This window comes from Flavobacterium ginsenosidimutans, from assembly GCF_003254625.1.
GTDB lineage: Bacteria > Bacteroidota > Bacteroidia > Flavobacteriales > Flavobacteriaceae > Flavobacterium > Flavobacterium ginsenosidimutans.
The window spans coordinates 1-115,343 of record NZ_QJRJ01000070.1 but is presented as its reverse complement, the minus strand read 5'-3'; the positions used below and the strand labels follow the sequence as shown (position 1 = coordinate 115,343).

Here is a 115,343-nt window from a genome sequence, read left to right as displayed (position 1 = left end):
AATTTTGCGTCACACCAATGTAAAATGTTGAACGATGTCTATTTGTAATAATGTAGATATAATAGGTGTGATAGCCCTGTTGCGAGTTGAACATGTTTTTTTGCACGAAAATACTTTATTTTTATACGACGCGCAATCTTGTCATCCTGAGGAACGAAGGATCACACTTGGAGGCGACAAAGTATAGGATCTCATTGCAGAACTTCTTGTGTGATCCTTCCTTCGTCAGGATGACAAACTGAATGGACAAAACTGCGTGGAGTTTCTTGTGTGATCCTTCGTCCCTCAGGATGACAAACTAGATTCCTTTGTACCTCTGCACCTTTGCAACTAAGAAAAAAGCAGTATTTTTGTATTTCTGTAAACGCCACGAAATTAAAAGCCCAGAAATCGATATGACACGAGAACATTATATTCCGTTTAATAAAGAATTTTTACTCGAACAGCAAATTACCGCTTTCGCTAATGATCCTAAAAAAGTAGATGGTTTTAAGAAACTTTTCGAAATAATCGAACATTATTATCATTACGAATCTTTTAACTTAAACCGAAATCTAAAGCAAAACTACGCGCTTTATGATCCAGATTTAAGTGAGAAAGAACGCGAACAGTTTATTAGCAAAAGCGATTTCCCGACTTTTAAAAAGACGCTACTAACAGTTTTAGAACGTGGAAATTATTACAGAATAGACAACGAAGCTTTGAAGTCGGCTATGGAAGAATCTGATTTGATTGGTTTAAATCTTTCAATCGATTTTAATGCTTTTAAAGATTACGAACTCTACGCACGCGGTCATCATAAAGCAAAAGAAAAAGTCACGAAATATTTCTTCTGGAAAAAAGAAGTCGAAATTGAATATTATGATCGTGTCTTGATTTACCTTAATTATAGCGACGCAGATTATCTTAAAGAAAAGAAAGTCAAATTAGGAAAAATGCCTATCGATCCAAGCTCAATTGCTTTGAAAATCTTTAAGCGAGTTCCTAAAAATGATCTTGAAACGATTTTCCCAAATGCGATTGCAAAAATGTCTGTAAAAGATAAAATGCTGCTCTGGGTTCCTGGGCTTTTTGGCGGACTTTCATTATTAAGTGCCAAAGTAATTCCGGCTTTAATTAACATGTACGAAGCCTATCAAACTGGTGAAACCATCGATTTACTGAACAGTAAAACGTCCTTAAACCAAGGATTAATTGCTTTGGGAATTTTAGGAGCTTACTGTTTCCGTCAATACAATAATTTCATCAATAAGAAAATTCGATATTCTAAAATGCTTTCTGACAGTTTGTATTTTAAAAATCTCGGAAACAACAGCGGCGCCTTCTACTCTCTTTTAAATTCTTCTGAAGAAGAAGCTTTAAAAGAAACCATTTTGGCTTATACTTTTTTAAATAAAAGCGAAAAAACTTTAACAGCCGAAGAATTAGATAATGAAATCGAAGCTTGGTTTAAAACAAAATTTAACACCGATTTGGATTTTGATGTAAACGATGCTTTATTGAAATTAAAAAGCATCGGACTTGGTTTAGAAGAAAATGGAAAATGGAGCGTTATTTCATTGGACGAAGCTCTTGTCAAAATTGATGAATTATGGGATAATGTTTTTCAGTACAATCCGAAATAGGTTTGTTATTAGTTAGATTTTCGTTTATTTTTCTCCGATTAACGTAAAAGAAATTTCATTAGATTTACACTACTAACTATAAAACCACCCAAATGAGAACATTAGATCAATGGTTTGCAGAATATGCCGTAAGTCATCAAAACCCAAAAAACAAGGCAATACATTATATTTGTGTACCAGCAATTTTCTTTTCAATCGTTGGTTTACTTATGAGTATTTCGAGCTCGATAATCTCAAATACATTAAAACTAAACGCTCCAATTATCGAAAATTGGGCTTTTGTTGTACTTCTTTTTGTTCTTATATTTTATATCAGATTATCTATTGCAATGGCGGTTAAAATTGCTATTTTTTCTATTCTTTGTTTAGTTGTAAATTACTACATCGGCCAGTTTGTTCCGTTGTGGGCATTCTCTATTGGCGTTTTTGTATTGGCTTGGATCGGGCAATTTTATGGACATAATATTGAAGGCAAAAAACCTTCCTTCTTAAAAGATCTTCAGTTTTTATTGATTGGTCCAGCTTGGGTGGTAGAGAATTTATTTTCGAAAAAATAAGGATTGTAATGAAAGCAGAAAAAACCAGCAGAACAGCACAGTATATGGCTTTTTTTAGAGCTTTAGAAACTGTACAAAGTAAAGATGACAGATTATTTTCAGATCCTTATGCCATTCATTTCATAGATTCAAAATTGAGATTTGCAACTCGTTTATACCAATATCTAATTGTAAAAAAATATATTAACAATACTATACAGAAAAAAATTCCTGGAGCTTTGTCTTCTGGAATTGCTAGAACAAAATATATTGATGATCTACTTAAAAATGCAATTTCAAAGGATGTGAAACAAGTTATAATTTTAGGCGCCGGTTTCGACACGAGAGCGGTACGCCTTGATTTTCTAAAAGATATTCCTGTAATAGAAATCGATCATCCGAATACGTCAAATTTTAAAGCCGAAGTTTATAAAAATAGAATAGCACAAATTCCTCATAACATCCGTTTTCTTCAAATTGATTTTAACAAACAGGATTTAGATCAATTGGCATTAGAAAACAATCTAGATTTTTCTAAACCAACTGCAATTATTTGGGAAGGCGTAACAAATTATCTTACCGAAGATGCTGTAAAAAACACATTTTCGTTTATTTCTAAATTCGCTCCCAACAGTCATATTATTTTTACGTACGTACATAAAAATATACTCTTAAAGCCAGAATCTTTTTTAGGTGGCAAAAAACTTCTGGAAGATCTTGAAAACCTTGAAGAACATTGGACATTTGGTTTTCTTCCCGAAGAACTTCCAAATTATTTAAATCAGTTTGATATTGCACTTTTAGAAGATTTAGGAGCCAATGAATATCGTGAAAAGTTTCTGCCAAACCGTTCTGAAAATGGGTATGAATTTTATAGAACTGCAATTGGTATAAAAAAAATAAGTCACCCATTAAAAAATATACAGAAAGTATATAATCAGCAAAATAATTTCACAGGTTTTTGCTAATATTTTCTTAATAAAAAAACAACGAACAATATAATATATAAATTTACGCTTCGTTAATCAATTAAGAAAAAATCAATCAAAAAACCAAAAACAAATGAAAAAAACCATTATTTTACTACTGTTTGCAGTTGTTAATGTTGCTTTTGCTCAATCTGGAAAAATCTATTTAAAAAATGCTAAATTCAACGTGGGTAAACCTAATACCTATGTTTACGAACCTCCTCAAGGTCTTGCAATAGAAGATAATGCTAAAGCAAATTTTCTCTACATTACCCCTAATGATTTTTCTTCTGACATAAGTCCGCTGAAAAAAAGTGGAAAACGTTATGAGTTTACCGCAAAAGTTCCTGATTCTGTCAGAGTGATTCTAGTAACTATAAACGATTCACAAAAAATTGCAGATAGCAATAATGAAAAAGGTTATTCTGTACTTCTAAAAACACAAAATGATATTGAATTAGGAAAAAGTCTGATAGATGAAATTTATGTTAGAAGTAATGGAGGTTACTTTTTTAGACTAAAATCAGATCCAAAGCCAGAAGATCTAATTGCGGAATATGATGCGATATTTGCAAAATATCCAAAATTAAGAGACGATATAGTTGCGTTAGAATATTTATACAAGAAAAAGTCTATAAATAAAGAACAAGGAGAAAAAGATCTTCTAGCTTTTGCCGATAAATGTGTAAAAAGAGATACTGAAGAATATTTGACTACAGCTTATTATATCTATAGTTCTAATAATGACAGGCAAGATCAAGCAACAAAATTGAAAAAGGAAATTTCAGAAAAGTATCCTGCAAATAGAATTGATAAAATGGATTTTATTCGAAAATTCTATGATCAGACTGATAAAACAGAAGCTTCTATTTTAGAAAGCATTAATACTTTTAGAACAAAATATTCTAACGATACTTCAAAGAGGTCTCTAAACTATTTTTATTCCGTTTTGGTGCCTATATACCTAGATAAAGGAGAATTGGAAAAGGCTATAGCCTGCGAACCTTATTTAAATCTTCCAGCAGACTCCTATAATAATTTTGCTTGGGGCCAATCTGGCGGTGATTTAACAATGCCTGTAAAAGATATTGATTTTGCTGCAAAAGTTTCTAAACGATCTTTAGACATTCTTGAAGCAAAACGAAAAGAATGCTATACTCCTGATTATAATGACAAATTTAACATGTTTGCTGATACTTATGCGCTTCTGCTTTATAAACAAGGCAAATATGAGGAAGCTTTTAAATACCAAAGTGGAGTTAAAGCGCTTAACGGATTGGACGCTGGAGGTAAAGAACGCTATTTAGCAATGCTGGACAAAGTAAAAAGTAAAGACGAAGTAAAAGCTTATATTGAAGATGAAATCAATAAAGGCAATACATCGCCTGTATTTCTTGCTAAACTAAAAGAAATTTACATCGAGAAGAAATTACCTATGGTTGAATATGATGCTATTCAGCAAAAAACAGAATTATTAGCAAAAGAAAACAAAAACAAAGATCTTCTTGAAAAATTTGGAAGTAAAAATGCTACTGATTTCACCTTGAAAAATCTAGAAGGAAAAGACACTAAACTTTCAGATTATAGAGGAAAAGTGGTTGTTCTTGATTTCTGGGCAACTTGGTGTGGACCATGCAAAGCTTCTTTTCCAAAAATGCAGCATTTAGTAACTAAATACAAAGACAAAGATGTTGCTTTCTTGTTTGTAAACACTTGGGAAAATGGTAAAGAGGAAGATGTACTTAAAAAAGTTACTTCGTATATAACAGAGAAAAAATTTGACTTCAATGTCGTTTTTGATTCAAAAACAGAAGTTGTTACCAATTACAAAATACAAGCGATACCAACACGTATTGTGATTGATAAAACCGGTAATATTCTTGCTTATGACAACTCTAATACTGATCTCGGAGCAGTTATTGATGAGCAGTTAAATAAAAATAAGCTTTAGCTAATTAAAAATTAACTAAAAGGACAAAAGATATCTTTTGTCCTTTTTTTATGATTAAAATATACTCTAAATATTTTTATATTAGCAAAATAAACCCAATCCATAAAATGAGAAAAATCTTCGTATTGATTGTTTCTGGAATTTTACTTTCAGCTTGCAAACAAACAGACAACAAAAACATTTCTGAGAAACAAGAAATAAAGAAAGACAGTATAAAAACTGAAGCTTCAGCCGAAACCATAAAATCAGATTCGGGATTATTGGAACAATTTTCTAAAAATAAAAACGAAGTTATTCTTAAATTAAAATCGATTGCTAATAAAGAAGCTGCCAATGCTTTGTATGACAAATATTTTGAAGAAAATAATGCTTTGCTGGGAAAGATTGAAGAAAAAGAATCAGGCGTAATAGATAAATTCTACAATGAAGAGGAAAATGCTAAAAAAGAAGTGAAACTTTTAGGTGAAAAACTTTCCAAACATCAGTTAGAGTATTTTGAAATTGGAGAAGGATATGTTGAAATTGAAACACTTCCCGATTTCTATTATAAGATTTTCAAAGATTATGTAACAAGTGATTACAAAGATTATTTGTATCTGAAAAGCGAAGAAAACAAAACACTTTATTCTGCAGATGCTGGACTTGTTATTTCTTTTAAAGATTTGGGCGATCGCGTAATTTCATGGGAAAATTTTATGAGCAAATATCCTGATTCAAAATTATTTGCAGCTGTAAAAGAAGAATACAAAAATTATCAAATGGATTATTTAGTCGGTCAAGATAATACACCAACTGCCGAAAGAGCAACTGAAGAAAACTATATTTATCTTGAAAACATTCAAGAGTTTGACCGTTTTGTAAAAAAATATCCGAAAAGCCCAACAGTTCCTTTAATCAATTTGTTTAGAGAAAACTTTAAAAGCGAAAACATTCATGATATTTTGAGAGCTGAACAGGATAAATTGTAAATTTAAAGCACAAGAAACCTTTAATAACTAATATTTCAAAACATGGAAAATAAAAACCAACCAATTACATTTGTTTTTTGGGTCGTAGCCATCATTTTAGGCGTAACCTTATTTAAGCAATTTGATTTTAAAAATCTAAAATTTGAGAATCCAGCAATGGCAGTTATTTATGGTATTGTGTTTCTATTTTCCGTTTATTATATTATTAGAAATTCTAAGAAAAGTTCTGAGAAATAATTGTAAGAGAAGAGCACTAAAATACTCCACTTTTTTTAGACAGTATTAGTAGAAAAAGAAATCTGAGTTCTAGTTTTTTCTCTATTTTTTCCTAAATAAATCACTTATTTTATACAAATTCAGTTTATCATAATAATGATAAACTGAATTTTAATTATTAATATTTAATTCATTGATTCTTTACTATAATGAATTTATATAGATTTGAAGATTTTTCTTGTGTTGTTCAATTTCAGGAAAGGCAGATATTAACTTCTTTGTATAATGCAGTCCTTCTTCAAAAAGACCAATATAATATGCATGTATGCTAATAATCTCTATCGGGCCATTTCCTCCATTTGCATTTTTATCAATAAATAATCTGTCTTGCTTAGTTGTATCTAACTTGGATGCTAACAATGCATACGTATAAGCTCTAATATGATCATCTTGTTGATGATAATATTGGGCTAGTGCAAAAATAGGTTCTGCTCTCCATAAACGTTGCTGAAAGGCCTCCAAAAGAATTTTTTCTGCATCTTGGATAGAAGACAATCTTAATAAACATAATCCCCATTTATATTTAGCATACCATCGTTCTTCATCCCAACCAAAAACATTACATCTTGCCTGATACCATTTTTTTGCATGATTATAATCACCAATATCAAAATAGGAATTTGCTAAATAGAACAAATATCTTGGATTTTCAGGTTCTGATTCAAGAGCTTCTGTTAAAAGTTTTATATCTCTTTCAAATTTATCACTTTTTGCTCCACCGTCACCAATATCTTTAATCCTTAATGAATTTAAAGTGGCAATTTGTACATTGCCTACGTCCAAATATTCATGTGTAGGACATTCATATTGCATACTAACATCAGCACGTGCCATGCGAATATTAAAATATTCAAAACTATTTTGATTAAACTGTTTTAAGCTATAGACCTGCTGGTTTAGATTTTTTTTATCAAAAGAAGAATCAATAATCAGTTCCATATCTGCATCCAGAAACAGTAAATACCAATCTTCATGCTTACTATTGTTGTTAGTTAAAAATTCCTTTGCATAGTCTATGGCATTTGTTCTATTAATACCAAAATTGACCCACTTATCTTGTATTACTTTGTAAGAAATACTTTTAGAATTAGCCCAATTTTGAATGATTTTGACAGTATCATCAGAAGAACCCGTATCACAAATTACCAAAGCATCAATAACACCATCTACTGAGTTAAGTAGGCGTGTAATAATTTTTGCTTCATTTTTAACAATCATGTTTAAAAGAATTTTTTTCATTTTTATTTTAAAATTTAAGTACGAAAACAACACTACATAAAAGTAGCTAAAATACTACAAATTTATATAATTTTCTTAAATTAAAACATAAAGGATAGCAAAAAACTTGAAAACAAGAAAATCAACATTTTTAACAAAAAAGATAATCATGTAATTTCCAAAAAATTAAATTCTCTATATCAATGACAATCATCATAATATGATGTTACTTAAGTTTAGTTTGGTTAACTGAATTAAACAAAAGGGTGCTTTAAATATGATCTTCTAATTGTGTTGCCTATTAAAATCTTTTTGAGAATAAAAAAAGCCTGAGAATTTACATTCTCAGGCTTTTTCTTTTTATAGTGACCTTGACGGTACAGAATTCGAACCATTTATTACAAGATTTAAAGATTTTAAATGATTTATAAGTAATATCTACTAACTAATATGATGTTTTAATTTCTAAAATTTATGTTTCAAAACAAAATAATTTACTATTATAGAATATACGATTTAATAGAGTGAAATCTGAATTAATTTTTATGAGATCCTAGTATAGGTTTTAATTTTTTTGCTAACTCAATTTCTAGAATGCCAATCAAAGTTTTCATTTCTTGTTCAAGAACTATATAGTTTAGTTGCAGATTGCCATAAATTAAAGGATCGTACCAATATGTTAACTGCAAGCTTCCAGTTTTATCATTTATAGAATGGCCTAAATGGTTCACAAACCTATAATGAAATTTATCTTTTACTTTCCCAACATAAAGCGTCCCTTTGCATTCTCTTCGAGCTTTCGGCACTTCTGAAACTTTTCTACTTTTAGTTATTTCTTCTATTTTTTTTAATGCTTTTTCTAAATTCTCACTTTTTAATTTTTCAATATCAAATGTGAACCAATATAAAACAGGTTTATTTTTGGGTAAGCTATCGTATAAATCTTTAAAATTTATGCACTTAGAAAATGTTTGAGTTTTCCTGTAATTTTCAGCAAGATAACTTCTATCGATATCTATAGTTTTAATTTCTAAACCGTTTTTTTCGATTAGATCAAGATAAGTATTTAATTTATTAATTTGATCACTTACTATTTCTCGTATTGTATGATTCATGTACTTTAGTAATTCTAATTAATATTGTGGGCTAATTTCAATTTCCAAATTCTTTTCATAAAAGAATCACTCTCTTAAATGCAATAAGATCTTGACAAGTAAACTTTTTAATATAAGTTAAAAACACACCCTAGTACTTCTGTGAAGCTCTAATTTTTTTAGATCTTGTAAGAACAATTTTGAAGCTATTTTAGATATTATTTAGAAAACATAAATATCAGCGAATATTAATTTAAGTTATAATTATCAAATCTCAAAACAATAAGAAGAAGAAGATCTAGATTTTTAGCACTTAAATTCCTCTGACTTTACTATCATATAAATCGTTAAACCACATTTTTTTGAACATTAAATTAACCCGATCTTCCGATAATTTATTATAGAGCTCAAGTTTTGTATTAATAAAATTAAGCAATTCATTATCAATCTCTTCGCTAAATTTATCTTGAATATTATCTCGTGAATTGTTTTTATTAAAGAAACTCATTAACTGTTCATTAGAGTAAATTTTATCTTGCATTTTTTTAAACTCTACTTTATCTTCTTCAGTTAAATCAATTCCAAATGTGTCATTTAATACTTTTATTATATTAGTCAGCATGTCAAGTTCGTCTTCTTCCTTCCCATTAATAGTTCCAGGCATCATTCCATACATTTCGCCATTCTTAGATATCAACTCTAAATCTGTTGTATATTGATGTTGGATCTTGTAACTATCTAATTCCACTTCGCCTAATACATCCAAAGGTAAATTTGATTTAATGTACGGTAACATTTTTATTAATGAAGTTAAGAAAACATAATATTTTTCTAATTCTACATCAGTAAATGTGATTATTTGACTTAAAAAACGATAAAGCTTTAAAAATGTTTGCGTATCTGATTTAAATTGAGATTGTTCATCTTCGTCTAAAACTTCTTGAAAACGTTTTGTAACGGTTGCTAAAATAGGATTTAGTTTTTCGTAATTGTTTTCTTTTCTAAAGAAAATATTTGCAAAAGATTCTATCTCATTTTGATAAAAAACATTTAAACTGTCAATTTTTGTTTGAATGCTATATAAACTATTTGGATCCGTCTGGTTATATTCTTCCATAAAATTTTCTCCATAAAAATGTTGAAAATCTTTTTGGATAGATTCTGGATCATTTACAAAATCTAATACCATTGTACTCTCTTTGCCACGCATCGTTCTATTTAAACGACTCAATGTCTGAACAGAAGATGCTCCTCCTAATTTCTTATCAACAAACATAGTGTGTAGCATAGGTTCATCAAAACCTGTTTGATATTTATCAGCTACTATTAGAAGGCGATATTTGGGTAATTTAAGTGCCTCCGGAATAGAGATCTTTCCTTGTAGCTGATTCATACTTGATTCGGTATATTCTTCATTTACTTCATTATCTCTTACCGTTCCAGAAAAAGCGACTAGTGCATTATAGGGTAATTTCATTTCCTGCATAATCTCATCAAATTTTCGCTTGAATCTTACGGCATGTAAACGTGATTTGGTAACTACCATCGCTCGGGCTCTACCTTGTATTTCATTTTGCGTTTTACTTACGAAATGCTCAATTATGATGCGAGCTTTTCTTTCTATAGCATGATCTTGTAGGTCTACATAAGACGCCAATAGTCTCACAGTTTTTCTTTTATCATACTCTTTATCTTCAATATCCAGTCTTTTAATAATTTTATAATAACGCTTAAAGGACATATAATTTTTTAATACATCACGAATAAAACCTTCTTTTATAGCTTGTTCCATCGTATAGTAATCGAAAGCTTTAAGTTTTCCATCAATTATCCGTCCAAATAGCTCTTCGGTTTTTGGTTTTGGTGTAGCAGTAAATGCAAAAAAAGATATGTTAGGCTGTTTTCCCTTTCGTTTTATTTCATCAGCAATTATATCATCTAAATCCTGAACTATATCTAAAGTTTCTGCTTCCTCTAATGACAATGATTTTTTTAAGTGGCGCGCCGTTTCTCCTGATTGAGAACTGTGTGCTTCATCAATTAATACTGCGTATTTTCTGTCAGGTATACTTGCAATTGTTTCTGATATCACAGGAAACTTTTGAATTGTGGTAATTATAATACGTTTTCCATCTTCAATAGCTTTTTTAAGATCTTGCGCTGTTTTATTCTCATCAACATATGCAACTAAGCCTGGTGTATTATCTAGCTGTCTAATATTATTTTGGATTTGTTTGTCTAATGCGCGACGGTCATTTACAACAATTACAGAATCAAAAAGAGCTTTCGGATCATTCACATTTTGATAGAAACCAGCTAAACGATATGCAAGCCAAGTAATAGTATTAGATTTGCCAGAACCAGCAGAATGTTGAATTAAATAGTTTTTACCTGCTCCTTCTAGTTGCAATGCATTAAGCAGTCGTTGTACTGCTCTACGCTGGTGAAAGCGGGGAAAGAGTAGTTTTGATGATTTTTTTTCTTTTAGACCTTTCGTTATTGGATCGTATTCTTTTTCCGTGTCAGTTTGTACATTTATATAGTTTTGAATTAAATCTAATAATGAATCTTTAGTTAATACATCTTCCCATAGATATGAAGTTGCAAAGCCATTTTCATTTATATTTTCTAATCCTTTATTAAAAGGCAAAAAGAATGTATCTTTTCCTTTTAATTCCGTAGTCATAAAAATTTTTTGTGTCCCAAGTGCAAAATGAACTAAACAACGTTTAAATTCCAAAAGAGGTTCTCCTTTTGGTTCACGATCCTGTATATATTGTTTAATTGCATTATGATGATTTTGCCCTGTCAGCTCATTTTTTAGCTCTAATGTTACAACAGGTATGCCGTTAACGAACAAAACTAGATCAATTGAATTCTCATTTTTTTTAGAATATTTTAATTGACGTATTACCGCCAATCGATTTTGTTCATACCATTTTTTATGCTCGCTTGATTTATTATTTGCAGGTTGAAAATAAACCATATCAAATTGTACTCCACGATCTTTGACTTTACTACGTAGTAAATTTAAGGTTTTGTCCTTGTGATCTCTATAAGTCTTTGCAATATTATCAACGATTTTCTCATCTACATTTTCATAATATTGATTTACTTTAAGAATATTATATTTATCCTGCTGTGTGTCTTTTAAGAAGGCAATTATTTCAGAAGGTATTAGACATAATTCTCGATCGTAAGTATGTTGTGGCACTTCATGAAAACCTCCAAACTCAACAAGATACTTTATTATATCGTCCTCTAAGTGAATTTCTCTAATGCCTTGCGCCATATTATTAAATGTTAAAACTTGTGTCTGAAAAATGATTTTTATGACACAATTTATTTCATGTTACTTAAGGTTAATGTTTTATTTCTATTTCTCTAACCTAACTAGTTCTTTAATGCGTACAAAGATAATGTATAAAGCATTATAAAATGGCGAGGTAATGTCGCTAGATGATTTTCATGTAATTAAAGCCATGTTCACTTCATTAATTAATAAGTTGTAAACGAAGGATATTTCATCTTTATTCAGACGGCTTTGGTCACTTTCGTACATCTATTTTGCCCGTAACTACTTCTGAGATTAATGATTGGCGATAAATTTGAAGTTTATCAATAGCGCTCTCAATTTTCAAAATCGTCTTTTGAAAAGAATTAAATTCTTTATCAATTTTGCGAGAAATAGCCAATTGTTCGCTTTCTGGTGGCACAGGAATAGAAATGTTTAATAGAACAGAAGAATTTATTGCTGGATAACTTACTCCAACTGATAAGGATATTATTTCATCAATAAAGCTCTCTGATTTTACAACTACACCCAAAAAATCAGATTTAATTTTCTGTGCTCTTAAAACTGCGAAACCAGTAGAAACGATAAAGTTGTTATAATCAACATTAACCTTAGTTATAGCTTTTAAATAGGTTCTTACAGTTGAAAGAATTATATCATTTTCTTTGATGATTCTTCTTGCTCTTGATGGTGCTTGAGAAAATCTCATTTTAGTGAAATTCTCCACGCCATTTTCTAAAGAAACATCTCCAATTTCAATATAATTAATAATTGAATCCTTATCATGTTTGTCATTTAGAGCGTCATCATTGCAAGAAACAACATACTTCAATTTTTTAACTTCCCAATGATTTGGAATTTCTCCCATCCATTCAATACCACTAGATTTCATTGGTACGTTAATATTTAAACCTTTAGTTACTGCTTCATTAATAATGGCTTGACGTTTTTCTTTTAGGAGTTCTATCAGTCTTTTTTTCTTTAAAATACTTGAATTAATTAAATTGATTTTATAATCAAGGAAATTAGCAATTTGAATTTGTTCGTGTTTATCAAATGGAGCAAAAATGGGGAAATTATTAATTTTCCCAACTTGAATATTAATTCGCGTAAAACCTTTTGCCTCATTTGATAGAATTTCCCTGTAATGCCCACTTAGTAATAAATAGTTTAAAAACTCTGGACTAAAATTTTCGTCAAATATTCTGAAACCTCTGCAAAAACTATTTAAATAGGTATCTTCTAAATTATCAATTAAGACAGCTGTTTTTCCAATATCAGTAAAATTTTCAGAACTCATCAAGAAAAATAAATCGCCCTTTTTTACTTTGTTTTGCTCCTCGTTCGGTTTAATTTCTACTAAATCAAATAGAGTTGGATCAATTTTTATATTATTTGCAATATTTTTGAAATTGATGTAAGGACGACTTAAAGGACTATCTTCATTATAAAAATCACTTCCAGATTTACCAGTCAAACCACTGTATAAATTACCTATGTACTTTAATTTGATAAGTTTCCAGTGGTGAGGAACTTCTTTGATACCTTCTATATTCGCAGTTCTGTATTTTTCGTACCTTTTCATTAGTTTAACAATTCATTGAGCAAAATACTTATTTCACTTTCAAGTGTAATTATTTCTGTTTTTACTTCGATGGCAGTGCGTAAACTTTTATATTTATAAAAGTATTTTGCAAAGTTTATTTCATAACCAATCCGTGTTTTGTCAAAATCTATCCACGCATCTGGCAAGTGTGGTATAACTTCCTTTTTAAAATAATTTTCAATATCTGAATTTAAAGGTACATTCTCTTTGTCCCGTTTTTTGCTGTCAGGTTTTGGTTTTTTGTTTTTATCAATAATTTTTTTCCCCTTATTATCATACATGGGTTGTTCCACTGTCAGTTGATAAAAACCAAAATCATCGTTATTAAATATTTTACAATCTTTGGCTGTTTCAAAATTTGTGTATATGTCCAAAATTTGTGTAATATGAGTATTTGTGATCTCATTACGTTTATTGCCTAAACTTTTTTTGTTAGATCGACAATAATCAATAGCATTAATTAACTGTACTTTTCCTTTTCTTTTTTTTTCTTTTTTATTAGTCAAAAACCAAATATAAGTATTTATGCCTGTGTTGTAAAACATATCTTTGGGTAAAGCTACAATGCACTCTAGCCAATCGTTTTCTATTATCCATTTACGAATATCACTTTCGCCAGAACCAGCATCTCCTGTAAAAAGTGGTGAACCATTGGTAACAACTGCGATACGACTACCTTCGGGTTCCATTTTTGAAATCATATGTTGTAAAAAAAGAAGTTGTCCATCAGAGGTTCTTGGAGTACCTGCATAAAAACGTCCTGCTGGATTTAAGGCTTCATTTTCAATAAAGCGCTGATCTTTTTTCCATGTTACACCATAGGGAGGATTTGCCATCATATAATGGAAATGTTTACCTTGAAAATAGTCCTCGGAAAAAGAGTTTCCGTGTTTAATATTATTAGCTTCTTCCCCTGTTATTAATGCTTCAGATTTTGCAATCGCATACGATTGCTCATTTAATTCTTGTCCGTATGTTTGAATTATTGGTTTCTTGTTACTGTCTTTAAGTAAAATATCAAGTATATAGTTTTTACCAAGATTAACCATTCCTCCTGTTCCACAAGCTGGATCAAAAATAGTACGAATTATACCTGTTTGTGATAAAGCCTCTTTTTCTGTCGAAAACATAATTGCATTCATCAATGCAATTACATCACGAGGAGTAAAATGTTCTCCTGCAGTTTCGTTAGATTGTTCATTTGATATACGAATTAATTCTTCAAAAACGTAACCCATACCGTGATTGTCAATTTTATCGCTATGCATATCAATTCGGCATATCGCATCAATCATTTCATACAATAATTTATTTTTAATCAAACGGGCTACAATCTTATCAAACTGGAAGTTATCTAATATATCACGAACTTCCTTATTAAAACCATTAAGATAATTATTAAAGTTTATTTCAATATTGCGAGCATCATCTTTTAAAGAGTGTAGGGTATGCTGAGAAATATTATAAAATTTTAGTCCACCAGCTGATTTTCTTAAAATTGGATCTAATTTTTCTTCTGCGACTTTTTCTTTAAACTTAATATATGTCTCACGAACGTTTTCATTCAAACCATCTAAGATGCAATCTAGGCGTCGAATAACCACAAATGGAAGTACAACATCTCCTATTTCATTTTTTTTAAACGCATCACGCAATACGTCGTCCGTGATTTGCCATATGAAACCTACTTCTACATTATTGTTACTGTTACTGCTCATTATTTTTTTTAATTTTATTCTGCAAATATAAGGGTTAGAAGGTTTAATGCGGAGGTTTTAGAAAGTTAAAAAATTACATTGTTTATCCCCAATAATGAAGGCTGGATTGTTGACTTTAAGATGGTTTATCTGAATTTGTAAATCATTAAATACTTCATTTGCCAACTTATGATTTTCAGCATTTGCAAGGCTAGAATATCCTATTTCTTTACCTTTTGTAATCCTATGTCCTTGATTATTAAAAAAATTGAATGTATCTCCAGAATTAATTCTTTTGTAATTAGTTAATATTGTTCTGTCGTGCTCTTTGCTTGTTTTAATAAGGGTGAAATTTGGCTGTACATTTGTAGTCTTGTTTAAAACAGCTCTAATTTTAGGTAATAAAACAGGATAGTCTACATCAATATTACCTGGGTTAGTAAATACAACAATATTCGTTTTTACCTTTATTATTTCTGACAAAACCTCTAAATAGCTAATAAGATTGACATCAACAGTATCTGTATCTGTATCTTTATTTTTTAAAATAAATGGATCAACAATAATAATATCTGTTAATGGTAAAGAAAATGATGAAAGATCACTCCAAGTACTAAAAGTACTGGATGAAATCCTCCATCTTTTTTCAAAAATATAATCTCTCTGAAATAGAAATAATTTATTAAACAATTCTATTTCTTCCCCTGGTTTTGCCATTAATAATGTACCAGTATTATTTAAGGCATCAAAGCGTTCATCACTGATTAAATAAGCAGATGATAATTGATTTGAATTAAAATTTTTATACGTATTTGATTTGAGAGGTCTTGGAGGAAAATTGCTTCCAAATGAAAAAGAATTATTTTCCCCTACTCCTTCTTGAAATGAGGAGTACCAAGCCATCAGTTTATCATCAGATTTTAAATCTTCTTTAGGGAAGTTGAAATAAACATTTAATTGTTTTTTTAATGTTTTTATACAATCATCATATAAGTCATCTGCCTTTAGATTTACAAACGACAATAAATTTTCCTTGTCAATATAAATATCCATGTTTATGGTAAATCAAAAATTAAATTATTGTTTACATCATAAAATCCTGTTCCAAATTCATTTGTGAATCTACCGTCGAATCTGTAATTCATTTGGTATGGTCCATTTTCAAGATCAAAATAATGAATTTTAAAAGGATTAGGATTTAATCCGTCAGGATTGGTATATCCATTTTCAGCAACTAATAACTGTGATTTTCTAATAAGATACTCAGAATGTGTCTCAATAATGAAATGAATCCCATATTCTACATTTACCGTATGAAAGAAGCTTGATAATTTACTTTGTAATGCTGGGTGCAAGTTTAATTCTGGCTCTTCAACAATGATTGTAATTTGTTTCAGATTGTTTCTATGTTTGCGCATAATAGTTGCAACTCTTAGTATTAACATCATTGCTTGTAAAGATCCCATTCCTTTATCTGCCAGATGAGCAGTATTCTGCTCTTCGTCAATTACATAAAATTCATAAGCCTCACCTGCATAAAATTCAATATTAAAATCTTCGCCTACTTCAAATTTTTTCATCCATTTTTTTACAAAAATGTATTCAGAATGTTCAGGATATATTTTGGATTGCTTAAAATCATGAATAGCTTGTGCAAGATTATTTTGTTTATCTCTAATTGAAAAAAGAGCAGATTGTTTGCTTGGATTAGCTCCTAGATAGTATAAATGAACATCTTTAATTGCTCTAATAGAGTTTTCAATTGATTTTGATAACTCATGTCTATAATTGTCAATATCAACTAATTCTTGTATTTTTTCTTCAAGTGTTTGATCTGTTAATTCTAAAAGTTCAATTTTTTTATTTATGATATCTATCTTATTCTTATTTTCTTTTACTTCCCTACTATCTGTACTACTTTCAATAATTTTCTTTGCTTTTGCTATTTCATCTACGTAATTCTTAAGCTTACGAATTTCTGCATCATTCTGGAATGTAAAATCACTAACAAACTCTTGTAAAATTGTATCTTCAGTTTTGTTTTCTAAATTTGATTTTAATGAATAAGAAAGATTGAAGAGTTCGCCATTCTCATCCTCATCGCTTTCTTTTTTTAAATTCTTATTTAAGGAGTCTATTTTTTCTTTTAAGCTGTTGTATCGATCTAAAACTCGCAAGCCTTCTGGTGATATTTTTTTAAAATCATCCTTTTGTATTTCTTTGCCTATTTCTTCCCATTCCTTAATTAAATCATCTAGAGCGTCGAATTTTGTTATAAGTTTAGGAGTGGATTTGGAAATATTTATAATTTCTGTGATATAATTAATTTCAAAAGTGGTATTTAAATTTTGGTCGCTTATTATAACCCGTGATACACTTGCACTTGTATCGTCATTTTCGCCATAGATAAAAATTGAAAAAACATAATCTTCTATTTCGATTTGAAACGAGATTTCATTAGTACTTTGTAGTTTATTATTTTTAGCTCTTCCAAAAGTTATAATATTAGCATCTTCTAAAGATTTATTAGTAAATGAAAACTCATTATACTGTTGATTTTGTAAGTAATCTAAAACTAGCAGAATAGCTTTGACCATTGTTGATTTTCCAGAGTTATTTCTTCCTACCATTATTGAGATTTTACCAAGTTCTAAAGTTGGAAATTCAACAAAACGGCGAAAGTTTTTAAAAGATATTTTTTTCATTTTATTATTTGTGAAAACTTGTATTGTGAAATGTTAATAAAGAATGACCTTGATAATCTTAATGGTGTATCATGACACAATAATACAAAAAAGCTTACAGTTTAGTCACTAATTGAATTTAAAAATCAATTATTAAATTTTGAAAAACTATGTTATATAAAATTATTGTTAAAATAAGAATTAAGTGAATTATAATATTCGTGATTTTTAAAATATGACTTATTAAGGAAAGTAATGTGATCGTTAATAGAAGAAAAAGTATAACAAAATAAAATGTGACGTATCGTTTTGTTTTAAACTACATTTTTAATTCTTCTTTTTCTCTTTTTTCTAAATTGATTCGAAAAATATTCATTTATCTTTTCACCACGAAGCAAAATATCAGCAAGATTTTCTTTGACATATTCCCTCGAAGCTAGATCTTGAATCTTCACAGTATCTGTTGAAATAGAGTTCTGATGCTTTTTTTCAAATGCTAGTATGTTGTAAGCACAGCTCTCTCGAATCCCTTTTGCAGTGAACTCTTTTCCCAGACTACTTCCATTGAAAACGGATCTGGTTTTATGGTCAACATAAGTTATTCCGTAAAGCTGTCCTTCCCTGCTTTTTCTTAGTATCATGTGAATGCTTTCAGATTCTAATATCCTGGATAATTTTTCGGGAGAAAATATGGTTTCACGACAGAAAGCCACATTTACGGCATTTTTTACATATTTTTTAAAAGACTCTTTCTCTAAGTCATTAGTTTTAAATTTTTCTTCCAGAAATTTTAAGGTCGGCCTGCTGTAAAATTCGCTGGCTTTTATTGGCACGCCTATCGGTTTTGATTTCTGATCAAGTATTTTGTAAAGCAGTCCATTGTTTTTAAAAACTCTTGATTCCTCACTTCCTCTGTCAGCATGAACATTATAGAGGTTTAAAACTGCATTGAGTTCAGGCAGACTTGAATATTTGTAATCAAATAAAACCTTATTTAAAACTGAATTAATCGCCTTTCTGGACTCTGCTTTTCCGTATTGGACTCTACCGACATCTATCGGATTTAGAGAAAATTGTTCTTTCTGTTTTCTTCCTTCGGCTTTTACAAGTCCGAACATTTCTTCAATTTCTTTTCTTGCAGGTTCTGATTTTTTAACGCCTATCAGATGCAGATCAATTCTTTTCCCGTCTCTCTGGATATTATTTGTGACTACGTGCAGATGAGGATGTCCCGCATCATGGTGCTGATAGACCAAATAGGGCTGTTTCCCAAAACCTATTTTTTCCATATAAGTGTCCGCAATTTCAATCAGCTTTTCTTTAGAATGATTTTCCGACGGATCAAAATTGAGCGATATGTGAACGCTGTTCCGTTTTGTATTTTCGTTAAGCGAAGACAGGTTTAAAAAACGGTTCAGCTTCTGGGTAAAGCTTAACTTCTCCAATTCCAATGGATAGTTTACGGCATTGATGCACTCAGCCACTCCTACCTTAACTTTGTTTTCGTTATAGTTGAGAATGCTGTTTATTGAACGGCTGGTTTTTATCACTGCAACCATCGTTCAGATATTTTTTGGGTGTGGCCGGAAACTTCATCTATTTTCTCAAAAAGTTTTTTTCTCTGCACTTCAAACAGATAAAGATGCCCTTTGAAGTCGGGAATCATTTTCAGTGTATTTACTTTTCTGGCAATCTGGTTGATGTTGTTTCCAATTGAACGGAGTTCTGAAGTAAGCACAACGGTTTCTTCCATAAGTTCGTCTAATGACTGGTTACGGTATGTGCTTGTGATCGGTCTGCTGAATAAGTGTTTTCGAATATAATCACTTAATTTTCTGCAGGTGCTTGCCTTGAACTGGCTTTCAATTTTTGCATACTCTTTCTCTGTCAGGCGCAGGGTTATTCTGCGTGATCTGTTTGAATTTTCTCTTTCCATCATTTTCCTTTTCATTGTTTTCAAACTCTCTTCTTTTAAGATTCTCCACCGCCGAGTTCCGAGGCAGAAGGTGGCAAGATAGGCGGTTGTCAGACAACCGTACATCTTGCTGATCACAGGAACGAGGTGATCTTTGGAGATTTTTAAAAGCAGGCTTCTAATTTAAAGAAAATATTTGAATGTATCATGCTCAAAATATGGTCATGATGGCTGTAGAATGTTACAATGAAATACTTAAAAAAGAAAAAGGAAAAAAAGAAAGCAGTCTTCAATTGGACAGTCAGACAGGTGAAGTGCTATAAGTCCCGAAGGGCATTTTTTGAGGAACGAGGAAAAATGTTATGTGCACTTCTCTGACTGTGTCCAATACTTTGCTTTGCTTTTTTTCTTTTAGATGGTTTAAACTGGAGTGGATATTAGTAATTCTTAAGCATTGTTGTAGCAGTATTTTTAGAGAAACCAAACGGTTAGCTTGATTTTAATATTTTCGAAGACAATTTTTATTTTATGGAAAACCGTACGATTTATCTGTTTTTTTTATGTAGTATTGTCATGTTTAACAATATTTTTCAAATATCTACACAGCGATAGAAATTGATATATGCTACTATACAAAAACTGTTTTAAAAGTTTCAGTAATTATAACAAAAGAATATGAACAAAAGGTATCAGGTATTCGTGAGCTCCACGTTCGCGGATTTAAAGGATGAAAGATCTAAAGTCATTCAGACAATTATGGAGCTTGATTGTATCCCAGCGGGTATGGAGATTTTTCCGGCTATTGATGAAGAGCAGTTTGAATTTATAAAGAAAATAATTGACGATTGTGATTACTATATTTTAATTATAGGAGGTAGATATGGCTCTACATCTTTAGAAGGAATTAGTTATACAGAGATGGAATATGATTATGCAATCAGTAAAAATATTAAGGTTATGGCATTTCTTCATTCACATCCTGAAGAAATACCACTTGGCAAGTCAGAACTAGATTCTTCTTTAAGAGCTAAATTGGATGAATTTAGAAAGAAGGTCTCGACAGGTCGCCTTATCAAATTTTGGAGGGTAGCGGAAGAACTTCCAGGGCAGGTTGCACTTAGTCTATCCAAAACAATAAAAACTTATCCAGCAATTGGGTGGATAAGATCAAATACTTTAGTAGATACAGAGGTATACAAGGAACTTAATGAGGTGCGTAAAGAAAATAAAGCCTTACAAGCAGAAGTAGTGAAGGAAAATAAATTCCAACTTGAGAATCTTGCCGACCTTGAGGATAAAATTAAAATTACTGGTAAGCACAATTTTTACCACAATAGGCAACAATACTCTGATAATTGGGAAAAGGTTCTTACATGGGGAGAAATTTTTTCTTTAATATCACCATATTTGCTCGATATTCCAGATGATTCGAGTATAAAATCAACTATTGGAAGTACAATCTATAATTTAGTTGAGAATAAAAGATCAAGTGGAACAACATATTTGGATGATCAAATATTTCAAACAATAAAAATTCATTTAACTGCTATAGATTTTATTACTGTTGATTATTCTGCTAATAACAAAGGAGGCAAAAGTTTATTTTGGAAGATAACCGAAAACGGCAAACAAGTTATGATGCAAATGCGTAGTGTAAAGAAATAAAACTTAAAGCTTACTTTTCTAAAAGTTTATAAGCTAGTAAATAAAAAGAGGCCTTTTGGTCTCTTTTTATTTTTACTTGAATTGATATATCTTTTATTCTTTTATAAAGATTATTTGGCTTTAAGTAATTTTTCCAAATATTCAACTTTGTCTTTTTCAGCTTGAACTAATCGTTCATATAGTTCAACAACTTTATCTAGAGGATTAAAGTTAATGGTATCTTGTCTGCCAAAATTATTATTTGCAACTGCTTCATTAAAAGTGTTGAAATAATTGATTACACCTTCATCAGAAAAATTTTTAATTGCTTCTACAGTTACTCCCAAGGCTTTTGCAACTTCTGCTAATTTTTCATCGTCGATATCTTCACTATTTTCTAATATCGAAACAGTCTGCTGGTTTGTTCCCATAGCCTGTGCCAGTGCTTCCTGCTTCATGTCTTTCAGTTCACGGATACGGCTGATTTTGCGCCCCATGTGGTTTGGTTTTGTTAATGTACTCATAGCTCAAAGATAATAATTAAGAATAAATAAGCGGGATTCATGTATGATACAAAAAATCTCATGTACGGTACGGGAAAATTTGATACCGTACGGTACAAGTAATTGCTTACTTGCCTGTGTGTTAAACAAAAATACAATTTTTCAGACAAGTATTAACTAAAATGAGTAAAATTATGAAAGCAATTCAAAACACCACATCCGATTTAATTTATCGAGTAATTTCCCAGAACATCGATTCGATAGGCATTTACTGTTTTGCAAAGAAGAAAAGCAGTTATACTTTTAATGAGCCTTTTCAAAAGCCTGTTCAAAAAGAAAAACATGTTCATCTTTATCTGCTAATTATTGCAGAAGAATTTGAGGATAACATAGGAAATGATATTACAGATAAGATTAAGAGCAGATCGAAAGGTATGATAACCGTTACTATTCTTATGCACCGCCTGCGAAATATTGTGAAATTATATGGCGACCAGCAGTTATTCTTATGCAATATTATTAAGAACTCGCAGGCTCTGTTTATTGATGACGAAAAGCATCCCAGAATTGACATCGATTATGGGGTACGCCATGTAAAAAGTACCACATTATACGCTGGAGACCGAAGCAGTGTTTCTGCATCGATCTGGGATCTTATTTACAATAATGATCAGTATTTTTCTTACGAAGTCAGAATGAGTTGCCTTCATCAGATTGTAGAGCAAACATGCCTTTCACTTATAAGGGTATTTCTGGGGTACACTCCTAACCATTTTTCTATGGGCTACTTATTTGAACTATGTGAATACTTTACAAGTATAACTTCTGATTACTTCCCCCGAAACAGCAGGGATGAAAAAAATATGTTCAGACTTCTGAAAAAGAATCCGAACACGCTTCGATTCAGCAGAAGAAACAGCTCTGATTATCTGTACTATCAGCTGATGGAAGACAGATGCCGTGATTTTATGAAAGAGGCAGAAGTTATGATTCAGAAGGAACTGGAAAGACTTGCGGAAATTCATCAGGATGTGACTTTATCAGCATAAAAAATGAAGTTATGGAAACTGATGAAATCAAAAGACTGGAGAATATCAGGGTATTAAGCGGAAGAATGCTAAATACCCTGAAACCAGCAGTTGATAAAAGGGGGATGTACAATGCAGAGATAAGAGTTTATGATTATCAAGAGCTTGCTTGTGTTATAAGAAACCTGATGAAGCTCTGCATTATCGCTTTAGATCAGGAAAGCGCAGAAGTTCCGCCTACGATTGAAAACCAATACATTGATGTGGGACTTATACTGGGAATTGCACTGCAGTTATTTCCAGTTGACGAATTTGAATTTTTAAATGAGATTGCTGATCTGTTTTCAGAAAATAAAGAAGAAACGGAATAGCATAGATTAAGATTAATATTTTAAAATTATGGAAACTGATAAAATAAAAACATTGCAAGAATTTAAAGATTTTGCATCCTATCATTTTAAACTGCTGAAACCTACTCAAGACAAAGGTGGGGAATCAATACGTGAGATAAGATTTTATGGTTACACAGATATGACTTGTCTGGGAGTGAATCTTATTAAAATGTGCTTGAATGTGGTTTATTCGGATGAACTTGATAACAGGGAAATATACATAGGCTCTGTTCTCGAGCTTGCTCTTCAGCTCATTCCAAGTGCCGAAATAGAGGTTCTGGATGAAATATACAGAATGGTAAATGAGAAGAGCGAAGATAAGTGAACACTAAACTAAATAAGGCTATCCATAATGATAGAACTATTTTTATGTACATATTATGTCCATGACATTGACAGAAAAGCGATTTATCTTTGGGAGAGAATCTGAAAATGGATTGATTGATGATAGGTAAATTTTACTTATGATCTTCAGCGAATTAGGTTTTATATTTGTGTTATCCCCACCATATTTTGATCAGGATAAAATAAAAAAAGTGTTATAACTTTATAGCGATGAATGATTGTGGAACAAAAAAGACCGAGACTCGGTCTTTTTTTAATGAAGAGGAATTGTCAAATGAGAAATGAAGATGAGAATGAAAGAGGAAAAATGACGGCAGAGCAAGCCATGAAAATGCTGAAAGATGAAAATGTAGATGTAACGCTTGAACAGGCAGGTAAAGTATTAGATTTTGTACGACTGCTTGCTAAAGTAACAGTTTTAAATTATTTAAAGAGGAAGAGGGATGAAAAAGACAGCGGATTTATATTTGAGAGTGAGTACAGACGAGCAGGCGGAAAAGGGTTACTCGCAAAGAAATCAAGAGGAAATGCTAAGAAAGTACTGTGAGATTAATTCTATTGCTGTAAGGGATGTTATTTATGAAGACCATTCTGCAAAAACGTTTAATAGACCCAAATGGAAACTTTATCTAGCAACCATTAAAAGGTATAAAAATAAAACGGATTTGATCTTATTTACCAAATGGGACAGGTTCAGCAGAAATGCTGGCGATGCATACCAGATGATAAATACTTTAAGAAGACTTGGAGTCGAACCTCAAGCAATAGAACAGCCTTTGGATTTGTCTATTCCAGAAAACAAAATGATGCTTGCTTTTTATCTTGCAGCTCCTGAAGTAGAAAATGACAGACGGGCATTAAATACTTTTCACGGTATGAGAAGAGCCAGAAAAGAGGGACGATATATGGGACTGGCTCCTTCTGGTTACATAAATAAAATAACCGAGGATGGTAAGAAATATATAACTTTTGACCAGCCTGAAGCATCCATACTAAAGTGGTGTTTTGAAGAAATTGCAAAAGATATTTTTAATACAGAACAGATTTTTCTTCAGGCAAAAAGAAAAGGACTTAAGACAAGTAAAAATAATTTCTGGAGACAGATCCGTAATCCTCTTTATTGTGGAAAAATTTTAATTCCTAAATTCAAAGACGAGGAAGCAAAATACGTAATGGGTTCACACGAACCATTAATTTCTGAGGCGCTGTTTTATCTTGTTCAAGATGTTTTAGAAGGACGAAGAAAGAATTTCAGAACTAAATCTGCAATCTCCGAACCATTTCCCCTTAAAGGCTTGTTTAAGTGCCCTCTATGCGATAAAATCTTAACCGCCAGCATATCTAAAGGAAGAAACAGCCATTATTCATATTATCATTGTTATAAAGGCTGTAATTACAGAATCAGATCTTGTGAGGTTAACCGCATTTTCTATGAACAGTTACAAAAGTATATTCCAAAACCTGAAACAGAAAAGATTTACATAACAGCTGTTAAAGAATATTTCAATGATTTCAACAAAGAATCACTTGCAGAAAAAAACAGAGTCATTTCTCAGCTAAAGGAATTTGAACAGAAGATTTCTTATATCCGAGATTTGCTCGCTTCAAGAAAGATTGAAGTGAAAGATTACACTGAGATGAAAACGGATTATGACAATAAAATTCATCGACTTGAAATTAAATTAGCAGATTTAGCTGGAGAGAATATTAGTCTTTCGGATTTATTAAAAACGGGAATTAAAAATTTGATGAAGCTTAATGAATGCTGTAGTGAAGCGGATTTAACTCATTTTCGAAACATTATTGGTTCAATATATCCTGAAAAATTCACAATTGAAGAAAAGCAGTTTCGAACCGCAAGAATAAATGAGGTCGTTCAGGTAGTTTACTTAATTAATGAGGAATTAGCCCCAAAGAATAACGGGACAAAGAAGAAAAAATCTTCTTTGTCCCGTCAAGTGACCCCGGAGGGGTTCGAACCCCCAACCCTCAGAGCCGAAATCTGATATTCTATCCAGTTGAACTACGAGGTCATTTTTATTTATGATTTCAGATTATAGATTTTAGATTACCTATTGGAATCTAAAATCTACACTCTAAAATCTAAAATTATTATTTACGAAAGTAATTTTTTCACAATTGTAGAAATGGTTTTTCCTTCAGCAGTTCCGCCTAATTGAGCAGATGCTAATCCCATTACTTTACCCATTGAAGCAATTCCAGAAGCTCCTGTTTCAGCAATGATTTTTGCTACTACAGCTTCTACTTCTTCTTCGCTTAATTGAGTCGGTAAAAACTTCTCGATTACAGCAACTTGAGCCAATTCTGGTTCTGCTAAATCTGGACGGTTTTGTTCTGTAAAGATTCTTGCGCTTTCTTTACGAGTTTTAACCAATCTTTGAAGCAATTTTATTTCTTCATCTTCAGATAAATCTTCTTTAGATCCTGAAGCTGTTGATGCTAATAATAATTCTGATTTAACAGCTCTTAAAGCTTCTAAAGCTACAGTATCTTTTGCTTTCATGGCCGTTTTGATTTCGTCCATGATTTGTGTTTGTAAACTCATGTTTATGTTTTATTTAAAATAAGCTAATGCCTATTAATTGATATATTAATTTGTTTTTTCAACTAATATCATAGTTTGTCAGGCTGAGCGAAGTCGAAGCCCTTTCCGACAAAAAGCCCTTCGACTTCGCTCAGGGTGACAATATTGTTTTTAAAATACTATTTTAAAAGTCAAATTTTGAAATTCTGTGCGAAGATAAAAAAAATAACCCGAAAATTAAATCCAATTTTCGGGTTACCAAATATTATGATTCTAAAATTAATCTACGTTATCGTGCAAAAATGAATTGTTTGAACGTAATTGTAAATCGTTGTTGCTATCTGTTCCAACAGAAATTCTAGAATTTGTATTATTAGATTGAGAATTAGACAAATCTATTCCTAATCTTTTGTAAGCTGGTTCTTTTTCCAACTCGTCAATTCTAGAAACATTATTATGGAATTTATAGTTAAACTCTTTTAGTTTCTTTCTTCTTTCTTCAGCTCTTAAACGTAATGTTTCTTCAATAGTTAATTCTAATGGAGAAACTTCAGAAGTTGTAGATAAATCTGGTTGGCTAGCGAAATCAACTCTTGGTTTCAACGTAATGTTTAATTCCTCTGGAATTGTATCTTCAACCACTTTTTCAACTGGCTTAGAAGCCAATAAATCGTTTTCAACTTCCATGTATTCTTCTAGAGAATATTTAATAATTCCGTTGTCTGAAACTTCAGTTACCGGAACAAATTGAACTGGATCGTTTACTTTAATATCACGAGTTTCATTAGTCAATTCAAACAAAACTCTATTATCTTCAACAACTGGCTCTCTTTTTACTGGCTCTTGTTTAAACAAAGGAAGATCAAAAGAGAAAGTTGTCTGTTCTTCTTTTTCAAATACTCTTTGCTGCTGAACTGGCTGCTGTTGCACTTCTTTTGCTGTTGGTGTTTCAGGAGCAGAAATTGTAAAATCGATATCTGTAATTGGCGAAACGATTTCGAAAGTCACATCTAAATTTTTGATAAACTCAGACATAACTACTAACTCTTCCTGATTGATTGCTGGAGCAACAGCTTTAGCAGTTGGAGTAAATGTTTCATCATCGTCAACTAAATCAAAAACAACTTTATCTTCAACTTTTGCTGTTGGTGTATCAACAGTTAAGTCAAAAGAAGAAATAGGTTTATTTGTTAAATTATGAACACTTCTTTGCTCGTCTTCTAACGTATGAATGATTTTCTTTGGCTCTGTATTTACAATTTCATTTTGTTGTTCTACATCAAAACCTGTAGCAATAATCGTTACAGCAATTGCTTCACCAAGAGTTTCGTCTTCACCAACCCCCATAATGATATTTGCATTGTAACCAGCTTCATCTTGAATGTGATCATTGATTTCTCCAATTTCGTCTAGAGTAATCTCATTAGTTCCAGAAACGATAAGCAACAATACGTTTTTGGCACCTGTAATTTTGTTGTCGTTTAACAATGGAGAATCTAAAGCAGAAACGATAGCATCTTTTGCTCTATTTTCACCTGTTGCCACAGAAGATCCCATGATAGCAGTTCCACTGTTAGCCAAAACAGTTTTCGCATCACGTAAATCGATATTTTGAGTATAGTGGTGCGTAATTACTTCAGCAATACCTCTAGAGGCTGTTGCCAAAACTTCATCCGCTTTAGAAAATCCTGCTTTAAAACCAAGATTTCCGTATACTTCTCTTAATTTGTTGTTGTTGATTACAATTAAAGAGTCGACTTGCTTACGCAATTTCTCGATTCCAATAATAGCTTGCTCCTGACGAACTTTCCCTTCAAACTGAAACGGAATCGTCACGATACCAACTGTTAATATTTCTCTTTCTTTTGCTAATTGAGCAATTACCGGAGCTGCACCAGTTCCTGTTCCTCCACCCATACCAGCAGTGATAAATACCATCTTAGTATTTCTATCTAACATTTTTTCAATATCCGAAATACTTTCGATAGCCGACTGCTGTCCAACGTCTGGATTTGCTCCTGCTCCTAATCCTTCAGTCAAATTAACTCCTAACTGGATTTTATTTGGTACTGAACTATTTTGAAGCGCTTGCGAATCGGTATTACAAACGATAAAATCTACGCCTTTAATACCTTGTTTGAACATATGGTTGATTGCGTTACTTCCGCCTCCACCTACACCTATTACTTTGATTACATTTGATTGATTTTTTGGTAAATCAAATGAAATACTTCCAAATTCTGAGTTGCTCATCATCTTTTTGGTTTTTTGAAATTCTTATTAAGTACATTTTTTACTTCTTGACTTGGGGCCAGAAAGTAATTTCCTTCTTCTTGTTTATTCTAATTATTCTGCGTTGTCTAAAAATTCTTTGATTTTGTCGACATATCGATCAAAAAATGATCTTCTTATTTTAGTTTCAGTAGATTCGTCTTTTGCCTTTTGACTTACGGTTTCTCTAGGTTCATCGATAGTTTCTACTTTCTCAACGTAGTTTTCTTCTACTTCGTATCGCTGTATTGGCTGAGTTGGGGCATTTCTATAAACCACTTTTGGTTGCTCATTAACCAATTCCATTCTCACAGCACTTTGCGAACTATTTTCGATACTGTTCATCACCAATCCAACAGCCGTTGCAAACAATGGACTAGAGATTTCTTCTCCAGAGTTTCCTGCTAAATGCTCATTTGGATATCCAATTCTCGTATCCATTCCTGTGATGTATTCTACAAGTTGTTTTATATGCTTTAATTGTGCACCTCCACCTGTTAATACAATTCCAGCGATTAGCTTTTTACGGGGATCTTCGTGACCGTATGCCTTAATTTCTGCAAAAACCTGTTCTACAATTTCCACAACTCTTGCGTGGATAATTTTAGATAAGTTTTTAAGCGAAATTTCTTTTGGTTCTCTTCCTCTTAAACCAGGAATCGAAACAATCTCGTTATCTTTATTTTCACCTGGCCAAGCAGATCCAAATTTTATTTTTAAAAGCTCAGCTTGTTTTTCGATAATCGAACATCCTTCTTTGATATCGTCTGTAATTACATTTCCACCGAAAGGAATTACCGCTGTGTGACGAATAATACCATCTTTGAAAATAGCTAAATCTGTTGTTCCACCACCAATATCGATAAGTGCAACACCAGCTTCTTTTTCTTCCTGACTTAAAACAGCATCAGCAGAAGCTAATGGTTCTAATGTCAAACCAGACAATTCAATTCCTGAACTCTGAATACATCTTCCAACATTTCTGATTGATGATGCCTGTCCAACTACAACGTGAAAACTAGATTCTAATCTTCCGCCGTACATTCCGATTGGCTCTTTAATTTCAGATTGCCCGTCGATTTTAAATTCTTGTGGCAAAACGTGAATAATTTCTTCTCCTGGTAACATCGCCAGTTTATTTACCTGATCGATTAGAAGCTGAATATCTTTTTCGCCAATTACTTCTTCTGGATTATTTCTGCTAATGTAATCCGTGTGCTGAATACTTCTGATGTGCTGTCCGGCAATACCCACAACCACATCTTTAATTTTGTATCCTGAATTATTTTCTGCTTCGATTATCGCCTGTTGTATCGATTGAATCGTCTGCGTAATGTTGTTTACTACTCCTCTGGCAACACCCAAACTTTTGGATTTACCAATGCCCAAAATCTCCAACTTACCATATTCATTTTTCTTGCCGATCATGGCAACGATTTTGGTTGTTCCAATATCTAGACCTACTGCAATATTATCTTTTTCCATTTTCTATTATTTAGTGCAAACTACTTGTTCCGTAAACCTAAGGTCAATTTTTTTGTATTTGTATAACGAACTATCTAAAACTGCTTTTTGAAAAAACGCTTTATAGTTTCTAAATTTTCTATCAACATTCATCGTTCTTCCAAAATCTATGAAGTAATCATAGTTACGGTTAAACATTTTTAAGCTTCCATTCGGCATAATCTCTATAGCAATGATGTTTTTTTTCAAAAACGCATCGTCATAAATTGTGCGAAATAAAGCTGCTAAATCTTCGTTATTTTTTTCACTTATTGCCCCTGAAACAAGAGGAACTCTCGCAGTGAAATTGTCCGATAAGGGCATTTTATTACCCTCATAGTCAATATAAAAAGAAGCTGCGCCGTCATAAACTCTTGCTATGGGCGTCTTCTGTTTTACTACTGCTTTTAGAACTCCGTCGATACTTACAAAAACATTTGACTTCTCAATCATGTCTTGCGTATCGAGAGTTTTCTCTATCTTATTCAAATCTAGTTCATCTTTTCTAATACTGGAAGCGTCTCTTTTATTTTCTATCAACAATTTATTAACCGTTTCTGGCTTCACAAATAGCGTATTTTCTCCTACAAAAACGACCATCGATTTTTTCAATTTTCGATCGCCATTTCGATGCTGAGCGAAGGAATATAGAAACAAAACCAGTCCGAAAATAAGTACTAATCTTATGTTTGTCCAATTAAATATTTTCATTTAAAATCTTTTTAATTGACGGAACCATTTCTCCCAGATCACCAGCTCCAATTGTTACAATAATAGGTGCATCGCTGGCTTTTATTTCACCTAATAAATCTTCTTTTGCAACAATTTTTTTGTTCGAATTTGTCATTTTACCCAAAAGCCACTCAGAAGTCACTCCTTCCATCGGAAGCTCTCTTGCAGGGTAAATATCCATCAAAAACACTTCATCAAACTGCGATAAGCTTTCTGCAAATCCGTCAACGAAATCTCTTGTTCTGCTGAATAAATGCGGTTGGAAAATTGCCAAAACTTTACGCCCTGGATACAACTCTCTAACTGCCTGATGAACAGCATTTATTTCTGTTGGATGATGTGCATAATCATCAATATATACTAAATTTTCAGTCTTAATTTGATATGAAAAACGTCTTCTAATTCCGTTGAATGAAGCAATGGCTTTTGCAATAGAGTCGGTCGGGGTGCCGAATGTCTTAGCCATTGCAATAGCCATCAATCCATTCATTAAATTGTGTCTTCCAGGCAATCCGAAACGCAAATCCTTCATAATTTCTGATGGCGTCTGCACATCAAAAACATAAGCCCCATCCTCAATGCGAACATTAAAAGCCTTATAAACAGCATCTTCATTTACAGCACATTGAACACCTTCTAAAGGCAATTCTTTTGTAATGAAGAGATTATTTTTATCCTCAACTTTTGAAGCAAATTCTCTAAAAGAAGCTTCAATTGCATCACTTGTTCCATAAATATCTAAGTGATCAGCATCCATAGAAGTCACACAAGCGATATCTGGACGCAAATGCAAAAACGATCTATCAAACTCGTCCGCTTCAACAACCGTTACTGTTTTCCCGCTTCCGATTAAGTTTGAATTATAGTTTTCTACAATTCCTCCAATGAAAGCTGTAACATCTGCTCCACTTTGAAACAAAATATGTCCCAAAATACTAGATGTTGTTGTTTTTCCGTGCGTTCCTGCCACTGCAAAACAAAAAGTGTCTTTACTTATAATTCCAAGAACTTCTGCACGTTTTTTAACCTCGTAGTGTCTTTCTATAAAATAATTCCATTCTGAATGTGTTTTAGGAACTGCTGGTGTGTAGATAACCAACGTATTCTCTACATAATAATCTTTTGGAATTAAGTTTATATCATCTTCAAAATGAATATCAATACCACTTTCAATCAATTCACTAGTCAACATAGAGGGCGTTTTATCGTAACCTGAAACTTGTTTTCCAATAAACTTGAAATAACGAGCCAGAGCACTCATTCCGATTCCTCCGATACCAATAAAATAAACGTTTTGTATTTGATTTAAATTCATTTTTTTCTTGCTTTATGCCGTAAGCTTTAGGCAGTAAGCCTATAACTTTTGTCTTTATTTTCTAATCCTCTTTTATCCTTTTAATCTTTATTACGCTTTAGATAGCATTCTCAAGCTTAAAGCTTATTGCCTATAGCTTACAGCCTATTTAATTAGCTTGATAATTTCCGCAACAATATCTTGTGTAGCTCTTGGTTTTGCCAATTTTTTAATGTTATCACTTAATTGTTTCTGTTTTCCAGAATCTTTCAGCAGCGCTTCAAAAACAATGCTAAACTGACTGTCAAGCTCAGATTCTTTCAACAAAATAGCTCCTTTAGCATCAACAATTGCTTGCGCATTTTTAGTTTGGTGATCCTCAGCAACATTTGGAGACGGAATAAAAATCACTGGTTTACCCACAATGCACAATTCTGACACTGATGAAGCACCTGCACGTGAAATTATGACATCTGATGCTGCGTAAACAAAATCCATTCTTTCAATAAAATCAACCACTTTTACATTGGGCTGATTGTATTTTTTATATTCTTCAAAATATAATTTCCCGCATTGCCAGATTACCTGTACATCTTGAGAAAGAAAATTTTGCAATTCTTTTTCAATTAACTGATTGATTCTTCTAGCTCCTAAACTTCCTCCCAAAACCAACAATGTTTTTTTGTTTGAATCTAAACCGTAAAAAGCAATTGCTTCGTCACGTTTGCTTTCAATATCAATTAAATCCTGACGAACTGGGTTTCCAGTTAAAACAATTTTCTCTTCAGGAAAAAAACGCTCTAAATTTTGATACGCTACACAAATTGCATTTGCCTTTTTGCTCAGCAATTTATTTGTTATTCCTGGATAAGAATTCTGTTCTTGAACAACCGTCGGAATTCCTGCCGATCCTGCTGCTTGCAACAAAGGTCCGCTGGCAAAACCACCCGTACCAATTACTACATTTGGCTTGAACTTTTTAATTATTCTTTTTGATTCCAATAAACTGCTAGCCAATTTAAGCGGGAACATTAAGTTTTGTAATGTCAATTTTCGCTGTAAACCAGCAATCCAAAGACCTTTTATTTCGTAACCTGCCTGAGGCACTTTTTGCATTTCCATTTTATCTTTGGCACCTACAAAAAGAAATTCTGCATCAGGAAATTGTAATTTTAATTCGTTCGCAATCGCAATCGCAGGATAGATATGTCCTCCTGTTCCTCCTCCGCTAAGTATGAATTTATACTTTGTCATCTTTCTAAAATTACAACGTTTTAAAATTTATTCTTTCTTATTTGTTTAAAACCGCATTCATCGGATTTCTTGAATTGTCTTCTATAGAATACATTGGCTCTTCTTCATATATTTCATCTGCTGGTAAATCTTCTTCTGCCAATTCTTTATCTATTAAGCGCTGTAAAGCTTCTTTTCGTTTTTCTCTCTCGAGTTTATCCTCAGCAATTTCTTCTTCTTTTCTCGTTACACTAATGATAATTCCTAGTCCAAGGCAAGTCATCCAAATCGAACTTCCTCCACTACTTATCAACGGAAGTGTCTGCCCTGTAACTGGCAATAATTCTACTGCAACCGCCATATTGATCATTGCCTGAAATATCATTGGGAATCCTACTCCAACGACGACTAATTTTCCAAATAAAGTAGGTGCTTTATGAGAAGCAATTACAAATCGGAACAAAAGCAATAAATAAAGAATTACAATCGAAACTCCTCCTACTAGACCATATTCTTCAACAATAATGGCATAAATAAAATCGGAAGAAGATTGCGGTAAAAAGTTCTTCTGAACACTTTTTCCAGGGCCTAATCCTCCTAATTTTCCAGATGCAATTGCAATTTTTGCTTTCTCAATTTGGTAATCATCTTCATCTGGTTTGTCTGTTGTAAAATTCGTAATACGACTTTCCCAAGTTGAAACCCTGCTAAAGAATCTTGACTCTGGAAAAGCTTTTGCTACCAAAAGGAAAAATGCCAACATCGCAATTCCTGAACCAATGATAAAAGCAATATATTTTAATGGATACTTCCCAATAAATGTCAGCATTAAAACCATTGAAAAGATTAACGCTGTAGTTGAAAAGTTCGCAGGTAAAATCAATACTAATGTGATAAATACTGGAACCCAAAGCTGAATTAATGAGGCTTGAAAAGGCTCATTTTCTTCTTTCGTTTTAGATAAATAACGTGCCACATAAATAAACAAAACAATTGCTGCCAATGTTGAAGTCTGGAACGTAATTCCGATAAAAGGAACCTGAATCCAACGGCTTGCATTTGCTCCTGCGATTACTGTTCCTTTTAAAAGCGTATAGATTAATAAAATCCAAACCACCGGAAGCGCAATCTTAGAAATCGCTCTAAAATAATGATACGGAACTCTATGCACCCAGTAAATGATTAAAAACCCGATACAAATATGCGCCAAGTGTTTTACCAAATAGCCTAATGTATTTCCTGTTCCGTGCCCGATATAGGCAAGATTACTACTCGCACTAAAAACAGGCATAAACGAAAACAACGCCAATAAAGCCACAAATGACCATATTACCCTATCTCCTTTTAATTTGTTTACTAGCTCTTTCATAATTCTTTCAGTTTTGTTTCAGGTTTTCTTTGTTTCAAGTTTCAAGTTACTCCTAACGTGAAACTTGAAACTATTTTATAGGTTATGAACTGCTTGTTTAAATTGCTTTCCTCTGTCTTCGTAGTTTTCAAATAAATCGAAACTTGCGCAGGCTGGAGACAATAAAACTACATCGCCTTTTTCTGTTAATCTTTGAGCGGTTTTTACTGCGTCATTCATATTATTTACTTCAACCATAATATCAACAACGTTTCCGAAAGCGTCGATAATTTTGCGGTTATCGATTCCAAGGCAGATAATTGCTTTTACTTTTTCACGAACTAATGACATCAATTCGTTGTAATCGTTTCCTTTGTCAACACCTCCAACAATCCATACTGTTGGTGCATTCATACTATCCAAAGCAAAGAAAGTAGCGTTTACATTTGTCGCTTTTGAATCGTTGATATATTGAACGTTTTGTATTTTTAATACTTTTTCTAAACGGTGCTCAACACCTTGGAAATTAGATAGACTTTCACGAATCGTTGCATTTCTAATTTGCATCAATTTAGCTACAGAGCTTGCTGCCATGGCGTTTTTCATATTATGTTTTCCTTCTAACGCAATGTGTTCTGTATCCATTGTAAACTCTTCTTGGTTGATCTTTATTTCCATTTTGTTGTTATTTATAGAAGCCCCTTCATCAAATTTTTTCGTCAATGAAAAAGGAATTAATTTTGCTTTTGTTTTGTTCTTCTTTAACCATTCTGTACTTGCCACATCATCTGCATCATAAATCAGATAATCATTTTCAGTCTGGTTCATTGTTATTCGGAACTTCGAATTGATATAATTTTCATATTTATATTCGTATCGATCTAAATGGTCTGGACTTATATTGGTTATTATCGCAATATCAGGTCTGTAATTTATTATTCCGTCTAGCTGAAAACTGCTTAATTCAAGAACGTAGGCATCAAATTTATTCTCAGCCACTTGCCACGCGAAGCTCTTTCCGATATTTCCACCCAATCCTACATTTAATCCTGCATATTTCAGCAAGTGATGTGTCAGCATTGTTGTGGTGGTTTTACCATTACTTCCCGTAATCCCAATGGTCATTGCTTCTGTATAAGGAATCGCAAATTCAATTTCCGAAATCACTTTTACTCCTGCTGCAACAAGCTTTTTTACTATCGGAGACTTGTCTGGAATTCCTGGGCTTTTCATCACCACATCTGCATTTAGAATCAAATCTTCTGTGTGCTGCTCTTCTTCCCAGGCTATTTTATTAATGATAAGAACTTCTTTATAGCTTTCTTTTATCTTTCCAAAATCCGATACAAAAACATCGTATCCTTGTTTCTTACCGAGGATCGCAGTTCCTACACCGCTTTCTCCTCCACCTAAAACTACTAGCCTCATTTATCTTAATTTTAGGGTGATAATTGATAAAATGGCTAACATCACGGCAACAATCCAGAAACGAGTCACAATTTTACTTTCGTGATATCCTTTTTTCTGATAATGGTGATGTAAAGGCGACATCAGGAATATTCTTCGGCCTTCTCCAAAACGCTTCTTCGTATATTTAAAATAACTTACTTGAATAATTACTGAGGCACTTTCTGCTAAGAAAATTCCGCAGAATAAAACAATCAATATTTCTTTTCTAACTGCAATTGCTAATACCGCAATGATCCCTCCAATGGTCAAACTTCCTGTATCTCCCATAAATACTGAAGCTGGATAAGAATTGTACCAAAGAAATCCTATAAGAGCTCCAACAAACGCCGAAATAAAGACTGTCATTTCTCCCGAATTAGGGATATACATTATATTCAGATAATTTGAGAAAATGATATTCCCTGAAACGAATGTAAATATTCCGAGTGCGAGGACGGATATTGCCGAGGTTCCTGCTGCGAGACCGTCGATTCCGTCGGTTAAATTAGCTCCGTTTGAAACTGCTGTAATGATAAAAATAACAACCGGAATAAATATTAACCAAGCCCATTTCTCATAACCGTCACCCATGAAAGACAATACTTCAGCATAATCAAATTCGTTGTTTTTTACGAAAGGAATTGTCGTTGCTGTAGATTTTTCTTCAATAGGTGCTGGCGTTACAATAGTTGTATTTGCAGATGTTTTAAACACATCTGTACGTCCCGTATCTGTTCTTACTGTAACAGCAGGGTTAAAATAAAGAACTGCTCCAACGATGATTCCAAGACCAACCTGACCAATAACTTTAAAAATACCTTTTAAACCTTGCTTATCTTTTTTGAATATTTTGATGTAATCGTCAACAAAACCAATTGTTCCCATCCACAATGTTGTTACAATCAGTAAAACGATGTAGATATTATGCAATCTTGCAAATAACAAAACTGGAATCAAAGTCGCAAAAATGATAATCAGTCCACCCATTGTTGGCGTACCAGCTTTCTCATTCTGACCTGCAAGACCAAGTTCGCGTACTGTTTCTCCAACTTGCTGACGGCGCAAAAAGTTAATTACCCTTTTACCATAAATTGTCGACAAAAGCAACGAAAGCATAAATGCCAAAGCTGATCTAAATGTGATGTATTGGAAAACTCCTGTTCCTGGAAGATCCAATGTCTTATCAAAATATTCGAATAAATAGTACAGCATATTTTTCTATTTTTTAAATTCCAATTTTGAAATTTCAAATTCCAATTCTGTGGTATTTGAACTTAAAATTTTATTATTATTTATTTAGTTGCTCTAAAATCTCTTTTATTGTTTCCATATCATCAAAATGGTGACGAACACCATTTATTTCCTGATATGTTTCGTGTCCTTTTCCTGCAATTAGAATGATATCTTTAGGCTGAGCCAATTGACAAGCTGTTTTAATCGCCTGTTTCCTATCTGTAATTCGCAGCATTTTTTTGTAATTGTGAGGCTCAACTCCCTGCTCCATTTCATCCAAAATAACTTCTGGATCTTCATTTCTTGGATTATCCGAAGTCAAAACTGCTTTATCACTTAAGTCTGAAGCAATCTTCGCCATTATTGGACGTTTTGTTTTATCACGATTTCCTCCGCAGCCAACAACAGTAATTAACTGCTCATTTTTTGTACGGATATCATTTATCGTTTTCAAAACATTTTCCAATGCGTCTGGCGTATGTGCATAATCTACAACAGCAGTAATTCCGCCATCTGAAACGATGTACTGAAAACGACCCGAAACACTTTCTAAATCAGACAGTAAACGTAACGCTTCAAGGCTATCAATTCCTAACTCTACTGCAGTTCCGTAAATTGCTAAAACATTGTATGCGTTGAAAGTACCAATCAGTTTTACCCAAACTTCATTGTCGTTAATTTTCAACAATAAACCTGATAATTGGCTTTCTAAAATCTGAGCTCTATAATCAGCATAAGATTTTAAAGCATAAGTAAGTTTTTTTGCAACCGTATTCTGAAGCATTACGGATCCATTTTTATCATCAATGTTTGACAACACAAAAGCTGATTTTGGAAGTGAGTCAAAAAATGATTTCTTAACATCTCTATATTCAGCAAAAGTTGGATGATAATCCAAATGATCGTGAGAAAGATTCGTGAAAATTCCACCCACAAAATGCAAAGCCTCTGTACGTTTTTGATGGATTCCGTGAGAACTAACTTCCATAAAACAGTGCGTAACTCCAGCTTCAACCATTTCATTTAAATAATGATTTATGGTTAAAGAATCTGGCGTTGTATGCGTTGCTGGATATTCCGTTTGATCAACTACAATTTTTACAGTTGATAATAATCCAACTTTAAAACCTGCTTTTTGAAACAACTGAAACAATAACGATGCAATTGTTGTTTTTCCGTTTGTACCTGTTACTCCAACTAATTTTAATTTTGCAGACGGGTCTTCAAAATAATTAGCAGCCATAAAAGCCAAAGCTGTATTGGTATCTTTTACCTGAATATATGTTACATCAGCAACAGTATTTGCGGGAAGCGTATCACAAATAATTGCTTTTGCTCCTAACTGAATTGCTTTTTCAATATAATCATGTCCATCAGAAAGTGAACCGCGAATTGCCACGAAAATATCATTTGCTTCTACTTTGCGTGAATCAAATTCAATTTTCTGGATAGCAACGTCTGTTGAACCTTTTACAGATTCAATAGCTACTTTATATAATATGTCTTTTAATACTTTCACGATAATTCTAATACGATTGTTGCGTTCTTGCTAATACTGGTTCCCGCTTGAATCGATTGATTCTTCACTTTTCCCATTCCATTTACTTTTACTTTCAAACCTAAATTCTCCAGTAAAGCAATTGCGTCCATTCCAGGCATTCCTTTTAAATTAGGAATCTGATTTATTTTTTTATTTGCTTCAGCAGTATATTTATCATAACTAGCTTCCTGTTTTTGAATCTTAGAATCTAATTTTTTAATTTTATTTGTTGAAGGCGCATCTGTAAAAATCTTTTGCGCGATTCTTTTGAAAACCGGTCCTGCTACATCTGCTCCATAATAATTGTTTTTGGCTGTATTTGGTTTATGAACCACTACAATACATGAATACTTTGGATGATCAGCTGGAAAATACCCCGCGAAAGAAGAAGCATAATACATTCCTTCTCTTCCTGCGTTACCATAATTTACCATCGCCGTTCCCGTTTTTCCTGCCATCGAAAAATCTTTTGAATACAACTTAGAACCTGTTCCTTTTTTCACCACATTTGCCAAAACTGCTTTCACTTTTTTAAGTGTTTCTGGCGAACAAATCTTAGGATTTATCACTTCTGTATCAAACTTTTTAATGGTTTTGTTCCATTCTTTAATTTCCGACACAAATTGCGGTTTTACCATTACGCCATTATTTGCAACTGCATTATACAAGGCTAAAGTCTGCATTGGCGTAACCGAAACGTTATATCCAAAAGCCATCCATGGAAGCGTAGTTCCTGACCAATGTTTGTCTCCAGGCTGCGGAATATATGGTCTTCCTTCTCCTTTAAAATGCAATCCTAATGGTTTATTCAAACCTAATTCATTGATATGATTCACAAACTTAGAAGGATTACTTTTGTAATTCTCATAAACTGCCTGAACCATTACTGTATTTGACGAAAGCTCAAATCCGCGTGCTAAAGAAACTTTTCCGTAACCACCTTTATGCGAATCACGAACAGCTCTTCCATAATATCTGATTTCCCCGCCATGACTATCGTAAACTGTACTTGTATCAGCTACTTTATCTTCTAAAATAGCCATTAAATCAACTAATTTAAAAGTCGATCCAGGTTCGTGAGATTCGGCAACCGCGTAATTTGTCGTTTCGTAATAAGAACCATCTTCTGATCTTCCTAAATTTGAAATCGCTTTTATATAACCTGTTTCCGTTTCCATTACTACCACACAACCGTGATCTGCTTCGTAATCTTCCAATTGTTTCAACAAAGCATGGTGCGCAATATCCTGAATAAAAACATCTATTGTCGAAATTACATCGTATCCGTCAATTGGATCTACTTCGTTTACATCACGAATAGGTTTCCATTGCCCTTTTGCGATTTTTTGTTTTAGAATTTTACCGTCTTTTCCGTTCAAATAACTTTTAAAAGCCCATTCAATTCCTTTTCCAACTTCCATTCCTGTAGCTGGATCGATTTTATCATAACCAATAGTTCTTTCAGCAATTTTGCCTATCGGATGTTTTCTAACTGTTTCTTGCTCAACAATAATTCCGCCTTTAAAAGCTCCTAAATTGAATAATGGAAAACTTTTTATTTTCACATATTCAGTATAACTCAACTTACGAGCGATTAAATAATAACGATTTTTATTTTCGCGCGCTTTTCTTAATTCTTTTTCGTAATAACCTGATGGTCTGTCCAAAACAGTTTCTAAAGAATCTGATAATTGTTTTACATACTTCTCAAAAGTTTCCTTTTTTGGTGCTTTTGCGTCAAAACGAATTTCATAATTCGGGATTGATGTTGCCAATAAACTTCCGTCTGCAGAATAGATATTTCCTTTGTTGGCAGGAATTATAAAGTTTCTAACTGTACGTTGTTTTGCCAGTTTTCTATAGTAATCTCCATCAACCCACTGAATATTGGTTAATTTAACGACAATAGCAATTGCCATCAAAAAGATGAAAACTGCTACGAGGTAAATTCTGTAGGATATATGTTTATCGTCTACTGCCATATTCTTTTAAAGAAACTTTTTTCTTCTTCTTTTTTAACTTCTATTTTCACTGGAGGAACCGTCGACGGAAAAATTTGTTTTTCTAACATTTTATCCGAAATGGTTGACTCCATTTTTAACTTCATCAATTCTGAACGTCGATCTACAAATTCTGATCTTAGCTCTTTTACTTCATTATTTAATTTCGCGATTTCAAAAACCTTTTGTTCATATCGCTGTGTATTTGCAATCATCAAAATGGCCAGCAGAATTATAAAGACAATAAATCGCCAATTTTTTACTGCATCTTCATGAATCAGGAACCTTGCTTTTAATATGCTAAATACGCCACTTTTCATTATTTCCTACCTTAATATATATTATAGCTTTTCTGCGACTCTTAATTTGGCACTTCTTGCTCTATTATTAATCTTGATTTCTTCATTATCTGGAACAATCAGTTTTCCGATCGTTTTGAATGGAACTGAAAAGTTTCCGTAAAAATCTCTTTCTGGTTCTCCTTCAAACATTCCGTTTTTAATGAATCTTTTTACCAAACGATCCTCTAAAGAATGATAAGAGATTACAGAAAACCTTCCTCCTGGTTTTAAAATCTCCAATGATTGCTCAATAAATTCTTTTAGAACATCCATTTCTTGGTTAACCTCAATTCTGATTGCTTGATAAATCTGAGCCAATACTTTATTTCGAACTTTCTCTGGCAAAAACTTTTTCAGAACCTCTTTTAATTCTTCAGTCGTTTTGATTGGATAATCTTTTCTCGCCTCAACAATTGTTCTTGCCAAAACTGGTGCGTTTTTCAACTCCCCATAATCAAAAAAAACACGACGTAAATCCTGTTCTTCATATTCGTTAACCACTCGATAAGCATTTAAATCATTTCTTTGACTCATCCGCATATCTAACTCGGCATCAAATCTTGTTGAAAAACCTCTTTCAGGAACATCAAACTGATGTGATGAAACTCCTAAATCTGCCAAGATCCCATCTACCGATTTTACTCCGTGAAAACGTAAAAATCTTTTTATGAACCTAAAATTCTCATTTATCAAAGTGAACCTTTCGTCAGGTAATGCATTAGCAAGCGCATCTTCGTCTTGATCAAATGCAAATAGCCTTCCGTTTGGCCCTAATCTTTTTAAAATCTCTTTTGAATGACCACCGCCTCCAAACGTAACATCTACATACACACCATCAGGTTTAATATTTAAACCATCTACTGTTGGATGAAGCAAAACCGGATTATGATATTCCATCTTCGTCGTCATTAATATTTCCCATTACTTCTTCGGCTAGATCTGCAAAATCCATATCTTCGCCGCTTATTGATTTCTCGTATAAATCTTTATCCCAAATCTCAACAATATTAACCGCAGATGAAAAAACCACATCTTTAGAAATACTTGCAAACGTTACCAAATCTTTTGGAACAAGCAATCTCCCCAATGCATCAACCTCAACCACTTTAACACCAGCAGTAAACCTTCTAATGAAATCGTTGTTCTTTTTTACAAAGCGATTAAGCTTGTTGATTTTTTTCATCATCGCATCCCATTCTACCATAGGATACAACTCTAAACACGGCTGAAAAACAGAACGCTTCAAAACAAATCCGTCTTGAAGAGAAGGCGTCAATTGCTTTTTTAAAGGTGCAGGCATCATTAGCCTTCCTTTAGCATCGACTTTACATTCATATGTTCCAACAATTGTGTTCAAAAAAAACTAGTTAACATGTTATACAGCAAAAATATAAAAAATATTACCACATTTTACCACTTTATACCACTTTGTTAATAAGTTTAACCACTTTGCTACCACTTTCCATAATCAACAATCAATCAATACGTTAACTATTAATTAACAGATTCTTAAATACGTTATTCATTCAAAAAAATAATGCGCTAATTTTCTTAAAAAATTGAGTATTATGCACATTTCTTAACATTTGAATATTTTAACAAATAGTGGTTTAATTACTGATTTTTAATCATTTATAAATTCTACTCAAATTATCTAGTTAAAAAATTGCATCAAAAATTCATTTTTGTTGAATTAACCCTATATTTGTCGAAATTGAAATTGGCATTAGATTAGATGGACAAACACTATAAAAAAGAAGGCAAATACAGCTATTTTGAAGCTGGAGAAGGAACTCCAATCGTTATTCTTCATGGTTTAATGGGAGGTCTAAGTAACTTTGATGGTGTAGCACAATATTTCCCGACAAAAGGATATAAAGTTGTTATTCCAGATTTGCCGATATACACCCAAAGCATTTTAAAAACGAACGTAAAAAGTTTTGCGAAATACGTAAAAGACTTTATCACTTTTAAAGGTTTTGACAAAGTAATTCTTTTAGGAAATTCTCTTGGAGGACATATTGCCTTGTATCACACAAAGCTTTATCCTGAAAAAGTTGCAGGACTTGTAATCACTGGAAGTTCTGGACTTTACGAAAGTGCAATGGGAGACAGTTATCCAAGAAGAGGCGATTATGAATACATCAAAAAGAAAGCTGAAGATGTATTTTATGACCCAAAAATCGCAACTCCTGAATTGATTGATGAAGTTTACGCTACCGCTAATGACCGAATCAAATTAATCAAAACTTTGACTATTGCAAAAAGCGCAATACGCCATAATATGGCCAAAGATTTGCCAAAAATGGACGTTGACACTTGTATTATTTGGGGTAAAAATGATTCTGTAACGCCACCAAATGTTGCAGAAGAATTTGATAAATTATTGCCAAATTCAACTTTATATTGGATTGACAAATGCGGACACGCAGCAATGATGGAACACCCAGAAGAATTTAACGAAATTCTTGAAAAATGGCTTACTGAAAAGAATTTCTAGCCATTAAATTTTATTTTTTAAGGAGGTTTTAAAACGAAGGAGTATGAAAATTAACACCGCCGAATTTATTGTCAGCAATTCTGATGCATCAAAATGTCCAAAGGAGTTTTTGCCAGAATATGCTTTTATAGGAAGATCAAATGTAGGTAAGTCATCTTTGATAAATATGCTTACCAACAATAAAAGCCTAGCTAAAACATCTTCAAGACCAGGAAAAACACAATTAATTAATCACTTTAAAATCAATAATAATTGGTTTTTAGTTGATTTACCTGGTTATGGTTACGCTAAGGTTTCAAAAAAAACAAAATCAATTTTTCAACAGTTCATTACCGATTATTTCGAGAATAGAGAACAATTGGTTTGTGCTTTTGTTTTAATTGACATTCGTCATGAAGCTCAAAATATCGACATCGAATTTATGTCTTATATGGGTGAAAGCGAAATTCCGTTCTGTATTATTTTTACTAAAGCGGATAAAATCGGTAAAACAAAAATAGATTCGCATATTGCAGCTTACAAAAAGCAAATGTTTGCTAATAACTGGGCCGAAATGCCACAGTATTTTATAACCTCATCGACAGAAACAATCGGAAAAGATGAAGTTCTGTCTTATATTGATCAAGTGAATCAGGAAGTTTTTAAAAATAATTCAGAATTTTAAATTTTTAAAATCCCACAATATTAAAATCCCAAATTCCAATTGCAAACTTGGAATTTGGGATTTTTTTTATTTGAAAATTTTAAAATTTACGCTCTGCTTTCGAAGCTTCTCTTAATTGTTCTTCTAAAATTTAAAGCTTTCCATTCTTTATAGATTAAAAACTGATATAGAATATAAAATAAAGAATTAAAGAACCAGAAATCAAGGAAAAACGGTTCAGTAAAAACTACCGAGTCACTATTTCCAGACAAGAAAATACCTGCACTGCTTGTTAAATAAATAATTAATCCATTGCAGAAATAAAAATAATCATGCTTGACATTTTTTAAATTCGATATAATAAAATAGAATGCGTAAAATAATAGCGGAATTGATGTTATTGCAATTTCGATCAAATTAAATTCCCAATAAAGTGAAGGTCGTTTATAATATTGACATCCTAAAAAAAGTAATACTGAAACAAACACGATTATCATAATTTGCTTGAATATCTTATTTGAAAAACTATTGTAGAAAAATAAGTTTAACGTGATGAACTGAAAAATAAAATAATAGTGAGAAAGGAAAAAATTCGAATTAGGATAGAGAAATCCAATGATATTGCAGAGGAGTTCAACGCAAAATAAAAGACCTAAATAGATCGTAATCATACGATACATTACATCTCTGTTTTTACATGTGGCAGAAAACCTTATGGCATTAGCAAGTAAAAAAAACAGCCCTATAAGACTTACAATAAAAGGAAACCACATATTATTTTTTCTTAAAACGATATTGGAAAAATACCTTTTTAAGATTTAATTACAAAATAGAATTCCAATTTATTTTAAAACAATAAAAAAATCCCAAACTCCTCCCGAAGTCTCGGGATAAGATTGGAATTTGGGATTTCATTTATTTGAAATGTAACTATTTCGTAAGCTCTAGTTTTTCTGCGAAGTAATCACAGAAATCTTTCATAGTATCAGACATTTTTTCGTCATCTGTTGCACGTTTGAAAGTATCTGACATTGCAACTAAAGTCTGATGAAAGAAGATCTTCATTTCGTCTACCGGCATATCTTTCGTCCACAAATCGATACGCATTGTTTCTTTTACTTTGCTGTCCCAAATAGACAACATGATCGCTTTAGCTTCTTCCGCTTGCACTCCTCCATCTTGTGCACTCCATGTTAGTTTTTCTGGAACGCGGTTTTCATCTAATTCTATATTGAATTTAATCTCTGAGTTTATATTTGCCATTATTTCTTAGGTTTATATTTTGATTTTTCGAAGATTTCTTTTGCATCAATTTTAAATAATTCTGCCAAAGAAACATTACTATTATTTTTCATGTAAGAACGTACCATCTGCCATCCAATCCAAGTTCCTACTCGTCCTGGAGAATCATTATCTATTTCTAAAAAGAATTTAGAGAAAGGCGCTGGAGCTATAAATCGTGTTCTCAATTTCGGATCATCACTGTAAAGCATTTCATTTTCTATGAAATAACGCCACATATAAGCTTCATTTTCTTCACACCATTTAATTTGTTCTGGAGTATATCCTATTTTTTCTGCATCTGTATATTCAGGAAGAAGCAAATCTTTTGCATAAAGCTGTTTTCCTTCAAAAACCATCTGAGCAACTAAACTTTTATCCAATGAATTTGGAATATTTCTATAAGAAAAACTAGAAACCACATCTGGCATAATCTGTCTTTCTTCGAAATTTTGTTTCAAATAATTCGGGAACTCATAAAACTTATGGTCTTTTCCTAAATAAAGTTCCAAAGCAACAACCACAAGACTATCTGCATAAATTGCTTTTGCACTATAGTCCATTTCTCCAATAACTGTAATTACTTTAGGAATTTTAGTTTTAGGAAAATAATATTTTATATGTTGAAAAAGTCCGTCGAACTCTTTACGAACAGGTTCAAAATTGCTGTATTTTTTCTGAACTTCGTCGTAAACTTCTCTCCAGATTGGATCATTCATTTTCTGAATCCAAATATTGTCATCGTTTCCAGGAAAGAAAAACGGATATTGCTTTTTTATCTTTGCAAGATCTTGAGGTTTGGTTTCAAAAAACACTTTATCAAAACGTTCTACTTTGATATCAACTGGAATTTCTTCTACTTCTTTTTCAACCTTACTTTTTTGATCACAGGACAAAAAAAACAGGCATAGAACCACTGCAAAGCGATAAATTTTCATTTTATTTTAATTAGATTTGTGTTATCAGAATTTTAAGTAATTGCATACTCAAAATAATTCTGCAAATATACATCCCTGTATCTTAAAACTTAAACTATTATGGCTAAAAAAAGCACAATTCAGACAGAAAAGGTAAATACGCATATTGTAGAGTGGTTAAAAAATTATGCTACTAGTGCAAAAGTAAATGGTTTTGTAATCGGAATCTCTGGAGGTGTAGATTCTGCAGTAACTTCAACTTTATGTGCGCAGACAGGACTGAAAGTTTTATGTGTAGAAATGCCAATTCATCAGGCAGAAAGCCAAGTAAATAGAGCCAAAGAACATATTGAACAACTTAAGAAACGTTTTCCAAATGTTTCTGATGTTCAGACAGATTTGACAGGAGTTTTTGAATCATTTAAAAGCGCAGTGCCTTCAACAGCTGACGAAGCAAAAGTAAATTTAGCTTTAGCAAATACACGTGCACGCATTAGAATGACTTCTTTATATTATTTAGCTGGAATTCATGGTTTACTTGTTGCCGGAACTGGAAACAAAGTGGAAGATTTTGGTGTAGGTTTTTACACAAAATATGGAGATGGCGGCGTCGATTTAAGTCCGATTGCTGATTTAATGAAATCTGATGTATACGCTTTAGGAGCATTTTTACAAATTCCGCAGTCAATTTTAACAGCTGCTCCTACAGATGGATTATTTGGCGATAATCGTACAGATGAGGATCAATTAGGTGCAAGTTACGACGAATTAGAATGGGCAATGTTAGCCGCGGAGTCAGGAAATACGGCATCTGACTTCGAGGGGAGAGAAAAATCTGTCTTTGAAATTTATAAAAGATTAAACACCAGCAACAAGCATAAAATGGATCCAATTCCAGTTTGTTTGATACCAAAAACGTTAAAATAATAGATTTTAACATTCTCTGCGAGTTATTACAGAATTTATTTATTAATTTTACCACTCCAAAAACATGAACAATTCTAAAAAAGGTAAAAATTATGATTAAAGTATGTCTAGCAGACAATCATCCTGTGACGCACTTTGGCGTTAAGTCTTATTTTAAAGACCACGATCAAATTTCAATTGTTGCCAACGTAGGCAATTTTTCAATGGTTAGAGATATTCTTCAGACGAAGGAGATCGATATTCTAATTCTAGATTTAGAGTTAGAAGGTCTTTCGAGTATCTTTGAAATTAAATCTATCCTGAAAAATTTCCCAAAAACAAAAATTGTTATTTTCAGTGATCTTGCTGAGCAAATGTACGCTCCAAACGCAATTAAAGCAGGAGTTTCTGGGTATGTACACAAAACAGAAAAACTTGAAACATTAGGTCATTCTATTATTAAAGTACACGAAGGAAAAATTATCATCAACGAAACAGTACGCAAAAACATGGCACTTATCGCTAAACAAAGTAAAAGCGAGCGTCTGTACAGAAAACTTTCAAATCGTGAGATCGAGGTTTTACGCTACTTAAGTGATGGTAAGAAAAACAATGAAATCTCTAAAATCTTAAATCTGAACGAAAAAACGATCAGTACTTACAAACTGAGATTATTAACTAAATTAAATGTTACTAATTTAGTTGACTTAGTAAATAAAGCTAAGACTTTAGAAATTATTTAATTACAATCTCGACTACCTTAATTTTAAGCAAATCGAAAACCTTTATAAAAACTCTATCTTTCTTGATTCATCAAATAAGATAGAGTTTTTTTCTTTTTAGTGATAAGGCACCACTACTCGGCCTAATTTCTTCGAAAAATTATTCAGCAGTTTAGAATAATCGACAACCATACTCAAAACTTCAGAATTGTCTTCCTGCGGATCATTGAGCAGCGAATTTTTTAATTCTGCAATAATTCCAGAAACCAAATACCATCGCATTGAAAAAATTGTATCCGAAACATTCAACTCGATAGTTTCCGTTTTATGTTTTGGATAAATATTCTGTCCTTCCCAATTATGAATGGTTAACCTTTCGTCTTCCATCAAAATATTGGTTACTTCCTGAGCAAATTCGGGCTCTAAATGCATTAAATATTTATCTAAACTAAAAGTTTCATTTTGGTTATAGAAGTCAATAATATTATTATAAATATTCTTAAACAAAGCATTTGAGAGTTCTACCTCATCTTCCTGCAGACTCAAATAAATTTTTTCAAATACTTTATATTGTCGTTTCTCAGAAACCTCTTTTACATTTCCTTCTTCATCAGCTTTTAAGAAAACATCTTCAAAATTTTCAACTACACTTCCGTACAATAATAGAATTTCTATAATTTTCCTTTCAAAACCATATAAAATATCTACTTTTTGAGCTTGCTCTTGCGGATGATATCCTGGATCGCCTGGATAATCATAACCTTCGGGCGGCCCCGTTCTTGGATCTTCTGGATCTCCTCCCGAAAAAGCTCCTGCTTGCGGAGGCTGGTTTCTATGAACTTCAAAAGGTTTTTGCTCTTGTTTCTGCTTTTTATTAGCTTCAGCTATATCTTTCTGAATCAACTGCGCCAAAGTACTCGTTAGGACCTGCTCCGAAATATCCATGATTCGAGCACATTCTTGAATATAGACTTCACGCTGAATACGGTCTGGTATTTTAGAAATACTCGCAACCATATCACGAATCAAATCGGCTTTTTTTATTGGATCGTTTTTAGCTTCGCCCATTAAAATCGAAGCTTTGAACTGTATAAAGTCTTTGCTGTTATTTTCTAGGTAAGCAACTAAATCGTCATGAGAATTTTTTCGCGCAAAACTATCTGGATCTTCTCCGTCAGGAAAAGAACAAACTCTTACGTTCATTCCTTCTTCCAAAATCAAATCGATTCCTCGAATAGAAGCTCTTAAACCAGCCGCATCTCCATCAAAAAGAACGGTTATATTTCGCGTCAGACGATTTATTAAACGGATCTGATCTGGCGTTAAAGCTGTTCCAGAAGAGGCTACAACATTCTCTATTCCAGCTTGACTGAACTGAATCACATCGGTATAGCCTTCAACCAAATAACAATTGTTCTGTTTGGCAATAGATTGTTTGGCATGATAAATTCCGTAAAGGACTTTACTTTTATGGTAAATATCACTTTCTGGGGAATTCAGGTATTTTGCCGCTTTTTTATCATTGGTTAAAATACGTCCTCCAAAACCTAAAACACGGCCTGACATACTTTGAATCGGAAACATTACGCGTCCTTTAAATCGGTCGAATGGCCTATCTTCTCTCGGAATTGTCAAACCTGTACTTTCTAGAAATTCTAATTTATAACCTTTCCCTAAGGCTTCTTTCGTCAAAGCATCCCAAGTTTCTGGAGAGTATCCTAAATTGAATTTCTTAATGGTTTCGTTGGTAAATCCTCTTTCTTTAAAATAAGATAAACCAATTGCTTTTCCTTCTTCAGAATTTATTAAAACATCCTGAAAATACTTCGCTGCAAATTCAGAAACCAAATACATACTTTCACGAAGATCTGTATTGGCTTTTTCTGCTTCAGTCTGTTCCGTTTCTTCAATTTCGATATTGTATTTTTTAGCTAAATAACGAATGGCTTCTGGATAGGTAAATTGCGAATGTTCCATTAAAAATTTAACAGAATTTCCGCCTTTTCCTGTACTAAAATCTTTCCAGATTCCTTTTGCCGGAGAAACCATGAACGAAGGAGAACGCTCATCTGAGAATGGACTCAGCCCTTTAAAATTACTTCCTGCGCGTTTTAAATTGACAAAATCACCAATAACCTCCTCTACTCGAGCAGTTTCAAAAACAGAATCTATGGTATTTTGTGAAATCAAAGTGTTTTAAATTTTAAAAGTTGAGAGCTAGCAAAAATACGTAAATCTTGTTGGAATTTTAATCATTTTTAAATCAAAAAAAGCATCTCTGTTGAGATGCTTTTTTCACTAACTAAACGACCAATACTTTTAGTTTAAATCTACGCGAAGTCCTAACGATATGTTATTCTCTTTTACTAGATTATTCTGAAATAATGGATTTAAATCATACTTACAATACAAACTCAATTCTCTATATCCGATATATGAGCTCAGACCATAAATAAAATTATTTACATTGTAATCGCCTTTTATTGTGGTTTTATATTTTAAATCTTCCTCTTCAAATTTTAAAATCTGTTTTGATTTCACGTTAATTCCTGCATAACCCCCAATACCAAAACGGAAACTTTTATGAGTTTTAAAATACGTTTTCCCGTCACGTTCTATTGGTCTCGTAAAATCAAACTCTAAATGTACCGGCGCAACCAAATACACATTTCTAAAACGAGATTCAGTTAAATGAACTTGATTTTCTACAAGATTAGTCTGTTCTCCATCTACGACAAAACTTCTGTTACTTGTTGGACGTATATTATTATACATTAACGAAAGTCCATATTTTGCATGAAGCAGATTGTCATTTTTCATTAATCTTGAGTTATACGTAAAACCCCATTCGTAAAAATGCGATCCCATAAATTTATAATTTGAATCCTGAAGCTTTCCATCTGCCAGCATATTATTTAATCCCATTGCAAATACAAACTGCGATGTTGTTCGCTTTTCACCATGAATAGAATCTTTATGATGGTTATATGACTTCCAGCGAATCATGTAGATTTTTGCAGAATCTTCTTTTATTTTTCCATCTACTTTTTTCTGAACTAAATCGTTTAGTTCATTTTGAGCCAGAGTAATTTTTTCTTCCATAATTACAGCTCTTGCCTCCGCTAATTCTTTTTTACGTTTTTCAGCCTGTTCCTGAGTAATTTTTCCTTCAGATAACTGAACGTTTACTGCTTCAACTTCTTCTTTTAAAGCTTCTTTTTCTTCTTTTGTAATTTTCTCGATTTTATTAGCGATTCTTTTTGTTTCAGATTCAAAAGTTTCTTGTCCAATTACTTTATTTACCAAAAGGAAAAAGAAAAGAATGAAATAAATGGTAATATTTTTCATGATTGATTTTTTAAAATGATTGATTAGTGATTGATGATTTTATTTATTAATGTTTTACTCTTGTTGATTTCTATTAGACAAAGCAACTTTTACTTCCTGAAAGTTTTTGTTTACTTTAGTAATTACTTTTTCTCTAAATGAAAGCTCTAATTCGCCGTCGACTTGATTCAATAAATCGTTGGCATTGATTTTTACTTTTGCTTTTTTAACGCCACTTTCTGCCAGAACTTTATTTTCTGCTGTTTGCAATAATTGATCAACATTTTCTTTTTTAGGATTCTCTGTAATTACGGTTTGATTGTTTGTTGATTGTTTTTCTTGATTGTTTTTGATGATTGAAGACTCCGCTATTTGATTTGATTCATTTTTACTGGTTCTATTTAAAATTTGATTGCTAATTTTTTTGTTTTTGTTTCCTGTTTCTTTCGAAGTTTTTTCGGCAATTGCAGTTTCAGTTTTTACTGAATCAACAGTATTTAAAACAGTTTCTGTTACCGATTCTTTTTTAGTTTCTTTTTCAACAACTACCGTTTCTGGCGTTTTAACCGCATTTTTATTTTGATTGAAAAACAACGTTTCAACCAATAAAAACCCAATGAGACTTGCTGCGATATACAGCCATTTTCTTTTTGATTTTTTTTCTGGTTTTTTCTCTTCTGCCACACTCAACATCGCATCCAATCGATCCCAGGCTTTGTTGCTTGGTTCTATACGGCGTTCGTTAAGTTTTTCACGGAAATCCTTTTCAAAATTATTCGGTTCCATTATCTTGTTTTTTTAAAATAGTAATTTGTGTTTGCAACATTTTTCTAGCGTGCGATAATTGTGATTTCGATGTTCCTTCATTAATTCCTAACATCTTGGCAATTTCATTGTGTTTGTAACCTTCAATTGCGTATAAATTGAAAACCATTTTATAGCCGTCAGGCAAAGCATCAATTAAAAACTGAATCTGTTCTACGGTAAATTGGCTGTCGATTTCATTGAAGCTTTCTTCTACAAAAAATTCATCTTCGGCAAATTTCACTTTTTTCTGAACTCTTAAATACGAAATACATTCGTTAACCATAATTCGGCGGATCCAGCCTTCAAAACTTCCTTTGTGTTCAAACTTGCTTAAATTGGTAAACACTTTCATGAAAGCCGTTATCATTACATCTTCTGCCAATTGAATGTCCTTTATATATTGACGACATACACTTAACATTTTTGAAGAAAACTTACTATAAATCTGCTGCTGTGCCTGACGATTGTTCTCGGCAGCCAGCTTTATGATTTTGGTTTCTTCTTGATGTAAATGAATAATTTTCATTAATAAGCTTTTCGGTTTTGGTTTTAGAAACAGACTTCTATTAGCATAGACGATTGTCGATTTGAAATGGTTGCATAGGGGTGAAAAAAATAAGATTAATTTTTTCTTATGCACTGTAAACTTAAGTATAACTTAGGCTGAAGCATTAAAATAAAGAAGAAATGTTTTTCGCTAAAAGAAATATTTTTATATTTTTATAAGAAAAATATCCTACAAAAATAATAGATGAGCTTTAGCGAAAGAAATTTTCAATTTTACCTTGTTTTTGGTAATGGGAATGAAAATAATGAGCCTTGGAAAGAGGAACAATGGAAAAATATCTACGAACCCTCATTTAAACAAATTTTAAATTTTTCAACTTACTTTGATAAAACTGCTCTAAGGGTATTAGAATATTCGAAGAAAAATAAAGAAGATCAATATTTCTCAGCCGAAAAATTAGGAAAATTGGCATGGAATGATAAATCGCATGAAAAATGGGTTCTTAAAACAAATGACGACAGAAAATTTACCCATTTTGCATCTTGGACACCAACTTGGACCATTTGTGAAAAAATAGATAATTCTCCAGATATTTATATTTCAATTTCTAATGAATCTCCTCTAACTAATGAATCTAACAGTCAAAATAGAGGTTTTAGTTTCTTAATTATAATTGCCATTGCAACAGATTTAGACCTAAATTGTACTGAAATCATTCAGTCTTTGTCTAAAAAAATAAATGCCAAAAGAACCGTTTTTAACATTCGCTCATGGGGAAAAGGTAAACATGACGAAACTGAAACTTGGCAATTTATAAACTCTATTCAAGACACAATTAGTTACGGAATGTATAAAACAGAAAATATACACGACATACCTTTTAATGATTTAAAGTTTGAACCTTATTGGGAGATAATACATTAAATCGAAATATACTTTATCAAAAAATGCTTTATTTTTAAGACAAATTAAAAACTATTTCTTTCTCTCAATAACATAATTCACCATCAAAGTCAAAGCGTCTTTATACTCAGAATCGTCAAAGTTTTGAAGTAATGCAAGTGCTTCTTGCTGGAATTCGACCATTTTGTTTTCGGCGTATGCCAAACCATTATTATCTTTTACAAAGGCAATAACTTCTTTTACGCGTTTTTTATCTTTATTGTGGTTTTTGATGGAGTTTATCAGCCACTTTTTTTCTTGCGGAGTACAAGTATTTAAAACGTGAATTAAAGGCAAAGTCATTTTTTGCTCCTTAATATCTATTCCTGTTGGTTTTCCAATGGCTTCTTCACTGTAATCGAATAAATCGTCTTTAATTTGAAATGCCATTCCAATCAATTCGCCGAATTTGCGCATGTTTTCTACCTGAATATCATCTTCGATTACGGCTTTCGCGCCAAGCGCACAACAAGCAGCAATAAGTGTTGCGGTTTTCTTTCTGATGATTTCGTAATAAACGTCTTCGGTAATATCAAGTCTTCTTGCTTTTTCGATTTGAAGCAATTCTCCTTCGCTCATTTCGCGAACAGCTACAGAAATGATTCTCAATAAGTCGAAATCGCCATTATCAATAGAAAGCAACAGACCTTTCGACAATAAATAATCTCCAACTAAAACAGCAATTTTGTTTTTCCAAAGTGCATTGATAGAGAAAAATCCGCGACGGCGATTACTATCGTCAACCACATCATCGTGTACCAAAGTTGCGGTGTGAATTAACTCAATTACCGAAGCTCCGCGGTAGGTTCTTTCGTTTACAGTGCCTCCAGAAACCATTTTTGCAGTAAGAAAAACAAACATCGGACGCATTTGTTTTCCCTTGCGGTTTACGATATAATAAGTGATTCGGTTTAGTAACGCAACCTTCGAAGTCATCGACTCATGGAACTTTTTTTCGAAAAGTTCCATCTCGGTAAAAATAGGCTGTTTTATTTGAGACGTAATATTCATTTAGACTTCAAATATACTATTTTTAATAAAAATACGTTGTGTATTTTAAGGCAGGATTTAAAAAAAATTATGCCTTAATCTAAAAACAACTACCAAAAATAGCTCTAACTAATACTGATTTGAATTCATTAATTAAAAAAGAAGAACCCAAAACTATTTATTTATGAAAACAAAATTTTTATTACTTAGCACTTGTATTACTATGTCTTTTTTTGTCAGCTGTAATTCTGATGAAAAAACAAATGATGGATCTGGAACAGAGATTACAAACGAAGAGATTATAACCAACTCTAAAATCGATGCTTCTGTAGAAGATGTTACTAATATTGCCGAGGATCAATTTAGCTCTCAGATTAATGTAAATGCAAAACCAGGCGGACCTATAAAAAATTACCTTCCTAGCTGTGCCACAATTACTAAGGTTTTAACTAATAATACTTGGACAAAAACAGTAGATTTTGGCGTTGAAGGCTGTACTCTAAATAACGGAAATACAGTAAAAGGAAAAATGGTTATTTCTTTTTCAAACGATTTTAGCACTTCTACACAAACTATAAGCTACACTTTTGAAGGATTTTATCATAATGGGAAAAAACTTCAGGGAAGTAAAAGTATTGTAAGAACTATTAAAGAAACTGATTTATTGGTAACACCTCACCCTGTTTCGACAGCTTCGATAGATTTAACGATTACTTTTGATGATGGCGGTGTTTATACCAGAAAAGGAACTTTGGTAAAAGAAATGACTTCTGGCTATGATACTTGGTACGATTGGGATGATAATGTATTTGTTGTTACAGGAAGCGGTTCTACAACTTTCCCTAACGGAGATACTTTCTCAGCAGAAATTACAACACCTTTAGAATTTAATGCAGAATGCAGAAAATGTTTTGCGGTAAAAGGTATTGTTTCTATAACTAAAAATGGTGCGACTGCAACTATTGATTATGGAAACGGAGAATGCGATACGATTGCAACAGTAACAAAAGACGGAGTTACAGAAGAAGTAGATTTGAAAAAATAGCATCCTTTTTGCCCAAAAAAAGAAGCATTAAGAACAAGAATTATTTTCTCGTTTTTAATGCTTTTTTATTGTCTAAAACCTATCAAATGTCCCGATGGGACATAATCATAGTCAATATTTTTTTTCTACCGATCATATACTCCTAGCGGAGTATTTTTTAGCAAATATTATTCTGCTTCTTTATTGGCTAATTGTCCGCAGGCGGCGTCAATGTCTTTTCCTCGACTTCTTCTCACTTTTACTACGACTCCAATATTTTCTAGTGCTTTTATGTAAGCCATAATCGATTCTTCTGAAGCTTGCTGGAATTCTCCATCATCAATTGGGTTATATTCAATTAAATTGACTTTGCATGGAACATATTTACAAAATTTCACCAATGCATCAACTGAAGCTTTATCATCGTTAATTCCTTTCCAAACCACATATTCGTAAGATATTTTACTTTTGGTTTTTCTGTACCAATATTCTAATGCTTCTCTCAAATCTTTTAAAGGGAAGTTTTTACTGAATGGCATAATGCGAGCGCGAGTTTCGTCTATTGCTGAATGCAAAGAAACTGCTAGTTTAAACTTAACATCGTCGTCTGCCATTTTTTTGATCATTTTCGGAATTCCCGAAGTAGAAACCATAATTCGTTTTGGAGACATTCCTAAACCTTCTTCAGAAGTAATCATGTCGATTGCTTTAATGACATTATTATAATTCATTAAAGGTTCTCCCATTCCCATGAAAACAATATTCGAAAGCGGATGATTATAGTATAAACGGCTTTCTTTATCAATAGCTAGAACTTGATCGTAAATTTCGCCTGGTTCTAGATTTCGCATTCTTTTTAACCTCGCTGTTGCGCAGAAATTACAATCTAAACTACACCCAACTTGACTAGAAACACAAGCAGTAGTTCTAGTTTCTGTCGGAATTAAAACAGATTCTACCACAAGTCCGTCGTGAAGTCTAACCGCATTTTTAACTGTTCCGTCACTACTTCTCTGCATTGTATCAACCTTAATATGATTGATTACAAAGTTGTTTTCAAGCATTGATCTTGTAGCTTTTGCCACATTTGTCATATCCTCAAAACTGTGAGCTCCTTTACTCCATAACCATTCATAAACCTGATTTCCGCGGAAAGCTTTATCTCCATTTTCAACAAAAAAATCGCGAAGCTGGTCTTTTGATAAGGCGCGTATGTCTTTTTTCTCCATTTGCATGCTGCAAAGTTAATTTTATTTCCAGTATTTTCTACAACTTAAAGCGTTTTCCATCCTTTTTTTCTTTATTTCTCTAATAAAAATTGGATCGAAAAAACGATACTTCCTCTTTCGCTTAAAAAACACAACAAACTAATAAGCAATTACTTATGTTTTGTTTTTTACTCTACAAAAGCAAAAACCCTAGCACTAATAAGGATTCGCACCCTTTACTATAACAATTTAATAAAACTTTAGCCATGATTTTTATCATTTCGTTTTCTTCGCGCGCGCGATAATTTTGGTCTAAGAAATAAGGATAACTGCTAATTCTTTAACCACTAACAGAATTTGAAACTTCCTTATTTAAATGATTAACCTATACTTTATCAAAATGAAAACAATTCAATCAATTTTACTGACAGTGATTTTTACAACACTTTCATTAGAGGCAAATGCACAAAGAAATTATACCGTAAATACAAATTCTACTTTCGAAGTTGCAGGAACTTCTACTGTGCATGACTGGGTAATGAAATCTACAGAAGGAACAGGAACTGCAAATCTAACAGTTAAAGATTCTAAACTGGCTGGCATACATAGTTTGTCTATTTCAATATTAGCAGAAAGTTTAAAAAGCTACAAAGAAAGCATGGATAAGGTGGCTTATGAAGCTTTGGATACTGATACGCATAAAAACATTGAATATGTTTTGAAATCTGCTGAAAAAATAGATGAATCAACTTGGAATCTAACTGGAGTTTACACTATTGCAGGGGTAAGTAAAGAATACCAAACTCAGGTAAAAGTAACTACTAATAAAGGAACAATCACACTGCAAGGTTCTAACCAAATTACTTTTGGCGATTTTGAAATGACTCCACCAAAGGCTGCACTAGGAGTTGTTAAAGCTGGAAAAGATTTGACTGTGATATTCAATATTATTTTAAGCTAAAGAAAATCAATTTCTAATGTTAAAATAAATACCCTTTTTAAGTTTTTATTTCCTCTAACTAAATGTTAAAAATTGACAACTTAACAAAATTCAATACCCGTTTTTGCTTTAGTGATCGATTTTACAGAAAATGAAAACGTTGTAGTTATTAAATACTTATTTAATAAAATTTTAACAATGATTTTTATCATGTATTTCACTGATTTATAGAAGGATCTTTGATACAAGTTAAAACAACATTCTTAGTACTAAATAGAAACTGGCCGACTTATTAACTTATTTTTTATAATAAAAACATGACAAAAATGAAAACAAGTACAATAAAATTTTTAGCATTCGTAACCGCTTTCTTCGGAATTACAACAATTGTTACTGCACAAAAATCATACAATTTAGACAGCAAATCTACTTTCTCTGTTGCGGGAACTTCAACACTTCACGATTGGGAAATGAAATCGGCTTCAGGAACTGGAACTGCATCACTAAATCTTGCTAACGGAAAATTAACTGATATCGATGCATTGACAATAACCCTTCCAGCAGAAACCATAAAAAGCGAGAAAAAAAGCATGGATAAAGTAGCTTATGAGACTTTAAAGACAGATAAAAATAAAAACATTAAATACGTTCTAAAATCTGCCGAAAAAGTAAACGAAACTACTTGGGAGTTAACTGGAACTTACACTATTGCAGGAGTTAGCAAAGTATACAAAACAACTGCAAAAACAACTGTTACAAAAGATGGTTTAAATCTGCAAGGATCTAATAAAATCACTTTTACAGAATTTGGAATGAAATCGCCAACTGCAATGCTTGGCACAATTAAAACAGGTCAAGACCTAACCCTAAAATTTAATTTAAACTTTAATTTATAACCGCCATGAAGAAGATTTATATCCTATTTATTACAGTAATAAGTACGTTTGCTGTAAATGCACAAGTAAGCTTTGGAAACATGCAAAACCAAATCTCTAGAGGAAAAGACGGTATCAACGTTTTCGACGTACAAAAAGACAATAGAGAATTTAAAGGTCTTAGTATTGATCTTGGTGCTGCTTTCAACATGGATTTCCAAGCAACAAATTCATTCAACGATCAACCTGCTAACATTACAACTACAACCACTACAGCTACTGGAACTACCACTAGAACAATTTCAGGATATCGCTTAATGAATACTGAGAATAATTTTACGCTTCCTGCTGCTGATATGTATATTGGTGCTCAATTGTTTGATGGAGTAAGAGTAAATCTAGATATTTATTTAGCTTCAAGACACCACAATGATTCTTATGTAAAAGGTGGATACTTACAAATTGACAAGTTAGACTTCATCAAAAAAGACTTCTTGGCTGATGTAATGAAATATGCTACAATTAAAATTGGGCAAATGGAGAACAATTTTGGTGATGCTCACTTTAGAGGTTCTGATAATGGTAATACAATCAGAAATGCATTTGTTGGAAACAACATCATGTATTCTTTCACTACAGAAATGGGTATGGAGGTTTACTACAACAGAAGTGGATGGGTAAGCATGTTAGGTGTTACAAATGGTAATTTAAATCAAAGTAATGAAGAAGTTTTTTATACTACTGGACCAAACACTAACACAACACATAGCCCTTCAATCTTAGCTAAATTTGGTTATGATAAACAGCTTAATGACGATTTAAGAATAAGATTAACTGGTTCTTATTATCATAATGCAAATCTTGGCAACGCAAACATCTATTCTGCTAATAGATCAGGATTTGGTTATTGGGGTATATTGAATAATAACGCTTACAAAAATACTATTACGAAGACCGATACTGATGGCAACGTTATTTCTACAAATACTACTGATGTTGCTACTAGTTTCAGTAAAACATCTACGCCAGAGGCAACGTTCAACCCTAATTTCAAAAATTGGGCTACTACGTACATGATTAACCCTTTTGTAAAATATAAAGGACTTGAATTCTTCGGAACTATCGAATTAGCTTCAGGAGGAGACAAAGCTGGAACTGATGACAAACGTACAGCTAATCAATATGCTTCAGAGCTTATTTACAGATTTGGAAAAACAGAACAATTCTATATCGGAGGAAAATACAATACTGTATCTGGGAAATTATCTAATGCTGATGCTAAAGAGGTTACTGTAGATAAATTTGAAGCAAGTGCTGGCTGGTTTATGACTAAAAACATTTTAGCTAAATTAAACTACGTTAATCAAAACTATAAAAATTACTCACAATTTACAGGAGATCCGGCAACTGGAAATCTAAACAACTTTTATGGTGGTAAATTTAATGGTTTAGTATTCGAAGCAACAATTGCATTCTAATATAAAAAAAATGAAAACAAGATTTTCAATATTAATTATGGGTTTAGCAATTTTCTTTTTCTTAGGAAGTGCTAAACCCACTTTTTTTGCAGAAGATACAGCTGTGGCAATAAATAAAATTAAAATAGAAATCACAGGACTATCTACTGTTGGTAAATACAATTGTTCTAATACCTTTAATATAAAAGACACTGTTTATGTAAACTCAGCTAAGAAAAACACTTTTAATACTGATATTAAAATGTCAAACTTTGATTGCGGTAACAAAATAATGACTAAAGATTTACAAGGAACAGTTAAAGTGAAACAATTTCCAAATAGTACTGTAAGCATTACAGATATTAAAAAAGATGGAAAAAACTACAAATGCAGATTAAACTTTTACATCACAGATAAAACACTGAAATACAAAGACTTCATCTTATATAATTCTGATGATAAAATTCAAGGAACTCTTAATTTAAAATTTTCTGATATTGAATTGGAAGCTCCAGTAAAAATGGCGGGACTAATTAAAGTGAAGGATGATATTGTGATCAATTTCAGCTTATACAAAAACTAACTTTTTTGCATTAAAAAAATTTAAAACAGCAAAGTAAAAAAATCAAAATTTGGCACAAGAATTGTTTTGCTCTTAAAAGAAAAATAATCTTACAAAGAGCTCAGTAATTTTAAAAGTTGTAATTTTATTTTTCAGCCATTTAACCTTTAAGTTTTATCAACCTAAAAAAAAATTGAAATTATGAAAAAACAAATTTTAAGTTTAGCTGTTATTGCCTTATTAGCATTTGCTGTTCAATCATGCGAGAAAAAAGAAAATAAACCTGCAGAAGATGAATTAACTCTTGGCAACAAAGTAGATTCTCTTACATCTGATATCGAAGAGGTGAAAGACAGTGCGGTAAGCAAAGCTGAAACTACAGCTACAAAAGCTAAAGATGCTACAGAAAAAGCAGCAAATGATGTAAAAGACGCTACTAAAAAAGCAGCTGAAGATGTAAAAGATGCTACTAAAAAAGGCGCTGAAAAAGTAGAAAATGCGGCTAAAGCGGCTAAAGACGGAACTGTAAAAACAGCAAAAGAAGTAAATGAAGCTTTGAAAAAATAAATTTCATCTAAATCTGAAACAGAAACCATTCGCAAAACGAATGGTTTTTTTATGCAAAATTGTAAGCGAATTATTTTTGTATTTTTGTATTCAAATTACAAGATTCTACAACATGCATTTTATATCTCAAGAATTAGAAGATTACATTGAACAACATTCTGAAAACGAACCAGAATTGTTAGCAAAACTCAATAAAGAAACGTACCAAAAAATACTTTTGCCAAGAATGCTTAGCGGTCATTTTCAAGGCCGAGTTTTAAGCATGTTATCTAAATTAATTCGTCCAGTAAATATTCTTGAAATCGGAACTTATACAGGTTATGCCGCTTTGTGTTTATGCGAAGGAATGCAGGAAAACGGACAATTGCATACGATAGATATTAAAGAAGAATTGGTCGATTTTCAGCGAAAATATTTTGATGCTTCTCCTTGGGGAAAACAAATTTTTCAGCATTTGGGCGAAGCCGTAAACATCATTCCAGATTTGGATGTAAAATTTGATTTGGTTTTTATTGATGCCGATAAAGAAAACTATCTGAATTACTGGGAAATGATTGTTCCAAAAATGAATAAAGGCGGAATCATTTTATCTGATAATGTTCTTTGGAGCGGAAAAATTCTAGAACCAGTTCATCCAAATGATGTTAGTACAAAAGTACTTTTAGAATACAATCAGCTTTTAAAAGACGATCCTAGAGTTGAGACGGTTTTATTGCCAATTCGTGATGGATTGACGGTTTCGAGGGTATTGTAATTTTTTAAGGTTCTAAGGTTCTGAGATACTGAGGTTCTAAGTTTCTTAAATACTATTTAGTTATCCCCAGCTAAAACTGGAGGCAATTCAACAACGATTAAAGATGAATTATAGCGCAGAAATAAACTCTGAAGGTTTTTCAATCATAAATAATGTTTTTTCAGAAAACGAAATTGAAAATATAATTTCATTAATTGAAAACAAAACTGCAGATAATCAAGAAAATGACACTTTTAGAAAGTCTCAAGATTTATTTGCTATAAGACAATTTCATAAAGAAGTTCCCGAAACTCTTCCGCTTATTTTTAATAAAAACTTACAAGATATTATTGAATCTATTTTTGGCGAAGGCTTTTTCATAACTAAATCAATTTATTTTGATAAACCTGAAAAATCTAATTGGTTTGTGGCTTATCATCAGGATTTAACGATTTCTGTTGATCAAAAAATTGAAGCGGAAAATTTTGAAAATTGGACTGTAAAACAAAATCAATTTGCGGTTCAGCCACCAACAGAAATTTTAGAAAACAATTTTACAATCAGAATTCATATTGACAAAACCACTAAAGAGAATGGTGCTTTAAAAGTGATCCATAATTCACATTCAAAAGGAATTTTAAGAATTGAGAATCTAGATTTTGAAACTGAAAAAGAAACAATTTGTGAAGTCGAAAAAGGTGGTATTATGATTATGAAACCTTTATTATTTCATGCATCAAACAAAACCACAAATAACGAACGCAGAAGAGTTATCCATATTGAATTTAGCAGACAACAACTCCCAAATGGTTTAGAATGGAGCGAAAAAACGATCTTGAATTAGTTTTCTTAAAGTTACTAAGGTTCTCAGATACTAAGATTCTAAGTTTTTTCTTTTAGGGCTAAAAAAAACCTCCAGCTAAAACTGGAGGCAATTGATATATAATCCTTAGTATCTTAGTATCTCAGAACCTTAGTATCTTAAAAATAACTATCCTGGAAAATACTGTGGTTTCAATTTTCTATAAACTAAATAAAGTAAAAATCCGAAAAGAGCTCCAAAGAAATATCCAGTAAGAATATCACCTGGATAGTGTAATCCTAAATAAATTCGGCTGTAAGCAAATATTAAAGGCCAAAGAAATATGAATCCAAAATATTTGAAATAACGCTTTAAAATAAGAAATAAGAAAGTCGCAACCGCCATTGTATTTGCTGCGTGTCCAGAGAAAAAGCTATATGATTGCCTAACTTGAACCACTCGGATAATTGTGTTTACTTCAGGATCATTACACGGACGTAAACGCTGGAAAGTATGTTTGAATAAGTTACAAGTCTGGTCTGTAAAAGCAATTAAAATTGCTATAAAAAGCAATAAATACAGGGTTTGTTTTCCTCCTATTTTTTTATAAATAAGATAGAATAGAAATAAGAAAAATGGCGTCCAATACAACTGATTGGTAATAATAAGCCATAATTTATCGTATGTTTCAGAACCTAATCCGTTAAGAAAGATTAAAAGATCTTTATCTAATTCCTGTATTTTTTCAAGCATTACATTTGGCGTTTAATAGGTCCAGAGAGTGTGTCAATATCTTCTTTTACTTTTTCGATTTCAGTAGCTGTATCTCCTAAAAGATTTCCTGTATCTCCAAGTAAATTAGATTTTGCATTATTAATTTCTGCATTGATATTTCCTGTAAGATCATTCAAAGACTTCGCATCAAGACCATTAGCCTCTGCTCCTTTCTGAATTTCACTTTTAATATCATTAGTTGCATTTTTTAATTGAGCCATAGCTTTACCCATTGTACGAGCAATTTCTGGCACTTTATCAGAACCAAAAAGCATTAGTACTATAAACAGTATGAAAACTAATTCTCCTCCTCCTATACCAAACATAACTTTTATTTTTGTTGTCGCAAAGATATTAAACTTTTCAGGTTAGAGTTTTAAAATTAACTTAAAAAGTCCTTTAAAATGCATTTATAAAAAGAAAAAAGTTCATCAAGCTTTTACAAACCTGATGAACTTTTTATTCATTTTGTATTTTCTTAGTCAAATTTTGACTTTGTTTCTACTTTTGGCCAAGAGTTATTGGTTACATCAATATCTGCCGTCATCAATTGAGGATCTATCTGAATACTCTTAATTGCTTTTGTAGTAGCATAAACTTTTCTAGCCGTATCATTACTTTTTCTCCAGATTTGTGCTGGATATTTGTAATTGTCTTTAGAACCATCTTCATAAGTGATCTCAACTAAAATAGGCATAATCATTCCGCCTGGCTTATTAAATTCTACCTCGTAAAAGTATTTAGGAGATTTAATAGAAGCTTTTTCTTCAGCAGTAAAAGTCTGATCTACGTAATCTGCCAAAGTTTTAAATTCTTCTACTTTTAAGGCTTTTTTCTTAGAATCACTTACTTCTGCATTATCTCCAGAAACCAAGTAAACGAAAGGTCCTTTTTCATATCCAAAACGTCCTTTTCTAACTTTGATATCTTTAATATCTGCAGTTGGCGTTTCTGAAACATAATATTGTTTTACATCTTTAATTCCGATATCTACGAAATCTGTTGAGTAGAACCAACCTCTCCAAAACCAATCTAAATCTACTGCCGAAGCATCTTCCATTGTTCTAAAAAAATCTTCTGGGGTTGGATGCTTAAACTTCCATCTGTTTGCATAAGTTCTAAATGCATGGTCGAATAATTCTCTTCCCATAACCACTTCTCTTAAAATATTAAGACCTGTAGCTGGTTTCCCGTAAGCATTATTTCCAAACTGGTGAATCGTTTCTGAATTCGACATAATCGGCTCTAAAAACTTTTGGTCACCGCTCATGTAAGGAACAATATTTTTTGCTGGTCCTCTTCTTGAAGGGAAATTTGAATCTAATTCTTGTTCAGCTAAATATTCTAAGAATGAATTTAAACCTTCGTCCATCCAAGTCCACTGGCGCTCGTCAGAGTTTACAATCATTGGAAAGAAAGTATGTCCAACTTCGTGGATAATTACACCAATCATTCCGTTTTTAACTTCTTTGCTTGTTACGCCATTTTCGTCAGGACGACCATAATTCCAGCAAATCATTGGATATTCCATCCCTTGATCTTCAGCTGAAACTGAAACTGCTTTTGGGTAAGGATAATCAAAAGTATGAGCAGAATAACTTTTTAAAGTATGCGCTACAACCATTGTAGAAGTTTCACCCCAAAGCGGATTTGATTCTTTTGGATAAACAGATTCTGCCATAACAGTTCTATCTCCAATTTTCACAGCCATTGCATCATAAATGAATTTTCTTGAAGAAGCAATTCCAAAGTCACGAACATTCTTAGCACTGAATTTCCAAGTTTTTTTCTTTTCAGAGAAACCTTTTTCTGCTGCTTCTGCTTCTGCTTGTGTTACAATTACAACAGGTTTATCAAAAGATTTTTGAGCCTCTTGGTATCTTTTTACTTGTTCAGCCGTAAACACTTCGCTTCTGTTCATTAATTCTCCCGTAGCATCAATTACGTGATCTGCAGGAACTGTAATATTTACATCAAAGTTTCCGAAAGGAAGAGCAAACTCTCCGCTTCCCCAAAACTGCATATTTTGCCATCCTTCAACATCATTGTAAACCGCCATTCTTGGATAGAATTGTGCAATTACATATAATTTGTTGCCGTCTTTCTCAAATAATTCATATCCAGAACGACCGCCTTCTTTTCTGTAATTATTGATATTATACCACCATTTGATTGAAAAAGAAATTTTCTCTTTTGGTTTTAATGGCGAAGTCAAGTTAATACGCATCATTGTTTCGTTGATCGTATAAGACAATGCATTTCCTTTAGCATCTTTTACTTGTTCAATATTAAAACCACGCTCTAAGTCTTTTTTCAAATATTTAGAAGAAAATCCTTCAAGAGGCAAAACCTGACTAATTTTATCACTTTCTGCTAATGAAGTTTGTGTATTTGCTTTTGCCTGATTTTGATCCAATTGTACCCATAAATATTCTAAACTATCTGGCGAATTATTAGTATAAGTAATCGTTTCAGATCCGCTTAATCTTGAATTTTTATCATCCAATTCAACATCAATTTTATAATCTGCTTGTTGTTGGTAATAAGCTGGACCTGGTGCTCCAGAAGCTGTACGAAACATATTTGGAGTTGCCAGCAAATCATACATCTGGCTAAACTTATTGGTATCGTATTTTCCCTGCTGTCTTGTAGGCGTGGTTGCTGCTTTCTCCTGCGCGATTAACATTGCAGGAAAAAGTAATAATAATGAAAGTTTTTTCATAAAAATCTAATGGTAATTTCTCAGGGCGTGAAAATAGTAATTTAAACACTAATTTTGCGGATTCGTTAATACTTTAACAATTCTTTCCTTGAAGATTCTGTAAAAAGCACGCTTCTTTTGGTATCAAATGCTGAAATATGTGTAATGTTTTGCTGTTCTGCATTCCAATCCACTAAAATAGTATTCGAAATTTCAAGCGTCTTAAATTTATCTATATCCTTAATTCTTGAGTAACAAACCAAAACGTCACCTGCCTCTACTTCTTTAGACAAAAAAGTTATGGCTTTTGACTGTCCGTTTACTTTGATTAAAAAATGTTCCGACAAGTATTTTTTCAATAATTCAACATCTGCTGGAGTTTCTTTGCTTGTACCCACAAATGCTTTTTTGTGATACTTTTTCTCCATTGCATTATTCAAATCATCAATAAAAATGCGGGAAGTAATTTGTAGCATCTTTTTCTCCGCTGCATAATTGACCTGAAAAACCCCAACATAAAATTTATGAAAAGTAAATGCTGAAGACAATACAAACAAAACTGCCAGCAAACAGTAAATTAATTTATTTTTCATTTTTGAATAGCAGGAGCTTTCTTAAATTCTTTATTCTTGTTAACCATAAAATCTATTAACTGAAATTTTTGATCAGGATCGACCAAAAGTTTTGAATGCGGATCATTTGAACAGTACATTAAAAACAATTCAATTTCATCGTCTTTAAGATTCAATGTTTTGGTATAAAAATCTTTTGTAAAATTGTCTTTAGCATATTCTACAAAAGCAATATCTGTAACTTCTTCTTCTTTCACATCTTCTTTCTTGCTCAGCAGTTTTTTGACATCTTTAAAAATACGAACAAAGTCCATTCCGTATTTAATAGTTTGATCTGAGAGCATTGCTTTATTTTCAGGAGAAGACAGTTTATCATCTTCAAACTGCATATCTACAATTCCTTGCGATCCGCCTCCCAGCGCCTTAACTTTTAATTCTTTTTGAACAACAACCTCTTTTAACTGATTATTTACTAAATCCAATTTTATTTTAAACAAAATTTCAGCGCAGTCTTTCTCCGTTAAAACAATTTTTTTTGATTGAAATGCTAAACCAGAAAACAGCAAAGTATCTTTTGGCCGAGCCATGATATCAAATAAACCGCCTGAACCGATAAATGTTCTGACATTTGCATTAATATTCATTACATAACCACTTTCTATGGCTAAAAAATCATTTAAAACCTGACCGTGCAATGGCTTTCTTGAACCGTTTTGTCCTAATACAATTTGACAAAATAAGCAGACAACGAGTACTCCTAATTTATTTTTCATTTTCGAGAATTGTTAAATATTTTCTTGCTAAATCTGTGATCAAAAACATACTCATTGTTTTGTTTTTAGTATTCAAAGATACAGCAAAATCAGCATCATCTACACAAAATAATTGAAATCCTTTTATATCATCAACAGGAATTCTTAATCTTTGCGTGTAATAATTCTCTTCAAAAAGATATTCCAACTTTCTAAAAAGAGCCTCCTTTTTCTCGACATTTACTTCTTTCTTCAACATGGCAGTTCTTCCCGAAATAGCATTTAACAGCTTATCAACAGAGGTTGAAGTTGCAGTATAAACTTTTCGTTCTGCTGGCGTATATTTTTTTTGTCCGTACGGAATAATTCCTAAATTTTCTGCAGTTATGTTAGCATTTTCATTAACAACCACTTCTTTTAATTCGACTTCTTTTGCCGTCATTTTAACAACCAGCACATTTGGAGAAATATCTTCTAAAGCAATTCTTCGTTTAACTGGTTCTAAGTTTACAGCAGAAAAAACTAAAACATCTCCTTCTTTTACAGCAATTGAAAAGCCACCATCAGAATCAGAAACAGTTGCTGCTTGAGTGTTGTTATTAATAATATTCACCCCTTCAATTGGAGTGGATTGCTCCATAACCTTTCCAACTAAATGCTTGTAGTCGCTTTTTTGTCCAAAACTAAGTTGAACAAAAATCAAAAAAACAATAATTGATATTACTTTACTTATTTTCACCTGCAATTATTTCTTTATACTTTACAGCCAATTCCCCTAAAAGAAATTCTGTTGAAGTTTTATTTTTTGAATTCATAGTTGCACAGAAACTTTCATTTTCAACTGCATAAAACTTAAATTCATTTATATTTTCTTTGGGTATACTTAAGCGCTCAACAAAATAAACCTCATCAAACAAATAACCTAATCTCTCAAAATTCTTTTCCTTTTTCTCGATTTCAACATTTGCTTTTAACCGCTTCGTTCTCCCATTTATTTTATTTATCAGAGGATCAAGTTGCATTGAACCTCCCAAAAGTCCAAGCAACATGACAGGTTTGAAATCTCCAGCTGTTGCCAATTGCCTTTCTGCCTGCGTATATTTTTTTTGCCCTCGCGGAATAATTCCTAAATTTTCTGCAGTGATAGCTGTATTATCATTTACAATGACTTCTTTTAACGCTACTTCTTCTGCATTCATTTTAATCATCAGCGACTCAGAATGCATATCATCAGATGTAATTATTCTTTTAACAGGATTCAAACCTACAGAAGAAAAAAGCAAAACTTCACCTTCTTTTACATCAATAGCAAAATTACCTTCTGCATCTGAAATTACAGCAATTTCCGTAATACTGTTAACAATATTAACACCTTCAACTGGATTAGACATTTCCATCACCCTACCATACAATCGTTTAGCTTCTGTTTGCCCAAAATTATTTTGAGCAAAAAACAGAAAAAAAACAGCTGATATGGTTTTACTTGTTTTCACCCGAAAGCATCTCTTTATACTTCACCGCCAGTTCTCCTAAAAGAAATTCTGTTGAAGTTTTATTTTTTGAATTTAAAATAATAGTAAATTTTTCATTTTCGATTGCATAATACTCAAATCCTTTTACATATTCTGCTGGAATTTTCAATCGGTCAATAAAATGATCCAGACTAAACATATTCTCCAACAGCCTCATAAAAAACTCTTTCTTTTCGACTGCAACTTCTTTTTTAAGCATTGCCGTTCTTCCTGAGAAGAAATTCAGTAAAGGATCTGCAGAAATAGAACCACCAACCATACCACCTCCATTAGCCGTTGCATTAAGAGCCGTTGCAGTTTCCAATTTTCGTTCTGCAGCACTATATTTCTTTTGCCCAGCTGGAATTATCCCTAATTTTTCGGCATTAATATTATCATATTTTTTCACCACAACTTCTTGCAATTGATACATGACCATACTAAGATTTACCATGAAATTAAGGTTTGAAAAATCTTCAGATTTCAGCAAAATTCTTTTTTCCTTAAAACTAATCGAAGAAAAAACCAGGATATCATCTGCTTTTGCCAAAATCGAAAAAGATCCCGAAGCATCAGTTGTTACAGTCTCTTCCGTTTGTGCGTTAATGACATAAACACCTTCTAAATCTGAGGTATTCGAAACTACTTTACCACTTAAAATAGCACGATCCTGAGTTTGAGACAAGCAAGTCTGTCCCGCTAAAACAATTAAAAAACAAGTAATTTTCTGAAACAAAATGAAATAAATTAAAAATATCCTTAAAAGGGTAAAAATATCCTAATATGATCCAAATTAAGTATTAACGAGTTGGTAAAAATATGTTAATTAAAATGATAAATTTTTAGACAAAAGAGAGAGTTTTTAATACCTTTAACAAACAAAATTTTGAGTTAAAAAAATCATGAAAAGCGTTATTATTGCAAGCACTTCTACATTACACGGAGGCAACTATTTAGAATATCTTTTACCTACTTTAGAATCGCATTTTAAAAACTGCAAAACAATCCTATTTATTCCTTATGCACGTCCAAGTGGAATTTCGCACGATGAATATACACAAAAGGCAGCAGAAACATTTGCAACGATTAATATTGATGTTAAGGGAATTCATGAATTTGAAAATCCGCAAGACGCAGTAAAAAATGCAGAAGGAATTTTTACAGGCGGAGGAAACACATTTTTACTAGTAACCCAGCTTTACAAAAACAACGTTATGCAGTTGCTTTCTGAAACTGTAAAAAACGGCACTCCCTATTTAGGATCAAGCGCAGGAAGTAATATTTGCGGTTTGTCAATACAAACTACAAACGACATGCCTATTGTTTATCCTCCAAGCTTTCAAACTTTAGGATTAATTCCTTTCAATTTAAATCCACATTATCTGGATGCTGATTTGCAATCTAAACACATGGGAGAAACTCGCGAAACTAGAATTAAAGAATTTCATGCATTCAATTCAATTCCGGTTTTAGGTTTAAGAGAAGGAAGCTGGTTGGAAGTTAAAGATGAAAAAATTACCCTAAAAGGAGATTTGAAAGCTCGTTTGTTTAGACAAAATCAAGATCCGTTGGAATTAGAAACAGAAAGCGACTTGAGCGATTTAAAGTAAAATTTCAATATTTTAAATTGGAATTTACATTTTAGAATAAAAACAAAAAAGCCTTAAACAATGTTTGAGGCTTTTGAAGAGCGAAAGACGAGGCTCGAACTCGCGACAACCAGCTTGGAAGGCTGGAGCTCTACCAACTGAGCTACTTTCGCATTAACCGGGTGCAAATTTAAAAATTTTAATTTTAAAAACAAATAAAAATTAAAAATTTTATTTTCACAAAAACAAAACTAAAAAGTTTGTTTTCTAGAGCGAAAGACGAGGCTCGAACTCGCGACAACCAGCTTGGAAGGCTGGAGCTCTACCAACTGAGCTACTTTCGCATTGGTTGTGCAAATATAGAAAGAAAGTTCAGTTAAAAACAAGCTTTTCGGCAAAAAAAATTAATAAAAAACAACATTAATTTATAACTTATTTAAAATTAAAAAGTTATAAATGCAATATTTTTAAAAAAAATTATGATCACAATTAAAGAAATTACGTCAAAAGAGACTTATGCAGTTCGTCAACCGGTTTTAAGAAAAGGAAAACCTATAGAAAGCTGCATATTTGAAGGCGATGATTTAGAAACAACTCATCATTTTGGATTATTTGAAAATGAAGATTTAATAGGAATTATTTCGTTATTTGATAAAATCAACACTATATTTGCCGAAAAAAATCAAGCCCAAATTCGAGGGATGGCTGTTTTAGAAACGCATCAAAAAAAGGGATTTGGAGAAGCTTTAGTTAGACATTGCGAAACCTACTGCAATGATAATCAAGTTGATTTGATTTGGTTTAACGCCAGAACAGCCGCTGTAGGCTTTTATCAAAAAATGAATTACCAGCCCCAAGGTGAAGCATTTGATATTAAAGATGTTGGCGAACATTATTTGATGTTTAAAAAATTATAATATGAAAAAATTCTACTCTATAGTAGTAATATGCATTCTTGTGGGCTGTAAAAAAGACATTCCCAAACCTATTCCTGTTGCCAAAAAGAAGGTGCCAGAAATTATACTTACTGATGAAAGAAAAGTTGAAATAGACACTGCAACAATAAGCACTTTTAAGAGCGAAACTTTAAAAGAATTTTATATCGCATCTGAAAACCAAACTGTTTGGGGAAATCTTAAAAAAAGAAAATTCGTTTTATCTCAATTAGAAAATTCAAGCAACTTAGGCTTAGAACCTGAAGATTACAAAACTTCTCAGCTGAAAAAATTTGAAAGTAAAATTGGCAAGCTTAACGATAAAGATTTAGCAACTTATGATATTTTGCTTACTTATAATTTCGAAAAATATTTAAGCCATTTATATAAAGGCAAACTAGATCCTAAAAAAATTTACAGCAATTGGGATTTGGATGAAAAGACATTTGATGTAAATAATGTTTTGATTAAGGCTTTCAACAGAGACAAGTTAGATAGTATTGTCGAAAATATTCAGCCGAAAACACAAACTTACAAAGAGTTGCTAAAAGCGCTGGAAATCATCAATACATTTCCAGATGATGATATAAAAACCATTGAATCTGCTGATAAAATTGTTTTAAAAGATACCAATCCTGCTTTAATAAACATTAAAAAAAGGCTTTTGTATTGGAATGATATGACTGGAAAAGATAGTCTTACTAAGATTTATGACCAAAAAACTTTTGAATCGGTTAAAAGGTTTCAGGAAAGGCACGGTTTAGCTGCAGATGGAGTTATCGGAGCAGGAACAATAAGCGCTTTGAACTATTCTAAAGAAAGTAGAAAAAAACAAATTATTGCCAATTTGGAACGCTGGAGATGGTATCCTTCTGAATTGGCCGAAAATTATTTCATCATCAACATCCCTGATTACAGCTTAAATGTAGTTGAAAATCAAGACACTACTTTGGTTCGAAATGTTGTTGTAGGAACGATTAAAAGAAGAACACCTATTATTACCTCTTTCTTAAAAACAGTCGTTTTTAATCCGACTTGGACTGTTCCTCCGACAATTTTAAAAGAAGATGTGGTACCGGCAATGAAACGCAATCGAAGTTATTTGGCTAAGAAGAACATTACCATTTATGACACATCTGGAAACGAAGTAGATCCAGTTAAATGGAATGAAAATAAACCAAACAATTATCGTTATGTACAAAGTCCAGGCTATAATAATTCGTTGGGTTTAATGAAAATTTTGTTCCCAAACCATCATAGCGTTTATTTGCACGACACCAATCACCGTAATATTTTTGGACGAAACAATCGTTCTATGAGTTCTGGATGCGTTCGTGTTGAAAATCCGTTGGAACTTGCACAGCATATTTTGGATGTTGATGGAAACTGGCCTCAAGATAGAATTGACACTATTATTGCCAGTAAGAAAACGATGAGTTTTAAAATCACTAAAAAATATGCATTATATCAATGGTACTGGACAGCATGGAGCAAAAAAAATCAGCTCCTTTTTAGAGCTGATATTTATAATCTAGATTCGGATTTATATGCCCAATTACGAAATTAGTCTTTCCTCCATCGAGAAACTTCTTGATGGATGATAGATATATAAACACGATTTGTCTTTTATCAATTGAATAATGTCGTTTGTCAATTCAACTGGAACTGCAGGACAGCCTTGGCTTCTGCCTAATCTTTTATGATCTCTAATGAAAGATTCAGATACATAGTCTGCGCCGTGCATAACAACGCCTCTTTCGCGAGCATTGTCATTTACGCCGTTTTCTAAACCATCTAAACGCAAAGAAGCGCCATGTTTCCCTTGATAAATTTCACCAGTCGCATAAAAACCTAAACTGCTTTTAAATGATGAATTAAGATTTGAAAATGCTGAAGCAAATTCTTCTCCAGTATTTCTTCCGTGAGCTACAAGCGAATTAAACAAAATTGTATTGCTAGTTAAATCAATCACCCACAAACGTTTAGTGTTTGATGACAAACTAAAATCAATTAATGTTAAGATATTTTTCTTGATCACTCCTCTTTCTTTCAACAAATAAAATCCCTTTAAAGCTTCCGAAAAAGTTTTAAGTTCAGGCATTTTAAAGTTGTTCGAATTTAATGAATTATAAACGCTCTCGATTTTGGAATCAACTGCAACTTTTTCGACTTTGGCAATCGTCTTTACAGTGGCGTTTTTTTTAAGATCAGCAGTGTTTTTCGAATCTTTTCCAAAAGACAATAGCAAAAACACAAATAACGGATAAATTTTGTAAATCATTGAATTTCTTTAGGTTAAACAAAAAATTTGGGTATCGCAAAATTATAAAAAAATCACGCCTTGCAAAATACATCCCTGATTTTCAGGCTTTTTTTGCTTAAACTTTAACATTATTAACATAAATATGCTTTTTCTGTAAGATTTTATCTTATAGTTAAATTCATAACATTTAAGCCATTTTTCTTAAAAAAAGCAGAACAAAATGGAAATCTTGAAACTAAAAGTGTAACAAGTAGAATAAATTTTAGTCTATTATTTCTATAAAAAAACCTATTTCGCATAAAAAATCAATGAAAAGAATCATTTTCTTCAGTTTTCTATTATCCACTTTGTGGAGTTATGGCCAGAAAAAATCACTTCAGGCACAATTAACTTCGCAATCTATTTCTATTGATGGAAAATTAGACGAACCTGCATGGGAAAATGTGCCAATTGCTACCAATTTTGTTATGCTTGAACCAGATAACGGAAAAGCAATTCCAAACGAAAAACGTACTGAAATTAAAGTCTTATATAATAATGACGCTATATACATAGGTGCGATGATGTATGATGATGAACCTTCTAAGATCTTAAAAGAAATTTCTCAGCGTGATAATTTTGGAACAGCAGATCTTTTTGGTGTTTTCATAAACGGTTTCAATGACGGACAGCAGGATTTTATGTTTTACGTTTCTGCAGCCGATGTTCAGGGAGATTGCATTATGACCGATGCAAACGGAGAAGATTATTCATGGGATGCTGTTTGGATTAGTAAAGCAGCTTTGGCAGAAAACGGATGGATTGTAGAAATGAAAATTCCTTATTCTGCTTTACGTTTTTCTGCTGAAAACAAACAAACTTGGGGAATTAATTTCTTTAGGGAGATTAAGCGTGAACGTTTTAAATATACATGGAATTTTGTCGACCAAAAAATTGGAACTTTTACGCAACAGACGGGAACTTTAGAAGGAATTGAAAACATCAAACCTCCTACTCGATTGTTTTTTATGCCTTACGCTTCTTACTATTTGAATGCTGCTGAAGGACAAAAAACATATGGAACAATGAAAGGCGGAATGGATATTAAATATGGTATAACAGATGCTTTTACAATTGATGCTATTTTAATTCCAGACTTTGGACAAACAAAATATGACGATCAGATTTTAAATCTTGGTCCTTTTGAACAGCAGTTTAACGAAAACAGAGCTTTCTTTACCGAAGGAACAGATTTGTTCAGTAAAGGAAATATGTTTTATTCCCGAAGAATTGGTGGCGCTCCATCAATCGATCCTTCACTAAATGAAAATGAAGAAATTACCGAATTGCCAGCCGCTGTAAATTTGGTTAATGCTCTAAAATTATCAGGAAGAACCAAAGATGGTCTTGGAATTGGGATTTTAAACGCTGTAACCGAAAAGACTTTTGCTACAATAAAAAATAACGAAAACGGAGAAACGAGACGTGTAATTGTTGAGCCTCTTACCAATTATAATGTTTTAGTTTTAGATCAGCGTTTTCGCAAAAACTCATCGGTTACTTTTATCAATACCAATGTGACTCGAAATGGTCATACTAGAGATGCAAATGTTACTGGTTTGGCATGGGATTTAAACACCAAAGCGAATACTTATAGCTTATTTGGAAATGTAAAATACAGCCATATTAATGATTATCAAGATAAAAATGGTTTTTATTCGACAGTAAGTTTGGCCGAAACCAGTGGAAATTATAGATATAGTATTGGTTCTGATTTTGTAACGAAAGATTTTGACCCAAATGATCTTGGAATTAATTTCTATACCAATTATTATAATTTTTATGGAAATGCCAATTATAGAATTCTAAATCCGACCAAAAAGTTCAACACTTTTAGAATCAACTATAATATGTATACCGAATTCAATAAAGAATCTGGAAAATTACAAGACAATAATATAAATGCGAATTTAAATTTAACTACGGTAAAAAACAATTATTACGGAACTGGAATTACTTTTTATCCGTTAGAAACTTATGATTATTATGAACCGCGTGCCGAAAATAGATATGTTGCGATTCCGAGAAGAATAGAAACTTGGGGAAGTATTTCTACCAACTATAATCATAAATTTGCGATTGATTTAAATGGTACATTTAATGTCTTTGATGAATCTGAAAGAATTACTTATGGTTTTGATATTGGCCCAAGATACCGTTTTAGCGACAAACTTTTATTGACTTATTTCTTTAGTTATTTTAGAAAGAACAACAACAAAGGTTACATCGATCAAATTGATGACGACAGCAACTCATCGACTCCAAACGAAATCATTTTTGCCAATAGAAACGTTATTACTTATTCCAATACTTTAGGCGGCAAATATGCTATAAATAGCACTATGACTATAAATCTGGCAGTTCGTCAATATTGGTCTTATGCCGATAATAAAGATATTTTATCATTAGAACCAAACGGAAATCTAAGCCCTTATCCGCAGTACACTGATAATAAAAATTCAAGTTTTTATTCTTGGAATGCCGATTTATCTTATTCTTGGTGGTTTGCACCCGGAAGTCAGCTTTCTGCTTTGTATCGAAATAATGCTTCTAATTTTGAAAGAGTTATTGATAAAGATTTCAGACACAATGTTTCAGGACTTTTAAATAATGATGCTTTAAAACACATATTTTCTATAAGTGTAAAATATTTTATTGACTATAATGCTGTCAAAAATAAAGTCAGAAAGCGCGCTTAGCGTGAATTAATTTTAAAAAATAAAGGCTTCTGCAATTAAATTAATATTTTTTATCTCTCTTCATTTTATTAAATATAAATGTAACAATCGTTTCTTGCCTATTTTAGAAATGATTTATCTTTGTAGAAAACAAAAAGTAATGAACAAAAAAGTTATCCTTATGATTTTAGATGGTTGGGGAAAATCTCCTGACCCTAAAGTATCTGCAATAGACAATGCAAATGTTCCTTTTATAAACAGTCTATACAAAAATTACCCAAGCGCACAACTTAGAACTGACGGATTAAATGTTGGTTTGCCAGAAGGACAAATGGGAAATAGTGAAGTTGGACACATGAATCTTGGTGCAGGAAGAATTGTATATCAAGATTTAGCGAAAATAAATTTAGCTGTAGAACACAAAACTTTAGCAAAAGAGCAAGTTTTAATTGATGCTTTTACTTACGCTAAAGAAAACAATAAAAAAGTGCATTTTTTAGGATTAGTTTCAGATGGTGGTGTTCACTCACATACTTCACACCTTCGCGGATTAATTGATGCTTCTCAAGAATATGGTTTAGATCAGGTTTACATTCACGCTTTTACAGATGGACGCGACGTTGACCCAAAATCTGGAGGAAAATATATTCACGATTTAGAGGATTATATTAAAGATACTCCAGTAAAAATTGCTTCTATTATCGGGCGCTATTATGCAATGGACCGCGACAAACGTTGGGAACGTGTAAAATTAGCTTACGATTTAGTTGTAAATGGCGTTGGAACTCCATCAACAAATGCTGTTGCAAGTGTTTTAGATAGCTACGCAAAAGATGTAACAGATGAGTTTATCGAACCTGTTGTTATTGTTGATGAAAATGCAAAACCTCTTGCTACAATTGTTGAAGGTGATGTTGTAATTTTCTTCAACTTTAGAACAGACAGAGGACGTGAACTTACTGAAGCTCTTTCTCAGCAAGATTTCCACGAGCAAAACATGCATAAACTAAACCTTTATTATGTAACATTGACAAACTACGACGAAACATACCAAAACGTAAAAGTGGTTTACAATAAAGATAATATCACTGAAACGCTTGGTGAGGTTTTAGAAAAAGCAGGCAAAAAACAAATCAGAATTGCTGAAACTGAGAAATATCCGCACGTAACTTTCTTCTTCTCTGGAGGTAGAGAAACTCCTTTTGAAGGTGAATCAAGAATCTTAAGAAACTCTCCAAAAGTGGCTACTTACGATTTACAGCCAGAAATGAGCGCTTACGAATTGGCAGATGCTCTTGTTCCAGAATTGAACAAAGGTGAGGTTGATTTCGTTTGTTTAAACTTCGCAAACGGAGACATGGTTGGACACACTGGAATTATGGAAGCTGCAATTAAAGCTTGTGAAGCGGTTGACGCTTGCGCGAAAAAAGTTATCGACGCTGCTCTTGCTAACGATTACACTACAATTGTAATTGCTGATCACGGAAACTGTGAAACCATGATTAATCCTGACGGTTCTCCAAATACGGCTCACACAACAAACCCAGTGCCGATTATTTTGGTTGACAAACAACTGAAAAGCATTCAAGATGGTGTGTTAGGCGATATCGCTCCAACAATTTTAGAATTAATGGGCGTGCAACAGCCAAATGCAATGACTTGTCATTCATTATTATAGAAATATTTTTCTTTATATAAAAAGAGGCGAATTCTTTAGAATTCGCCTCTTTTATTTTTACGCATTTTTTGTCATTTCGACGAAGGAGAAATCACACACGAAACTCGACAAAAATTGGCGATATAGTTTGCGGAATTTCTAGTGCGATTTCTCCTTCGTCGAAATGACAAAACGTTGTGTACTTCTCTGCAATCTTAAACAATAAAATAATGATAAAGCTGTTCAACTCCATAAATCACAAGCCCAATAACACCACCAACTAAAGTCCCATTGATTCTAATATATTGAAGATCTTTCCCGATTTCTAATTCTAATTTTTCTGAGACTTCTTTTCCATCCCAACTTTTTACAGTTGAAGAAATCAAATCTCCAATTACTTTTTTGTTATTTAAAAGAACCGATAACAAATCGTTTTTAATGAAATTGTTGATTTTGTCAATCATTAAAGGATCTTCTTTGATTCCGTTTCCAAAACCTTGAATCAAATTGGCAATATTATTTTTTATCGAAGAATCATCACCTTTATTAATATCGTTTGTAATAGATAATTTTACCTCATCCCAAATTCCGTTGATGTAATCTTGAACCTCTTTTTTTCCAACAAAACCCAAAATCATATCATTGATTTTAACTCTCATCTCTTCTGAGTTTTTTATTTTATCTAGAAAATTATAAACGTATTCGTCAATTTTAAGTCTTACCGTGCTTTCTGGATTTTTTGCTTCGTTTAAAAAATCTTGCAATCCATTAAAAACACCTTCAGTAATACTTTTATCAGCCAATCCGAAACTTAAAAAGGGAGTTGAAGCTTTTACTTTTTTTCGAATTAAATCTTTATTGTTTGTCAATTCGGCACTCATCACTTCCAAAAGATTTGTCAATAACTGATCTTTTACATTTCCTTTTTGTAAAGGTTCTAAAGCCAATGCAACCCAATCACCAAAATTTATTCCTTCAATTTTTTCTTTAAATTGAACTTGAATAAATTTTCTAACATCTTCATCTTTTATTGTTCTTAAAATACCTGGAACAATGTTCAGAGCAACAACACTGGCAATTTTATCAGCATTTTCTTCATGCGAAAGCCATTCTGAAGCTTTGGTTGCAAAATTAAATTCATCCAGTTTAATTTCTAATTTTTCTCGGTCCAAAAATTCTTCAGAAACAAAATTTCCAAGGTTCTCTCCTATTTCATTTTTCTTGGTCGGAATAATGGCTGTGTGCCAAATCGGGATTCCCATCGGATGACGAAAAAGTGCCACAACCGCAAACCAATCGGCAATTCCACCAACCATTGCCGCTTCGCTAAAAGCCTGCAGCATCGGAATTTTAAAATAAATAGCAATTAAAAACAATAGCACTGCAATACCCAAAAGTCCTAAAGCATTTCTCTTCATTTTCTTAAGGGCCTTTACTTTAGCAATATCTCGATCTATATTGGTTTCCATAATATTATCATTTGTACTACTAATTTATGCCTTTTTTCTGAAACGCTTTAACTCTATTGATTGTTTTGATAGTCACTAATTCACGAATTTTCTTTAAAAATTAATTAATTCATTTGTGTAATAACTTTTTTTTAATTTTTGTTTTGAGATAATTCGAGAATTCGTGGCTAAAAAATTTAGATAAAATATTGTACTTTTGCGAACTGAAAAATGGAAAAAATATGATTATCCAAAAAACTAGAGAGGAAATCGAATTAATGCGCGAAAGTGCTTTAATCGTATCAAAAACATTAGGAATGATTGCTTCTGAAATCAAAGAAGGAGTAACTACATTATATCTTGACAAATTAGCCGAAGAATTTATTCGTGATCACGGTGCAGTTCCAAGTTTCCTTGGATTGTACGATTTCCCGAATTCGCTTTGCATGAGCCCAAATGCTCAAGTTGTTCACGGTATTCCAAATAATGTTCCTCTTAAAAATGGTGACGTTATTTCGGTTGACTGTGGTGCTTTCAAAAATGGTTTCCACGGAGATCACGCATACAGTTTCGAAATTGGAGAAGTTGCTCCTGAAGTTAAAAAACTTCTACAAGTAACTAAAGAATCTCTTTATGTTGGAATTAGAGAATTTAAAGCAGGAAATCGTGTGGAAGATGTTGGAAACGCGATTCAAAAATATACTGAAGCTCATGGTTATGGCGTAGTTCGTGAATTGGTTGGACACGGTGTTGGACAAAAAATGCACGAAGAACCAGAAATGCCAAACTACGGAAAACGTGGACGTGGAAAGCTTTTTGTTGAAGGAATGGTTGTAGCAATTGAACCAATGATCAACATGGGAACTAGAAACATCAAACAACTAAAAGACGGTTGGACAATTCTGACTGCCGACGGAAAACCTAGCGCGCACTTTGAGCACGATGTGGCTTTAATTGATGGAAAACCAGAATTATTATCTACTTTTCAATACATCTATAAAGCTCTGGGAATCGAAAGCAACGAAGAAGATGAATTCAGAAAAGTGCCTTTAGTTCTATAACAAAAAACAACCCGAATCTATTCCTGTGAAAAAATTATTTAAACTTGTACTTAATACAATTCCGCGTCCTTTATTAATTCGTTTGAGTTACGTTGCGCGTCCAATTTTAGCATTCTCTTTGAGAGGAGATAAATTTACAGATCCTATTGATGGAAGAAGCTTTAAATCGTTTTTGCCTTACGGATACGGGAAACAACGCAATAATGTACTTTCGCCAAGTACGCTTTCTTTAGAAAGACACCGTTTGCTTTGGTTGTATTTAAACGATCAAACTGATTTTTTTACAGCGCCCAAAAAAGTATTGCATTTTGCGCCGGAACAAGCTTTTTATAAAAGATTCCGAAATCAGAAAAACCTTGATTACACTACAACCGATTTACTTTCGCCTTTGGCTGATGTAAAAGCAGATATCTGTAATTTACCTTTCAAAGACAATGAATATGACGTTATTTTATGTAATCACGTTTTAGAACATATTCCAGATGATACTAAAGCGATGCAGGAATTATACAGAGTTTTAAAACCAGGCGGAATGGCGATCCTTCAGATTCCTCAGGATTTATCTCGTGAAGTTACCTTTGCAGATGATTCGATTACAGATCAAAAAGAACGTGCTAAAATCTTCGGACAATACGATCACGTACGTGTCTACGGACGCGATTATTTCGACAAATTAAGAAGCATTGGTTTTATTGTTATCGAAGAAGATTATACGAATAAAATTGCACCAGAATTGGTTGAAAAATATTGTTTAGCAAAAGGCGAAATTATTCCGCTTTGCTTTAAACAAGAAAACTAATTCTTTTTCACCATAAATAAGTTCATTTAAAGGGTTTTCAAATTATTATTATTTTGAAAACTCTTTATTTTTTGCCCAATTCCCAAATTACAAGCCTAATCAAATCCCTAAATCTTGGAACCTACAAAACCATTTCAATTCTGTTTTGACATCAGTTTGGAAAAAAATCTGAATGTCTATATTCCAACCGCCTACATTGTTGAGAATACTAGCGAAATCAAATATTTAGATAAAAAAGCAAGTCCCAACGTACTTGAAAGTTTCGGGATCGTTTTTGAAAATTTAGATTCTAACACCAAAAGAATTTTAACCGCCTGCGATTCTTTAAAACCTGAATTCATTTTCAAAAAGTTCAGCGCAAAAATCAAATCGGCTAAAACAATTGCTGATCTTCAAAAAGATTCTAAAATTGATTTTGCCATTCGTCAGCATTTAAAATTCAACTTGAGTTCATTTTACGATTTGATTGTAAAAGAGCAATTTCCTTTGTCTCTAAATCTCGGACCAGAAAAAGATTTTTATCGTTCGAGAGTCAATATTGATCCGCTTGATTTTGAACCTCAGATTCAATTTGACAAACATGCCGAAGGAATCACTTACACTCTTTCTTTAAAAGAAAATGAAACCACTTTTTCTCCAATGGATATCAAAGCTGAAATTCTTTTGGATGAACCCGGCTGGCTGATTATCAATAAAAAATTAGGACAGTTAAAAGAGCTAAACTCTAAAAAACTGATGCCTTTTTTAAAGAAAAAATCAATTGAAATCCCTTCAAAATTAGTTGATGATTACTTTAAAAGTTTTATTCCTCAAATAGCGAAAAAAATTGATATTGAAGCAACTGGTTTTGAAATTGAACTTCGAGATAAAATCATTTCCTGTACGATTCAGCCAATTCATGATTTCTTTAAAAACTGTTATTATCTCAATCTATATTTTGATTATAACGGATATTCATTTGATGCAAGCAAAACTAAAAAAACACATTCTTTTGTCGATTTCAGTGTTGCCAATGAACCTAAAATAATTCAGTTTAAAAGAAATTCTGAAGAAAGTTTTTTTATCGAAAAATTAAATGAAATTGGTTTAACCAAAATCAAAAACGAATTATTTGGATTACATTCAGAAGCAGAAAATAAAGATCCGTATGTCAATATTCAACTAATTATTGACAATAAAGAAAAGCTTAAAAGTTTAGGTTTTACTGTCGAAAATCTGAAATTAGAAAGTAGAGAGATTGTTACAGAAAGTTATACCATTTCTGCATCAAAAGAAACAACTGGAGATTGGTTTGATATTAAAATAATTATTACTGTTGGAAATTATAAAATCAATTTCAGCGAAATTATTCCAAACATAAAAAGCAAAGAAAGACTTTTTGCGTTGCCTGACGGAAACTATTTCTTGATTCCGTTAGAATGGTTTAGCAAATACGGTTCTTTGGTAAAATTAGCCAAAACAGAAAATGGCGTTTTACTTTTACGAAAAAGCAATTTTACCGCTTTAGACGGAATTTCAGAAATTGATAATGATTTAGATCAGATTCATCAAGCTGAATTTACAGCTTCAGACTTAATAAAAGCGACTTTAAGACCCTATCAAATTGACGGTGTAAAATGGCTTTTAGGTCATTTTAATTCGAATATGGGCGCGTGTCTGGCTGACGATATGGGACTTGGAAAGACGCTGCAAACTTTGTCTGTTTTAGTTTCGGTGCAAGAACAATTAGGCTTTACAACCAAAACCACTAATTTTGATTTGTTCGCCAACGAAACCACTATCGAAAGAGAACCACTTAAAGCTTTGATCGTTCTGCCTTCTTCATTGGTTTTTAACTGGTTTAATGAAGCGGGGAAGTTTACGCCTCACTTTTCGAAAATGCAATATGTTGGAAATGACAGAAAATCACTAGCAAGCAGAATCAATTCAACCGATTTGATTTTTACAAGTTACAGCATCATTCATCGCGATATTTCAATTTTAGAAAAATACGATTTCCGTTATTTGATTTTGGACGAAAGCCAATACATCAAAAACAAAAATTCTAAGATTTTTAAAGCCATAAATAAAATTAGTACGGGACATAAAATTGCATTGAGTGGAACGCCGATCGAAAATTCGCTTGACGATTTATGGTCACAAATGCAGTTTATCAATCCGGAGATTTTGGGCAGTTATGCTTTCTTTATGGAAAATTTCAAAAATCCGATTGAGAAAAAACAGAATGAAGAAGTTTTAGCAGAATTAAAAAATCTTATTCAGCCTTATATTTTGCGACGAACCAAAGAACAAGTTTTAAAAGATTTACCAGAATTAACAGAGCAGATTTATTACTGTGACATGGATCCTGAGCAGGAAAAATTATACGAAAAAGAAAAATCTAAAGCTCGAAATTTCCTTCTTAAAACCGATGGATCTCCTGACAAAATCAGCATTATCAATACTTTGATGAAACTGCGTCAGTTAAGTAATCACCCAAAAATGGTCGATGCAGATTCAGAAATTGATTCTGGAAAATATATTGCCGTTACGAACTATTTAGAAAGTTTAGTAAAAGGAAAACAGAAAGCGATTATTTTCAGTTCGTTTGTTACCAATTTAAGTTTTTATACCGATTGGTGTAAAGAGAATAAAATTGAATTCTGCGAAATTACAGGTGAAACTCCTGCAGAAAAAAGAGAACAGCAAGTAAAATTATTTCAGGAAAAAGAAAATCCGTTGTTATTCTTTATTTCACTAAAAGCTGGTGGAGTTGGTTTGAATATTACGAAAGCTTCTTATGTATTATTCTTGGATCCGTGGTGGAATCCTTTTGCAGAAAAACAAGGAGTTGGTCGAGCGCATAGAATTGGGCAATTGAATAAAGTAAATGTGATTCGTTTTATTTCTAAAAACACAGTTGAGGAAAAAATCATCAAATTGCAGGAAAACAAAAAACTATTATCTGATTCCCTTTTAGAAGAAAGTTATATTAATGATGAAATTGAAGGTAACTTAGAATATATTTTGGGTAATTAATAGTTAAATCCAATAGATTGGCATCTTTTTCGTTATATAAAATTGTTATATTTACAATCTTACAACGAAATAAGATGCCAAAATTTTTCTATACAAGCTTGATTTTTCTTTTTATTTTCACTTTGGCGAAAGCTCAGGAAAAAGAAATCGATCCTCCTTATAATATTAAAACCGTCTCTTTTATTCAGAATGGCAGTAATGTTCCACCTATTTTCGAATTAGGTTCTGCATTTACATTTCAATTTGATGATTTGTTTGGCAATGAAGCCAATTATTATTTTGAAGTTATTCATTGCGATTACAATTGGTATCCAACAGATATTCCTAAAACAGATTATATTTTCGGCATGGATAATCAGAGAATTACAGATTTTTCAAATTCGTTTAATACACTTCAGGTTTATACGCATTACAGACTTTCTTTTCCTAATCAGTTTACACAGCTATTGAAACTTTCGGGAAATTATATGCTACGAATTCTGAACGATGATAAAGAAGTCGTTTTCTCAAGAAAATTCATTTTGTTTGAAAATCATTGTACTGTTGGAACTCAAGTAAAAAGAAGCCGCAACCTCAGCAATATTGACTATAAACAAAATCTTGATATTGCAATTTTGTCAAATGATATTGTTTTTCAGACGCCATTACAGAATGTGAAAGTTCTTTTATTGCAAAATGGAAACTTTCATACTGAGATAAAAAATATTGTTCCTCAATACACCATTGGCAATCAGCTTATTTATAAATATGACAAAGAAACCCAATTTTGGGGCGGAAATGAGTATTTGTATTTTGAAAATAAAGACATTCGCGCGGCAAATAATAATGTTGCTAAAGTAGGTTCTAACGGCGATATTTATAACGCTCATTTATACACTAATGCAGCAAGAGGAAATCAGATTTACACCAATTATGAAGATGTAAATGGGAATTTTGTTGTGAAGAATATCAATGGTTCTAACAATGATATTGAAGCCGATTATGCTTGGGTATATTTTACACTTTCGGCACCTGCTTTTAGATTGAATAAAGACATTTATATTACTGGAATGTTCAATAATTACAGTCTTACGCCAGAATATAAAATGGATTACAACACTGATAAAGGCGTTTTCGAAAAAGCCATTATGATCAAGCAGGGTTTTACCAATTTTCAATATACAGTAGCTGATAAAAAAGGAGTCATTGATAATGAAAATGCTATTGATGGAAACTTTTATCAGACTGAAAATGAGTACACGATTTTGGTCTATTACAAAGAAGCAACCGATCGTTATCAGCGTGTAATTGGAAAAGGAAATGCAAACTCTATCAATATAGTCAACTAAAACAAATGTTAAGGTTCTAGTTTAACTAATTTTTTTTCGTAACTTTGCCACTATAACACTCACATATATACGGCGTTAGTATGGTTTCTCAAATTACACGAGGCATAAAAATATCTGTTTTGACTAGTTTTGAAGGTACATACTTCAAAAACTACAAGATTCATTTTGCTTTTAGCTACGTAGTTACCATCGAAAATCATAGTAAAGATTCTGTACAATTAACTTCACGTCACTGGGAAATTTTTGATTCTTTAAACGACTTAGAAGTTGTAGATGGCGAAGGTGTAATTGGTAAAAAACCAGTTTTAAAACCTGGCGAAAATCACACTTACAGTTCTGGCTGTCTATTATCGTCTCCTTATGGCGCTATGAAAGGTCATTTTAATATGATCAATTTTACTACAACAAAAACATTCAAAGTTATCGTTCCTACTTTTAGAATGTGTGCTCCTTTTGCTTTAAATTAAGATATAATTTACAGCGATTGCTTTTATCGTTATCTTAATCATAAAATTGTCAATTTATTAATTTATCCTTTGTACTTTTGTGCAGCGTTAGATTATTCGTAACAAAACAAATCGTCTAACTTTAAATTGTCTAATTCACAAATTTTAAATAACATGCTTAAAGGATTTTTCCATGTACCAAAAGCGGTAAACGAGCCTGTAAAAAGCTACGCACCAAACTCTCCAGAAAAAGCAGCTGTTCAGGCGGCTTACACAACAATGTGGAATTCTCAAATTGACGTTCCTTTGCATATAGGAAGCGAAGAAATCAGAACTGGAAACACAAGAAACATTACAGCTCCACACGACCACAAACACGTTGTTGGAAAATATCATTTAGCTGAAAAACAACATATTGAAAAAGCAATCGCTAATGCACTTGAATCAAGAAAAGCATGGGCAAATATGGCATGGGAACAACGTGCTGCTATTTTCTTAAAAGCTGCTGAACTTATCGCAGGACCATACAGAGCTCGCATCAACGCTGCAACAATGATTGGTCAATCTAAAAATATTCACCAAGCAGAAATCGATGCTTCTTGTGAATTAATTGACTTCTTACGTTATAATGTTGAGTTTATGACTCAAATCTACAACGATCAGCCAAAATCAGATTCTTCTGTTTGGAATCGTGTAGAATACAGACCATTAGAAGGTTTTGTTTATGCTATTACTCCATTCAACTTTACTGCAATCGCTGCAAACCTTCCTGCAAGTGCTGCTATGATGGGTAACGTTGTAGTTTGGAAACCAAGTGATAGCCAAGTATTTTCTACAAAAATCATTTTAGATGTTTTCAAAGAAGCTGGAGTTCCTGACGGAGTTATAAACGTAGTTTTTGGAGATGCTTTAATGATTACTGATACTGTTTTGGCAAGCCGTGATTTTGCTGGTATTCATTTTACAGGATCAACTCACGTATTTAAAGATATTTGGGCTAAAATTGGTGCAAACATCCACAATTACAAAACATATCCAAGAATCGTTGGTGAAACTGGAGGTAAAGATTTTATTATTGCTCACCCAAGCGCAAACGTAAAACAAGTAGTTACAGGAATTACTCGTGGAGCTTTTGAATTCCAAGGACAAAAATGTTCTGCAGCATCTAGAGCTTATATTCCTCAAAGTTTATGGCCAGCTGTAAAAGAGCAATTAATTGCTGATGTAAAATCTATGAAAATGGGTTCTCCGGAAGATTTTGGAAACTTCATTACAGCAGTTATCCACGAAGGTTCTTTTGACAAACTAGCAAGTTATATTGACCAAGCTAAAAAAGATGCTGACGCAGAAATCATCGTTGGAGGAAATTACGATAAATCGGTTGGATACTTTGTTGAACCAACAGTTATTGTAACTACAAATCCAAAATATACTACAATGGAAACTGAGTTATTTGGACCAGTTATCACTATTTATGTTTATGAAGATGCTAAATGGGAAGAAACTCTTGAATTAGTAGATACTACTTCTGAGTACGCGTTAACAGGAGCAGTTTTCAGCCAAGATCGTTACGCTATTGAAGTGGCTACAACTAAATTACAAAACTCTGCTGGTAACTTCTACATCAATGATAAACCAACTGGAGCGGTTGTAGGAATGCAGCCATTTGGTGGAGCAAGAGCTTCTGGAACTAACGATAAAGCAGGTTCTGCATTAAACTTATTACGTTGGGCTTCTCCAAGAACTATCAAAGAAACTTTTGTAACTCCAGAAGATTACAGATACCCTTTCTTAGGATAATCTGATTTTAGAGTTCAGATTTTAGATTATAAAAATGCGTGTAATTTCTATATTACACGCATTTATTTTTTATAAAAAAATTACTTCGCCAGAATGCAGATCATAATAAGCACCTATTATTTTGATTTCGCCTTTATCTTCCATTTCTTTCAAAATAGGACTTCTAGATTTTATATCTGTAATTGTCTGTAAAACATTATTTTTTGCAACATATTCTACAAAATCATCGTTCTTGACAGTTTTATCGCCAGCAAAATCTTGAGATTTAGCAATAGCTGGTTTTATTTTAGAAAGCATAGCTGTTATATTTCCCAATTTCACATCATCAATTGCAGACTTAATAGCTCCGCATGATTCATGTCCTAAAACCAAAATTAGTTTTGCTCCAGAAACTTTACAGCCAAATTCCATACTGCCTAATAAATCCTCATTTACAAAGTTCCCTGCAACTCTTCCAACAAAAAGATCGCCAATTCCCTTATCAAAAACATCTTCAACTGGAATTCTACTGTCAAGGCACGAAAGAATAACAGCTTTTGGATATTGACCTTCTGAAGCATCACGTACTAAAGCCGAATGATCTCTTAAGGTTAGATCATTATTCATATACCGCTTGTTTCCATCTTTCAAACTTTTTATTACCAAATCTGGAGTCAAAGCTTTCTGCTGTTCAGCAGTTAAAACTTTCTCTTTTAGAGGAACTAATTTCGAAATCTTGTCCAAAGATTTGTTCTCAGATTCATTTTTATCTGATTTTTTTTCGCAGGAAACTGCTAATACCAATAAAGGTAGCAACATAAAAATTACTTTTTTCATTTGAGATAATTTTAAAGTTATGAAAAAACACTTAAAACATAAACCATTACAAATAAGAACCTTAAAATATTTTATCGAAGTAAAAACTTACACTAAAGTATAAAAATATCTACACTTACAGGTGTTATTTTCTATTATATTTTTTGTAATATTTTTCTTATTTATTTAGAAATCAGCACTTTAAAAACTCTAATTGTCTTATTTTAATACTTTAAAAACTTATTGTTCCTATCAAAAAAAACTCATCAGCATAAATTTGCTTCATCATTAAGCAACATTAAAAAGATTTAATAAATTAATAGCATAAGTATGAGAAATTTAAACAATGTTCCTAAAGTTATTATGGAATCAAAAAGCATTGGACATCCCATTAATTATAAATGGACAAAAAAGAAAATAAATAAACTTCTAGATCCCATTGAAGGGAATGAAGAGCTTGAAAATACTTTAATGCATATCAACCACAAAGGCTCAATTGGATTGACTGCTGCATTATTAGAATGGGTTTACTGGCGTTTTACAGGTTACAGTCAAGCAACAAATGATACGCAAAAACGAATTGAAGCTCTTTGGTGTTCTGTAAATAACCATGAACAAACAAATCCATTATTATTTGATACCGATTTTGAAGTTCCCGCAAATGGTTCTGTCAATGGTGCATTATGGATTGCATTAATGAACGTGACCATGATTGATGCAAGATATAGAAGAGGTTCTTACTTTTTACAAAATGATCTTGTTGGATTAATATTGCTGGCACGTCACATTGCTCCAAAAAAGAAAAAATTTGACAATTGGTTGGGTCAGACAATTATCAACTTAATTCATACACATCCAAATCCATATCAAAATAATGAATTAGATGAAAGCGATGAAAAAATATATGATTCTTCAAACGAACCTTTAATTTCTAGAGAATACTTCTTTGATACAGCATTCGAATATTCTCCTGAAGCATCAGAAAATGCTATTCATAGTTTTATCGACAATTTAGATCATAAAGCAAATTCATTCCTGAATTTTTCAAAGAAAGCTTCATAATTTAAAACGTTAATGTTAATTCAAAAAATAACCCGATTTAGAATCTCTAATCGGGTTATTTGCTTTTATATAAAATATTATGGCTTGAATTTTAAAGGAAGATGAACCACTTTTTTAGTTTCAAAAAATTCATCTTCAAATATTTCAGACAAATCATATAAAGTGGCATTTGGAAAATCTTTTAATTCTTCAGCTAAATCTCCACCTTTTAAATAAAGAATTCCATTTTTTAAAGTGTGTTTGTGCTGTTTCTTAATTTTATCTTTAATCCAAGAAACGAAATCAGGCATATTGGTTACAGCACGGCTTACTATAAAATCGAAATCACCTTTTACCAATTCAGCACGTTTTTGTTCTGCTTTTACATTTTTTAATTCTAATGCATCAGCAACACCTTGCACTACTCTTATTTTTTTAGCAATAACATCAATTAGGTAAAAACGAGTTTCAGGAAAAAGAATCGCTAACGGAATTCCTGGAAAGCCTCCTCCAGTTCCAACATCCAGAACAGTCGCTCCAGGTTCGAATTTCATGATTTTAGCAATTCCTAACGAATGCAAAATGTGTTTTGTATACAAAGAATCAATGTCTTTTCTAGAAATCACATTGATTTTTTCATTCCAATTGTGGTATAAAAAGTCTAATTTTTGAAATTGTTCGATTTGAAGATCGGTCAAATTGGGAAAATATTTCAATATCTCATCCATTGCTGTAAATTTTTAACAAAAGTACTACTTTACGATTGAAATATTTAACTCAATTTTGCAAATTGAGAATTTATAATAATTACCTTTGAAAACTATTTAAATCAATTATGAATAACGACGCACCTATTTTTGCAAGGCAAGACAATCTGAAGTTTTTCAGAACGCTTAACTCTCGCGTAAACAATTATTTCAAAGAAAATAATATTAAAAAGACCGGGAATTGGCAGTTACATTTAAAAGCTGTTATTCTATTTGCTGTTTTTTTAACGCCCTACTTTTTAATCCTTACGCTTGACATGCCTTTTTGGGTAATGTTGCTTTTATCAATCGTAATCGGAATTGGAATGGCTGGTGTGGGAATGAATGTAATGCATGACGGAAACCACGGATCATATTCTACTAAAAACTGGATCAATAAATTCATGGGTGGAACCATTTATGTTTTGGCAGGAAATGTATACAACTGGCAAGTGCAGCATAATGTTTTGCATCATACCTATACGAATATTCCTGGTCACGACGAAGATCTAGATGCAGGAAGAATTATCCGTTTTACAGAACATGCAGAATGGCATAGTTTTCACCGTTTTCAGCATTACTACTCTGTTTTCTTGTATGGTTTATTGACTTTCAATTGGGCTATTACTACTGATTTTAAGCAGATGAGAAATTATCTGAAAAGAAAATTATCTTACGGTGAACCAAAAAGTCCGAAAATTCTTTGGACAACTCTTATTATTACTAAAGTTATCTATATTTCTATTTGGATCGTTTTACCAATGTTAATTGGAATTACTTGGTGGAAAGTGCTTCTTGGATTTTTTGTAATGCATTATACTGCAGGACTAATCTTAAGTATCGTATTTCAATTGGCACACGTTGTAGATCATACTACAAATCCTTCTCCAAATGAGTTAGGAGAAATGGACAATACTTGGGCTGTTCACCAATTGTACACTACAACTAATTTTGCGCCAAAAAATGCAATCGTAAATTGGTACACTGGTGGATTAAATCATCAAATCGAACATCATATTTTCCCAAATATTAGCCACATTCACTATGGTAAAATTGCAAAAATCGTCAAGGAAACTGCAAAAGAATGTAATTTGCCATATTACGAATACAAAACAATGGGAAGTGCTATTGTAGCTCACTTTAAGCATTTACGTGATTTGGGTATGAAGCCAGAATTATCAGTTTAAAAACTAAAAAAAATCTATTAATAATTAACCTTCCTTAATTAACAGCAAATTAAGGACATTCAAAAATTTTATAATGAATCATATTCTTTCGGACAGAATCAACAATCTTGCTACTTCACAGACATTAGCAATGGCTGCATTAGCACGCGAATTAAAAGCACAAGGAAAAGACATTATCAGTTTAAGTTTAGGTGAGCCAGATTTCAATACGCCAGACTTCATTAAAGAAGCTGCAAAAAAAGCGATCGACGACAACTATAGTACATATTCTCCTGTTGATGGATACCAAGATTTAAAAGAAGCTATCTGCAGAAAATTCAAAAGAGACAATGATTTAGAGTACAAACCATCTCAAATCGTAGTTTCTACAGGAGCAAAACAATCTCTATACAACATTGCTCAGGTAATGTTAAACGACGGTGACGAGGTAATTTTACCAGCACCTTACTGGGTTTCTTATTTCGAAATCGTAAAACTTTCTGGTGGAGTTCCTGTTGAAGTTCCAACTTCTGTAGAAACAGATTTCAAAATTACACCAGAACAATTAGAAGCTGCAATCACACCAAAAACAAAAATGATGTGGTTTTCTTCTCCTTGCAATCCATCTGGATCTGTTTACAGCAGAGAAGAATTAACAGCTTTGGCTAAAGTTTTAGAAAAACACCCAAATATTTACGTAGTTGCAGATGAAATTTATGAGCACATCAATTTCTCTGGAACTTTCTGCAGTATTGGTTCTATCCCAGGAATGTTAGAAAAAACAATTACTGTAAACGGAGTTGCAAAAGCATTCGCAATGACAGGATACAGAATTGGTTACATCGGAGCTCCAGAATTCATCGCAAAAGCGTGTACAAAAATTCAAGGACAAGTAACATCTGGTGCAAATTCTGTTGCTCAAAGAGCTACAATTACAGCTGTAGATGCAGATCCAAGCGTATTAAACGAAATGGTTCAAGCTTTCCACGGACGTAGAGATTTAGTGGTTGGATTATTAAAAGAAATTCCAGGAGTAAAAATCAACGTTCCAGAAGGAGCTTTCTACGTATTCCCAGACGTTTCTTCTTTCTTCGGAAAAACATTAAAAGGTCACGAAATTAAAGATGCAAACGACGTTTCTATGTACCTTTTAGCAGAAGCAAATGTTGCAACAGTAACTGGAGACGCTTTCGGAAATCCAAACTGTATTCGTTTCTCTTATGCAACAAGCAACGATATCTTAAAAGAAGCATTACGCAGAATCAAAGAAGCTTTGACTGCATAATAATATACTAAGTTTTACTAAAACGGCTTAAGGTTCAAAAGTTTCATCACTTTTATACTTTAAGCTGTTTTTTTATGCTTTTGGGCGTGTCCCTCCGGGTCGGGCTATCCGCTACAAGTCCTCGCACTTCCTTCGTCAGGCTGTGGGCTTTCCACTTCTATCCCTCACGCAAACCGTAAACGAGAAAAATTCGTTTTCAAAAGAAAACAATATCTGGTTCAATTGCCTCCAGCTTCAGCTGGAGGTTATAATTAAACTTCTATATAGGCTTTAGCCAAACTATACATTCGGCTAAAGCCACTAACTTGATCCTTTTAATTCCTCCAGCTAAAGCTGGAGGCAATTGAAATAAAATATAAGTTTCAAAATTCCCATTCTACAATATTATAAAACCTAGAGTGTAATCCTGTAAAGCAAAGCCTCTTATAAATTGCAAACTTTGTAACATATTAATTTCAAAAATTATATGTCATGATACATGCAGAAGAAATCACAACAGAAACAATTAAAACCTTAGAAGGATTAATTTCAATTCTTGAAGATGGAAAACTAGGATATACAGATGCGGCAGAACATGTAGAAAATCCAGCCATGAAAACCGATTTCCTTGAATATGCCCGTGAACGCGCATTGTTTATTGTAGAGTTACAAAACCAAATCAACAAATTGGGAAAATCCACAGATACTTCTGGCGGAGGACCACTTGGAGCTTTACACCGAGCTTGGATCGATATTAAATCTGCCTTTACAGGAGGCGATACAGAAGCAATTATAAACGCTTGTATTACGGGTGAAGAAGCTGCTATTGAAAAATATAAAAAAGCACTCGAAGATAATCATCTGGAACACGATCAGATTTACGTCGTTTCAAAACAATTAAACAGTATTCAAAATACTTTATCACAAATAAAAATGAGAGCAAACTAATCGATTCATGCTTTTTTTTGAGAACTGCTCGGTCTTCGGATCGGGTGGTTTTTTGTTTTTAATATACATGACATTGAATAAACAGATTAATTCAGTATTAAAAATTAAACCAATTCATTCCATATTGCGTTAACAATTTCAAAAAAATCGCTTTAGCACTAGCAAACTCAAATAATTTATTAGACCTTTGCACACTTTTTTTCGTGAATACCACAAAAGGCTAAAGTTTTAGAAATGAAGAAGAAAATAGAAATATTAGCTCCAGCAAGAGATTTAATCGGCGGAATGGCAGCTATTAACAGCGGTGCAGATGCTGTATATATTGGTGCGCCACAATTTGGAGCACGTTCAAATGCCAACAACTCTATTGAAGATGTTGCTGCATTAGTAAAATATGCACACTTATTTAATGCTCAGGTTTTTGTGGTAATGAATACCATTTTATACGACAACGAATTAGAAACCTGTCGCGCAATGATTTGGGAATTATACGATATTGGTGTCGATGCTTTGATCATTCAAGATATGGCGATTATGGAAATGGACTTGCCTCCTATCGTTCTTCACGCCAGCACACAAGCCAACAACCGTGATGCAGACAAAATTAAATTCCTTAAAGATGCAGGAATCAAACGTGTCGTTTTAGCACGTGAATTGAACTTACATCAAATTAAAACCATTTACGACGAAGCTGATGTTGAATTAGAATTTTTCGTGACTGGAGCACTTTGTGTATCCTTCAGCGGAAACTGTTATATGAGTGTGGCAAACGGAGAACGAAGTGCAAACCGTGGTTCTTGCGCTCAAAACTGCCGTTTACCTTATAACTTAATTGACGGAAACGGAGATACTTTAATCAGAAACAGTCACTTGCTTTCGATTAAAGATTTAGACGTTTCAGATCAGATTCCGAATTTAATTGAAGCAGGTATCGTTTCTTTCAAAATTGAAGGAAGACTAAAAGATGTAGCTTACGTTAAAAATAACGTATCTTATCTACGTCAAAAATTAGACAGTTATTTAGAAGGAAGCGATAAGTACACAAAAGCTTCTTCTGGAAAATGTACATATACTTTCGACTCTACTTTAAGCAGAACGTTCAATCGTGGTTATACCGATTATTTCGTAAACGAAAGACACAGCTCTATTGGTTCTTGGGAAAGCCCAAAATCTAAAGGGCAATATATTGGGAAATTAATTCGAACTATTGGAGATGCTTACGAAATCGAAAACGGTGAATTATTAAACAACGGTGATGGACTTTGTTTCATTAACGAAAATAACGAAGCTGACGGAATTTACGTAAACAAAGCTGAAAACGGAAAAGTGTATCCAAACGTTTTAAAAGAAATCAAAGACGGAACTTTCATCTATAGAAACAACGACGCTGCTTTCATTAAAATTGTTGAAAGAGAAGACAGTGCGATCCGTAAAATCGGAACTACTTTATTGCTTACCGAAAATGAAAACGGTTTTGAATTAATCGCAACCGATGAAGATGGAAACGTAAGTACAGTAAAATTAGAGCATCCGAAAGAAAAAACGAAAACAGGCGAATCGATCGAAGAAAATATTAAAGTTCAATTGGCAAAAACAGGTTTCACACCTTACAGCGCCGATGAAATCAATGTAATGTTCTCTGAAAACTGGTTCCTTCCTATTTCAAAAATCAACGAAATGAGAAGAAATGTTTTCGAACAATTATCAGAAATTCGTTTGGCAAATTACGTTCGTGAAGAACACCAATTGGTAAAAACGTCACATCCATATCCAGAAACGAAATTGGATTTCATGTACAACGTTTCTAACAAAACAGCTCGTAAATTCTATGAACGTCACGGTGTTACCGAAATCGAAAAAGCATTCGAATTACAATGGGATCCAGGAAAATCTCGTGTAATGACAACCAAATATTGCATTAAATACGAATTGAAAAAATGCCCAATACACCAAAAAGATATTGTAGGTGTTAAAGTAAAAGAACCATTAGTATTGAAACAAGGTGAACTTGAATACAAACTAAAATTCAACTGTAAACCCTGCGAAATGGAAATCTGGGAAAAAGATGCAGAATTTGAAATTGAAGAAGATCATTTTCATTAAAGTTTAAACGCAAAGTTTTTTTTACCGCAAAGAGCGCAAAGAATTACGCAAATGTTCGCAAAGATTTTAAATAATCTTTGCGAACATTTTTTTATCCTGTTATTTCTCCAATCTTGTCATTTCGACGAAGGAGAAATCTCCACGAGTAACTCCGCTCCAATAAGCCAATCTTTGTAGAGCCACTTGTGGAGATTTCTCCTTCGTCGAAATGACAAACTGTGTGGTTACTTTGTCTTAAAACTAAAATCTAGTATAAAATTAAATCTGCTCGATCTGCAAAATCTACGTGAGAAATTCTTTGCGCTCTTTTTTAACTTAAAAACAAAAAACTTGCGTTCTTCGCGTAATTCTTTGCGAACTTCGCGGTTAAAAAAACCTTTTTCCCTACTTTTACTACTCAAACAATACACTACTCCAAAATGAAAATACTACTCCTAGGTTCAGGCGAATTAGGCAAAGAATTTGTCATTGCCGCACAACGAATCGGACAAACCATAATCGCAGTTGACAGTTACGAAAATGCACCAGCCATGCAAGTTGCACACGGTTTTGAAGTCATTAATATGCTCGACGGTGAAGCACTTGACCGAATCGTAGCCAAACACCAACCCGATTTTATAGTTCCTGAAATAGAAGCCATTCGTACCGAACGTTTTTACGATTACGAAAAACAAGGAATTACCGTTGTTCCTTCAGCGAAAGCGGCAAACTTCACTATGAATCGTAAAGCCATTCGCGATTTAGCAGCAAAAGAACTCGGATTAAAAACGGCAAAATACCAATATGCAACATCGGCAGAGGAACTTCAGAAAGCTGTTCAAGAAGTTGGAATTCCGTGTGTAGTAAAACCTTTAATGTCTTCGTCTGGAAAAGGACAATCAACAATCAAAACAGAAAGTGATATCGAAAAAGCTTGGCAATATGCCGTTGCTGGTTCACGTGGCGATGTTATCGAAGTGATTGTAGAAGCTTTTGTAGATTTTCATTCTGAAATTACACTTTTAACGATTACTCAAAATAATAATCCAACTTTATTCTGTGCTCCAATTGGTCACAGACAAGAAAGAGGTGATTATCAGGAAAGCTGGCAGCCCGCTTTGGTTTCAGAAAAAGATTTGTATGAAGCTCAGGATATGGCTGAAAAAATTACGGAAGCGCTTGGAGGCGCGGGACTTTTTGGTGTTGAATTTTTCTTAACTAATGAAGGTGTTTATTTCTCTGAACTTTCTCCTCGTCCACACGATACCGGAATGGTAACTTTAGCAGGAACACAGAATTTCAACGAATTTGAATTGCATTTACGAGCGATTTTAAGTCTTCCAATATTCGAAATCACTTTAGAAAAAGCTGGAGCAAGCGCTGTAATTTTAGCGTCAGAAGATTCAACAAATCCAACTTTCAGCGGAATCGAAAAAGTAGCCGCTTTACCAAAAACAGATTTCAGAATTTTCGGCAAACCAACTTCAAGACCTTACCGAAGAATGGGTGTCGTTTTAAGTCATGATACGCTTTCAACCCCAATTAATGAAGTAACAGAACGCGCCAAAGAAACGGCAAAATTAATAACTGTAAATTCTTAACTATGAAAAATATACTTTTAGCGACTTTTCTTTTTATTGGAATCACCGTACAAGCACAAAGCAAAAAGAAATTTGATAAACCAACAGTTGTTGAAGCTTCATGCGGAGAATGTCAATTTGGTATGAAAGGCAAAAGCTGTGATTTAGCTGTTCGCATTGATGGAAAAAGCTACTTTGTTGACGGAACAACTATTCACGATCACGGTGATGCACACTCAGAAAAAGGCTTTTGTAACGCAATTAGTAAAGCTTTAGTTACGGGAGAAATCAAAGGAGACCGATTTAAAGCAACTTCATTTACCTTAATTGACGATAAAAAATAATGGCATTAATTCTCGAAAACATTGCCAAACACGTTTCTCTTACACCAGAAGAACAGGCGCTTTTTTTATCTAAACTGGAAACCAACACTTACAAAGCCAAAACGCTTTTATTAAACGCTGGCGAAGTCTGCAAACATTCCTATTTTGTAAACTCAGGAATTTTAAGAAGTTTCAATATCAACGATAATATTGTCGAACATGTTCTTTCTTTTGCCTGCGAAGGATGGTGGATGAGCGATATGTACAGCTTTTTTTCTCAAAAACCAGGACAGCTTTTTATTGAAGTTCTGGAAGAAGCTGAAGTCGTTTCTTTGTCCAAAGAAAATCAAGAACAATTGTATCTTGAAATTCCAAAATTGGAACGTTTTTTCAGAATCTTAATTGAAAATTCATTAGTTGCGAATCAACAAAGATTAATGGATAACTTGAGTTTACCTGCGGAAGAGCGCTTTGAAAAATTCACTAAAAAATATGGAACATTAGTTCACAAAGTTCCTCAAAAACAAATTGCTTCTTTCATTGGTGTAACACCCGAATTCTTCAGCAAAATGAAAGCCAGGCTTTTGAAAAAGTAAAATTAAACCATTAAGATATTAAGATTCATTAAGCTAGACTTAATCTTTCTTATTTTTTAAGAATATAAAGCTTAACTTTCTTAATATCTTAATGGTAAAACAAGAATTAAAATTGCTCAACCTCCGTAGAATGTTTCATTGCGGTTATTGCTGATTTTCCTAACATCACCGTATTTTGAACGGCATCGAAATATGAAGTTCCAACAAAAGCCTGATGTTTTACCGCTCTGAATCCGTTTTTTTGTAAAGAGAATTCTCTTTCCTGCAATTCAGAATAGCCTGCCATTCCGCGTTCTTTGTAGGCTTTAGACAATTCGAACATACTCGTATTCAAAGCATGGAATCCTGCCAAAGTGATGAATTGGAAACTATATCCCATTGCTGCTAAATCTTCTCTAAATGTTTCCATTTCAGCAACCGTTAATTTTGCTGCCCAATTAAAAGAAGGAGAACAATTGTAAGCCAGCATTTTGTCTGGGAATTCTTTTTTCATTGCTTTTGCAAATTTTCTAGCATAATCTAAATCCGGATTACTGGTTTCCATCCAAATCAAATCGGCATAAGGTGCGTAGCTTAAACCTCTTGCAATTCCCTGCTCGATTCCATTGTTTACATAGAAGAAACCTTCAGCAGTTTTTTCTCCCGTTAAGAATTTACGATCTCTTGGATCTGCATCGCTAGTTAATAGATTTGCCGCATCAGCATCGGTTCGGGCAACGATTAAAGTTGGAACTCCCATAACATCTGACGCCAAACGAGCGGCAATTAATTTATTAATCGCTTCTTGTGTCGGCACCAAAACTTTTCCGCCCAGATGTCCGCATTTTTTAGCAGAACTCAATTGATCTTCAAAATGAACCCCAGAAGCTCCAGCTTCAATCATTGATTTCATTAATTCGAAAGCATTTAAGTTTCCACCAAAACCTGCTTCAGCATCGGCTACAATTGGTACTAAATAATCTTTTTTATCTTCAATTTCATTTACAGTTTGAATCTGATCAGCACGCAATAAAGCATTGTTGATCTTTTTTACCACCATTGGAACGCTGTTTACAGGATACAGTGATTGATCTGGGTACATTTCGCCCGCCAGATTCGCATCCGCAGCAACTTGCCATCCGCTTAAATAAATCGCTTCTAAACCAGCGTCTACTTCCTGAATCGCCTGATTTCCAGTTAAAGCTCCCAAACCCGCCACATAATCCTGAGATTTTAACTTTCTCCATAATTTCTCAGCTCCTATTTTTGCAATAGAATGCTCAATTTGATATGATCCTTGAAGCGTCACTACTTCGCTTGCAGTATAAGGACGTTCAACTCCTTTCCATCTTGGATTCGTGATCCAATCGTTAATCAATTCCTGAATTCTGTTTTCTGTTGTTTTCATAAATAGCTTAAGTTAAAGTGGTTAGTGTTTTAGTGTTCAGTTGCAGTTTTTAGTATTCAGTTTTAACTGGACTTATTTTTTTTAACACATAGAAACATAGTTATCCTTTGTGGTTAAAGGCGTTTCACTAGTTTCAATACACATAGCTATGTGTGAAAAACTAGTTTTTTTCTTTTATCTTTTATTTAAAATCTAAATCTATGTTTCTATGTGTTTAAATAATTTAAGACTGAATTTTATCTGCTTGATCTGCTAAATCTGCGTGAAAAAATTATTCGCTCGCAGATTTGGCAGATACTGCAGATTTTTAATTCTTAATTCTTAATTTTTAATTGTTTATAGGTATTTGTAACACGGAATCGTCAAGAAATCAACGAAATCTGGATTTACAACTAATCTTTCCAATACTTTTTCAGCTAATGGAAATTGCTGTTCTTCGTGTTTTTCTTCTCCTAATTCTGTTTTGATTTTCTGAAATTCATCCAAAGCCAATTCATGATAATAGGCCAGATCTAATTTTCGGCCATTATCCAAAACCACTTTGTTTTGAAGCCATTGCCACAATTGCGATCTTGAAATTTCAGCAGTTGCTGCATCTTCCATTAAATTATGTAAAGCGGCCGCACCTTGTCCGTTCAACCATGAAGCCAGATATAGAACCGCAACATTGATATTTTTTCGAACGCCGTTTTCTGTAATCAATCCAATTGGCGGTTCGATTAAATCTTCTTCTGTTATTTTACGATTTTCTCTTTTTATATGAATCTGATTTGGAGTCGGCATTCCTTTATCAAAAATTTCTTTTGCTACAGCAACCAAATCTGGATGTGCTACCCAAGTTCCGTCATGACCGTTTCGAACTTCACGTTCTTTATCGGTTTTTACTTTTGCGAAAGCGACTGCATTTGCTTCTTCGTTATTTCGAATCGGGATCTGTGCTGCCATTCCGCCAATCGCATGAATACCTCGTTTATGACATCTCTGAATTACTAAATTTGAATACGCATTCATAAAAGGCGAAGTCATATTTACCTGATCACGATCTGGAACAATGAATTTTGGATTTTTTCTAAACTTTTTAATGTATGAGAAAATATAATCCCAACGCCCGCAGTTTAATCCAACGATATGTTCTTTCAATTCGTAAATGATTTCGTCCAACTGAAAACTTGCTGTAATTGTTTCAATTAAAACCGTCACTTTTATAGTTCCTCTTTTCAGTTTTAAATAATCTTCGGTAAAATCAATTACGCTGTTCCACCATCTTGCTTCTAGATAATGTTCTAATTTCGGAATGTAGAAATACGGTCCTGAATTATTCTCTAAAAGCCTTTTATGATTGTGAAAAACGTATAAACCAAAATCTACCAGCGAACCCGAAACTTCAATTCCATCAATCAAAATATGTTTTTCAGGAAGATGCAAACCTCTTGGACGTACAATAAGTGTTGCGATTTTTTGATTTAAATGATACGATTTCTGTTTCACCAAATCAGTATACGTAATGGTTTTGTTCACCGCATCAATTAAATTCACTTGTCCGTCCATCAAGTTTTTCCAAGTTGGCGAGGTACTATCTTCAAAATCAGCCATAAAAGTTTTGGCACCCGAATTCAAAGCATTGATAATCATTTTGCGATCAACAGGTCCAGTAATTTCTACCCTCCTGTCTAATAAATCTTTCGGAATTTCTCTAGCTGTCCAATTGCCTTCTCTGACGCTTTTTGTTTCTGGAGTAAAAACCGGCATGACGCCCTGATCAAAAGCAACTTGTTTTTGCTCTCTCTGCAAAAGCAGTAATTTTCTTTGCGATTCGAATTTTTTGTGCAATTCGGTAATAAACGCAATCGCTTCTTCAGTCCAGATTTTTGGATAAGCAAGCTTTTTGTCGGCCAGAATTTCTAAAGCCATTTCAGTAATCTCTAATTGGTTTTTCATAGCTGCAGATTTTAATTTTTATTTGATTAAAAAAATTTCTCTCTAATCATTTTTCATTTCACCAAAACAATTAAATCATAACTAATTCATAATTAATACGTTTTGACAGTACAATGTTATAAAAAAGTTTTTTACAAAACAAGCGAACGTTCGCTAAATTTAAAAAATATTTATTTTGCGATTGTTTTTAGAATGTCTATATTTGACATTATGGATATCGAAAAAGACTATATAAAGCTGATTTTTGGGCTAAAACTGAAGCAAGTTCGCACACAAAAAAACTTGTCACTTTTTGGTTTGGCCAAACTGACTAATCTGTCAAAATCGTATTTGAACGAGATTGAAAAGGGAAAAAAATATCCCAAAACAGATAAAATTTTGCTTTTATGCGAACATTTGGACGTGACTTACGACCAAATGGTGTCTTTAAAACTCGATAATAACCTCGCTCCGATTGGCGAAATCTTAAAATCTGGAATTTTAAAAGAGATTCCTCTGGAACTTTTTGGAATTCAAGAAGCTGATTTAATTGATATTATTGCTAATGCTCCAGCCAAAGTCAATGCTTTTATCAGCACTATTTTTGAGATTGCACAACATTATAATTTAAGCCGAGAAAGTTTTTTCCTTGCTGCTTTGCGTTCTTATCAGGAAGCGCACAGTAATTATTTTGAAGATTTAGAAGAAAAAGTAATTGCTTTTTCGAAGTCATTTCAGATTAATTTAGACTCCAAAATCAGCATTGAAGAGCTAGAAGCGATTTTAAAAGAAGAATACGAATACGCGATAAAAGAAATTGCTTTTACAGATCAGGAAGCTTTGGGAGATTTACGTTCGATTTATGTTCCGAAAAGCAAGACTTTATTACTTTCAACTGAACTTGACGATCCGCAAAAGGCTTTTATTTTAGCCAAAGAAATAGCCTATAATTATCTCAAAATTTCAGATCGCTTACTGACTTTTACCTGGATTAAGTTTGAAAATTTCGATCAGGTTTTGAATAATTTTTATGCTTCTTATTTTGCTGGTGCTTTAATTTTGCCTAGAAAATTAGTTGTAGACAAAATCAATCTTTTTTTAGAAAAGGAAAATCCAAAACCGGAAGAATTTGTTCAATTAATTGAAAGTTTTGAAGTTTCACCTGAATCTTTTTATCAGAGATTGACCAATTTATTACCAAAAGATTTTCAGCTAAAAAACCTTTTCTTCTTAAGATTATCTCACCGAATTGGTTCTGATGTTTATCAAATCAACAAGGAATTGCATATTACGCATCAGCAGGAACCACACGCCAATGAAACGAATGAACATTATTGCAGAAGATGGGTTTCGGTAAAAACTATCGACGAAGCGATCAGACAAAATAAACCTCATTTTTTTGATGCTCAGATTTCGAGTTATGCCAATAGCGGAAACGAATATTTGGTTTTTTCATCGGCTACAAAAGATCCTTTTGCAGAAAATTATATTCGAAGTATTTCAGTTGGAATCCTAATTAATCCGACAATGAAAAAGAAATTCAAATTCATTGATGGAAAACCTTTGGTAAAACGAATTGTAGGTGTAACTTGCGAAACTTGCGCCGTACAAGATTGTTTAGAAAGAGCTGCTCCGCCAATTGTTTTAGAGAAAAAGAAACGTCACGAAAATACAGATGCGGTTGTACAGCAGTTTATGAATCAATATAGTTAGAATTTTATGCACTATTTATCTTTACTAATAATGCTGTTTTCTATTAATTTAAGTCAGAAAACAGAAAAACTTAATGGCCGTTATAATTACCTAATAGAAGATAACGATTCATATATTCTAAAAGATAAAATTACTTTTAAGGATAGTATTTTTGCTTTTGATAACAAATATCTGCCAAAAGGAAGGATTTCTTATGGCAACGCAATACTACTGGATAATTTCATTAATACGGATTTGATTATCAGCATTCCAAAAGACCAAATCGAAAAAGATACTATTCCTTTTTTTATGCATGATAAGAAAAGTTCTTCTGTGAATTATCTTGATAAAGTGGTTGGGAAAGGGAAATTGATTAGGATTAGATAATCTCGCAATCCCGATAGCTATCGGGAGCTAAGTCGCAAAGTTTATTTCTTTGAACGCATACTCAACGCAATTTTGTCATCCTGAGGTGCGAAGGATCACACTCGGAACTCGACAAAGATTGGCGATTATGCAGGCGGAATTTCTTGTGTGATCCTTCGTTCCTCAGGATGACAAACAGTAATCTTTAAGTTTTTGCCTCAATAACTCCTTCTGAAAACAAAAACTTCTAATCTAGCCCCGATAGAAGTGGAAATCCTTTTGTGGTGGGGTTCACCACAAAAGATTGTAACGGATAGCGGGACTAAACGTCTTTTGAAAACCAAAATTTCCGCTCCAAAAAAAACTTAGTGTATCAGCAACTTAGAACCTCAGAATCTTTTCTTAATCTACATTAAGTGCTTTTCCTCTGCATCGACCGTATCTTTGTACTATCAAAATCAATAAAAGACAAAATCATGGAAAATATAGTATTACATAAAGCAGAGACAAGAGGAAACGCAAATCACGGATGGTTGAACGCTTATCATAGTTTTAGTTTTGCGAGCTGGTACAATCCAGATAGAATTCAGTTTGGAGCGCTTCGTGTTTTGAATGATGATACGATTGCTGCTGGAATGGGATTTGGAACTCACCCTCACGATAATATGGAAATTATTACAATTCCGCTTGAAGGTGATTTGGCTCACAAAGACAGCATGGGAAATACTGAAGTAATTAAAAATGGAGATATCCAGGTAATGAGTGCCGGAACTGGAATTCAGCACAGTGAGTTTAACCCAAATGCAGATCAGCAGACCAAATTGTTACAAATCTGGTTGTTTCCAAATAAAAGAAATGTTACGCCACGTTATCAGCAGATTACTTTGGATGTTGCTAACAGACATAATAAATTGTCTCAGGTTTTATCTCCAAATGCAGATGATGAAGGAGTTTGGATTCACCAAGACGCTTGGTTCAATATGGGTAATTTCGATTCTGGAGTTACGGCTGAATATAAAATCAAAAAAGAAGGAAACGGAGTTTACGCTTTTATCTTAAAAGGAAATGTAACCATCAACGGTCAGGAATTAAATTCTCGTGACGCAGTGGGAATCTCAGGAACTGATGTTTTGAATATTAAAGCAAACACAGATGCTGAATTTTTATTAATGGACATTCCGATGAATTATTAATTCAAACAAAAACAATTAATACCTGCAACGTAGAAACGATAATAAATCTGGAAATCAGATTATTATCGTTTCTTTTTTTTAACCTTTAATTAAAAAAAAAGAAAACAAGAAAGGCTAACTTTATGAATAAGAAAATTGGTCTGACTTTAAAATTAAAACTAATCCTTTAAAATTTTAAACCATGAATCCAAATAACCTCACTAAAGAATATACAAACGGAGAAGTAACTATTGTTTGGCAATCTGGAAAATGCATTCACTCTGCAAATTGCGTCAAAAATAATCCAGATGTTTTTCGTCCTAAAGAAAAACCGTGGATTACACCAGAGCAGTCTACAACTGAGAAAATAATCTCGACTGTTAACAAATGTCCGTCGGGAGCTTTGACGTTTTATATGAATAACAAAAAATAGTCCTTCTCCCGAAGCTTCGGGATCGCTCAGGAGGACAATCAGAAATTTGACAATCAAAAACTTATTACATTTTTTATTTCTTAATCTAGGTTAAGTGCTCCAGGACAACTGTCACCGTAACTTTGTCCTATCAAAATGAAATAAATTAATTATTTAAAAAAATAAAATTATGGCAACTACAAAATGGTCAATTGACCCAACTCACTCAGAAATTGGTTTTAAAGTAAAACACATGATGTTTACTAATGTTTCAGGAAAATTTGGAACTTACGATGCAACAGTAACAACTGACGGAGAAAACTTCGAAAATGCAGATATTCAGTTTTCTGCTGACATCGCTTCTATCGATACTGCAAATGCAGATAGAGATGGTCACTTAAGAAGTGGTGATTTCTTTGACGTAGAAAATCATCCAAAATTAACTTTCAAATCTTCATCTTTCAAAAAAATCGATGATGGTGATTATGAAGTTACTGGAGACTTAGACATTAAAGGTGTTTCTAAAACTGTAAAATTTCCAGTAGAATTTAGCGGAATCATGACTGATCCTTGGGGAAATACTAAAGTTGGTTTAAATATTGAAGGAAAAATTAACCGTAAAGACTGGGGTTTAAACTGGAACTCAGCTCTTGAAACTGGCGGTGTGTTAGTTGGAGAAGAAGTTAAATTAAACATCGAAATTCAATTAGCAAAACAAGCTTAATCTTTGGTTTTAGATTAGATTTAATTGGTTGGTTAAAAGCCTGCACCTTTCTCGGGAGTGCAGGCTTTTTTGCTTTTAGGAACGGGCTTCGACTTCGCTCAGCCTGACCAATCATTTACAAGATATATCGCATGTCAGGCTGAGCGAAGTCGAAGCCTTTTTTTATTTTATATTTCTAAATTCTGTTGGTGACATTCCCGTTTGTTTTTTAAAGAATCTAGAGAAGTACGAGTAGTCTTCGTAGCCAACTTTGAATGCGACTTCATTTACAGCTAATTGTTTATCAATCAACATTCTTTTAATTTCTAAAATAACGCGATCTGTTATTACTTCTGTCGCTGTTTTTTGCAGAATTTCATTGCAGATTCTGTTCAAATGTTTCAGCGTGATATTTAATTTTTCTGCATAAAATGAAGGCAGTTTTTCTGTTCTGAAATATTCTTCTAAAAGCGATTCGAATATATTGATTTTGATATTGTACGAATGCGTTTGATGGGAATAGGTTTCACTGTATTTTCGTGCGACTTCAATATGAATACAGTCTAACAAATTCAACAGTTTATCTAATTGATATTTGTTATTCTGACTGTTTTCTTGAATCAGCAGATTGAAATAAGGTAGGATTTTTGAGATTTCATTTTCCTCAAAAACCATTTCTGGTCGATTATGAATCGAATGGTAAAAATTATAATCGTTGATCTTTTTCTGTCCAAAATACAAATTGTACAATTCCTGAGAAAAGATAATTACGAAGCCTTCAATGTCTTCAGATAAATTCCAATGGTGCATTTGCCCTGGCTGCAGTACAAAAAGACTTCCTCTTTTTATGTCAAATTGGTCAAAATCGACTTCGTGTAATCCAGAACCTTTTGTAAAAAATACCATTAAGTACGAATCATGACGATGCGGTTCTTCGACAAAACTGTGATTTTTTAAATGCTCTGTAAAAGTGTTGACATAAAAATCACGGTGAATATCGTTGCAGCTAAAATTCTGAACACTATAAACGGGATATTTTTTCATAATAGGTATTATTTGTTTTCTTGATTATAAAAAACACCGTTTTCCATTTTGGAATTTGGAATTTGTTTTTTTGAAAATTTAATCAAAAATGTCTTTATTGTGCTATAATAAGCGAAGATATAAAAAAGACTTTTATAAACCTCTGAATTACCTTTGTATAAACAAAATCAACATTATCATGTCAAGCGCATTAACTCATATTTTAAAAAACGAATGTCCTGTTTGTCATAAAGGAAAAGTTTTTACAGACAAGAACATTTTTCTGAATTTCAGTTTTCCAAAAATGAATGAATACTGCAGTCACTGTCATTATAAATTCCAAAAAGAACCTGGTTATTTTTTCGGTGCCATGTATGTAAATTACGGATTAACAGTCGCTCAGGGAATTGCAACGTATTGCATTGCACAATATTTCTTCGAAACGAACTTCGATTTAAGAATCCTTCCTATCATTGCAGTTTTGATTACTTTACTTACTCCTTTTAATCTTAGATTTTCAAGATTAGCGTGGATTTATATGTTTAAGGGTTATACGAGCTAAAAAAATAGTACTTTTGCCTTCCAATTGAAACTAATTTTCAATTTTAAAAAAAAAGTAAAAATTAAATTAGACAAATGAAAGCATACGTATTTCCGGGTCAAGGAGCGCAGTTCACAGGAATGGGTAAAGACCTTTATGAAAATTCGGCTGTAGCCAAAGAATTATTCGAAAAAGCTAATGAAATTCTAGGTTTTAGAATTACAGATATCATGTTTGAAGGCACTGCCGAAGAACTAAAAGAAACTAAAGTAACACAACCAGCTGTATTTTTACATTCTGTTATTTTAGCTAAAACTTTAGAAGATTTCAAACCGGAAATGGTTGCAGGACACTCTTTAGGAGAATTCTCTGCTTTAGTAGCAAACGGAACTTTATCTTTTGAAGACGGACTTAAATTGGTTTCTCAGCGTGCTTTGGCTATGCAAAAAGCTTGCGAAATCACTCCATCTACAATGGCCGCTGTTTTAGGTTTAGCTGATAATATTGTTGAAGAAGTTTGTGCTTCTATCGATGGTGTTGTAGTTGCTGCAAACTATAACTGCCCAGGTCAATTGGTAATTTCTGGTGAAACTACTGCTGTTGAAAAAGCTTGTGAAGCTATGAAAGCTGCTGGAGCAAAACGTGCTTTAATTTTACCTGTTGGAGGAGCTTTTCACTCGCCAATGATGGAGCCAGCAAGAGAAGAATTGGCTGCTGCAATTGAAGCAACGACTTTCTCTACTCCAATTTGTCCAGTGTATCAAAACGTTACTGCAAATGCGGTTTCTGATGCAAACGAAATTAAAAAGAACTTAATCATTCAATTGACTGCTCCTGTAAAATGGACTCAGTCTGTTCAGCAAATGATTGCTGATGGCGCAACTTTGTTTACTGAAGTTGGTCCTGGAAAAGTTTTAACTGGATTGATTAATAAAATTGATAAAGAAGCTGCTGTTGCGAATGCTTAATTAGTTTTCAGTCGCAGTCTCAGTTTTCAGTTATTTACTGTATAAATAATAAATCCTCATATACTTTGATAAGTTTATGAGGATTTTGCTTTATAGCTCTTTTGCTTCTTCGCTGTAATTATTTAGAATTCCGGTAATCAAATAATTTTGATTGCTTTTTTCGAAAAATATATACCAAGTTGTTCTCGTATTAGATTTATAAAAGATATAATTTAAACCTAAATATTGAAGAGGTTTTGGAGTTTTCTTATGAGGAGATTTTTTTATTCTTTCAGGAACTTCTTTATAAATATTTGAAACATATTCTTCTGCAGATTCAATAAAACCAAAATACTCTTTTCTATATAATACCAAAACTAAATCATCGAGATACTGAATCACTGAAGACGTAAAAATAACTTCTATTTTCCCCACCATTCCCTAATTCTCCTAATTGATTCTGCTTTTGCTTCCTCTGGCGTTAATCCTTTTGCAAACTCAGCATCAAAATCAAAAGTTTCACGATCTATACCTTTAAATTTGTTTTTTTGAACTTCGTATTCAACCGCAGGTTCTTCAACCTTGTTCTTTTTATTTTCTTTATCCGAACTCATAATTCCTACATTTTAATCTTACAAATTTACAAAATAAATTAAATCAAATTGATCCTTTTTTACAAAGGTTTCTTTTCCTTCTTTTTGTAATTAATAATAAAAACTCCCAAAATGATCAGGATTGTTGCAATTATAAAATCAATGGTAATTTTTTCATCCAAAATAAGCCAGCCAAAAAATACCGCAATTATGGTGTTGATATACGCTAAAATAGAAACCTGAACCGGCGTAACGTGTTTTAGAGCATAATTATAACTAAAAAAAGCAATTACAGATCCAAAAATCGACAAATACAATGCAGCTAAAATACTTTTAGAACTCCATAAATTTATATCAATAGTAGGTGAAAAAATAAATGCTAAAACAATCTGAATGCACGAAGCCATACTAAATTGGTAAAATAAATTAAGAACGATATTTTTAGATTTATTTCCATGAAGTTTGGTATAAATTGTTCCACCAGCCCAAGCAGTAATCGCAAATCCCATAAACATCATTCCGATTCTGTAATCGGCATCTAAAAAAGATCGTAGCCCGTCTTTAAATATAAAAACGACCCCCGAAAATCCTATTATAACGCCAACAAATCCTCTTAAACTTGGTTTTTGTAATTTAAATAAAATACTGCCTAGAAAAATAAGTATTGGAGACATAGCACTAATTACCGAAGCCAGTCCGCTTGGTACAGTCTGCTCAGCAACAGTTGTAAAACCATTTGCAATTACAATCATCAAAATAGAAGGAACAAGCTGATGTTTTAAATTTTCCCACCCAATCCATTTCAGTTCTTTTTTGAACAATAAAATAATCATCATAATTATTCCCGCCAATCCCTGACGAATTGAAGTTACAAACCAAGGTGGAATAGTCTCAACCGCAACTCTAATTCCTAAAAAGGTAGTTCCCCAAATAATTCCAACAGCCGCTAAGGCAAATATTAATTTATAATCTAAACTTTGTTTCATGATAATTAATACGCTAAAAAAAATCCCAAACTATACTGCTATAATTTGGGATCTTAAAATTTTATAATTTTAACTGATAAAGAATTTATTTATTCCTCACTTTTTGTTCCCATTTCCAGGCGCTTGCCATAGCTTCATCCAGACTTAGTCCAGCCTTCCATCCTAAGACATTATTTGCCTTATCAGTATTCGCGTAAGCTTCAGTAATATCACCTTCACGACGTGGCTTAATTACATAAGGCAGTTTTTTATCGCTGACTTTTTCAAAACTATGAATCACTTCAAGAACAGAACTTCCTTTTCCAGTTCCTAAATTAAAAGTTTCAACTTTTGCTAAATTCTTTTTATTTAATAAACGCTGTAAAGCGATTACGTGCGCTTTTGCAAGGTCAACAACGTGAATATAATCGCGAACTGCAGTTCCGTCTGGTGTTGGGTAATCATTACCAAAAACAGATAATTCTTGACGTAATCCTACTCCTGTTTGTGTAATAAAAGGCACTAAATTTTGAGGAACTCCTAAAGGCAATTCTCCAATTTCTACTGATTCGTGTGCTCCAACTGGATTAAAATAACGCAATAAAATAGCGCTAATATTAGTCACTTTAGCTGTATCTGTAATGATTTCTTCGCCAATCTGCTTTGTATTTCCGTAAGGAGACATTGCAGTTTGGACTGGTGCATCTTCTGTAATTGGCATTTTTTCGGCTTGGCCGTAAACCGTACAAGAAGAACTGAAAATAAAACTTGCTTCTGGTTTTTGCTGTAATTCTTGCAATAGATAGATTAAACTGCTAATATTGTTTTCATAATACAATAAAGGCTGTTCAACACTTTCTCCTACCGCTTTTGAAGCCGCAAAATGAATAACTCCTGTAACGTCGTTGTGTTTTTTAAAGAAATCCTGCACTGCAGCTTTTTCTCTTAAATCTAATTTTTCGAATAAAGGTGTTTTTCCTGTAATCGCTGTAATTCCTTTTAAAACATCTTCTGAAGAGTTTGAAAGATTATCTATAATCACTACTTCGAAGCCTTCATTTTGCAATTCGACTACGGTATGAGATCCGATAAACCCTAACCCTCCTGTTACTAATACTTTCATTTTGTGGTTTGTTTGTGGTTAAATTTTGGCTAATAATTAAGCTTTCTTATTTTAAAAATTCAATTATGCTGTCGGTAATAAATTTAATTTGCTCGTCATCCAATTCTGTGTGCATTGGCAAAGCAATTACCTCTTGAACTAATTGATTTGTTACAGGAAATTGTTCTTCTTTATAACGAGGATCTAAATATGCTTTTTGAGAGTGAAGCGGAATTGGATAATAAATTGCACAAGGAATTCCTTTATCCAATAAATGCTGCATTAAAGCATTACGATCTGCATCAATGATTCTTAATACATATTGATGAAAAACGTGATCATTTTCGTTTGCATCAAAATCTGGAGTTATGATATGTGCATTTCCAGCGAAAGCCGCATTATATTTTGTTGCTGCTAAACGGCGAGCTGCATTATATTCATCTAAAAGAGGCAGTTTTGCATTTAAAACTCCTGCTTGAATACTGTCTAAACGTGAATTTACACCTACAACATCGTGGTGGTAACGCTCATACATTCCGTGATTTACAATTCCGCGGATGATGTGAGCCAATTTATCATCATTTGTAAAAATTGCTCCTCCGTCACCATAACATCCTAAGTTTTTTGATGGGAAGAAAGAAGTCGCCGCAACGTGGCCAATTGTTCCAACTTTAGTTTTAGAACCAGATTTTGAAATATAATCTGCACCAATTGCCTGAGCATTATCTTCAATTACATATAAATTATGTTCAGCCGCAATTTCCATAATCGCATCCATATTTGCAGCGCGTCCAAATAAATGCACAGGAACAATTGCTTTTGTTTTTGGAGTGATTGCTTTTTTAACTGCATCAATGTCAATGTTCATATTATGCAAATCAACATCAACTAAAACTGGAGTTAATTGTAATAAAGCAATAACCTCAACAGTAGCAGCAAAAGTAAAATCAGCAGTGATAACCTCGTCTCCAGGCTGAAGACCAAGTCCCATCATGGCAATCTGCAAAGCATCTGTACCATTCGCACACGGAATAACGTGTTTTGCACCTAAATAATCCTCAAGATTCTTTTGAAACTGATGAACTAAAGGTCCGTTAATGTAAGTATTTGTGTCTAAAACTTCTTGAATAGAAGCATCTACAGTAGATTTTATTTTTTCATATTGACTTTTTAAGTCAACCATTTGAATTTTTCTCATTGTTTGAATGTATTTAAAAATTTAAAGACACTGTTTAAACAGAAATCTCTAAAAGGAGGAACAAAAATAGTTATTAATAGCTTCAAACCAATGAAAATAGTCGAAAGAAATGTAATTTAGCTGCAAAAATTATTACATGCTTTTTTTATACAATTCAACCCTATACATCGCAGGATTTTTCTTAAGAATCGTAGCCTTATTTAGTCCGAAAATTAAGCTTTTTGTTGAAGGCCGAAAAAACGTATTTTCAACTTTAGAAGATAAAATAAAACCAACAGACAAGACAATATGGTTTCATTCTGCCTCGTTAGGAGAGTATGAGCAAGGCCTTCCTGTGATAGAAAAAATCAAAGAAAAACACCCTTCGCATAAGATTATTGTAACCTTTTTTTCACCATCTGGATACGAAGTGCGTAAAAATAACACAGTTGCAGATGTTACAATTTATCTGCCTTTAGATACCAAAAAGAACGCTAAAAAATTCATGCAATTAGTTCATCCTGAATTAGCATTTTTTATTAAATATGAATTTTGGCTGAATTACTTAAAAGAACTTGAAACCAACAAAATTCCAACTTATTTGATATCAGGAATTTTTAGAGACAACCAAATGTTTTTTAAATGGTACGGCGGATTTTATAGAAAAGCGCTAAAAGCCTTCACCTATTTCTTTGTTCAAAACGAAAAATCGAAACAAAAAGTAGAAAGTTTAGGATTTAATAATGTAATTGTCTCAGGCGATACTAGATTTGATCGTGTTAATGCAATTTTAGGACGTGATAATTCGTTGGATTTTATACAAAATTTCAAAAATAATCAGCCAGTTATAGTTATAGGAAGTTCGTGGCCAAAAGATGAAGTTTTAATAAGCGAATACATTAATCAAGCGCCAGAAAATGTAAAATTCATAATTGCTCCGCATAACATCAAACCTGATCAGATTTCAGATCTTCAGTCAAAAATTACCAAATCAACTGTTTTATTTTCAGAAAAAGAAAACAAAGATTTAGCATCTTATAATGTTTTCATCATAGATACAGTTGGCTTATTGACTAAAATTTATAGCTACGGAACTATTGCATATGTAGGCGGTGGATTTGGAAATCCTGGTATACACAATATTTTGGAACCAGCAACATTTGGAATTCCAATCGTAATTGGACCAAACTATTCGAATTTTGCAGAAGCAGTTTCCCTTGTTGAATTAAAAGGATGTACGATCATTTCAAATTTTAAAGAATTAAAAGGCGCTTTTGACCATCTTTTATCTGATAACTCTTTCTTTAATGAAAAAAGCGAAATATGTAAGTCCTTCATTCAAAACAACAAAGGCGCTACAGAAACAATTATGAAAATCGTTAATAAAGCCCTATAAAGCAAATTTCTAGCATTGAAAGACATTTTTATGGCAATTAAACTGATTAAAATATATTTTTAAGACATTTAGCGCTATAGAATATTCTGTAAAAAACAAAATAAACTATAACAAACCTATTTAAAAGACTCAAAACAACGATAGAATTTTCAACAAAAAATAAATTACACAAAACATACAATAATATGATTTATATTTGTTATTTTGGCATATTATTTGATAACTAAGATAATCGTGAGTAAGGAAAATATTTTAAAAAAAAAGTGAAAAAATATTTTACATATTAAAAAATTTATATCTTTGCCACGAATTAATAATTAACCTTTTATAATAAAGTAAGATGAAAAAAGTATTTTTAAGTTTAGCTGTTGTTGCTGTTTTAACTGTTGTATCTTGTAAAAAAGCTGACGCTGCTGCTGAAGCTCCAGCTGTAGATTCTGCTGCTGTTGCTGTTGATTCAGCTGCTGCTGTAGTTGATTCTGCTGCTACAACTGTTGATTCTGCTGCTGCTAAAGTTGATTCAGCTGCTGCTAAAGTAGAAGAAGTAAAAAAATAATTAGAACCTAAGTTCTAACGATTTTAAAGCCATCTTTTAAGATGGTTTTTTTTTGATCAATTCAAATCATTGATCTACTTCAAATAAAAAAAAGCGTTTACAATTGTAAACGCTTTTTTTATTCAACCCCCTCCTCTACTTCTTCTTCAGATTCCTCATCTTCAAAAATCAATTCATTTGAAGAGAAATCCAAAATTTCCGACCTAGAAGAATAAGTGACAATTTCTTTTATCCCTTTCTGTAAAAGCAATTCTGTACTGTATTTACGACTTGTAGCAAAATGAACCTCTCCAAGCATTAATTTAAAAAAATACTTCCCACCAGAGCCTTTAAATTTCAAAAACTTTGCAAGATCAATATTTGCTTTAAATTTCTCAATATCTTCTTCACACTCAAATCTCAATTCATAACTCAAACTCGTAAAAATAACCTTCCCTCTACGCGAAGTAAACGTAAATTTATATTCATCATTAAATCGCCTGCTAATTACAAAAGCACCCATATTTGAATTTTAGATTTTAGATTGTTGATTGTTCT

108 protein-coding genes and 3 tRNA genes (1 of these 111 running past the window's edge) are annotated in these 115,343 nt (G+C 32.7%); 54 read left to right on the top strand and 57 right to left on the bottom strand.

All coding sequences use genetic code 11. The annotated features are described in order from the left end of the window. A protein-coding gene (locus DM444_RS05355) for a GIY-YIG nuclease family protein (RefSeq protein WP_111284730.1) crosses the window boundary here: on the bottom strand, nt 1-94 show its 5' end (the start). The gene continues 224 nt to the left of window position 1, outside the view; 94 of the gene's 318 nt are visible here — the first part of the coding sequence; the start codon lies at nt 92-94; the stop codon falls past the left edge of the window. Between the two features lie 301 nt (nt 95-395). On the opposite strand from DM444_RS05355, the gene DM444_RS05345 reads away from it, so the two are divergent. From DM444_RS05345 to DM444_RS05320, 6 genes are all read left to right on the top strand, one after another. Then, entirely contained in the window at nt 396-1,625 is a 1,230-nt protein-coding gene (locus DM444_RS05345) for a TMEM143 family protein (protein WP_111284726.1), read from the top strand. Nucleotides 1,626-1,717: 92 nt separating this feature from the next. Next, the gene (locus DM444_RS05340; protein ID WP_111284724.1) at nt 1,718-2,182 is read left to right on the top strand and encodes an Mpo1 family 2-hydroxy fatty acid dioxygenase; all 465 of its coding nucleotides are present in this window, start codon (nt 1,718-1,720) and stop codon (nt 2,180-2,182) included. A gap of 8 nt (nt 2,183-2,190) precedes the next feature. Continuing rightward, on the top strand, nt 2,191-3,129 hold the full coding sequence (locus DM444_RS05335; RefSeq protein ID WP_111284722.1) for a class I SAM-dependent methyltransferase: 939 nt from the start codon (nt 2,191-2,193) through the stop codon (nt 3,127-3,129). Between the two features lie 94 nt (nt 3,130-3,223). After that, a complete protein-coding gene (locus DM444_RS05330) occupies nt 3,224-5,080 on the top strand; it encodes a TlpA disulfide reductase family protein (RefSeq protein WP_111284720.1) in 1,857 nt (618 codons plus the stop codon). Nucleotides 5,081-5,187: 107 nt separating this feature from the next. After that, the gene (locus DM444_RS05325) at nt 5,188-6,048 is read left to right on the top strand and encodes a tol-pal system YbgF family protein (protein ID WP_111284718.1); all 861 of its coding nucleotides are present in this window, start codon (nt 5,188-5,190) and stop codon (nt 6,046-6,048) included. 42 nt (nt 6,049-6,090) lie between these two features. After that, nucleotides 6,091-6,285 (top strand): hypothetical protein, encoded by a 195-nt coding sequence (locus tag DM444_RS05320; RefSeq protein WP_111284716.1) that lies wholly within the window; start codon nt 6,091-6,093, stop codon nt 6,283-6,285. 183 nt (nt 6,286-6,468) lie between these two features. Here DM444_RS05320 and DM444_RS05315 read toward each other — a convergent pair whose 3' ends face one another. The 9 genes from DM444_RS05315 to DM444_RS05275 form a co-directional block, all read right to left on the bottom strand. Continuing rightward, on the bottom strand, nt 6,469-7,563 hold the full coding sequence (locus DM444_RS05315; protein WP_111284714.1) for a tetratricopeptide repeat-containing glycosyltransferase: 1,095 nt from the start codon (nt 7,561-7,563) through the stop codon (nt 6,469-6,471). 515 nt (nt 7,564-8,078) lie between these two features. Then, on the bottom strand, nt 8,079-8,657 hold the full coding sequence (locus tag DM444_RS05310; RefSeq protein ID WP_111284712.1) for a hypothetical protein: 579 nt from the start codon (nt 8,655-8,657) through the stop codon (nt 8,079-8,081). Nucleotides 8,658-8,949: 292 nt separating this feature from the next. Then, the gene (locus DM444_RS05305) at nt 8,950-11,928 is read right to left on the bottom strand and encodes a type I restriction endonuclease subunit R (RefSeq protein ID WP_111284710.1); all 2,979 of its coding nucleotides are present in this window, start codon (nt 11,926-11,928) and stop codon (nt 8,950-8,952) included. Nucleotides 11,929-12,184: 256 nt separating this feature from the next. Then, nucleotides 12,185-13,516 carry a restriction endonuclease subunit S gene (locus tag DM444_RS05300; RefSeq protein ID WP_111284708.1) on the bottom strand — a complete coding sequence of 444 codons (1,332 nt, stop codon included), beginning with the start codon at nt 13,514-13,516 and terminating at the stop codon, nt 12,185-12,187. Further along, nucleotides 13,516-15,255, bottom strand: a complete 1,740-nt coding sequence (locus DM444_RS05295) for a type I restriction-modification system subunit M (RefSeq protein ID WP_111284706.1) — start codon at nt 15,253-15,255, stop codon at nt 13,516-13,518. Before DM444_RS05295 ends, DM444_RS05300 begins: the two co-directional genes overlap by 1 nt. A gap of 57 nt (nt 15,256-15,312) precedes the next feature. Next, nucleotides 15,313-16,287 (bottom strand): hypothetical protein, encoded by a 975-nt coding sequence (locus tag DM444_RS05290; RefSeq protein WP_111284704.1) that lies wholly within the window; start codon nt 16,285-16,287, stop codon nt 15,313-15,315. A gap of 2 nt (nt 16,288-16,289) precedes the next feature. Continuing rightward, entirely contained in the window at nt 16,290-17,939 is a 1,650-nt protein-coding gene (locus tag DM444_RS05285; protein ID WP_111284702.1) for an AAA family ATPase, read from the bottom strand. A 293-nt stretch (nt 17,940-18,232) separates the two neighbouring features. Further along, complete coding sequence (locus DM444_RS05280) at nt 18,233-19,477, bottom strand: relaxase/mobilization nuclease domain-containing protein (RefSeq protein WP_111284700.1); 1,245 nt, start codon at nt 19,475-19,477, stop codon at nt 18,233-18,235. Next, nucleotides 19,465-19,869: a plasmid mobilization protein gene (locus tag DM444_RS05275; RefSeq protein WP_239455595.1), complete on the bottom strand. Its 405-nt coding sequence runs from the start codon at nt 19,867-19,869 to the stop codon at nt 19,465-19,467. The genes DM444_RS05280 and DM444_RS05275 overlap by 13 nt, the downstream gene beginning before the upstream one ends. A 164-nt stretch (nt 19,870-20,033) precedes the next feature. Here DM444_RS05275 and DM444_RS23990 point away from each other — a divergent pair, with 164 nt between their 5' ends. Beyond that, a complete protein-coding gene (locus DM444_RS23990) occupies nt 20,034-20,156 on the top strand; it encodes a hypothetical protein (protein WP_262510491.1) in 123 nt (40 codons plus the stop codon). 352 nt (nt 20,157-20,508) lie between these two features. After that, nucleotides 20,509-21,498 (top strand): DUF4062 domain-containing protein, encoded by a 990-nt coding sequence (locus DM444_RS05270; RefSeq protein ID WP_111284696.1) that lies wholly within the window; start codon nt 20,509-20,511, stop codon nt 21,496-21,498. A 110-nt stretch (nt 21,499-21,608) separates the two neighbouring features. Here DM444_RS05270 and DM444_RS05265 read toward each other — a convergent pair whose 3' ends face one another. Beyond that, nucleotides 21,609-22,001 (bottom strand): helix-turn-helix domain-containing protein, encoded by a 393-nt coding sequence (locus DM444_RS05265; RefSeq protein WP_111284694.1) that lies wholly within the window; start codon nt 21,999-22,001, stop codon nt 21,609-21,611. 173 nt (nt 22,002-22,174) lie between these two features. On the opposite strand from DM444_RS05265, the gene DM444_RS05260 reads away from it, so the two are divergent. The 5 genes from DM444_RS05260 (at nt 22,175) to DM444_RS05240 (ending at nt 25,751) form a co-directional block, all read left to right on the top strand. Next, the gene (locus tag DM444_RS05260) at nt 22,175-23,029 is read left to right on the top strand and encodes a hypothetical protein (protein ID WP_239455592.1); all 855 of its coding nucleotides are present in this window, start codon (nt 22,175-22,177) and stop codon (nt 23,027-23,029) included. An 11-nt stretch (nt 23,030-23,040) separates the two neighbouring features. Further along, nucleotides 23,041-23,379, top strand: a complete 339-nt coding sequence (locus DM444_RS05255) for a hypothetical protein (protein ID WP_111284690.1) — start codon at nt 23,041-23,043, stop codon at nt 23,377-23,379. A gap of 28 nt (nt 23,380-23,407) precedes the next feature. Beyond that, nucleotides 23,408-23,725 carry a hypothetical protein gene (locus DM444_RS05250; protein ID WP_111284688.1) on the top strand — a complete coding sequence of 106 codons (318 nt, stop codon included), beginning with the start codon at nt 23,408-23,410 and terminating at the stop codon, nt 23,723-23,725. Between the two features lie 294 nt (nt 23,726-24,019). Next, on the top strand, nt 24,020-24,292 hold the full coding sequence (locus tag DM444_RS05245) for a hypothetical protein (protein ID WP_162614921.1): 273 nt from the start codon (nt 24,020-24,022) through the stop codon (nt 24,290-24,292). Then, nucleotides 24,189-25,751, top strand: coding sequence for a recombinase family protein (locus DM444_RS05240; RefSeq protein ID WP_111284811.1), 1,563 nt, complete (start codon nt 24,189-24,191; stop codon nt 25,749-25,751). The genes DM444_RS05245 and DM444_RS05240 overlap by 104 nt, the downstream gene beginning before the upstream one ends. Here the strand turns inward: DM444_RS05240 and DM444_RS05235 are convergent. The 15 genes from DM444_RS05235 to DM444_RS05165 all read right to left on the bottom strand — a co-directional run bounded on the left by DM444_RS05235 (nt 25,705) and on the right by DM444_RS05165 (nt 42,591). Continuing rightward, nucleotides 25,705-25,778 (bottom strand) — tRNA-Arg (locus DM444_RS05235). The two genes, DM444_RS05240 and DM444_RS05235, sit on opposite strands and share 47 nt — an antisense overlap. An 83-nt stretch (nt 25,779-25,861) precedes the next feature. Beyond that, entirely contained in the window at nt 25,862-26,311 is a 450-nt protein-coding gene (locus DM444_RS05230) for a GatB/YqeY domain-containing protein (protein ID WP_111284684.1), read from the bottom strand. A 258-nt stretch (nt 26,312-26,569) separates the two neighbouring features. Then, nucleotides 26,570-28,546: a cell division protein FtsZ gene (gene ftsZ / locus DM444_RS05225; RefSeq protein WP_111284682.1), complete on the bottom strand. Its 1,977-nt coding sequence runs from the start codon at nt 28,544-28,546 to the stop codon at nt 26,570-26,572. 90 nt (nt 28,547-28,636) lie between these two features. Then, nucleotides 28,637-30,046: a cell division protein FtsA gene (ftsA, locus tag DM444_RS05220; RefSeq protein ID WP_111284680.1), complete on the bottom strand. Its 1,410-nt coding sequence runs from the start codon at nt 30,044-30,046 to the stop codon at nt 28,637-28,639. A 6-nt stretch (nt 30,047-30,052) separates the two neighbouring features. Beyond that, on the bottom strand, nt 30,053-30,775 hold the full coding sequence (locus DM444_RS05215) for a cell division protein FtsQ/DivIB (RefSeq protein WP_111284678.1): 723 nt from the start codon (nt 30,773-30,775) through the stop codon (nt 30,053-30,055). Continuing rightward, entirely contained in the window at nt 30,762-32,111 is a 1,350-nt protein-coding gene (murC, locus tag DM444_RS05210; protein WP_111284676.1) for a UDP-N-acetylmuramate--L-alanine ligase, read from the bottom strand. Before murC ends, DM444_RS05215 begins: the two co-directional genes overlap by 14 nt. A 144-nt stretch (nt 32,112-32,255) precedes the next feature. Beyond that, nucleotides 32,256-33,344 (bottom strand): undecaprenyldiphospho-muramoylpentapeptide beta-N-acetylglucosaminyltransferase, encoded by a 1,089-nt coding sequence (gene murG, locus DM444_RS05205; RefSeq protein ID WP_111284674.1) that lies wholly within the window; start codon nt 33,342-33,344, stop codon nt 32,256-32,258. A 37-nt stretch (nt 33,345-33,381) separates the two neighbouring features. Then, the gene (locus DM444_RS05200) at nt 33,382-34,692 is read right to left on the bottom strand and encodes an FtsW/RodA/SpoVE family cell cycle protein (RefSeq protein WP_111284672.1); all 1,311 of its coding nucleotides are present in this window, start codon (nt 34,690-34,692) and stop codon (nt 33,382-33,384) included. Nucleotides 34,693-34,767: 75 nt separating this feature from the next. Then, nucleotides 34,768-36,099, bottom strand: a complete 1,332-nt coding sequence (murD, locus tag DM444_RS05195; protein WP_111284670.1) for a UDP-N-acetylmuramoyl-L-alanine--D-glutamate ligase — start codon at nt 36,097-36,099, stop codon at nt 34,768-34,770. Then, on the bottom strand, nt 36,100-37,332 hold the full coding sequence (mraY, locus tag DM444_RS05190) for a phospho-N-acetylmuramoyl-pentapeptide-transferase (RefSeq protein WP_111284668.1): 1,233 nt from the start codon (nt 37,330-37,332) through the stop codon (nt 36,100-36,102). Nucleotides 37,333-37,408: 76 nt separating this feature from the next. After that, entirely contained in the window at nt 37,409-38,872 is a 1,464-nt protein-coding gene (locus DM444_RS05185; protein ID WP_111284666.1) for a UDP-N-acetylmuramoyl-L-alanyl-D-glutamate--2,6-diaminopimelate ligase, read from the bottom strand. After that, nucleotides 38,869-40,875 carry a penicillin-binding protein gene (locus tag DM444_RS05180; RefSeq protein WP_111284664.1) on the bottom strand — a complete coding sequence of 669 codons (2,007 nt, stop codon included), beginning with the start codon at nt 40,873-40,875 and terminating at the stop codon, nt 38,869-38,871. Before DM444_RS05180 ends, DM444_RS05185 begins: the two co-directional genes overlap by 4 nt. Next, the gene (locus DM444_RS05175) at nt 40,866-41,213 is read right to left on the bottom strand and encodes an FtsL-like putative cell division protein (protein WP_008467159.1); all 348 of its coding nucleotides are present in this window, start codon (nt 41,211-41,213) and stop codon (nt 40,866-40,868) included. Before DM444_RS05175 ends, DM444_RS05180 begins: the two co-directional genes overlap by 10 nt. 21 nt (nt 41,214-41,234) lie before the next feature. Continuing rightward, nucleotides 41,235-42,143 carry a 16S rRNA (cytosine(1402)-N(4))-methyltransferase RsmH gene (rsmH, locus tag DM444_RS05170; RefSeq protein ID WP_204251663.1) on the bottom strand — a complete coding sequence of 303 codons (909 nt, stop codon included), beginning with the start codon at nt 42,141-42,143 and terminating at the stop codon, nt 41,235-41,237. Then, on the bottom strand, nt 42,118-42,591 hold the full coding sequence (locus tag DM444_RS05165) for a division/cell wall cluster transcriptional repressor MraZ (protein ID WP_111284662.1): 474 nt from the start codon (nt 42,589-42,591) through the stop codon (nt 42,118-42,120). The genes rsmH and DM444_RS05165 overlap by 26 nt, the downstream gene beginning before the upstream one ends. A gap of 378 nt (nt 42,592-42,969) precedes the next feature. Between DM444_RS05165 and DM444_RS05160 the strand changes: the two genes are divergently transcribed. Both DM444_RS05160 and yihA read left to right on the top strand, forming a co-directional pair. Then, on the top strand, nt 42,970-43,734 hold the full coding sequence (locus DM444_RS05160; protein WP_111284660.1) for an alpha/beta fold hydrolase: 765 nt from the start codon (nt 42,970-42,972) through the stop codon (nt 43,732-43,734). 43 nt (nt 43,735-43,777) lie between these two features. Beyond that, the gene (gene yihA / locus DM444_RS05155; protein ID WP_111284658.1) at nt 43,778-44,398 is read left to right on the top strand and encodes a ribosome biogenesis GTP-binding protein YihA/YsxC; all 621 of its coding nucleotides are present in this window, start codon (nt 43,778-43,780) and stop codon (nt 44,396-44,398) included. Between the two features lie 909 nt (nt 44,399-45,307). On the opposite strand, the gene gldC is transcribed toward yihA, so the two are convergent. Together gldC and gldB are read right to left on the bottom strand one after the other, a co-directional pair. Then, nucleotides 45,308-45,640 carry a gliding motility protein GldC gene (gldC, locus tag DM444_RS05145; protein WP_162614920.1) on the bottom strand — a complete coding sequence of 111 codons (333 nt, stop codon included), beginning with the start codon at nt 45,638-45,640 and terminating at the stop codon, nt 45,308-45,310. Then, nucleotides 45,640-46,596 carry a gliding motility lipoprotein GldB gene (gene gldB / locus DM444_RS05140; protein ID WP_111284653.1) on the bottom strand — a complete coding sequence of 319 codons (957 nt, stop codon included), beginning with the start codon at nt 46,594-46,596 and terminating at the stop codon, nt 45,640-45,642. The genes gldC and gldB overlap by 1 nt, the downstream gene beginning before the upstream one ends. 99 nt (nt 46,597-46,695) lie before the next feature. On the opposite strand from gldB, the gene nadE reads away from it, so the two are divergent. Then, complete coding sequence (nadE, locus tag DM444_RS05135; protein WP_111284651.1) at nt 46,696-47,502, top strand: NAD(+) synthase; 807 nt, start codon at nt 46,696-46,698, stop codon at nt 47,500-47,502. A 92-nt stretch (nt 47,503-47,594) separates the two neighbouring features. Continuing rightward, a complete protein-coding gene (locus tag DM444_RS05130) occupies nt 47,595-48,224 on the top strand; it encodes a response regulator transcription factor (RefSeq protein WP_008467169.1) in 630 nt (209 codons plus the stop codon). A 96-nt stretch (nt 48,225-48,320) separates the two neighbouring features. Here the strand turns inward: DM444_RS05130 and dnaG are convergent, their stop codons facing one another. The 4 genes from dnaG to DM444_RS05110 form a co-directional block, all read right to left on the bottom strand. Continuing rightward, on the bottom strand, nt 48,321-50,393 hold the full coding sequence (dnaG, locus tag DM444_RS05125; RefSeq protein WP_111284649.1) for a DNA primase: 2,073 nt from the start codon (nt 50,391-50,393) through the stop codon (nt 48,321-48,323). A gap of 129 nt (nt 50,394-50,522) precedes the next feature. After that, a complete protein-coding gene (locus tag DM444_RS05120) occupies nt 50,523-51,551 on the bottom strand; it encodes a hypothetical protein (protein ID WP_111284647.1) in 1,029 nt (342 codons plus the stop codon). A 54-nt stretch (nt 51,552-51,605) separates the two neighbouring features. After that, nucleotides 51,606-52,316 carry a hypothetical protein gene (locus DM444_RS05115; RefSeq protein ID WP_111284645.1) on the bottom strand — a complete coding sequence of 237 codons (711 nt, stop codon included), beginning with the start codon at nt 52,314-52,316 and terminating at the stop codon, nt 51,606-51,608. Continuing rightward, a complete protein-coding gene (locus DM444_RS05110) occupies nt 52,303-52,863 on the bottom strand; it encodes an RNA polymerase sigma factor (RefSeq protein ID WP_111284643.1) in 561 nt (186 codons plus the stop codon). Before DM444_RS05110 ends, DM444_RS05115 begins: the two co-directional genes overlap by 14 nt. 225 nt (nt 52,864-53,088) lie before the next feature. On the opposite strand from DM444_RS05110, the gene DM444_RS05105 reads away from it, so the two are divergent. Further along, a complete protein-coding gene (locus tag DM444_RS05105) occupies nt 53,089-53,769 on the top strand; it encodes a hypothetical protein (protein ID WP_111284641.1) in 681 nt (226 codons plus the stop codon). A 51-nt stretch (nt 53,770-53,820) separates the two neighbouring features. Here the strand turns inward: DM444_RS05105 and DM444_RS05100 are convergent, their stop codons facing one another. Further along, a complete protein-coding gene (locus tag DM444_RS05100; RefSeq protein WP_111284639.1) occupies nt 53,821-54,798 on the bottom strand; it encodes a polyprenyl synthetase family protein in 978 nt (325 codons plus the stop codon). 163 nt (nt 54,799-54,961) lie between these two features. Here DM444_RS05100 and DM444_RS05095 point away from each other — a divergent pair, with 163 nt between their 5' ends. Further along, the gene (locus DM444_RS05095; RefSeq protein ID WP_111284637.1) at nt 54,962-55,822 is read left to right on the top strand and encodes a hypothetical protein; all 861 of its coding nucleotides are present in this window, start codon (nt 54,962-54,964) and stop codon (nt 55,820-55,822) included. A 167-nt stretch (nt 55,823-55,989) separates the two neighbouring features. On the opposite strand, the gene rlmN is transcribed toward DM444_RS05095, so the two are convergent. Next, nucleotides 55,990-57,036, bottom strand: a complete 1,047-nt coding sequence (gene rlmN / locus DM444_RS05090) for a 23S rRNA (adenine(2503)-C(2))-methyltransferase RlmN (protein ID WP_111284635.1) — start codon at nt 57,034-57,036, stop codon at nt 55,990-55,992. Between the two features lie 373 nt (nt 57,037-57,409). Between rlmN and DM444_RS05085 the strand changes: the two genes are divergently transcribed. From DM444_RS05085 to DM444_RS05055, 7 genes are all read left to right on the top strand, one after another. Beyond that, on the top strand, nt 57,410-57,970 hold the full coding sequence (locus DM444_RS05085; RefSeq protein WP_111284633.1) for a YceI family protein: 561 nt from the start codon (nt 57,410-57,412) through the stop codon (nt 57,968-57,970). Between the two features lie 305 nt (nt 57,971-58,275). Further along, nucleotides 58,276-58,845, top strand: a complete 570-nt coding sequence (locus DM444_RS05080) for a YceI family protein (protein ID WP_239455591.1) — start codon at nt 58,276-58,278, stop codon at nt 58,843-58,845. A 5-nt stretch (nt 58,846-58,850) separates the two neighbouring features. Next, complete coding sequence (locus DM444_RS05075) at nt 58,851-60,302, top strand: hypothetical protein (protein ID WP_111284629.1); 1,452 nt, start codon at nt 58,851-58,853, stop codon at nt 60,300-60,302. Between the two features lie 10 nt (nt 60,303-60,312). Next, nucleotides 60,313-60,864 (top strand): hypothetical protein, encoded by a 552-nt coding sequence (locus tag DM444_RS05070; protein ID WP_111284627.1) that lies wholly within the window; start codon nt 60,313-60,315, stop codon nt 60,862-60,864. Between the two features lie 180 nt (nt 60,865-61,044). Continuing rightward, on the top strand, nt 61,045-61,410 hold the full coding sequence (locus DM444_RS05065) for a hypothetical protein (RefSeq protein WP_111284626.1): 366 nt from the start codon (nt 61,045-61,047) through the stop codon (nt 61,408-61,410). A 112-nt stretch (nt 61,411-61,522) separates the two neighbouring features. Next, nucleotides 61,523-62,164, top strand: a complete 642-nt coding sequence (locus tag DM444_RS05060; protein ID WP_111284805.1) for an O-methyltransferase — start codon at nt 61,523-61,525, stop codon at nt 62,162-62,164. A 103-nt stretch (nt 62,165-62,267) separates the two neighbouring features. After that, nucleotides 62,268-62,987 carry a phytanoyl-CoA dioxygenase family protein gene (locus DM444_RS05055; protein WP_111284624.1) on the top strand — a complete coding sequence of 240 codons (720 nt, stop codon included), beginning with the start codon at nt 62,268-62,270 and terminating at the stop codon, nt 62,985-62,987. Nucleotides 62,988-63,134: 147 nt separating this feature from the next. Here DM444_RS05055 and DM444_RS05050 read toward each other — a convergent pair whose 3' ends face one another. From DM444_RS05050 to DM444_RS05015, 8 genes are all read right to left on the bottom strand, one after another. Then, nucleotides 63,135-63,698 (bottom strand): phosphatase PAP2 family protein, encoded by a 564-nt coding sequence (locus DM444_RS05050; protein ID WP_111284622.1) that lies wholly within the window; start codon nt 63,696-63,698, stop codon nt 63,135-63,137. After that, nucleotides 63,698-64,045, bottom strand: a complete 348-nt coding sequence (locus DM444_RS05045) for a Sec-independent protein translocase subunit TatA/TatB (RefSeq protein ID WP_111284620.1) — start codon at nt 64,043-64,045, stop codon at nt 63,698-63,700. Before DM444_RS05045 ends, DM444_RS05050 begins: the two co-directional genes overlap by 1 nt. Nucleotides 64,046-64,197: 152 nt before the next feature. Then, nucleotides 64,198-66,441 (bottom strand): M1 family metallopeptidase, encoded by a 2,244-nt coding sequence (locus DM444_RS05040; RefSeq protein ID WP_111284618.1) that lies wholly within the window; start codon nt 66,439-66,441, stop codon nt 64,198-64,200. A gap of 65 nt (nt 66,442-66,506) precedes the next feature. Beyond that, a complete protein-coding gene (locus DM444_RS05035) occupies nt 66,507-67,013 on the bottom strand; it encodes a DUF6702 family protein (RefSeq protein WP_111284616.1) in 507 nt (168 codons plus the stop codon). Continuing rightward, nucleotides 67,010-67,765 carry a hypothetical protein gene (locus DM444_RS05030; RefSeq protein ID WP_111284614.1) on the bottom strand — a complete coding sequence of 252 codons (756 nt, stop codon included), beginning with the start codon at nt 67,763-67,765 and terminating at the stop codon, nt 67,010-67,012. The genes DM444_RS05035 and DM444_RS05030 overlap by 4 nt, the downstream gene beginning before the upstream one ends. After that, the gene (locus DM444_RS05025) at nt 67,755-68,384 is read right to left on the bottom strand and encodes a carboxypeptidase-like regulatory domain-containing protein (protein WP_239455589.1); all 630 of its coding nucleotides are present in this window, start codon (nt 68,382-68,384) and stop codon (nt 67,755-67,757) included. The genes DM444_RS05030 and DM444_RS05025 overlap by 11 nt, the downstream gene beginning before the upstream one ends. Nucleotides 68,385-68,469: 85 nt before the next feature. Next, on the bottom strand, nt 68,470-69,237 hold the full coding sequence (locus tag DM444_RS05020) for a carboxypeptidase-like regulatory domain-containing protein (protein WP_239455587.1): 768 nt from the start codon (nt 69,235-69,237) through the stop codon (nt 68,470-68,472). After that, a complete protein-coding gene (locus tag DM444_RS05015) occupies nt 69,224-69,991 on the bottom strand; it encodes a carboxypeptidase-like regulatory domain-containing protein (protein ID WP_111284610.1) in 768 nt (255 codons plus the stop codon). The genes DM444_RS05020 and DM444_RS05015 overlap by 14 nt, the downstream gene beginning before the upstream one ends. Nucleotides 69,992-70,157: 166 nt before the next feature. Here DM444_RS05015 and pepE point away from each other — a divergent pair, with 166 nt between their 5' ends. Then, a complete protein-coding gene (gene pepE / locus DM444_RS05010; protein WP_111284608.1) occupies nt 70,158-70,865 on the top strand; it encodes a dipeptidase PepE in 708 nt (235 codons plus the stop codon). Between the two features lie 79 nt (nt 70,866-70,944). Here pepE and DM444_RS05005 read toward each other — a convergent pair. Both DM444_RS05005 and DM444_RS05000 read right to left on the bottom strand, forming a co-directional pair. Further along, nucleotides 70,945-71,017, bottom strand: a tRNA-Gly gene (locus tag DM444_RS05005). 98 nt (nt 71,018-71,115) lie between these two features. Then, a tRNA-Gly gene (locus tag DM444_RS05000) sits at nt 71,116-71,188 on the bottom strand. A 135-nt stretch (nt 71,189-71,323) separates the two neighbouring features. On the opposite strand from DM444_RS05000, the gene DM444_RS04995 reads away from it, so the two are divergent. Both DM444_RS04995 and DM444_RS04990 read left to right on the top strand, forming a co-directional pair. Then, nucleotides 71,324-71,761, top strand: a complete 438-nt coding sequence (locus tag DM444_RS04995; RefSeq protein WP_111284606.1) for a GNAT family N-acetyltransferase — start codon at nt 71,324-71,326, stop codon at nt 71,759-71,761. Nucleotide 71,762: 1 nt separating this feature from the next. Beyond that, the gene (locus DM444_RS04990) at nt 71,763-73,346 is read left to right on the top strand and encodes a L,D-transpeptidase family protein (RefSeq protein ID WP_111284604.1); all 1,584 of its coding nucleotides are present in this window, start codon (nt 71,763-71,765) and stop codon (nt 73,344-73,346) included. Here the strand turns inward: DM444_RS04990 and DM444_RS04985 are convergent. Beyond that, nucleotides 73,335-74,060, bottom strand: coding sequence for a murein L,D-transpeptidase catalytic domain family protein (locus DM444_RS04985; RefSeq protein WP_111284602.1), 726 nt, complete (start codon nt 74,058-74,060; stop codon nt 73,335-73,337). The two genes, DM444_RS04990 and DM444_RS04985, sit on opposite strands and share 12 nt — an antisense overlap. Before the next feature lie 290 nt (nt 74,061-74,350). Between DM444_RS04985 and DM444_RS04980 the strand changes: the two genes are divergently transcribed. Beyond that, complete coding sequence (locus tag DM444_RS04980; RefSeq protein ID WP_111284600.1) at nt 74,351-76,780, top strand: DUF5916 domain-containing protein; 2,430 nt, start codon at nt 74,351-74,353, stop codon at nt 76,778-76,780. A 139-nt stretch (nt 76,781-76,919) separates the two neighbouring features. Beyond that, the gene (gpmI, locus tag DM444_RS04975) at nt 76,920-78,437 is read left to right on the top strand and encodes a 2,3-bisphosphoglycerate-independent phosphoglycerate mutase (protein WP_111284598.1); all 1,518 of its coding nucleotides are present in this window, start codon (nt 76,920-76,922) and stop codon (nt 78,435-78,437) included. A 194-nt stretch (nt 78,438-78,631) separates the two neighbouring features. Here the strand turns inward: gpmI and DM444_RS04970 are convergent, their stop codons facing one another. Then, entirely contained in the window at nt 78,632-79,885 is a 1,254-nt protein-coding gene (locus DM444_RS04970; RefSeq protein ID WP_111284596.1) for a DUF445 domain-containing protein, read from the bottom strand. Nucleotides 79,886-80,106: 221 nt separating this feature from the next. Between DM444_RS04970 and map the strand changes: the two genes are divergently transcribed. The 6 genes from map to pruA all read left to right on the top strand — a co-directional run bounded on the left by map (nt 80,107) and on the right by pruA (nt 88,316). Then, on the top strand, nt 80,107-80,925 hold the full coding sequence (gene map / locus DM444_RS04965) for a type I methionyl aminopeptidase (protein ID WP_111284594.1): 819 nt from the start codon (nt 80,107-80,109) through the stop codon (nt 80,923-80,925). A gap of 25 nt (nt 80,926-80,950) precedes the next feature. Then, entirely contained in the window at nt 80,951-81,724 is a 774-nt protein-coding gene (locus tag DM444_RS04960; RefSeq protein ID WP_111284592.1) for a class I SAM-dependent methyltransferase, read from the top strand. A gap of 114 nt (nt 81,725-81,838) precedes the next feature. Next, entirely contained in the window at nt 81,839-84,742 is a 2,904-nt protein-coding gene (locus DM444_RS04955) for a DEAD/DEAH box helicase (protein WP_111284590.1), read from the top strand. 74 nt (nt 84,743-84,816) lie between these two features. After that, a complete protein-coding gene (locus DM444_RS04950) occupies nt 84,817-86,070 on the top strand; it encodes a type IX secretion system plug protein (protein WP_111284588.1) in 1,254 nt (417 codons plus the stop codon). A gap of 80 nt (nt 86,071-86,150) precedes the next feature. Beyond that, nucleotides 86,151-86,537, top strand: a complete 387-nt coding sequence (gene apaG, locus DM444_RS04945; RefSeq protein WP_008467225.1) for a Co2+/Mg2+ efflux protein ApaG — start codon at nt 86,151-86,153, stop codon at nt 86,535-86,537. A 153-nt stretch (nt 86,538-86,690) separates the two neighbouring features. Next, nucleotides 86,691-88,316 carry an L-glutamate gamma-semialdehyde dehydrogenase gene (pruA, locus tag DM444_RS04940; protein WP_111284586.1) on the top strand — a complete coding sequence of 542 codons (1,626 nt, stop codon included), beginning with the start codon at nt 86,691-86,693 and terminating at the stop codon, nt 88,314-88,316. Between the two features lie 69 nt (nt 88,317-88,385). On the opposite strand, the gene DM444_RS04935 is transcribed toward pruA, so the two are convergent. Continuing rightward, nucleotides 88,386-89,132, bottom strand: coding sequence for a carbonic anhydrase family protein (locus DM444_RS04935; RefSeq protein ID WP_111284584.1), 747 nt, complete (start codon nt 89,130-89,132; stop codon nt 88,386-88,388). Between the two features lie 309 nt (nt 89,133-89,441). On the opposite strand from DM444_RS04935, the gene DM444_RS04930 reads away from it, so the two are divergent. After that, complete coding sequence (locus DM444_RS04930) at nt 89,442-90,173, top strand: hypothetical protein (protein WP_111284582.1); 732 nt, start codon at nt 89,442-89,444, stop codon at nt 90,171-90,173. 77 nt (nt 90,174-90,250) lie between these two features. Here DM444_RS04930 and rsmG read toward each other — a convergent pair whose 3' ends face one another. After that, the gene (gene rsmG / locus DM444_RS04925) at nt 90,251-90,880 is read right to left on the bottom strand and encodes a 16S rRNA (guanine(527)-N(7))-methyltransferase RsmG (protein ID WP_111284580.1); all 630 of its coding nucleotides are present in this window, start codon (nt 90,878-90,880) and stop codon (nt 90,251-90,253) included. A 107-nt stretch (nt 90,881-90,987) separates the two neighbouring features. On the opposite strand from rsmG, the gene DM444_RS04920 reads away from it, so the two are divergent. From DM444_RS04920 to DM444_RS04890, 7 genes are all read left to right on the top strand, one after another. Further along, on the top strand, nt 90,988-92,085 hold the full coding sequence (locus DM444_RS04920; RefSeq protein ID WP_111284578.1) for a fatty acid desaturase family protein: 1,098 nt from the start codon (nt 90,988-90,990) through the stop codon (nt 92,083-92,085). Nucleotides 92,086-92,158: 73 nt separating this feature from the next. Beyond that, nucleotides 92,159-93,349 carry a pyridoxal phosphate-dependent aminotransferase gene (locus DM444_RS04915; protein ID WP_012023823.1) on the top strand — a complete coding sequence of 397 codons (1,191 nt, stop codon included), beginning with the start codon at nt 92,159-92,161 and terminating at the stop codon, nt 93,347-93,349. 471 nt (nt 93,350-93,820) lie between these two features. Then, nucleotides 93,821-94,276, top strand: coding sequence for a ferritin-like domain-containing protein (locus tag DM444_RS04910; RefSeq protein WP_111284577.1), 456 nt, complete (start codon nt 93,821-93,823; stop codon nt 94,274-94,276). A 234-nt stretch (nt 94,277-94,510) separates the two neighbouring features. Continuing rightward, nucleotides 94,511-96,379, top strand: a complete 1,869-nt coding sequence (locus tag DM444_RS04905) for a peptidase U32 family protein (protein ID WP_111284575.1) — start codon at nt 94,511-94,513, stop codon at nt 96,377-96,379. Between the two features lie 419 nt (nt 96,380-96,798). Beyond that, entirely contained in the window at nt 96,799-97,959 is a 1,161-nt protein-coding gene (purT, locus tag DM444_RS04900; protein ID WP_111284573.1) for a formate-dependent phosphoribosylglycinamide formyltransferase, read from the top strand. Nucleotides 97,960-97,961: 2 nt separating this feature from the next. Continuing rightward, a complete protein-coding gene (locus DM444_RS04895) occupies nt 97,962-98,282 on the top strand; it encodes a DUF6370 family protein (RefSeq protein WP_111284571.1) in 321 nt (106 codons plus the stop codon). After that, nucleotides 98,282-98,857: a Crp/Fnr family transcriptional regulator gene (locus DM444_RS04890; protein WP_073407828.1), complete on the top strand. Its 576-nt coding sequence runs from the start codon at nt 98,282-98,284 to the stop codon at nt 98,855-98,857. The genes DM444_RS04895 and DM444_RS04890 overlap by 1 nt, the downstream gene beginning before the upstream one ends. Nucleotides 98,858-98,963: 106 nt before the next feature. Here the strand turns inward: DM444_RS04890 and aceA are convergent, their stop codons facing one another. Together aceA and aceB are read right to left on the bottom strand one after the other, a co-directional pair. Next, nucleotides 98,964-100,244: an isocitrate lyase gene (gene aceA, locus DM444_RS04885; protein WP_111284569.1), complete on the bottom strand. Its 1,281-nt coding sequence runs from the start codon at nt 100,242-100,244 to the stop codon at nt 98,964-98,966. A gap of 336 nt (nt 100,245-100,580) precedes the next feature. Then, a complete protein-coding gene (gene aceB / locus DM444_RS04880) occupies nt 100,581-102,182 on the bottom strand; it encodes a malate synthase A (RefSeq protein ID WP_111284568.1) in 1,602 nt (533 codons plus the stop codon). A 210-nt stretch (nt 102,183-102,392) separates the two neighbouring features. Between aceB and DM444_RS04875 the strand changes: the two genes are divergently transcribed. From DM444_RS04875 to DM444_RS04855, 5 genes are all read left to right on the top strand, one after another. After that, nucleotides 102,393-103,874, top strand: coding sequence for a helix-turn-helix domain-containing protein (locus DM444_RS04875; protein WP_111284566.1), 1,482 nt, complete (start codon nt 102,393-102,395; stop codon nt 103,872-103,874). Nucleotides 103,875-103,904: 30 nt separating this feature from the next. After that, nucleotides 103,905-104,240 (top strand): hypothetical protein, encoded by a 336-nt coding sequence (locus DM444_RS04870; RefSeq protein WP_239455585.1) that lies wholly within the window; start codon nt 103,905-103,907, stop codon nt 104,238-104,240. A 455-nt stretch (nt 104,241-104,695) separates the two neighbouring features. After that, nucleotides 104,696-105,412 carry a pirin family protein gene (locus DM444_RS04865; RefSeq protein WP_111284561.1) on the top strand — a complete coding sequence of 239 codons (717 nt, stop codon included), beginning with the start codon at nt 104,696-104,698 and terminating at the stop codon, nt 105,410-105,412. Between the two features lie 181 nt (nt 105,413-105,593). Beyond that, nucleotides 105,594-105,824, top strand: coding sequence for a (4Fe-4S)-binding protein (locus DM444_RS04860; RefSeq protein ID WP_111284559.1), 231 nt, complete (start codon nt 105,594-105,596; stop codon nt 105,822-105,824). Nucleotides 105,825-105,993: 169 nt separating this feature from the next. Next, entirely contained in the window at nt 105,994-106,527 is a 534-nt protein-coding gene (locus DM444_RS04855) for a YceI family protein (protein WP_111284557.1), read from the top strand. A gap of 162 nt (nt 106,528-106,689) precedes the next feature. On the opposite strand, the gene DM444_RS04850 is transcribed toward DM444_RS04855, so the two are convergent. Continuing rightward, nucleotides 106,690-107,550 carry a helix-turn-helix domain-containing protein gene (locus DM444_RS04850; RefSeq protein ID WP_111284555.1) on the bottom strand — a complete coding sequence of 287 codons (861 nt, stop codon included), beginning with the start codon at nt 107,548-107,550 and terminating at the stop codon, nt 106,690-106,692. Nucleotides 107,551-107,728: 178 nt separating this feature from the next. Between DM444_RS04850 and DM444_RS04845 the strand changes: the two genes are divergently transcribed. Continuing rightward, nucleotides 107,729-108,091: a DUF983 domain-containing protein gene (locus DM444_RS04845; RefSeq protein WP_111284553.1), complete on the top strand. Its 363-nt coding sequence runs from the start codon at nt 107,729-107,731 to the stop codon at nt 108,089-108,091. A 74-nt stretch (nt 108,092-108,165) separates the two neighbouring features. Further along, complete coding sequence (fabD, locus tag DM444_RS04840; RefSeq protein ID WP_111284551.1) at nt 108,166-109,038, top strand: ACP S-malonyltransferase; 873 nt, start codon at nt 108,166-108,168, stop codon at nt 109,036-109,038. A 90-nt stretch (nt 109,039-109,128) separates the two neighbouring features. Here the strand turns inward: fabD and DM444_RS04835 are convergent, their stop codons facing one another. The 5 genes from DM444_RS04835 to DM444_RS04815 all read right to left on the bottom strand — a co-directional run bounded on the left by DM444_RS04835 (nt 109,129) and on the right by DM444_RS04815 (nt 112,875). Further along, on the bottom strand, nt 109,129-109,455 hold the full coding sequence (locus DM444_RS04835) for a hypothetical protein (protein ID WP_162614919.1): 327 nt from the start codon (nt 109,453-109,455) through the stop codon (nt 109,129-109,131). Beyond that, on the bottom strand, nt 109,440-109,631 hold the full coding sequence (locus DM444_RS04830) for a hypothetical protein (protein ID WP_111284547.1): 192 nt from the start codon (nt 109,629-109,631) through the stop codon (nt 109,440-109,442). Before DM444_RS04830 ends, DM444_RS04835 begins: the two co-directional genes overlap by 16 nt. A gap of 59 nt (nt 109,632-109,690) precedes the next feature. Further along, nucleotides 109,691-110,596, bottom strand: a complete 906-nt coding sequence (locus tag DM444_RS04825; RefSeq protein WP_111284545.1) for a DMT family transporter — start codon at nt 110,594-110,596, stop codon at nt 109,691-109,693. 85 nt (nt 110,597-110,681) lie between these two features. Further along, nucleotides 110,682-111,698: a UDP-glucose 4-epimerase GalE gene (gene galE / locus DM444_RS04820; protein WP_111284543.1), complete on the bottom strand. Its 1,017-nt coding sequence runs from the start codon at nt 111,696-111,698 to the stop codon at nt 110,682-110,684. A 46-nt stretch (nt 111,699-111,744) separates the two neighbouring features. Further along, nucleotides 111,745-112,875 (bottom strand): DegT/DnrJ/EryC1/StrS family aminotransferase, encoded by a 1,131-nt coding sequence (locus tag DM444_RS04815; RefSeq protein WP_111284541.1) that lies wholly within the window; start codon nt 112,873-112,875, stop codon nt 111,745-111,747. Between the two features lie 136 nt (nt 112,876-113,011). Here DM444_RS04815 and DM444_RS04810 point away from each other — a divergent pair, with 136 nt between their 5' ends. Continuing rightward, nucleotides 113,012-114,250 carry a 3-deoxy-D-manno-octulosonic acid transferase gene (locus tag DM444_RS04810; protein WP_111284539.1) on the top strand — a complete coding sequence of 413 codons (1,239 nt, stop codon included), beginning with the start codon at nt 113,012-113,014 and terminating at the stop codon, nt 114,248-114,250. Between the two features lie 340 nt (nt 114,251-114,590). Further along, the gene (locus DM444_RS04805) at nt 114,591-114,806 is read left to right on the top strand and encodes a PG1828 family lipoprotein (RefSeq protein ID WP_111284537.1); all 216 of its coding nucleotides are present in this window, start codon (nt 114,591-114,593) and stop codon (nt 114,804-114,806) included. A gap of 118 nt (nt 114,807-114,924) precedes the next feature. Here DM444_RS04805 and DM444_RS04800 read toward each other — a convergent pair whose 3' ends face one another. After that, complete coding sequence (locus DM444_RS04800) at nt 114,925-115,308, bottom strand: DUF1508 domain-containing protein (protein WP_111284535.1); 384 nt, start codon at nt 115,306-115,308, stop codon at nt 114,925-114,927. Between the last annotated feature and the right edge of the window lie 35 nt (nt 115,309-115,343).

Excerpts from the sequence above, each read along its gene's own strand:
- DM444_RS05255 (WP_111284690.1), top strand. The coding sequence starts at position 23,041 with ATGGAAACTGATGAAATCAAAAGACTGGAGAATATCAGGGTATTAAGC.
- rsmH (WP_204251663.1), bottom strand. The coding sequence starts at position 42,143 with ATGACGACGAAGATGGAATATCATAATCCGGTTTTGCTTCATCCAACA.
- DM444_RS04850 (WP_111284555.1), bottom strand. The coding sequence starts at position 107,550 with ATGAAAAAATATCCCGTTTATAGTGTTCAGAATTTTAGCTGCAACGAT.
- DM444_RS05130 (WP_008467169.1), top strand. The coding sequence starts at position 47,595 with ATGATTAAAGTATGTCTAGCAGACAATCATCCTGTGACGCACTTTGGC.
- DM444_RS05050 (WP_111284622.1), bottom strand. The coding sequence starts at position 63,698 with ATGCTTGAAAAAATACAGGAATTAGATAAAGATCTTTTAATCTTTCTT.
- DM444_RS04910 (WP_111284577.1), top strand. The coding sequence starts at position 93,821 with ATGATACATGCAGAAGAAATCACAACAGAAACAATTAAAACCTTAGAA.
- DM444_RS05035 (WP_111284616.1), bottom strand. The coding sequence starts at position 67,013 with ATGAAAAATAAATTAATTTACTGTTTGCTGGCAGTTTTGTTTGTATTG.
- DM444_RS05100 (WP_111284639.1), bottom strand. The coding sequence starts at position 54,798 with ATGAATATTACGTCTCAAATAAAACAGCCTATTTTTACCGAGATGGAA.
- DM444_RS05345 (WP_111284726.1), top strand. The coding sequence starts at position 396 with ATGACACGAGAACATTATATTCCGTTTAATAAAGAATTTTTACTCGAA.
- DM444_RS05045 (WP_111284620.1), bottom strand. The coding sequence starts at position 64,045 with ATGTTTGGTATAGGAGGAGGAGAATTAGTTTTCATACTGTTTATAGTA.
- DM444_RS05095 (WP_111284637.1), top strand. The coding sequence starts at position 54,962 with ATGAAAACAAAATTTTTATTACTTAGCACTTGTATTACTATGTCTTTT.
- DM444_RS05230 (WP_111284684.1), bottom strand. The coding sequence starts at position 26,311 with ATGAGTTTACAAACACAAATCATGGACGAAATCAAAACGGCCATGAAA.
- DM444_RS05030 (WP_111284614.1), bottom strand. The coding sequence starts at position 67,765 with ATGAAAAATAAATTAGGAGTACTCGTTGTCTGCTTATTTTGTCAAATT.
- DM444_RS04950 (WP_111284588.1), top strand. The coding sequence starts at position 84,817 with ATGCCAAAATTTTTCTATACAAGCTTGATTTTTCTTTTTATTTTCACT.
- DM444_RS05245 (WP_162614921.1), top strand. The coding sequence starts at position 24,020 with ATGAGAAATGAAGATGAGAATGAAAGAGGAAAAATGACGGCAGAGCAA.
- DM444_RS05330 (WP_111284720.1), top strand. The coding sequence starts at position 3,224 with ATGAAAAAAACCATTATTTTACTACTGTTTGCAGTTGTTAATGTTGCT.
- DM444_RS05110 (WP_111284643.1), bottom strand. The coding sequence starts at position 52,863 with ATGAAAATTATTCATTTACATCAAGAAGAAACCAAAATCATAAAGCTG.
- DM444_RS05250 (WP_111284688.1), top strand. The coding sequence starts at position 23,408 with ATGGAAACTGATAAAATAAAAACATTGCAAGAATTTAAAGATTTTGCA.
- pepE (WP_111284608.1), top strand. The coding sequence starts at position 70,158 with ATGAAAAGCGTTATTATTGCAAGCACTTCTACATTACACGGAGGCAAC.
- DM444_RS05305 (WP_111284710.1), bottom strand. The coding sequence starts at position 11,928 with ATGGCGCAAGGCATTAGAGAAATTCACTTAGAGGACGATATAATAAAG.
- DM444_RS05085 (WP_111284633.1), top strand. The coding sequence starts at position 57,410 with ATGAAAACAATTCAATCAATTTTACTGACAGTGATTTTTACAACACTT.
- DM444_RS05270 (WP_111284696.1), top strand. The coding sequence starts at position 20,509 with ATGAACAAAAGGTATCAGGTATTCGTGAGCTCCACGTTCGCGGATTTA.
- DM444_RS04990 (WP_111284604.1), top strand. The coding sequence starts at position 71,763 with ATGAAAAAATTCTACTCTATAGTAGTAATATGCATTCTTGTGGGCTGT.
- DM444_RS05055 (WP_111284624.1), top strand. The coding sequence starts at position 62,268 with ATGAATTATAGCGCAGAAATAAACTCTGAAGGTTTTTCAATCATAAAT.
- DM444_RS05160 (WP_111284660.1), top strand. The coding sequence starts at position 42,970 with ATGGACAAACACTATAAAAAAGAAGGCAAATACAGCTATTTTGAAGCT.
- DM444_RS05080 (WP_239455591.1), top strand. The coding sequence starts at position 58,276 with ATGAAAACAAGTACAATAAAATTTTTAGCATTCGTAACCGCTTTCTTC.
- DM444_RS04930 (WP_111284582.1), top strand. The coding sequence starts at position 89,442 with ATGAGAAATTTAAACAATGTTCCTAAAGTTATTATGGAATCAAAAAGC.
- DM444_RS05070 (WP_111284627.1), top strand. The coding sequence starts at position 60,313 with ATGAAAACAAGATTTTCAATATTAATTATGGGTTTAGCAATTTTCTTT.
- DM444_RS05105 (WP_111284641.1), top strand. The coding sequence starts at position 53,089 with ATGAGCTTTAGCGAAAGAAATTTTCAATTTTACCTTGTTTTTGGTAAT.
- yihA (WP_111284658.1), top strand. The coding sequence starts at position 43,778 with ATGAAAATTAACACCGCCGAATTTATTGTCAGCAATTCTGATGCATCA.
- DM444_RS04830 (WP_111284547.1), bottom strand. The coding sequence starts at position 109,631 with ATGAGTTCGGATAAAGAAAATAAAAAGAACAAGGTTGAAGAACCTGCG.
- galE (WP_111284543.1), bottom strand. The coding sequence starts at position 111,698 with ATGAAAGTATTAGTAACAGGAGGGTTAGGGTTTATCGGATCTCATACC.
- DM444_RS04920 (WP_111284578.1), top strand. The coding sequence starts at position 90,988 with ATGAATAACGACGCACCTATTTTTGCAAGGCAAGACAATCTGAAGTTT.
- murD (WP_111284670.1), bottom strand. The coding sequence starts at position 36,099 with ATGAGGCTAGTAGTTTTAGGTGGAGGAGAAAGCGGTGTAGGAACTGCG.
- DM444_RS04815 (WP_111284541.1), bottom strand. The coding sequence starts at position 112,875 with ATGAGAAAAATTCAAATGGTTGACTTAAAAAGTCAATATGAAAAAATA.
- DM444_RS05215 (WP_111284678.1), bottom strand. The coding sequence starts at position 30,775 with ATGAAAATATTTAATTGGACAAACATAAGATTAGTACTTATTTTCGGA.
- DM444_RS05280 (WP_111284700.1), bottom strand. The coding sequence starts at position 19,477 with ATGGTTGCAGTGATAAAAACCAGCCGTTCAATAAACAGCATTCTCAAC.
- DM444_RS04810 (WP_111284539.1), top strand. The coding sequence starts at position 113,012 with ATGCTTTTTTTATACAATTCAACCCTATACATCGCAGGATTTTTCTTA.
- gldB (WP_111284653.1), bottom strand. The coding sequence starts at position 46,596 with ATGAAAATTTATCGCTTTGCAGTGGTTCTATGCCTGTTTTTTTTGTCC.
- DM444_RS04800 (WP_111284535.1), bottom strand. The coding sequence starts at position 115,308 with ATGGGTGCTTTTGTAATTAGCAGGCGATTTAATGATGAATATAAATTT.
- mraY (WP_111284668.1), bottom strand. The coding sequence starts at position 37,332 with ATGCTGTACTATTTATTCGAATATTTTGATAAGACATTGGATCTTCCA.
- DM444_RS05115 (WP_111284645.1), bottom strand. The coding sequence starts at position 52,316 with ATGGAACCGAATAATTTTGAAAAGGATTTCCGTGAAAAACTTAACGAA.
- aceA (WP_111284569.1), bottom strand. The coding sequence starts at position 100,244 with ATGAAAACAACAGAAAACAGAATTCAGGAATTGATTAACGATTGGATC.
- map (WP_111284594.1), top strand. The coding sequence starts at position 80,107 with ATGATTATCCAAAAAACTAGAGAGGAAATCGAATTAATGCGCGAAAGT.
- DM444_RS05200 (WP_111284672.1), bottom strand. The coding sequence starts at position 34,692 with ATGAAAGAGCTAGTAAACAAATTAAAAGGAGATAGGGTAATATGGTCA.
- aceB (WP_111284568.1), bottom strand. The coding sequence starts at position 102,182 with ATGAAAAACCAATTAGAGATTACTGAAATGGCTTTAGAAATTCTGGCC.
- nadE (WP_111284651.1), top strand. The coding sequence starts at position 46,696 with ATGGCTAAAAAAAGCACAATTCAGACAGAAAAGGTAAATACGCATATT.
- DM444_RS04890 (WP_073407828.1), top strand. The coding sequence starts at position 98,282 with ATGGCATTAATTCTCGAAAACATTGCCAAACACGTTTCTCTTACACCA.
- ftsA (WP_111284680.1), bottom strand. The coding sequence starts at position 30,046 with ATGGAAAAAGATAATATTGCAGTAGGTCTAGATATTGGAACAACCAAA.
- DM444_RS04860 (WP_111284559.1), top strand. The coding sequence starts at position 105,594 with ATGAATCCAAATAACCTCACTAAAGAATATACAAACGGAGAAGTAACT.
- murG (WP_111284674.1), bottom strand. The coding sequence starts at position 33,344 with ATGACAAAGTATAAATTCATACTTAGCGGAGGAGGAACAGGAGGACAT.
- DM444_RS04985 (WP_111284602.1), bottom strand. The coding sequence starts at position 74,060 with ATGATTTACAAAATTTATCCGTTATTTGTGTTTTTGCTATTGTCTTTT.
- rsmG (WP_111284580.1), bottom strand. The coding sequence starts at position 90,880 with ATGGATGAGATATTGAAATATTTTCCCAATTTGACCGATCTTCAAATC.
- purT (WP_111284573.1), top strand. The coding sequence starts at position 96,799 with ATGAAAATACTACTCCTAGGTTCAGGCGAATTAGGCAAAGAATTTGTC.
- gpmI (WP_111284598.1), top strand. The coding sequence starts at position 76,920 with ATGAACAAAAAAGTTATCCTTATGATTTTAGATGGTTGGGGAAAATCT.
- DM444_RS05335 (WP_111284722.1), top strand. The coding sequence starts at position 2,191 with ATGAAAGCAGAAAAAACCAGCAGAACAGCACAGTATATGGCTTTTTTT.
- DM444_RS04995 (WP_111284606.1), top strand. The coding sequence starts at position 71,324 with ATGATCACAATTAAAGAAATTACGTCAAAAGAGACTTATGCAGTTCGT.
- DM444_RS05260 (WP_239455592.1), top strand. The coding sequence starts at position 22,175 with ATGAAAGCAATTCAAAACACCACATCCGATTTAATTTATCGAGTAATT.
- DM444_RS04935 (WP_111284584.1), bottom strand. The coding sequence starts at position 89,132 with ATGAAAAAAGTAATTTTTATGTTGCTACCTTTATTGGTATTAGCAGTT.
- DM444_RS04970 (WP_111284596.1), bottom strand. The coding sequence starts at position 79,885 with ATGGAAACCAATATAGATCGAGATATTGCTAAAGTAAAGGCCCTTAAG.
- DM444_RS04835 (WP_162614919.1), bottom strand. The coding sequence starts at position 109,455 with ATGGTGGGGAAAATAGAAGTTATTTTTACGTCTTCAGTGATTCAGTAT.
- DM444_RS04845 (WP_111284553.1), top strand. The coding sequence starts at position 107,729 with ATGTCAAGCGCATTAACTCATATTTTAAAAAACGAATGTCCTGTTTGT.
- DM444_RS05300 (WP_111284708.1), bottom strand. The coding sequence starts at position 13,516 with ATGAAAAGGTACGAAAAATACAGAACTGCGAATATAGAAGGTATCAAA.
- DM444_RS04905 (WP_111284575.1), top strand. The coding sequence starts at position 94,511 with ATGAAGAAGAAAATAGAAATATTAGCTCCAGCAAGAGATTTAATCGGC.
- DM444_RS04875 (WP_111284566.1), top strand. The coding sequence starts at position 102,393 with ATGGATATCGAAAAAGACTATATAAAGCTGATTTTTGGGCTAAAACTG.
- DM444_RS05180 (WP_111284664.1), bottom strand. The coding sequence starts at position 40,875 with ATGGCAGTAGACGATAAACATATATCCTACAGAATTTACCTCGTAGCA.
- DM444_RS05040 (WP_111284618.1), bottom strand. The coding sequence starts at position 66,441 with ATGAAAAAACTTTCATTATTATTACTTTTTCCTGCAATGTTAATCGCG.
- DM444_RS04825 (WP_111284545.1), bottom strand. The coding sequence starts at position 110,596 with ATGAAACAAAGTTTAGATTATAAATTAATATTTGCCTTAGCGGCTGTT.
- DM444_RS05075 (WP_111284629.1), top strand. The coding sequence starts at position 58,851 with ATGAAGAAGATTTATATCCTATTTATTACAGTAATAAGTACGTTTGCT.
- DM444_RS05120 (WP_111284647.1), bottom strand. The coding sequence starts at position 51,551 with ATGAAAAATATTACCATTTATTTCATTCTTTTCTTTTTCCTTTTGGTA.
- murC (WP_111284676.1), bottom strand. The coding sequence starts at position 32,111 with ATGAATTTAAATCAAATACAAAACGTTTATTTTATTGGTATCGGAGGA.
- rlmN (WP_111284635.1), bottom strand. The coding sequence starts at position 57,036 with ATGCAAATGGAGAAAAAAGACATACGCGCCTTATCAAAAGACCAGCTT.
- DM444_RS04915 (WP_012023823.1), top strand. The coding sequence starts at position 92,159 with ATGAATCATATTCTTTCGGACAGAATCAACAATCTTGCTACTTCACAG.
- ftsZ (WP_111284682.1), bottom strand. The coding sequence starts at position 28,546 with ATGATGAGCAACTCAGAATTTGGAAGTATTTCATTTGATTTACCAAAA.
- DM444_RS05295 (WP_111284706.1), bottom strand. The coding sequence starts at position 15,255 with ATGAGCAGTAACAGTAACAATAATGTAGAAGTAGGTTTCATATGGCAA.
- pruA (WP_111284586.1), top strand. The coding sequence starts at position 86,691 with ATGCTTAAAGGATTTTTCCATGTACCAAAAGCGGTAAACGAGCCTGTA.
- DM444_RS05275 (WP_239455595.1), bottom strand. The coding sequence starts at position 19,869 with ATGAAAAGGAAAATGATGGAAAGAGAAAATTCAAACAGATCACGCAGA.
- DM444_RS05240 (WP_111284811.1), top strand. The coding sequence starts at position 24,189 with ATGAAAAAGACAGCGGATTTATATTTGAGAGTGAGTACAGACGAGCAG.
- DM444_RS05340 (WP_111284724.1), top strand. The coding sequence starts at position 1,718 with ATGAGAACATTAGATCAATGGTTTGCAGAATATGCCGTAAGTCATCAA.
- DM444_RS05320 (WP_111284716.1), top strand. The coding sequence starts at position 6,091 with ATGGAAAATAAAAACCAACCAATTACATTTGTTTTTTGGGTCGTAGCC.
- DM444_RS04980 (WP_111284600.1), top strand. The coding sequence starts at position 74,351 with ATGAAAAGAATCATTTTCTTCAGTTTTCTATTATCCACTTTGTGGAGT.
- DM444_RS05290 (WP_111284704.1), bottom strand. The coding sequence starts at position 16,287 with ATGGATATTTATATTGACAAGGAAAATTTATTGTCGTTTGTAAATCTA.
- DM444_RS05025 (WP_239455589.1), bottom strand. The coding sequence starts at position 68,384 with ATGGAGCAATCCACTCCAATTGAAGGGGTGAATATTATTAATAACAAC.
- DM444_RS05060 (WP_111284805.1), top strand. The coding sequence starts at position 61,523 with ATGCATTTTATATCTCAAGAATTAGAAGATTACATTGAACAACATTCT.
- gldC (WP_162614920.1), bottom strand. The coding sequence starts at position 45,640 with ATGGCAAATATAAACTCAGAGATTAAATTCAATATAGAATTAGATGAA.
- DM444_RS05315 (WP_111284714.1), bottom strand. The coding sequence starts at position 7,563 with ATGAAAAAAATTCTTTTAAACATGATTGTTAAAAATGAAGCAAAAATT.
- DM444_RS05325 (WP_111284718.1), top strand. The coding sequence starts at position 5,188 with ATGAGAAAAATCTTCGTATTGATTGTTTCTGGAATTTTACTTTCAGCT.
- fabD (WP_111284551.1), top strand. The coding sequence starts at position 108,166 with ATGAAAGCATACGTATTTCCGGGTCAAGGAGCGCAGTTCACAGGAATG.
- DM444_RS04865 (WP_111284561.1), top strand. The coding sequence starts at position 104,696 with ATGGAAAATATAGTATTACATAAAGCAGAGACAAGAGGAAACGCAAAT.
- DM444_RS04855 (WP_111284557.1), top strand. The coding sequence starts at position 105,994 with ATGGCAACTACAAAATGGTCAATTGACCCAACTCACTCAGAAATTGGT.
- DM444_RS05175 (WP_008467159.1), bottom strand. The coding sequence starts at position 41,213 with ATGAAAAGTGGCGTATTTAGCATATTAAAAGCAAGGTTCCTGATTCAT.
- DM444_RS05065 (WP_111284626.1), top strand. The coding sequence starts at position 61,045 with ATGAAAAAACAAATTTTAAGTTTAGCTGTTATTGCCTTATTAGCATTT.
- DM444_RS04870 (WP_239455585.1), top strand. The coding sequence starts at position 103,905 with ATGCTGTTTTCTATTAATTTAAGTCAGAAAACAGAAAAACTTAATGGC.
- DM444_RS05285 (WP_111284702.1), bottom strand. The coding sequence starts at position 17,939 with ATGAAAAAAATATCTTTTAAAAACTTTCGCCGTTTTGTTGAATTTCCA.
- apaG (WP_008467225.1), top strand. The coding sequence starts at position 86,151 with ATGGTTTCTCAAATTACACGAGGCATAAAAATATCTGTTTTGACTAGT.
- DM444_RS04895 (WP_111284571.1), top strand. The coding sequence starts at position 97,962 with ATGAAAAATATACTTTTAGCGACTTTTCTTTTTATTGGAATCACCGTA.
- DM444_RS05310 (WP_111284712.1), bottom strand. The coding sequence starts at position 8,657 with ATGAATCATACAATACGAGAAATAGTAAGTGATCAAATTAATAAATTA.
- DM444_RS23990 (WP_262510491.1), top strand. The coding sequence starts at position 20,034 with ATGTATCATGCTCAAAATATGGTCATGATGGCTGTAGAATGTTACAAT.
- DM444_RS05265 (WP_111284694.1), bottom strand. The coding sequence starts at position 22,001 with ATGAGTACATTAACAAAACCAAACCACATGGGGCGCAAAATCAGCCGT.
- DM444_RS04805 (WP_111284537.1), top strand. The coding sequence starts at position 114,591 with ATGAAAAAAGTATTTTTAAGTTTAGCTGTTGTTGCTGTTTTAACTGTT.